This window comes from Atlantibacter subterraneus (genome assembly GCF_007570865.1).
GTDB classification, from domain to species: Bacteria; Pseudomonadota; Gammaproteobacteria; order Enterobacterales; family Enterobacteriaceae; genus Atlantibacter; species Atlantibacter subterraneus.
This window is the reverse complement of record NZ_VLPS01000004.1, coordinates 1-115,343: the sequence shown is the minus strand read 5'-3', so window position 1 is coordinate 115,343 and position 115,343 is coordinate 1. Positions and strand designations below refer to the sequence as shown.

At 55.2% G+C, this 115,343-nt stretch carries 95 protein-coding genes, 5 tRNA genes, 1 other RNA gene, 1 pseudogene and 1 other annotated feature (1 of these 103 running past the window's edge); of the genes and pseudogenes, 66 read left to right on the top strand and 36 right to left on the bottom strand.

Annotation, left to right across the window (positions count from 1 at the left end; translation table 11 throughout):
- Window positions 1-1,315: the 5' portion of a DNA mismatch repair protein MutS gene (gene mutS, locus FND52_RS09600; protein ID WP_144130634.1), read on the bottom strand. 1,253 nt of this gene lie to the left of the window's left edge; only the first 1,315 of its 2,568 coding nucleotides appear in the window; its start codon is at window positions 1,313-1,315; its stop codon lies beyond the left edge, outside the window.
- Window positions 1,316-1,591: 276 nt separating this feature from the next.
- Entirely contained in the window at window positions 1,592-2,128 is a 537-nt protein-coding gene (gene cueP, locus FND52_RS09595; protein WP_144130633.1) for a copper-binding periplasmic metallochaperone CueP, read from the bottom strand.
- Between the two features lie 252 nt (window positions 2,129-2,380).
- On the opposite strand from cueP, the gene mltB reads away from it, so the two are divergent.
- From mltB to luxS, 15 genes are all read left to right on the top strand, one after another.
- Entirely contained in the window at window positions 2,381-3,469 is a 1,089-nt protein-coding gene (gene mltB / locus FND52_RS09590; RefSeq protein ID WP_208737499.1) for a lytic murein transglycosylase B, read from the top strand.
- A 107-nt stretch (window positions 3,470-3,576) separates the two neighbouring features.
- Entirely contained in the window at window positions 3,577-4,074 is a 498-nt protein-coding gene (gene pncC / locus FND52_RS09585; protein WP_125294878.1) for a nicotinamide-nucleotide amidase, read from the top strand.
- An 89-nt stretch (window positions 4,075-4,163) separates the two neighbouring features.
- Window positions 4,164-5,228, top strand: a complete 1,065-nt coding sequence (gene recA / locus FND52_RS09580; protein WP_125294877.1) for a recombinase RecA — start codon at window positions 4,164-4,166, stop codon at window positions 5,226-5,228.
- Between the two features lie 51 nt (window positions 5,229-5,279).
- The gene (locus tag FND52_RS09575) at window positions 5,280-5,783 is read left to right on the top strand and encodes a regulatory protein RecX (RefSeq protein ID WP_144130631.1); all 504 of its coding nucleotides are present in this window, start codon (window positions 5,280-5,282) and stop codon (window positions 5,781-5,783) included.
- Window positions 5,784-5,921: 138 nt separating this feature from the next.
- The gene (alaS, locus tag FND52_RS09570; RefSeq protein ID WP_144130630.1) at window positions 5,922-8,552 is read left to right on the top strand and encodes an alanine--tRNA ligase; all 2,631 of its coding nucleotides are present in this window, start codon (window positions 5,922-5,924) and stop codon (window positions 8,550-8,552) included.
- Between the two features lie 366 nt (window positions 8,553-8,918).
- Window positions 8,919-9,104: a carbon storage regulator CsrA gene (csrA, locus tag FND52_RS09565; protein WP_002434672.1), complete on the top strand. Its 186-nt coding sequence runs from the start codon at window positions 8,919-8,921 to the stop codon at window positions 9,102-9,104.
- A gap of 294 nt (window positions 9,105-9,398) precedes the next feature.
- A tRNA-Ser gene (locus FND52_RS09560) sits at window positions 9,399-9,491 on the top strand.
- Window positions 9,492-9,494: 3 nt separating this feature from the next.
- Window positions 9,495-9,571, top strand: a tRNA-Arg gene (locus FND52_RS09555).
- Between the two features lie 62 nt (window positions 9,572-9,633).
- Window positions 9,634-9,710: transfer RNA gene (locus tag FND52_RS09550), tRNA-Arg, on the top strand.
- 58 nt (window positions 9,711-9,768) lie between these two features.
- A tRNA-Arg gene (locus FND52_RS09545) sits at window positions 9,769-9,845 on the top strand.
- A 57-nt stretch (window positions 9,846-9,902) separates the two neighbouring features.
- A tRNA-Arg gene (locus FND52_RS09540) sits at window positions 9,903-9,979 on the top strand.
- Window positions 9,980-10,105: 126 nt separating this feature from the next.
- On the top strand, window positions 10,106-10,672 hold the full coding sequence (gene yqaB, locus FND52_RS09535; RefSeq protein ID WP_144130629.1) for a fructose-1-phosphate/6-phosphogluconate phosphatase: 567 nt from the start codon (window positions 10,106-10,108) through the stop codon (window positions 10,670-10,672).
- Window positions 10,669-11,097: a YqaA family protein gene (locus FND52_RS09530; RefSeq protein WP_144130628.1), complete on the top strand. Its 429-nt coding sequence runs from the start codon at window positions 10,669-10,671 to the stop codon at window positions 11,095-11,097. The genes yqaB and FND52_RS09530 overlap by 4 nt, the downstream gene beginning before the upstream one ends.
- A gap of 81 nt (window positions 11,098-11,178) precedes the next feature.
- Complete coding sequence (gene gshA / locus FND52_RS09525; protein ID WP_125294872.1) at window positions 11,179-12,735, top strand: glutamate--cysteine ligase; 1,557 nt, start codon at window positions 11,179-11,181, stop codon at window positions 12,733-12,735.
- 153 nt (window positions 12,736-12,888) lie between these two features.
- On the top strand, window positions 12,889-13,404 hold the full coding sequence (gene luxS / locus FND52_RS09520) for an S-ribosylhomocysteine lyase (protein ID WP_125294871.1): 516 nt from the start codon (window positions 12,889-12,891) through the stop codon (window positions 13,402-13,404).
- 66 nt (window positions 13,405-13,470) lie between these two features.
- Here the strand turns inward: luxS and emrB are convergent, their stop codons facing one another.
- The 14 genes from emrB to FND52_RS09450 form a co-directional block, all read right to left on the bottom strand.
- Window positions 13,471-15,009 carry a multidrug efflux MFS transporter permease subunit EmrB gene (gene emrB / locus FND52_RS09515; protein WP_125294870.1) on the bottom strand — a complete coding sequence of 513 codons (1,539 nt, stop codon included), beginning with the start codon at window positions 15,007-15,009 and terminating at the stop codon, window positions 13,471-13,473.
- 14 nt (window positions 15,010-15,023) lie between these two features.
- The gene (gene emrA, locus FND52_RS09510; RefSeq protein WP_144130627.1) at window positions 15,024-16,196 is read right to left on the bottom strand and encodes a multidrug efflux MFS transporter periplasmic adaptor subunit EmrA; all 1,173 of its coding nucleotides are present in this window, start codon (window positions 16,194-16,196) and stop codon (window positions 15,024-15,026) included.
- Between the two features lie 137 nt (window positions 16,197-16,333).
- Window positions 16,334-16,864, bottom strand: a complete 531-nt coding sequence (gene mprA / locus FND52_RS09505) for a transcriptional repressor MprA (protein ID WP_125294868.1) — start codon at window positions 16,862-16,864, stop codon at window positions 16,334-16,336.
- An 89-nt stretch (window positions 16,865-16,953) separates the two neighbouring features.
- Entirely contained in the window at window positions 16,954-17,289 is a 336-nt protein-coding gene (ygaH, locus tag FND52_RS09500) for an L-valine transporter subunit YgaH (protein ID WP_125294867.1), read from the bottom strand.
- Entirely contained in the window at window positions 17,279-18,022 is a 744-nt protein-coding gene (locus FND52_RS09495; RefSeq protein ID WP_144130626.1) for an AzlC family ABC transporter permease, read from the bottom strand. The genes ygaH and FND52_RS09495 overlap by 11 nt, the downstream gene beginning before the upstream one ends.
- Window positions 18,023-18,144: 122 nt before the next feature.
- Window positions 18,145-19,329: an MFS transporter gene (locus tag FND52_RS09490; protein ID WP_125294865.1), complete on the bottom strand. Its 1,185-nt coding sequence runs from the start codon at window positions 19,327-19,329 to the stop codon at window positions 18,145-18,147.
- Between the two features lie 434 nt (window positions 19,330-19,763).
- On the bottom strand, window positions 19,764-20,759 hold the full coding sequence (gene proX / locus FND52_RS09485; RefSeq protein ID WP_125294864.1) for a glycine betaine/L-proline ABC transporter substrate-binding protein ProX: 996 nt from the start codon (window positions 20,757-20,759) through the stop codon (window positions 19,764-19,766).
- Window positions 20,760-20,830: 71 nt separating this feature from the next.
- Window positions 20,831-21,898, bottom strand: coding sequence for a glycine betaine/L-proline ABC transporter permease ProW (proW, locus tag FND52_RS09480; protein WP_125294863.1), 1,068 nt, complete (start codon window positions 21,896-21,898; stop codon window positions 20,831-20,833).
- The gene (gene proV / locus FND52_RS09475; RefSeq protein ID WP_125294862.1) at window positions 21,891-23,093 is read right to left on the bottom strand and encodes a glycine betaine/L-proline ABC transporter ATP-binding protein ProV; all 1,203 of its coding nucleotides are present in this window, start codon (window positions 23,091-23,093) and stop codon (window positions 21,891-21,893) included. Before proV ends, proW begins: the two co-directional genes overlap by 8 nt.
- Window positions 23,094-23,460: 367 nt before the next feature.
- On the bottom strand, window positions 23,461-24,420 hold the full coding sequence (gene nrdF / locus FND52_RS09470; protein ID WP_144130625.1) for a class 1b ribonucleoside-diphosphate reductase subunit beta: 960 nt from the start codon (window positions 24,418-24,420) through the stop codon (window positions 23,461-23,463).
- Between the two features lie 4 nt (window positions 24,421-24,424).
- Window positions 24,425-26,569, bottom strand: coding sequence for a class 1b ribonucleoside-diphosphate reductase subunit alpha (gene nrdE, locus FND52_RS09465; protein ID WP_144130624.1), 2,145 nt, complete (start codon window positions 26,567-26,569; stop codon window positions 24,425-24,427).
- Window positions 26,557-26,952: a class Ib ribonucleoside-diphosphate reductase assembly flavoprotein NrdI gene (gene nrdI, locus FND52_RS09460; RefSeq protein WP_125294859.1), complete on the bottom strand. Its 396-nt coding sequence runs from the start codon at window positions 26,950-26,952 to the stop codon at window positions 26,557-26,559. Before nrdI ends, nrdE begins: the two co-directional genes overlap by 13 nt.
- On the bottom strand, window positions 26,949-27,194 hold the full coding sequence (gene nrdH / locus FND52_RS09455; RefSeq protein ID WP_125294858.1) for a glutaredoxin-like protein NrdH: 246 nt from the start codon (window positions 27,192-27,194) through the stop codon (window positions 26,949-26,951). The genes nrdI and nrdH overlap by 4 nt, the downstream gene beginning before the upstream one ends.
- A gap of 274 nt (window positions 27,195-27,468) precedes the next feature.
- Window positions 27,469-27,798, bottom strand: a complete 330-nt coding sequence (locus FND52_RS09450; protein WP_125294857.1) for a DUF883 family protein — start codon at window positions 27,796-27,798, stop codon at window positions 27,469-27,471.
- Window positions 27,799-27,964: 166 nt separating this feature from the next.
- On the opposite strand from FND52_RS09450, the gene FND52_RS09445 reads away from it, so the two are divergent.
- Window positions 27,965-28,309, top strand: coding sequence for a DUF2002 family protein (locus FND52_RS09445; protein ID WP_125294856.1), 345 nt, complete (start codon window positions 27,965-27,967; stop codon window positions 28,307-28,309).
- Window positions 28,310-28,327: 18 nt separating this feature from the next.
- On the opposite strand, the gene FND52_RS09440 is transcribed toward FND52_RS09445, so the two are convergent.
- Window positions 28,328-28,780, bottom strand: a complete 453-nt coding sequence (locus tag FND52_RS09440) for an L-alanine exporter AlaE (RefSeq protein ID WP_144130623.1) — start codon at window positions 28,778-28,780, stop codon at window positions 28,328-28,330.
- A gap of 598 nt (window positions 28,781-29,378) precedes the next feature.
- Here FND52_RS09440 and FND52_RS09435 point away from each other — a divergent pair.
- From FND52_RS09435 to FND52_RS09365, 15 genes are all read left to right on the top strand, one after another.
- On the top strand, window positions 29,379-29,681 hold the full coding sequence (locus tag FND52_RS09435) for a hypothetical protein (protein ID WP_125294854.1): 303 nt from the start codon (window positions 29,379-29,381) through the stop codon (window positions 29,679-29,681).
- A 162-nt stretch (window positions 29,682-29,843) separates the two neighbouring features.
- Complete coding sequence (locus FND52_RS09430) at window positions 29,844-30,002, top strand: YqaE/Pmp3 family membrane protein (protein WP_125294917.1); 159 nt, start codon at window positions 29,844-29,846, stop codon at window positions 30,000-30,002.
- 214 nt (window positions 30,003-30,216) lie between these two features.
- The gene (gene ansB, locus FND52_RS09425; protein ID WP_144130622.1) at window positions 30,217-31,263 is read left to right on the top strand and encodes an L-asparaginase 2; all 1,047 of its coding nucleotides are present in this window, start codon (window positions 30,217-30,219) and stop codon (window positions 31,261-31,263) included.
- Between the two features lie 303 nt (window positions 31,264-31,566).
- Entirely contained in the window at window positions 31,567-31,779 is a 213-nt protein-coding gene (gene cspG, locus FND52_RS09420) for a cold shock protein CspG (protein WP_125294852.1), read from the top strand.
- Window positions 31,780-31,928: 149 nt separating this feature from the next.
- A complete protein-coding gene (locus FND52_RS09415; RefSeq protein WP_208737497.1) occupies window positions 31,929-32,363 on the top strand; it encodes an acetyltransferase in 435 nt (144 codons plus the stop codon).
- A 391-nt stretch (window positions 32,364-32,754) separates the two neighbouring features.
- Window positions 32,755-33,840, top strand: a complete 1,086-nt coding sequence (locus FND52_RS09410) for a YncE family protein (protein WP_144130620.1) — start codon at window positions 32,755-32,757, stop codon at window positions 33,838-33,840.
- A 49-nt stretch (window positions 33,841-33,889) separates the two neighbouring features.
- The gene (locus FND52_RS09405; RefSeq protein ID WP_144130619.1) at window positions 33,890-36,088 is read left to right on the top strand and encodes a TonB-dependent receptor; all 2,199 of its coding nucleotides are present in this window, start codon (window positions 33,890-33,892) and stop codon (window positions 36,086-36,088) included.
- 101 nt (window positions 36,089-36,189) lie between these two features.
- Window positions 36,190-38,154 (top strand): PhoX family protein, encoded by a 1,965-nt coding sequence (locus FND52_RS09400; RefSeq protein WP_144130618.1) that lies wholly within the window; start codon window positions 36,190-36,192, stop codon window positions 38,152-38,154.
- A gap of 160 nt (window positions 38,155-38,314) precedes the next feature.
- A complete protein-coding gene (gene evgA / locus FND52_RS09395; RefSeq protein WP_144130617.1) occupies window positions 38,315-38,932 on the top strand; it encodes an acid-sensing system DNA-binding response regulator EvgA in 618 nt (205 codons plus the stop codon).
- A gap of 3 nt (window positions 38,933-38,935) precedes the next feature.
- Window positions 38,936-42,136 (top strand): ATP-binding protein, encoded by a 3,201-nt coding sequence (locus tag FND52_RS09390; protein ID WP_144130616.1) that lies wholly within the window; start codon window positions 38,936-38,938, stop codon window positions 42,134-42,136.
- A gap of 476 nt (window positions 42,137-42,612) precedes the next feature.
- Window positions 42,613-43,122 (top strand): helix-turn-helix domain-containing protein, encoded by a 510-nt coding sequence (locus tag FND52_RS09385; RefSeq protein WP_144130615.1) that lies wholly within the window; start codon window positions 42,613-42,615, stop codon window positions 43,120-43,122.
- A 125-nt stretch (window positions 43,123-43,247) separates the two neighbouring features.
- A complete protein-coding gene (locus FND52_RS09380; protein WP_125294844.1) occupies window positions 43,248-43,769 on the top strand; it encodes a fimbrial protein in 522 nt (173 codons plus the stop codon).
- Between the two features lie 49 nt (window positions 43,770-43,818).
- The gene (locus FND52_RS09375) at window positions 43,819-44,490 is read left to right on the top strand and encodes a fimbrial biogenesis chaperone (protein WP_144130614.1); all 672 of its coding nucleotides are present in this window, start codon (window positions 43,819-43,821) and stop codon (window positions 44,488-44,490) included.
- 14 nt (window positions 44,491-44,504) lie between these two features.
- Window positions 44,505-46,970, top strand: coding sequence for a fimbria/pilus outer membrane usher protein (locus tag FND52_RS09370; RefSeq protein ID WP_144130613.1), 2,466 nt, complete (start codon window positions 44,505-44,507; stop codon window positions 46,968-46,970).
- A gap of 13 nt (window positions 46,971-46,983) precedes the next feature.
- Complete coding sequence (locus tag FND52_RS09365; protein ID WP_144130612.1) at window positions 46,984-48,009, top strand: fimbrial protein; 1,026 nt, start codon at window positions 46,984-46,986, stop codon at window positions 48,007-48,009.
- Between the two features lie 68 nt (window positions 48,010-48,077).
- Here the strand turns inward: FND52_RS09365 and FND52_RS09360 are convergent, their stop codons facing one another.
- Window positions 48,078-49,640 (bottom strand): AbgT family transporter, encoded by a 1,563-nt coding sequence (locus FND52_RS09360; protein ID WP_144130611.1) that lies wholly within the window; start codon window positions 49,638-49,640, stop codon window positions 48,078-48,080.
- Between the two features lie 452 nt (window positions 49,641-50,092).
- Between FND52_RS09360 and FND52_RS09355 the strand changes: the two genes are divergently transcribed.
- The 12 genes from FND52_RS09355 (at window position 50,093) to FND52_RS09300 (ending at window position 64,864) form a co-directional block, all read left to right on the top strand.
- Complete coding sequence (locus FND52_RS09355; protein WP_144130610.1) at window positions 50,093-51,682, top strand: FGGY-family carbohydrate kinase; 1,590 nt, start codon at window positions 50,093-50,095, stop codon at window positions 51,680-51,682.
- Between the two features lie 18 nt (window positions 51,683-51,700).
- A complete protein-coding gene (locus tag FND52_RS09350; RefSeq protein ID WP_144130609.1) occupies window positions 51,701-53,347 on the top strand; it encodes a signal transduction protein in 1,647 nt (548 codons plus the stop codon).
- A gap of 12 nt (window positions 53,348-53,359) precedes the next feature.
- Complete coding sequence (locus FND52_RS09345) at window positions 53,360-54,292, top strand: dihydrodipicolinate synthase family protein (RefSeq protein WP_144130608.1); 933 nt, start codon at window positions 53,360-53,362, stop codon at window positions 54,290-54,292.
- Window positions 54,293-54,294: 2 nt separating this feature from the next.
- Window positions 54,295-55,344 carry a sialidase family protein gene (locus FND52_RS09340; protein ID WP_144130607.1) on the top strand — a complete coding sequence of 350 codons (1,050 nt, stop codon included), beginning with the start codon at window positions 54,295-54,297 and terminating at the stop codon, window positions 55,342-55,344.
- Between the two features lie 16 nt (window positions 55,345-55,360).
- Window positions 55,361-56,332 carry a tripartite tricarboxylate transporter substrate binding protein gene (locus FND52_RS09335; RefSeq protein WP_125294835.1) on the top strand — a complete coding sequence of 324 codons (972 nt, stop codon included), beginning with the start codon at window positions 55,361-55,363 and terminating at the stop codon, window positions 56,330-56,332.
- Between the two features lie 54 nt (window positions 56,333-56,386).
- A complete protein-coding gene (locus FND52_RS09330; RefSeq protein WP_125294834.1) occupies window positions 56,387-56,845 on the top strand; it encodes a tripartite tricarboxylate transporter TctB family protein in 459 nt (152 codons plus the stop codon).
- A gap of 18 nt (window positions 56,846-56,863) precedes the next feature.
- Complete coding sequence (locus FND52_RS09325) at window positions 56,864-58,372, top strand: tripartite tricarboxylate transporter permease (protein ID WP_125294833.1); 1,509 nt, start codon at window positions 56,864-56,866, stop codon at window positions 58,370-58,372.
- Between the two features lie 63 nt (window positions 58,373-58,435).
- Window positions 58,436-59,467 (top strand): LacI family DNA-binding transcriptional regulator, encoded by a 1,032-nt coding sequence (locus FND52_RS09320; protein WP_144130606.1) that lies wholly within the window; start codon window positions 58,436-58,438, stop codon window positions 59,465-59,467.
- Window positions 59,468-59,964: 497 nt separating this feature from the next.
- The gene (locus tag FND52_RS09315) at window positions 59,965-60,531 is read left to right on the top strand and encodes a fimbrial protein (RefSeq protein ID WP_144130605.1); all 567 of its coding nucleotides are present in this window, start codon (window positions 59,965-59,967) and stop codon (window positions 60,529-60,531) included.
- 60 nt (window positions 60,532-60,591) lie between these two features.
- On the top strand, window positions 60,592-61,254 hold the full coding sequence (locus FND52_RS09310) for a fimbrial biogenesis chaperone (RefSeq protein ID WP_144130604.1): 663 nt from the start codon (window positions 60,592-60,594) through the stop codon (window positions 61,252-61,254).
- Between the two features lie 104 nt (window positions 61,255-61,358).
- Complete coding sequence (locus tag FND52_RS09305; RefSeq protein ID WP_144130673.1) at window positions 61,359-63,797, top strand: fimbria/pilus outer membrane usher protein; 2,439 nt, start codon at window positions 61,359-61,361, stop codon at window positions 63,795-63,797.
- 2 nt (window positions 63,798-63,799) lie between these two features.
- The gene (locus FND52_RS09300) at window positions 63,800-64,864 is read left to right on the top strand and encodes a fimbrial protein (protein ID WP_144130603.1); all 1,065 of its coding nucleotides are present in this window, start codon (window positions 63,800-63,802) and stop codon (window positions 64,862-64,864) included.
- Between the two features lie 17 nt (window positions 64,865-64,881).
- Here the strand turns inward: FND52_RS09300 and catA are convergent, their stop codons facing one another.
- The 3 genes from catA to FND52_RS09285 all read right to left on the bottom strand — a co-directional run bounded on the left by catA (window position 64,882) and on the right by FND52_RS09285 (window position 67,998).
- Complete coding sequence (gene catA / locus FND52_RS09295; protein ID WP_144130602.1) at window positions 64,882-65,541, bottom strand: type A chloramphenicol O-acetyltransferase; 660 nt, start codon at window positions 65,539-65,541, stop codon at window positions 64,882-64,884.
- 217 nt (window positions 65,542-65,758) lie between these two features.
- Window positions 65,759-67,099: an APC family permease gene (locus tag FND52_RS09290; RefSeq protein WP_144130601.1), complete on the bottom strand. Its 1,341-nt coding sequence runs from the start codon at window positions 67,097-67,099 to the stop codon at window positions 65,759-65,761.
- Complete coding sequence (locus FND52_RS09285; protein WP_144130600.1) at window positions 67,096-67,998, bottom strand: acetamidase/formamidase family protein; 903 nt, start codon at window positions 67,996-67,998, stop codon at window positions 67,096-67,098. Before FND52_RS09285 ends, FND52_RS09290 begins: the two co-directional genes overlap by 4 nt.
- A 469-nt stretch (window positions 67,999-68,467) precedes the next feature.
- Between FND52_RS09285 and FND52_RS09280 the strand changes: the two genes are divergently transcribed.
- Together FND52_RS09280 and FND52_RS09275 are read left to right on the top strand one after the other, a co-directional pair.
- On the top strand, window positions 68,468-69,793 hold the full coding sequence (locus tag FND52_RS09280) for an MFS transporter (protein ID WP_144130599.1): 1,326 nt from the start codon (window positions 68,468-68,470) through the stop codon (window positions 69,791-69,793).
- Window positions 69,794-69,854: 61 nt separating this feature from the next.
- Window positions 69,855-69,932: pseudogene (locus tag FND52_RS09275) on the top strand (integrase); the annotation flags it as partial.
- A 100-nt stretch (window positions 69,933-70,032) separates the two neighbouring features.
- Here the strand turns inward: FND52_RS09275 and ssrA are convergent.
- Window positions 70,033-70,396, bottom strand: a transfer-messenger RNA (tmRNA) gene (gene ssrA, locus FND52_RS09270).
- Between the two features lie 621 nt (window positions 70,397-71,017).
- On the opposite strand from ssrA, the gene FND52_RS09265 reads away from it, so the two are divergent.
- The 4 genes from FND52_RS09265 (at window position 71,018) to FND52_RS09250 (ending at window position 88,146) form a co-directional block, all read left to right on the top strand.
- Window positions 71,018-83,356, top strand: a complete 12,339-nt coding sequence (locus FND52_RS09265) for an Ig-like domain-containing protein (RefSeq protein ID WP_144130598.1) — start codon at window positions 71,018-71,020, stop codon at window positions 83,354-83,356.
- Between the two features lie 99 nt (window positions 83,357-83,455).
- Window positions 83,456-84,811 (top strand): TolC family outer membrane protein, encoded by a 1,356-nt coding sequence (locus tag FND52_RS09260; RefSeq protein WP_144130597.1) that lies wholly within the window; start codon window positions 83,456-83,458, stop codon window positions 84,809-84,811.
- A 23-nt stretch (window positions 84,812-84,834) separates the two neighbouring features.
- The gene (locus tag FND52_RS09255; protein WP_144130596.1) at window positions 84,835-86,967 is read left to right on the top strand and encodes a type I secretion system permease/ATPase; all 2,133 of its coding nucleotides are present in this window, start codon (window positions 84,835-84,837) and stop codon (window positions 86,965-86,967) included.
- A 9-nt stretch (window positions 86,968-86,976) separates the two neighbouring features.
- A complete protein-coding gene (locus FND52_RS09250; protein WP_144130595.1) occupies window positions 86,977-88,146 on the top strand; it encodes a beta-barrel domain-containing protein in 1,170 nt (389 codons plus the stop codon).
- Between the two features lie 36 nt (window positions 88,147-88,182).
- On the opposite strand, the gene smpB is transcribed toward FND52_RS09250, so the two are convergent.
- Window positions 88,183-88,665: an SsrA-binding protein SmpB gene (gene smpB / locus FND52_RS09245; protein WP_125294822.1), complete on the bottom strand. Its 483-nt coding sequence runs from the start codon at window positions 88,663-88,665 to the stop codon at window positions 88,183-88,185.
- A 151-nt stretch (window positions 88,666-88,816) separates the two neighbouring features.
- On the opposite strand from smpB, the gene FND52_RS09240 reads away from it, so the two are divergent.
- Window positions 88,817-89,254 (top strand): type II toxin-antitoxin system RatA family toxin, encoded by a 438-nt coding sequence (locus FND52_RS09240; RefSeq protein ID WP_208737495.1) that lies wholly within the window; start codon window positions 88,817-88,819, stop codon window positions 89,252-89,254.
- The gene (locus tag FND52_RS09235; protein WP_144130593.1) at window positions 89,244-89,534 is read left to right on the top strand and encodes an RnfH family protein; all 291 of its coding nucleotides are present in this window, start codon (window positions 89,244-89,246) and stop codon (window positions 89,532-89,534) included. Before FND52_RS09240 ends, FND52_RS09235 begins: the two co-directional genes overlap by 11 nt.
- A gap of 76 nt (window positions 89,535-89,610) precedes the next feature.
- On the opposite strand, the gene bamE is transcribed toward FND52_RS09235, so the two are convergent.
- The 3 genes from bamE to nadK form a co-directional block, all read right to left on the bottom strand.
- Entirely contained in the window at window positions 89,611-89,949 is a 339-nt protein-coding gene (gene bamE / locus FND52_RS09230; RefSeq protein WP_125294915.1) for an outer membrane protein assembly factor BamE, read from the bottom strand.
- A gap of 219 nt (window positions 89,950-90,168) precedes the next feature.
- Window positions 90,169-91,830 carry a DNA repair protein RecN gene (gene recN / locus FND52_RS09225; protein WP_144130592.1) on the bottom strand — a complete coding sequence of 554 codons (1,662 nt, stop codon included), beginning with the start codon at window positions 91,828-91,830 and terminating at the stop codon, window positions 90,169-90,171.
- A gap of 85 nt (window positions 91,831-91,915) precedes the next feature.
- Window positions 91,916-92,794, bottom strand: a complete 879-nt coding sequence (nadK, locus tag FND52_RS09220; RefSeq protein ID WP_125294817.1) for an NAD(+) kinase — start codon at window positions 92,792-92,794, stop codon at window positions 91,916-91,918.
- Between the two features lie 120 nt (window positions 92,795-92,914).
- On the opposite strand from nadK, the gene grpE reads away from it, so the two are divergent.
- On the top strand, window positions 92,915-93,505 hold the full coding sequence (grpE, locus tag FND52_RS09215) for a nucleotide exchange factor GrpE (RefSeq protein WP_144130591.1): 591 nt from the start codon (window positions 92,915-92,917) through the stop codon (window positions 93,503-93,505).
- Window positions 93,506-93,538: 33 nt separating this feature from the next.
- On the opposite strand, the gene FND52_RS09210 is transcribed toward grpE, so the two are convergent.
- Window positions 93,539-94,825 (bottom strand): HlyC/CorC family transporter, encoded by a 1,287-nt coding sequence (locus FND52_RS09210; RefSeq protein ID WP_144130590.1) that lies wholly within the window; start codon window positions 94,823-94,825, stop codon window positions 93,539-93,541.
- Window positions 94,826-94,838: 13 nt separating this feature from the next.
- Entirely contained in the window at window positions 94,839-95,630 is a 792-nt protein-coding gene (locus FND52_RS09205) for a cytochrome C assembly family protein (RefSeq protein WP_125294814.1), read from the bottom strand.
- A gap of 168 nt (window positions 95,631-95,798) precedes the next feature.
- On the opposite strand from FND52_RS09205, the gene ffh reads away from it, so the two are divergent.
- From ffh to FND52_RS09160, 9 genes are all read left to right on the top strand, one after another.
- Window positions 95,799-97,160: a signal recognition particle protein gene (ffh, locus tag FND52_RS09200; RefSeq protein ID WP_125294812.1), complete on the top strand. Its 1,362-nt coding sequence runs from the start codon at window positions 95,799-95,801 to the stop codon at window positions 97,158-97,160.
- Between the two features lie 263 nt (window positions 97,161-97,423).
- Window positions 97,424-97,672 (top strand): 30S ribosomal protein S16, encoded by a 249-nt coding sequence (rpsP, locus tag FND52_RS09195; RefSeq protein ID WP_002437767.1) that lies wholly within the window; start codon window positions 97,424-97,426, stop codon window positions 97,670-97,672.
- Between the two features lie 18 nt (window positions 97,673-97,690).
- A complete protein-coding gene (gene rimM, locus FND52_RS09190; RefSeq protein ID WP_125294811.1) occupies window positions 97,691-98,239 on the top strand; it encodes a ribosome maturation factor RimM in 549 nt (182 codons plus the stop codon).
- Between the two features lie 30 nt (window positions 98,240-98,269).
- Entirely contained in the window at window positions 98,270-99,037 is a 768-nt protein-coding gene (gene trmD / locus FND52_RS09185) for a tRNA (guanosine(37)-N1)-methyltransferase TrmD (RefSeq protein WP_125294810.1), read from the top strand.
- 42 nt (window positions 99,038-99,079) lie between these two features.
- Complete coding sequence (gene rplS, locus FND52_RS09180; RefSeq protein ID WP_125294809.1) at window positions 99,080-99,427, top strand: 50S ribosomal protein L19; 348 nt, start codon at window positions 99,080-99,082, stop codon at window positions 99,425-99,427.
- 131 nt (window positions 99,428-99,558) lie between these two features.
- Window positions 99,559-100,209, top strand: a complete 651-nt coding sequence (locus tag FND52_RS09175; RefSeq protein ID WP_144130589.1) for a hypothetical protein — start codon at window positions 99,559-99,561, stop codon at window positions 100,207-100,209.
- Between the two features lie 44 nt (window positions 100,210-100,253).
- Window positions 100,254-100,436 (top strand): YdcA family protein, encoded by a 183-nt coding sequence (locus FND52_RS21930; protein WP_144130588.1) that lies wholly within the window; start codon window positions 100,254-100,256, stop codon window positions 100,434-100,436.
- A 151-nt stretch (window positions 100,437-100,587) separates the two neighbouring features.
- Window positions 100,588-101,013, top strand: a complete 426-nt coding sequence (locus FND52_RS09165; protein ID WP_280114068.1) for a DUF2946 domain-containing protein — start codon at window positions 100,588-100,590, stop codon at window positions 101,011-101,013.
- A gap of 53 nt (window positions 101,014-101,066) precedes the next feature.
- Window positions 101,067-102,446, top strand: a complete 1,380-nt coding sequence (locus tag FND52_RS09160; protein ID WP_144130587.1) for a PepSY-associated TM helix domain-containing protein — start codon at window positions 101,067-101,069, stop codon at window positions 102,444-102,446.
- A gap of 3 nt (window positions 102,447-102,449) precedes the next feature.
- Here FND52_RS09160 and FND52_RS09155 read toward each other — a convergent pair whose 3' ends face one another.
- From FND52_RS09155 to FND52_RS09140, 4 genes are all read right to left on the bottom strand, one after another.
- Window positions 102,450-102,932, bottom strand: coding sequence for an OmpA family protein (locus FND52_RS09155; protein ID WP_144130586.1), 483 nt, complete (start codon window positions 102,930-102,932; stop codon window positions 102,450-102,452).
- 18 nt (window positions 102,933-102,950) lie between these two features.
- Window positions 102,951-104,171, bottom strand: coding sequence for a diguanylate cyclase DgcN/YfiN (gene dgcN / locus FND52_RS09150; RefSeq protein ID WP_144130585.1), 1,221 nt, complete (start codon window positions 104,169-104,171; stop codon window positions 102,951-102,953).
- Window positions 104,164-104,688, bottom strand: coding sequence for a regulatory sequestration protein YfiR (gene yfiR / locus FND52_RS09145; protein WP_144130584.1), 525 nt, complete (start codon window positions 104,686-104,688; stop codon window positions 104,164-104,166). The genes dgcN and yfiR overlap by 8 nt, the downstream gene beginning before the upstream one ends.
- 172 nt (window positions 104,689-104,860) lie before the next feature.
- Window positions 104,861-105,235 carry a DUF2799 domain-containing protein gene (locus tag FND52_RS09140; RefSeq protein ID WP_144130583.1) on the bottom strand — a complete coding sequence of 125 codons (375 nt, stop codon included), beginning with the start codon at window positions 105,233-105,235 and terminating at the stop codon, window positions 104,861-104,863.
- 275 nt (window positions 105,236-105,510) lie between these two features.
- Here FND52_RS09140 and aroF point away from each other — a divergent pair, with 275 nt between their 5' ends.
- Together aroF and tyrA are read left to right on the top strand one after the other, a co-directional pair.
- Complete coding sequence (gene aroF, locus FND52_RS09135; protein WP_144130582.1) at window positions 105,511-106,581, top strand: 3-deoxy-7-phosphoheptulonate synthase AroF; 1,071 nt, start codon at window positions 105,511-105,513, stop codon at window positions 106,579-106,581.
- A gap of 9 nt (window positions 106,582-106,590) precedes the next feature.
- The gene (tyrA, locus tag FND52_RS09130) at window positions 106,591-107,712 is read left to right on the top strand and encodes a bifunctional chorismate mutase/prephenate dehydrogenase (protein WP_144130581.1); all 1,122 of its coding nucleotides are present in this window, start codon (window positions 106,591-106,593) and stop codon (window positions 107,710-107,712) included.
- A gap of 38 nt (window positions 107,713-107,750) precedes the next feature.
- Here tyrA and pheA read toward each other — a convergent pair whose 3' ends face one another.
- The 4 genes from pheA to bamD all read right to left on the bottom strand — a co-directional run bounded on the left by pheA (window position 107,751) and on the right by bamD (window position 110,490).
- Window positions 107,751-108,911: a bifunctional chorismate mutase/prephenate dehydratase gene (gene pheA, locus FND52_RS09125; RefSeq protein ID WP_144130580.1), complete on the bottom strand. Its 1,161-nt coding sequence runs from the start codon at window positions 108,909-108,911 to the stop codon at window positions 107,751-107,753.
- 21 nt (window positions 108,912-108,932) lie between these two features.
- Window positions 108,933-109,058: a sequence feature (Phe leader region), on the bottom strand.
- Window positions 109,010-109,057 carry a pheA operon leader peptide PheL gene (pheL, locus tag FND52_RS09120; RefSeq protein WP_125294913.1) on the bottom strand — a complete coding sequence of 16 codons (48 nt, stop codon included), beginning with the start codon at window positions 109,055-109,057 and terminating at the stop codon, window positions 109,010-109,012. Its footprint overlaps the feature before it by 48 nt.
- Before the next feature lie 97 nt (window positions 109,059-109,155).
- On the bottom strand, window positions 109,156-109,488 hold the full coding sequence (gene raiA, locus FND52_RS09115) for a ribosome-associated translation inhibitor RaiA (RefSeq protein WP_125294798.1): 333 nt from the start codon (window positions 109,486-109,488) through the stop codon (window positions 109,156-109,158).
- A gap of 264 nt (window positions 109,489-109,752) precedes the next feature.
- Window positions 109,753-110,490 carry an outer membrane protein assembly factor BamD gene (bamD, locus tag FND52_RS09110; RefSeq protein WP_125294797.1) on the bottom strand — a complete coding sequence of 246 codons (738 nt, stop codon included), beginning with the start codon at window positions 110,488-110,490 and terminating at the stop codon, window positions 109,753-109,755.
- 136 nt (window positions 110,491-110,626) lie between these two features.
- Here bamD and rluD point away from each other — a divergent pair, with 136 nt between their 5' ends.
- The 3 genes from rluD (at window position 110,627) to clpB (ending at window position 115,039) form a co-directional block, all read left to right on the top strand.
- Complete coding sequence (gene rluD / locus FND52_RS09105) at window positions 110,627-111,607, top strand: 23S rRNA pseudouridine(1911/1915/1917) synthase RluD (RefSeq protein WP_144130579.1); 981 nt, start codon at window positions 110,627-110,629, stop codon at window positions 111,605-111,607.
- Window positions 111,604-112,335 (top strand): purine nucleoside phosphorylase YfiH, encoded by a 732-nt coding sequence (gene yfiH, locus FND52_RS09100; protein WP_125294795.1) that lies wholly within the window; start codon window positions 111,604-111,606, stop codon window positions 112,333-112,335. The genes rluD and yfiH overlap by 4 nt, the downstream gene beginning before the upstream one ends.
- Window positions 112,336-112,465: 130 nt before the next feature.
- Window positions 112,466-115,039, top strand: coding sequence for an ATP-dependent chaperone ClpB (gene clpB / locus FND52_RS09095; protein WP_125294794.1), 2,574 nt, complete (start codon window positions 112,466-112,468; stop codon window positions 115,037-115,039).
- Window positions 115,040-115,343: the final 304 nt, after the last annotated feature.

Here is a 115,343-nt window from a genome sequence, read left to right as displayed (position 1 = left end):
GCCATTCGTCCAGCTCTTCATGATACCCAGGCGCGATGACACCACCGTCGCGGATCAATACCGGCGGAGAGTCAATAATGGCGCGCTCCAGCAAGGCGCGCAGCTCGCTGAACTCGCCCATGTTTTGACGCAGCGTTTGCACATACTCACTGTCAATTTCGCCAAGCAGTTCGTTCAGTAGCGGTAACTGCTGGAAGGCATGACGCATACGCGCCAGGTCGCGGGGCCGCGCGGTGCGCAACGCCAGACGCGCCAGAATACGCTCCAGATCGCCTACCTGACGCAGCACAGGTTGAAGTTCACTGGTGCTGTCCATCAGCGCGGCAATAGTTTGCTGACGGGAGCGTAATGTTTCGTGATTGCGCACCGGCATATGCAGCCAGCGTTTCAGCATACGGCTGCCCATCGGCGTGACGGTGCCATCCAGCACGGAAGCCAGAGTATTTTCAACGCCGCCGCTCAGGTTCTGGGTAATTTCCAGGTTACGACGCGTGGCGGCATCCATGATGATGCTGTCCTGCTGGCGCTCCATAGTGATAGAGCGAATATGGGGCAGGGTGGTACGTTGAGTATCTTTAACGTATTGCAGCAGGCAACCGGCAGCGCACAGCCCGCGCGGCGCATTTTCCACGCCAAAGCCAATCAGATCACGGGTGCCAAACTGCATATTTAACTGCTGGCGCGCGGTGTCGATTTCAAATTCCCACAGCGGACGGCGGCGCAAACCACGGCGGCCTTCAATCAGCGACATTTCGGCAAAATCCTCGGCATACAGCAATTCTGCCGGATTGGTGCGCTGGAGTTCCGCCGCCATGGTTTCCCGATCCTGCGGCTCGCTAAGCCGGAACCGGCCAGAGCTGATGTCCAGCGTGGCGTAGCCAAATCCTTTACTGTCCTGCCAGAGCGCGGCGAGCAGGTTATCCTGGCGTTCCTGCAACAGCGCTTCATCGCTGATGGTGCCAGGCGTCACGATGCGTACCACTTTGCGTTCAACCGGCCCTTTGGTGGTGGCGGGATCGCCGATTTGTTCGCAGATCGCCACCGATTCGCCAAGATTGACCAGCTTCGCAAGATAGTTTTCTACCGCATGATGGGGGACGCCTGCCATTGGGATAGGCTCACCTGCCGATGCGCCGCGTTTGGTCAGCGAAATATCCAGCAGCTGCGACGCGCGTTTCGCATCATCGTAAAACAGCTCATAGAAATCGCCCATTCGGTAGAAAAGCAGGATTTCCGGATGCTGTGATTTGAGACGCAGGTACTGCTGCATCATTGGCGTATGGGCGGTAAAGTCCTTGTCAGTAGACTCAATCATCTGATTTTGCTCATTTTAAATCGCAACGCGGTAAAAGGATTTTGAGAGTGCGCATTTTAACACTCTTTTTTAATGTGATTCACCCGAGGTGGCGGATGACTGCTGACGCCACGTTATCAGAAGCCCGGCAAAGGTTGTAAACGCATTTGTGCAGAAAAAATCATTCTTGCGAGATAACGTCAGAAAGCGTGACGGGCGTGAAAGGAGATTGCAGCAGGGTTACGCGCTAACGCGTAAGAGATGATGCGGCGGGGCGCATCATCTCTTGATGCTGGATTACAGTTTCACTGTGGTCAGGCAGGTCTGGCTGTCGCTGTTGGTGCTGATTGGCGATGAAGCCGTTTTCCCCTGATAGCTTACATCCAGCGTGCCTTGCATATCACGCGGTAGCCACAGGCCAACAAAACCATTCTGATAGCTCTTCACGCTTTTTTGCAGCACCACGTTGCCTTTGAGGTCGGTGACTTTGACATCAAATGTAGTGTTGGGCATTTCGCCCTGGCAGCCCGATAAACTGTGGTTAAAGCATGGGTGCGTCTGATGCTCGTAAGGCGCGACGGAGAGGTAGAATTTATCTGCTAACGGGAACGCGAAAGCCTGTTTACCATCGGACAATTTTAATTCGCTGCTGGTGATGGACGCGCTAAACGGCAGTGGGCGCGCTTGCGGGTTCTGGTCGATAGCATCCACGATTTGCTGGGTGTTTTTACCCGCCAGGCCGTACTGCGCTAAAAATTCAGTTTGCGACGTTGCCGCCATGGCGGAGCCGGAAACAGCAATGCCGAGTAAAGAAAGCAGTAATGTGCGACGCATGATAATTTCCTTTGGGTACGATTTGTGGTCAGACTCTAAACCTTCCCCTTAGGGGAGAGTCAAAAGCGCGTCACCCAAAGTTGTGTAAGGTTTTGTATGACATCAACTTTACTTGATTCTCGTCAAGTTTTGCACAAGGCAAGCCGCCGCTTTGATTCCGATAATTTCCCATAAGGGCTTACCGCGCTTCGCCTCCCGCGCTGAATGTTCTACCATGATATTCACTCGTTTGATTTGCTTTATGGACAACTCATGATTAAGCGTCGTTATGCTGCTCTTTTACCTCTGCTGGTACTGCTTTCCGCATGCAGCAGTAAACCTAAAACCACCACGGAAATTGCCGCCCCCCAGACTGCGGGTACCCCGCAAGGCGGATTTTTACTTCAACCGCAGCATGATGTTTATCTCTCCAGCGGTGATTTCGCCAATAATCCCAACGCTGAAAAATTCATCGACATGATGGTCAGCAAGCACGGTTTTAATCGTCAACAGCTTCATGAAGTGCTGTCTCAGGCTAAGCGCCTGGACTATGTGCTGCGCCTGATGGACCGGCAAGCGCCGACTACGCTGCTGCCAACCGGGCCTAACGGGGCATGGCTGCGCTATCGGGATAAATTTATTACGCCGGATAACGTCCAGAACGGTGTTGTTTTCTGGAATCAATATCAGGACGCGCTAAATCGCGCCTTCATGGTGTACGGCGTGCCGCCGGAAATCATTGTCGGCATTATTGGCGTGGAAACCCGCTGGGGACGTGTGATGGGCAAGACCCGCATTCTGGATGCGCTGGCGACGCTCTCATTCGCCTATCCGCGTCGTGCCGAGTATTTCTCCAGCGAGCTGGAAACCTTTTTGCTGATGTCGCGTGACGAAGGCGACGACCCGCTTGAGCTGAAAGGCTCGTTTGCTGGTGCGATGGGCTACGGGCAGTTTATGCCGTCCTCATATAAAGAGTATGCCGTTGATTTTAATGGCGATGGCCATATTAATCTCTGGGATCCGGTGGACGCCATCGGCAGCGTGGCGAATTACTTCAAAGCGCATGGCTGGGAGAAAGGCGAGCCGGTTGCCGTACAGGCCAATGGGGAAGCACCTGGTTTAGAGAACGGTTTTAAGACCAAATATTCACCGGCGCAGCTGGCGGCGGCAGGCTTAACGCCGCAACAGCCGCTGGGTAATCATTCGCAGGTCAGTTTGCTGCGCCTGGATATCGGGACGCGCTATCAGTACTGGTACGGCTTGCCGAACTTCTACACGATTACCCGCTATAACCACAGCACGCACTATGCCATGGCGGTATGGCAGCTCGGCCAGGCGGTGTCGTTAGCGCGCGTCCAGTAATCCAGTAACGAGAATCTGGAATCAGTCTCGTAAAGATAAAATGTAATCGCTGAAAAAGGGCAATGTGCGTTGCTAAGCGCATTGCCCTCACTACAATTGGAGCCGTGATGACAGACGATGAATTGAAGCAACTGAGCAAGTCAGTGGGCGAGGCGTTAAAGCAACAGGGTGCGACGGTGACGACCGCGGAATCCTGCACAGGCGGCTGGGTTGCAAAAGCGATTACCGATATTGCGGGCAGCTCCGCCTGGTTTGAGCGCGGTTTTGTCACCTACAGTAACGAAGCAAAAGCGCAGATGATCGGCGTTGACGCCGACACGCTTAACCAGCACGGCGCAGTCAGCGAACCGGTGGTGATCCAGATGGCGCAGGGTGCGCTGGCCGCCGCCAATGCCAGCTATGCGGTATCTATTAGCGGTATTGCCGGGCCGGACGGCGGCAGCGAACAAAAGCCGGTAGGCACGGTGTGGTTTGGGTTCGCCAGCCGCCACGGTGAAACCCTCACGCGTCATGAATGCTTCAGCGGAGATCGCGATGCGGTGCGGCGTCAGGCCACGGTTTATGCGTTAAAAACGCTCTGGCAACATTTTCTACAAAAGGCTTGATACTGTATGACTATACAGTATAATTGCTTCATCGAATTCATAGCGGCAACGTGGGCGATGGTGCTTCACCTTGCATGACAGGAGTAAAAATGGCTATCGACGAAAACAAACAGAAGGCGTTAGCGGCAGCTCTGGGCCAAATTGAAAAGCAATTTGGTAAAGGCTCCATCATGCGTCTGGGTGAAGACCGTTCCATGGATGTGGAGACCATTTCAACGGGTTCACTTTCCCTGGATATCGCGCTCGGCGCGGGCGGTCTGCCGATGGGCCGTATCGTTGAGATTTATGGGCCGGAATCTTCCGGTAAAACCACGCTGACGCTGCAGGTTGTCGCCGCAGCACAGCGCGAAGGGAAAACCTGTGCCTTTATCGATGCTGAACATGCGCTGGACCCGGTCTATGCACGTAAGCTGGGCGTTGATATCGACAACCTGCTGTGTTCTCAGCCGGATACCGGTGAACAGGCGCTGGAAATCTGTGACGCCCTGGCGCGTTCTGGTGCGGTTGACGTCATCATCGTCGACTCCGTTGCGGCGCTGACGCCGAAAGCGGAAATCGAAGGTGAAATCGGTGACTCTCACATGGGCCTTGCGGCACGTATGATGAGCCAGGCAATGCGTAAGCTGGCGGGTAACCTGAAGCAGTCCAACACGCTGCTGATCTTCATCAACCAGATTCGTATGAAGATTGGTGTGATGTTCGGTAACCCGGAAACTACCACCGGTGGTAACGCCCTGAAGTTCTACGCTTCCGTTCGTCTTGATATCCGTCGTATTGGCGCCGTGAAAGAGGGCGACGAAGTGGTGGGTAGCGAAACCCGCGTGAAAGTCGTGAAGAACAAAATTGCCGCGCCGTTTAAACAGGCTGAATTCCAGATCCTCTACGGCGAAGGCATCAACTTCTACGGCGAGCTGGTTGACCTGGGCGTGAAGCACAAGCTGATTGAAAAAGCGGGTGCGTGGTACAGCTACAATGGCGAGAAAGTAGGCCAGGGTAAAGCGAACGCGACCAACTTCCTGAAGGAAAACACCGCTATCGCGCAGGAAATTGAGAAAAAGCTGCGTGAGCAATTGCTGCATAATCAGGATGACAAACCGGCTTTCTCTACTGAAGAGTATGAAAAAGACGAGTCAGAAACTAACGAAGACTTCTGATACACAGGGCTGCCCAGGCAGCCCTTTTTCATTACTGACGCCTGAGTAACTATGACTGAACGTTCTCCCCGCCGCTCGGTATATGCACGTTTATGCGACCGGGCGACCCGTTTACTTGCCATGCGCGATCACAGCGAGCAGGAGCTGCGCCACAAGCTGGCTGCGCCATTTATGATGAAATCCCCCCAGGATCAGGTCGAGCCTGTCTCCCCCGAAGACGTCGAAAACGTGATTCGCTGGTGCTATGAGCATAACTGGCTTGATGACGCTAACTTCGCCGGTCGTTATATCGCAAGCCGGGCGCGCAAAGGCTACGGCCCACAGCGTATCCGCCAGGAGTTACAGCAAAAAGGGCTGAGCCGCGAACACTGCGACGCCGCGTTTCGGGCAAGTGACGTCGACTGGCAGCAAATTACCTGGGATATCGCGGTGCGCAAATTTGGCGAACCGCTGCCGCGTACCTGGCCTGAGAAGGTAAAAGTGCAGCGATTTTTACTGTACAGAGGCTTCCTGATGGAGGATATCCAGGAGATATACCGAAATTTTGCCGATTGAGCGCATACTGGATTTTACTTCCCTCCTCAGAAAACTTATCTTATTCCCACTTTTTTCCCGTCAGGGCGGACAGAGATTCACCAGTCGGTTTATCATGTCCGGCTTACGACAATTCGTTAGCTTGATTTCAGGATAATTATGAGCAAGAGCACCGCTGAGATCCGTCAGGCGTTTCTCGATTTTTTCCACAGTAAAGGACATCAGGTAGTTGCCAGCAGCTCTCTGGTCCCTAATAACGATCCCACACTGCTGTTTACCAACGCCGGGATGAACCAGTTCAAGGATGTTTTCCTTGGTCTCGATAAGCGTAATTATTCCCGCGCAACGACCGCGCAGCGCTGTGTGCGTGCGGGTGGTAAACACAACGATCTGGAAAACGTCGGTTACACCGCTCGTCACCACACCTTCTTCGAAATGCTGGGCAACTTCAGCTTCGGTGACTATTTCAAACATGATGCTATCCAGTACGCCTGGGAGTTATTGACCGGCGAGCAGTGGTTTAACCTGCCTAAAGATCGTTTATGGGTCACCGTTTACGAGACCGACGACGAAGCGTACGAAATCTGGGAAAAAGAAGTGGGTATCCCGCGCGAACGCATTATTCGTATCGGCGATAACAAAGGCGCGGCTTACGCTTCTGATAACTTCTGGCAGATGGGCGATACCGGCCCATGCGGCCCGTGCACCGAAATTTTCTTCGACCATGGCGACCATATCTGGGGTGGCCCTCCGGGAAGCCCGGAAGAAGACGGCGATCGCTATATCGAAATCTGGAATATCGTGTTCATGCAGTTCAACCGTCAGGCTGACGGCACTATGGAACCGCTGCCGAAACCTTCCGTTGATACCGGTATGGGTCTGGAGCGTATTGCGGCGGTGCTGCAACACGTTAACTCCAACTATGAAATTGACCTGTTCCGCGATCTGATTCAGGCGGTGGCGAAAGAAACCGGCGCGACCGATTTGAGCAACAAATCCCTGCGCGTTATCGCTGACCACATCCGTTCCTGTGCATTCCTGATTGCCGATGGGGTTATCCCGTCCAATGAAAACCGTGGCTATGTACTGCGCCGCATCATTCGTCGCGCAATCCGTCACGGTAACATGCTTGGCGCGAAGGACACCTTCTTCTACAAACTGGTTGGCCCGCTGATTAGCGTGATGGGGCCAGCCGGTGAAGATCTCAAACGCCAGCAGGCTCAGGTTGAGCAAATTCTGAAAACTGAAGAAGAGCAGTTTGCCCGTACGCTTGAGCGTGGCCTGGCGCTGCTGGATGAAGAACTGGCGAAACTCTCCGGCGACACGCTGGACGGTGAAACCGCGTTCCGCCTGTACGACACTTACGGCTTCCCGGTGGATTTAACCGCTGACGTCTGCCGTGAGCGTAACATTAAAGTCGACGAAGCGGGCTTTGAAGCCGCCATGGAAGCGCAGCGTCGTCGCGCGCGTGAATCCAGCGGTTTTGGCGCTGACTACAACGCTATGATCCGCGTTGAAGGCGCATCTGAGTTTAAAGGCTACGACCATGTCGAGCTGACCGGTAAGGTGACTGCGCTGTTTGTTGACGGCAAAGCCGTTGAGCAAATTGCTGCGGGCGAGCAGGCGGTGGTGATCCTCAACGAAACCCCGTTCTATGCGGAGTCCGGCGGCCAGGTTGGCGATCGCGGCGAGCTGCTGGGCAATGGTTTTGCCTTCTCTGTGGAAGATACCCAGAAGTATGGCCAGGCGATTGGCCATATCGGCAAACTGACCAGCGGCGCATTGAAAGTGGGCGAGGGCGTGAAAGCGCAGGTAGACGAAGCGCGTCGTGCGCGCATCCGCCTGAATCACTCCGCTACCCACTTAATGCATGCGGCGCTGCGTCAGGTGCTGGGCACCCACGTTGCGCAGAAAGGCTCGCTGGTTAACGATAAAGGCCTGCGTTTTGACTTCTCCCATTTCGAAGCCATGAAGCCGGAAGAGATCCGCGCGGTGGAAGATTTGGTGAATGCGCAAATCCGTCGCAATCTGCCGATTGAAACTCAGGTGATGGATCTGGAAGCTGCCAAAGCGAAAGGCGCAATGGCGCTGTTCGGCGAGAAATATGACGAACGCGTGCGCGTGCTGAGCATGGGCGATTTCTCCACCGAACTGTGCGGCGGTATCCATGCCGATCGTACCGGTGATATCGGTCTGTTCCGCATTGTTGCTGAATCTGGCACCGCGGCGGGTGTGCGCCGTATTGAAGCGGTCACAGGCGAAGGCGCGCTGGCGCAGGTTCACGCGCAGAACGATCAGCTGCACGATATCGCACAGTTACTCAAAGGCGACAGTCAGAACCTGAACGAGAAAGTTCGTGCGGTGATTGAGCGTACGCGCCAGCTTGAAAAAGAACTGCAGCAGCTCAAAGAGCAGCAGGCCGTTCAGGAAAGCGCGAACCTCAGCAGCAAAGCCGTTGATCTCAATGGTGTAAAACTGCTGGTGAGCGAACTGACCGGTGTTGAACCGAAAATGCTGCGTACGATGGTTGATGACCTGAAAAATCAACTGGGCTCCACAGTTATCGTACTGGCGACCGTTGCCGATGCTAAGGTTTCTCTGATTGCGGGGGTCTCGAAAGATTTGACCGACCGCGTGAAAGCAGGCGAACTGATCGGGATGGTAGCTTCGCAGGTCGGGGGTAAAGGCGGTGGACGTCCGGACATGGCGCAAGCCGGTGGTACGGATGCCCAGGCGTTGCCGGCAGCCCTTTCCAGCGTAGAAAACTGGGTCGCATCGCGACTTTCATAATGAATCAGGTATAGGCGAAGGCGCTATAACAATCCGTTGTTATGGCGCCTTTCTCACTCTACCCACATTACCCCTTATTTCTCGTGTGTCAGTGAGCTGGCAGGTCTCGTGAGTCCGTCGCAAAGAGGATGTTTGCGATAAGATGTAACGGGTTGTAGGACTTTCTGTAGCATGGATGTGAACGGGTATATAACGATAAAGTCGGGTTGAAAATTTCTGGATCGGCTAAACTTAGGTTTAACAGAATGTGATGCCGTGACTGCTTACACTTTATGTGTTTGTCATCGCTTACTTTTTGGCGTTATATGATGGATAATGCCGGGATACAGAGAGACCCGACTCTTTTAATCTTTCAAGGAGCAAAGAATGCTGATTCTGACTCGTCGAGTTGGTGAGACCCTCATGATTGGTGATGAGGTGACTGTAACGGTTCTTGGGGTAAAGGGTAACCAGGTACGCATTGGCGTAAACGCCCCCAAAGAAGTTTCCGTACACCGTGAAGAGATCTACCAGCGTATCCAGGCTGAAAAATCGCAACAGTCCAGTTTCTAAAGTTATCGCGTCTCGCTGTATGGCGAGACGCAACTCCTCTTTTCTTGCCTTTCCCTGCTCTGACTTTCCATTTTTGCTTTGATTATCGTGCTACGCTTATACCCAGTTTCTCTGCGGTTTCGTGTTGATTAAACGCCCTTTTTGTTGGCAAAGCAGACGAATTGCGCGTGAATTGTGCAAACGAAACAGAGTCGGGAAAAAGTGTTTGACTTATAAGTCCCAGAAAGTAATATGTGCGCCACGCAGCGCCGATGAGCAGAAACAAGTTCTTCGGAGCACTCGCAAGAGGCGTGTGGTGAGGTGGCCGAGAGGCTGAAGGCGCTCCCCTGCTAAGGGAGTATGCGGTCAAAAGCTGCATCCGGGGTTCGAATCCCCGCCTCACCGCCATTTGCATCCGTAGCTCAGCTGGATAGAGTACTCGGCTACGAACCGAGCGGTCGGAGGTTCGAATCCTCCCGGATGCACCATCTTCATCAGTGTTGCGGCATGATGAGTGACATTGATTCAGTAGTACAGCAGTAATCCCGATGCATCCGTAGCTCAGCTGGATAGAGTACTCGGCTACGAACCGAGCGGTCGGAGGTTCGAATCCTCCCGGATGCACCATTATTCTCCCTGATGTGTCAGTGAAGACAGCTCAGCGGTTATAAGCAGTATCCCCGATGCATCCGTAGCTCAGCTGGATAGAGTACTCGGCTACGAACCGAGCGGTCGGAGGTTCGAATCCTCCCGGATGCACCATTTTCTCCCTGACGTGTCAGTGAAGACAGCTCAGCGATTACAAGCAGTATCCCCGATGCATCCGTAGCTCAGCTGGATAGAGTACTCGGCTACGAACCGAGCGGTCGGAGGTTCGAATCCTCCCGGATGCACCATTCTCTCCTTATCAAACACTTTTTTGCTCAATCCTTCATCGCCCAAACCTTACCCCCAGTTCAGTCAGCGACATTTACCCTTGTTTACGCTAAAGTAACGCACCTGTAATCAGCTTTGGGGGCTAAATGTATCATCGTTACGACGGACTCATTTTCGATATGGATGGCACCATCCTGGATACCGAACCCACTCACCGTAAAGCGTGGAGTGAGGTATTAGGCCGTTACGGGATGCAGTTTGACCTCGAAGCGATGGTTGCGCTCAACGGTTCCCCCACCTGGCGCATTGCTGAAGCGGTTATCACCCTGAACGGCGCAACGCTCGATCCGCATGAACTGGCGCGCGAAAAAACGCTGGCGGTAAAAGCCATGCTGCTGGATACCGTGCGCCCGCTGCCGTTAATCGACGTCGTCAAAGAGTGGCATGGCCGTCGTCCTATGGCGGTCGGCACCGGCAGCGAAAGCGCCATTGCCGAGGCGCTATTAGCGCATTTAGGCCTGCGTCACTATTTCCAGGCGGTTGTCGCCGCCGATCACGTACAGCATCACAAACCAGCGCCGGACACGTTTCTGCGTTGCGCAGCGCTGATGGGCGTGGCACCTGAAAAATGCGTGGTGTTTGAAGATGCCGATTTTGGCATTCAGGCTGCGCGGCTGGCAGGGATGGATGCTGTGGACGTTCGCTTACTGTGAGTGACGCGCTGTCACTGTTCTCGCTGTTTTCCAGCAGTTTTTTGAGCGCTACTTTATTACCCGGCAGTTCCGAAGCGGTATTGATCGCGTTGTTGCTGGCCGGGAAAGGCGAGCCGTGGGTATTGGTTTTAATAGCAACAATAGGTAATAGCCTTGGAGGGCTGACTAACGTTATTCTTGGGCGGTTTTTTCCGTTACGCGAAACGTCGCGCTGGCAGGAAAAAGCGGTTTACTGGCTTCAACGTTTTGGTCCAGTTGCGCTATTACTTAGCTGGATGCCTGTTATAGGCGATTTGTTGTGCCTGCTTGCCGGATGGCTGCGTTTATCGTGGGGTCCGGTGGTATTTTTTTTATGCCTGGGTAAAGCGCTGCGCTACATCATTGTGGCACTGGCAACGCTCCAGGGGATGGCGTGGTGGCACTAATTGGATTGTTTGAGTGACCTTTAATCGTCAACCATTACAATTATGCTTAATAAAAATGAATTCGACAGGCGGGAGGTCAATTTGATCCCGGACGTATCACAGGCGCTGGCCTGGCTGGAAAATCATCCTGATGTGCTACAGGGCATTCGTCGTGGGCTGGAGCGCGAAACACTACGCGTGACGCCAGAGGGGCATCTGGCCCAAACCGGGCATCCGGAGACGCTGGGCTCAACGCTGACCCATCAGTGGATCACCACCGATTTTGCGGAAGCGCTGCTGGAGTTTATTACTCCGGTTGATGACGACATCGACCATATGCTGGCGGTGCTGCGTGATATCCATCGTCACGTGGCGCGCGAGCTGGGCGATGAGCGCATGTGGCCGCTCAGCATGCCGTGCTATATCGAAGACGGCCAGAATATCGAACTGGCGCAGTACGGCAGCTCTAATATTGGCCGCCTGAAAACGCTGTACCGCGAAGGGCTGAGAAATCGCTATGGCGCGCTGATGCAGACCATCTCCGGCGTACATTACAACTTCTCGCTGCCGCTGGCATTCTGGCAGGCGAAGTGTGGTGTGAAAGACAGCGAAAGCGGCAAAGCCGAAATTTCTGCCGGCTATTTCCGCCTGATCCGCAACTATTACCGCTTCGGCTGGGTGATCCCGTATCTGTTCGGCGCATCCCCGGCGATTTGCGCCTCTTTCCTGCAGGGCAAACCGACCACGTTGCCGTTTGAGAAAACCGACTGCGGCATGTACTACCTGCCGTATGCCACCTCGCTGCGCCTGAGCGATCTGGGTTATACCAATAAATCGCAAAGCAATCTCGGGATTACGTTTAACGATCTCGACACCTATGTGGCAGGATTGAAGCGCGCGATTAAAACGCCGTCGGAAGAGTACGCGAAAATCGGCCTGAAGGATGGCGATAAACATCTGCAAATTAATACCAATATTCTGCAGATTGAAAACGAGCTGTACGCGCCGATCCGCCCGAAACGCGTGACCCGCAAAGGCGAATCGCCGTCGGATGCGCTGATGCGCGGCGGCATTGAGTATATCGAAGTGCGTTCGCTGGATATCAACCCGTTCTCGGCGACGGGCGTGGACGAGCAGCAGGTGCGTTTCCTGGATCTGTTTATGATCTGGTGCGTGTTGGCGGATGCGCCGGAAATGAGCAGCGATGAACTGCTTTGCACCCGTAAAAACTGGAACCGCGTGATCCTCGAAGGCCGTAAACCGGGCTTAACCCTGGGCATGGGCTGCGAAACGGCGCAGCATCCGCTTGAAAAAGTGGGTAAAGATCTGTTCCGCGATTTGATGACCGTGGCCCATACCCTCGACAGCATTGCGGGCAACCGTCAGTATCAGGACGTTTGCCAACAGCTGGTCGCCTGTTTTGATAATCCTGAATTAACCTACTCGGCGCGTATCCTGAGTTCGATGATTGAAAAAGGGATTGGCGGCACCGGTCGGGCGCTGGCGGAGCAGTATCGCGCGCAGTTGCGTGAAGAGCCGCTGGAAGTGCTGAGTGAAGCCGATTTTGCCAAAGAGCAGGCGGAATCCTGGGAGCGCCAGCGCGCTATTGAAGCGGCAGATACGGAATCGTTTGAAGATTTTCTGGCGAAGCAAGGCTAAGAAAAGAAAAAGGCCACACCTTGTGTGGCCAAAAATTTCATCTCTGAAGACAGGGATGATGATAACAAATGCGCGTCTTTCACTTATTCAGACTCGCCTGGAAACCAATAGTTCATTTTAATTTAAAAAATATCACTGCCTGGAGGTGACCCGATGCCATTACTGGATAGCTTTACCGTTGACCATACCCGTATGCAGGCGCCGGCGGTGCGTGTAGCCAAAACCATGCACACTCCGCACGGCGACACTATCACCGTATTCGACCTGCGCTTTTGCGTACCTAACCAGGAAGTGATGCCGGAGAAAGGCATTCACACCCTGGAGCACCTGTTCGCGGGCTTTATGCGCGATCACCTGAACGGCAACGGTGTGGAAATCATTGATATTTCACCGATGGGCTGCCGCACCGGTTTTTACATGAGCCTGATTGGCGAGCCGCAGGAACAGCGCGTGGCCGATGCCTGGAAAGCGGCGATGGAAGACGTGCTGAAGGTGAAAGAGCAGAACCAGATCCCGGAACTGAACGTTTACCAGTGCGGCACTTACCACATGCACTCTCTGGAAGAAGCGCAGGAAATCGCACGTCACATCGTTGAGCGCGGCGTAGGCGTGAACAGCAATGACGAACTGGCTCTGCCGAAAGAAACGCTGAAAGAACTGCACATCTAGTTGTCGGTTCAATAGAAAAGCGCCAGCTTCAACGCTGGCGCTTTTTTTTGGCTTATCAACAGGGCGCTAATGCGCGCCACCGCCTCCGCCGCCCGCCCCGAAAGGCGGTTTGGCAAACCACACCAGCCCCAGCAGCACCAGGAACACCGCCGCAGAGACCCAGAAAATCTCGTTTGCCGAGATAATCAGCCCCTGGTTGGTGATCTGCTGCGCCAGATAGCCCGACGCCTGCTCGCGGCTCATCCCCAGGCCCTGAAGCTGGTTATACATCTCCTGGGCGTTCGGATTGTACGGGTTGACCGACTCGGTAAGCTGGGCGTGATGCAGCGACTCACGGTTGGTCCACAGCGTGGTGGTGATAGATGTCCCGATAGAGCCCGCCAGGGTACGCATAAAGTTCGACAGACTTGATGCGGCCGCCAGGCGCTCCGGCGGCAGGCCGGAGAGGGTAATGGTGGTCAGTGGCATAAAGAAACACGCCACCGCGAAGCCCTGAATAAACTGCGGCCAGGCCGACGCGCCGAAATCCATTCCCGGTTCGAAGGTGTAGGCACGCCAGTAGAAACAGACCGCATACATAATGAAGCTGAACGTTACCAGGCGGCGCATATCCAGCCGGTGGGCGAACCGCCCGATAATCGGCGACAGCAGCACCGGTATCACCCCCACCGGTGCGGATGCCAGACCCGCCCAGGTTGCGGTGTAGCCGTATACCTCCTGAAGCAGCTGCGGCAGCAGAACGATAGCCCCGAAGTAAAGCATGTACGCCAGGCTGATACACAAACAGCCGATGGTAAAGTTGCGCGATTTAAACAACGAGAGATCGACTATCGGGTTATCGTCCGTCAGCTCCCAGACAATCAGGAAACTGAGCGACACCACCGCGACAATGGTCAGAATGACGATTTCATTGGAGCTGAACCAGTCGAGCTCTTTCCCCCGGTCGAGCATCACCTGCAAACTGCCGATACCGATCACCAGCAGCCCTAAGCCCACGGCGTCGATGCGCCGCTGTTCGGTGCGGGTTTCACGGTTGCGCAGGGTTTGCAGGGTCAGCAGCACCACCAGCGCGCCAATCGGCACGTTGATAAAGAAAATCCAGCCCCAGTGATAGTTATCGCTGATCCAACCGCCGAGGATCGGGCCGCAGATCGGCGCGACAATCACCGTCATCGACCACAGCGCCAGCGCAATACTGCGTTTAGCGGGCGGATAGTTGTTCAGCAACAGGCTCTGGGAGAGCGGGATCAGCGGCCCGGCGACGATCCCCTGGATCACGCGGAAGAAAATCAGCATATTCAGGCTGGACGACACGCCGCACGCCCAGGAGGCGATCACAAACAGAATGGTCGACCACAGGAACAGCTTCACTTCCCCGACGCGTCGGGCCAGCCAGCCGGTGATGGGAATCGAGATCGCATTCGCCACGCCAAACGAGGTAATCACCCAGGTCCCCTGGCTCAGCGATGAGCCAAGGTTACCGGCGATGGTGGGGATCGCCACGTTCGCGATGGTGGAGTCCAGCACCTGCATAAAAGTCGCCAGCGACAGCGCAATGGTCATGATGACCAGCTGCGCGCCTTCCAGCGGTTTACGTTGTTGCATAACCCCTCCGCCACTCAATTCGCGTTGGCCCGCACGATATCGTTGATAAGCGTATTAACGGGCTCAAGGCTAATCTCACGGGCGTTGCTTTGATAGACGGGTTCTGAACGGGTTTGGCTTGCCAGCACCTGGCCGTCGCGGTTGCTGGTATCCACTTCCACCAGAGTGGAAAGGCCGATACGCAGCGGATGCTGCTCCAGCTGTTTGGCGTCGATCTCAATGCGCACCGGTAAACGCTGAACCACTTTGATCCAGTTGCCGGTGGCGTTTTGTGCGGGCAGCAGCGAGAACGCGCTGCCGGTGCCCATATCCAGACCGACCACTTTACCGGTGTACTTCACGTCGTCGCCGTAGATATCGCTCACCACGGTAGCCGCCTGGCCGATGCGCATATGCGCCAGTTGGGTTTCTTTAAAGTTAGCGTCCACCCACAGATTGGAAGCGGGCACCACCGCCATCAACGGCGTGGTCGGGCTGATTTGCGCACCCGGCTGCACCGCGCGGCGCGAAACATAGCCGGTAATCGGGCTGACGATTTTGGTCCGTTCCAGCGCCAGCCAGGCGTTACGCACCTCGGTCGCCGCCTGTTTTACCGCCGGCTGCTCTTCCAGTTTGGTTCCCAGTACCATCGCCTGGTTAGCGTTGTACTGTTGAATCGCCACATCAAGCTGCGCCTGGGCGCTGGTCACTGCATCACGGGCATGTTGCAGCTCTTCGCGACCAATCAAATTGGCGCTACCCAACGGAATACGACGGTTTAAGTCGCTTTGTGCCTGGGCCAGCGCGGTTTTCTGCACCTCGATATTGGCCTGGTACTGCTTGCTGTTGATCATCAGTTGATGGGTTTGACGCACGCTGGAAGCCAGCTCGGTCTGCGCTTTTTCAAACGCCTGCTGCGCATCCACCGGGTCGAGCGTCACCAGCACATCGCCCTGTTTCACGAAGTCGGTGTTGTCTGCCCAGACTTTAGTGACGCTGCCAGAGACCTGCGCCATGATCTGTACCTGATTCCCTGCCACATACGCATCGTCGGTTTCTTCGTAATGACGCAGTACTAAAAACCAATAAATGCCATATGCCACTGCCAGAATAATAAAGAGCAACGTCAATAAGATAAGCAGGCTTTTACGTTTGCCTTTCTTATTTACCGCTTGCTGCGGGGTCGAATTCTCCGCATTTGCGCTCATGTTTTTCTCCACGATCTTCTTATTTTCTCGTCGGCTGAGCCGACCTGTTGTCAGAAAAGGCCAGCAGTGAACTGCTGGCCTCTAACTGTAGCTTAGATGTATCGATTGGGCGTTTGCGAAACGAGCGGCTTAGCGTATTAACGCGTTGCCTCAAGGATGGTGTCATCGGCATCCATTTGGTCCAGGCGGGTCAGCAGCTTGCGGGTAATATTTTCCAGCTGCTCTTTCTCTGCAACGTCCAGAGACGACCACAAATGCTGCAGGCAGTTATGCTGCGGCGGCAACACCTGGCGCAGGAACTCCTGGCCTTTCTCGGTTAACTGCAAGTGCAGGCAACGGCGATCGTTATCGCTTTCACGGCGTTCAATCCAGCCGCGCTTTTCCAGTTCATCGGCAATGCGCGTGGCGTTGGTGCGCGATGACCCCAGCGCGCAGCTCAATTCGCTTGGCTGAATACTGTGATTTTCCTGAGACTCAAGGGTAATCAACGCCATAAACAGGGTCTCGTTAATGCCTTGCGCTTTCAGCATCTTATTGCGGTTTTCCAGCAGCTTGCCCTGCATATGCATGCACAGGCGAGTCAGCAGAATTTCCTGGTACGGGAAATCCTCGTAGCGACTGGCGCGGAATTTAAGCATTTGCTCAATGGGCGTAAACGAACTATCCATCAGGTATGACCTCATTAATTGCAGTCGATATAGTAACGACGGTAACAAATAATGTAAATGTATTATTTATTTTCACGAATAGGAGAACGCTATATTACCGTCAACAATTTCCAGGCTATTCCATAGCCCAGCGCACTCAACAGCGTCGGAATAATGATGCTGCGAGTTTTGTAAAAACTGATGCCCAGCACCGCAAAGCCGATTAGCGTTGGCAGCAGGCGGCGGGTGTCATGGACAATTTCCGGCACGCTGGAGACCACCAGCAGTGCGCAAATCGAGGCGATGCCGATGGTATCAAGCAGCACGCCGGTTGCGCCGCGCTTTGCCGGGCGCACGCTTCCCGCGCGTACCCGCAGCGGCAGATAGCGGAACAGATAGTTAACCAGGCCAACCAGCAGACCGAGCAGCAGGACGTCAGTGCGCATCGCGGCCCCTCCGGATGTGCTCAATCACCGCCACCAGGCAGCCGCAGACAATGCCCGCCAGAATCGCTACCGGGATGGAAAACAGCGTCACCCCCAGCACCGCGCCGGTCAACGAGGCCGCGACGCTCAGCGACTGGGCGCGCTGGAACGATACCAGCAGGAAACTCATAAACAGCGCGGGCAGCATAAAGCTCATCGCCGCTTCAATGGCCGGGTAACCCTCCAGCAGACCGTTACCAGAGTAAGCGCCCACTAGCGTTCCCGTGACCCAGGAGAGCCAGGAACAGAAGGCGATGCCGATCATCCAGTTTTCGGTCCAGCGGCGGTTATCGCGCACCAGTTTCGCGGTAGCGGCAGCAAACACTTCATCGGTCAGCCCAAACGCCCACAGCGCGGTTTTCGGTTTTTCAAGCTGGCGGAGAATGCGGCTGCGCAGGGAAGGGCCGTACAGCACATGGCGCACGTCCATCGCCATCACGGTGAGCGCGGCTATCCACAGTGAACTACCCGCGGCGAGCATCGCGGTAATCACGAACTGGCTGGCACCGGCGTAAATGATGCAGGAGAAAAAAGCGCTTTCGAGAGGGGTAAATCCAAGACGGGTGGCATTCATTCCAAACGCGAATGCCACCGGCAGGTAGCTGATAACGATCGGCAGGCTATCTTTCACGCCTTCCCACAATGAGGCTTCATTGCTGGGGTGACTATCGGTGACGGCGGCAGGACTGTCCATATTTATAGTTAATTAGTTATCAACGGTAAAATCACAGGGATGAATAGTTCCCGATAACCTTAACAGAGACTTAACCGTCATAACACCCTTAAGCACAATTGGATAAGCCTGGCCGCCCGATTTTATTCCTGACCGTTATGGCGGTGGTAGCCTCTCCACCACACCAGCAAATTCACCAGCGCCACCGTCGCGCCCGCGATACACACTCCACTCCAGCCAGCATGTTGATAGGCGGAAGCGGAAATCAACGATCCCGCCGCGCCGCCGATAAAATAGCTGGTCATATAGCCTGCGGTCAGACGGTTACGGGCATCCGGGTGAATGCGATAAATCACGCTCTGGTTGGTAATATGCACGCCCTGTACCGTCAGGTCGAGCACCAGAATACCGATAATCAGCGCCAGCACCGACGCCTGGCCAAGGGCGATGGCAACCCACGACAGCAAGAGCAGCACCAGCCCGGCCGTGGTAGTGAGATGCGATTTGCCTTTATCTGCCAGGCCCCCCGCCGGGCGTGCGCCCAACGCGCCTGCGGCACCCGCCAGGCCAAACAGGCCGATAGTGCCTTCGGAGAAATTAAACGGCGGCGCGGCCAGCAGAAACGCCATTGAGGTCCAGAGAATGCTGAAGTTGGCGAAGGTCAGGCAGCCGAGCGCGGCGCGGGTGCGCAGCAGTTTATCGTGAATAAACAGTGTGAATACCGAACGCAGCAGCTGCGGGTAATTCAGGTGGGTCTGGGATTTCGCCACCGGCAGGCCGCGCCACAGGGCTATCGCCATCAGCGCCATCAGCACCGACGCCACCCAGTAAACGGTGCGCCAGCCGCCGAGACTGGCCAGCAGCCCGGCCACGGTACGCGCCAGCAAAATCCCCAGCAGCAGGCCGCTCATGATGGTGCCGACCACTTTGCCGCGTTTATCCGGGCTGGCGAGCGTCGCCGCCAGCGGCACCAGAATTTGCGCCACCACCGAAAACAGCCCGGTGAGCGCGGTGCCGAGAATCATCATCCACAGGCTGTGACTGCTGGCGGTGATCAGCATTCCGCCTGCCGCCAGCAGCGTCATCGACACAATCAGAGCGCGCCGTTCAAACATATCGCCGAGCGGGACCAGGAACAGCAAGCCTGCGGCATAGCCGAGCTGGGCGGCGGTCACGATAAATCCCGCCTGGTTGACCGACAGGTCAAACGCGGTGGCGATGGTGTCTAACAGCGGTTGCGCATAGTAGTTGCTGGCTACCGCGAGGCCGGTAGCGAGGGACATCAGCGCGATCAGCGCCGGGCTAAGCCCTTGGGGTGTTTTTGTCATTATTAGGTTTCAGATTCATACATTCTTGCCAGGCGGGCATGATAACGCATCATTGATGGATGTTATTAAATTGTTGAGTGTCGGAATGTGCGGTGGGGGGAAGGGGGGCTTTAAGATTTTTTGAGAGGGGTGGAATGTTCCGTTCGCTAAGCGTTTGGGGATTTATGCGGCATGGTCATCGGCGAACGGGCAAAGGGGGATTCCGCATCCCCCTTTGCAATCCCCGCTCCCGGCCAGCAAAATCGGCGGCTTTGCCGCTGCCCTCGGCTCCATCTCCTCGCTTCAGGTCGGGCAAGATACGGCATCCTGCCTTTCTCGCCCTCAGGCCCGCATCCCTGCGGGCCTGACCTGGCTCGTCAATTGCGCCTCGGCGATTTTGATGCCGGACCAAAACCCACTGGCTTTGGCTTTAGTGCGGATAATTTCTTTGAAAGTTACTTCTGCGCTTTTAATGCTTCGTTGATCCAGCCGTCAAATTGCTGCTGGTGGGCTTTGATCCAGCCGTCGACGTGGCCCTGGATATCGGCTTCAGAGGCTTTGCCGTCGTGCATCATGGCGTTCTGGGCGTTGATGTCGGCAATCGGCAGTTTCATCAGGGAGAACAGTTTGGCCGCCGCCGGGTTTTTCTCGGCCCAGGCTTTGTTCGCCACGATGTGCATGGTGTTTACCGGGAAACCGTAGTTCGCGCCGTTCGGCAGTTTGGTGTCGATATCTTTCTGCTCGCCCGGCAGGGAAGAGAACGGCACCTGTAGCCATACCACGTCTTTACCCGGCTTCAGCACGTCGCTCACCCAGTACGGCGTCCAGGTGTAGTAAAGCACCGGTTTGCCTTCTTTATAACGGGCGATGGTGTCGGCCATCATTGCGGCGTAGTTGCCGTGATTAACGGTCACGGTATTTTCCAGCTCGAAGGCTTTGTTCTGGTGATTAATCACCGCTTCACAGCCCCAGCCCGGCGAGCAGCCCATCATGTCGGCTTTGCCGTCACCGTTGCCATCGAACAGTTTGGCGATTTTCGGATCTTTAAGCTGATCGATACGGGTTATCTTGTACTGTTCGGCGGTTTTCTTGTCGATCAGATAACCCTGCGCTGCGCCGGTAACCAGTACGCCTTCGCGGTAAAATTTGTTGTCGCCGCCAGCGGCTTTGTACATATCGTCATGCAGCGGCTGCCAGTTCACGGCGGTAAATGTCGCATCGCCGGAAGCAATGGAGGTATAGCCAACGTTGTAATCGACTTCACTGGTTTTATTAACAGTGTAGCCGAGCTTCTCCAGCGCGCGGCTCACCAGCAGCGTCTGGAATGACTCTTCAGAAATGGTGCTCTGTACCGGCTGAACGGTAATGCCTTTACCCGGCAGATCGGCGGCAAAAGAGGGCGCGGAAACAAGGGTGGCAATGGCTGTGGCTAAAATCAGGCTGTGTCGCATCGTTGTTCCTTTTTTTGAGTAAAGAAGGGAAGCGGGGCGGCGAATGCGTGCTGCCCCGGAGGTACTTGCGGTTATTTCGAGAAAGGACGGATCAGCAGGCCAATCGGCCCGGTGGCATACCAGCGGCGGTTGCCACGCGAACGGGCGTCGCGGCCCATCGCCTGAGTCAGACGGTCAAGGATAATCGCGAGGATCACGATCCCCACGCCGCCCACGGTGGCGAGGCCCATATCCAGGCGGCCAATGCCGCGCAGTACCATCTGACCGAGGCCGCCCACGGCGATCATTGAGGCGATCACCACCATCGAGAGCGCCAGCATCAGCGTCTGGTTCACGCCCGCCATGATGGTCGGCATCGCCAGCGGCAGCTGCACTTTAAACAGCATCTGACGCGGGCTGGCCCCGAACGAACGCGACGCCTCGATCAAATCGGCTGGCACCTGGTTGATGCCCAGAATGGTCAGACGCACCACCGGCGGCAGGGCAAAGATAATCGTTACCACCACGCCCGGCACGTTGCCGATACCAAACAGCATCACAATCGGCACCAGATAGACGAATGCCGGCGTGGTCTGCATCGCATCCAGCAGCGGGCGGATCACTTTCGCGGCACCTGGACTGCGCGCCAGCCAGATCCCCATCGGCAGGCCGATGACGATACAGAACAGCAGGGCGGTTAAAACCAGCGCCAGGGTGATCATCGCCTGTGACCATGCGCCAATCGCGCCGATGGCGATCAGTGAGATCAGCGTGGCGACGCCCATGCCGAGGCTGGAAATCTGCCAGGCAATCAGCGCAAACAGAATAATCGCCACCGGCGCAGGCATTCCCAGCAGCAGTTGCTGGAATGCGCCAAGAATATAATCCACCGGCACGCGAATGCCCTGGAACACCGGGCGGAAATGCATCACCACCCAGTCGATCCCCTGCGTCACCCAACTGTCGAGCGGGATCAGCGTTTTATGGAACGGATCGAGAATGTTGAAGTGCTCCGGCGCGGGTGCCGGTGCGCTGGTTAGCCAGTCGGCAGCGGGGGCGTCCTGCGGTGTGGCGGCAGGCGTTCCCCATGCATCGGCGGCACTGGACGCGCTGTCGGCAGCCTGGCTGCCGGTATCCCACGGATTGGTTTCGTTACTCATTGGTTGCCCCCTCACGATCTAATGCCTGCAACAGCACCCCTTTCGAGATGATGCCCACGTACTGCCCCTCTTCGCCGACCACCGGCACCGCACAGGGTGCCTGGCCGACCACGGACAGCAGTTCGCTGAGCGGCGTCTGGGCGTCGACGGCGGCAGGGCTTTCCAGCAGCGCGTTGTCGAGGCCAGCGCCCGCAGCCAGCGCGGTTTTCAGGGAATCGATAGAGACAATGCCAACGAATTTCTGGCCGCGCTCCAGCACATAGCCGAACTCGCGATCCTCATCCTGGAGCAGTTTCAGCGCCGAGCGCGGGCCGAAGCCCGGCGTTTTACGAATCAACCCCACCGGGGTCCGGCGGGCGATATCTTTGGCGCTAAACACCTGGCTAATATCCACGCCCCGGAAGAAGGTGCGCACATAATCATTGGCCGGATTATTGAGAATTTCGTCCGGCGTGCCGATTTGCACCACCTCGCCGTTTTGCATAATCGCAATTCGGTCGCCAATTCGCATGGCTTCATCGAGATCGTGAGAAATAAACACAATGGTGCGCTGATGTCGGGACTGAAGCTTAATCAGCTCATCCTGCATTTCGCTGCGAATTAAGGGGTCGAGCGCCGAGAAGGCTTCGTCCATTAACAGGATGTCCGGGTTAATCGCCAGCGCACGGGCTAATCCGACGCGTTGACGCATCCCGCCGGATAATTCATCCGGATAAGCGTGAGCGTAATTCTCCAGCCCAACCTGACGTAACGCTTCCAGCGCTTTTTCCTGGCGCTCCTGTAAGCCTACGCCCGCTAATTCCATACCAAAGGCGGCATTATTTAATACCGTCATATGAGGCATCAGCGCAAATGACTGGAAGACCATCGCAATTTTCTTTTTGCGCACCTCAGAGAGCTTCGCGTCTGATATTTTGGCGATGTCTTCGCCGTCAATCAGCACCTGCCCCCGGGTGGGTTCAATCAGGCGATTGAGAAGGCGAACCATGGTTGATTTTCCTGAGCCGGATAACCCCATGATGACGAAAATCTCGCCTTCTTCAATGGCCAGACTGGCGTTGATAACGCCAAGTGAAAGCCCGGTCTTTTCCAGTATTTCTTCTTTCGAAAGGCCTTTATCAATATATTTAAAGGCGCGCTGTGGATTTTCTCCAAATATTTTATACAGATTCTTAATTTCTAATTTAATTGCCATGCAATGGTCGTGGTCCTGTTATTTATCGATATCGGTTTCATTCCTGCAGGAAATATTGAACGGACATTACCCTAACACACTCTCAATCTGAGGCAACCCTTGCGATCCCGCATGGGAGGCCAATAACAGCAAGCGAATGGCGTGAATTTCCCATGATATAAGGGCTGAGCGGGAATCGAAAAAAATGAATATTTTTTGATTTCGCTAACGAATTTGCCGGTCAAAGCGACGCTTTCGGCAGGCTTATTTATCAATAATGCCCCAGGGGTTATTCCTGAATGTCGGCGATAATGCGCGGGTAATCAGAACAGGAAGCGCACGCGAAATGAAAAATAATTTGCGTGCGTTTCAGTGCGTCATAAAATTGTCAAAAATCCCAGTCGTCGTCTTCGGTTTCCACCGCTTTGCCCATCACATAGGACGAGCCGGAGCCGGAGAAAAAGTCGTGGTTTTCATCGGCGTTAGGCGACAGCGCGGCGAGGATCGCCGGGTTTACCTCGGCCATTTCTGGTGGGAACAGCGCTTCGTAACCGAGGTTCATTAACGCCTTGTTGGCGTTGTAGCACAGGAAGGCGTTGACGTCGTCCACCCAGCCCACGTCGCCGTACAGTTCGTTGGTGTAAACCGTTTCGTTTTCATACAGATCCATCATCAAATCCAGTGCGAAGTGCTTTAACGATTCGCGTTTCGCGACGTCCAGCGTCGCTAATCCCTGCTGATATTTGTAGCCGATGTAATAGCCGTGTACCGCTTCGTCGCGGATGATCAGGCGGATTAAATCGGCGGTGTTGGTCAGTTTGCCCCGGCTCGACCAGTACATCGGCAGGTAAAAACCGGAGTAGAACAGAAACGACTCCAGAAATACGCTGGCGATTTTTTTCTTCAGCGGGCAATCGCTGCGATAGTGCGCGAGGATCAGCTGGGCTTTACGCTGTAGCGGCGCGTTGTTCTCACTCCAGGCGTAGGCGGCATCAACGTCTTTGGTCTGGCACAACGTTGAAAAAATCGAACTGTACGAGCGGGCGTGCACCGCTTCCATAAAGCAGATGTTCGACAGCACCGCCTCTTCATGGGGCGTCAGGGCGTCGGGCATCAGCGCGGGCGCGCCGACGCTGTTTTGCACCGTATCCAACAGCGTCAGGCCGGTAAACACGCGGATCGTCAGCTGCTGCTCCTGCGGGGTAAGCGACTGCCACGCCGGAATATCGTTGGAGAGCGGCACTTTCTCCGGCAACCAGAAGTTGCTGGTAAGCCGGTTCCAGACTTCGAGATCCTTATCGTCCTGGATTTTGTTCCAGTTAATGGCGCTGATTCGGTTTAATGTCATGGCGTTATAATGCGCAGGAGACGCATCCCTCAATTTCGGTGCCTTCAAGCGCCAGCTGGCGCAGGCGGATGTAATACAGCGTTTTGATGCCTTTTTTCCAGGCGTAGATTTGCGCCTTGTTAATATCGCGGGTGGTGGCGGTATCCGGGAAAAACAGCGTCAGCGACAGCCCCTGATCGACATGGCGCGTGGCTTCGGCATAGGTATCAATAATTTTTTCCGGCCCGATGTCGTAGGCGTCCTGATACAGCGCCACGTTGTCATTGGTCATAAACGGCGCGGGGTAATAAACCCGGCCCGTTTTGCCCTCTTTGCGGATTTCAATGCGCGATACGATCGGGTGAATACTCGATGTGGCGTGGTTAATATACGAGATCGACCCGGTCGGTGGGATGGCCTGTAAATTCTGGTTGTAGATACCGTAACGCATTACGTCGTCACGCAATTTTTCCCACATCTCCCGTGTGGGGAGGGTAATACCTGCCTGCGCAAACAGCCGGGCGACTGTCGCGGTTTTGGGCTGCCACTGCTGGGCCAGGTATTGAGTAAAATATTCTCCGCTGGCGTAGCGCGACTGTTCGAATCCGGCAAAGCGCGTGTTGCGCTCTTTCGCCAGCCGCATCGAGGTATGCAGCGCATGCCAGGTGACGGTGTAGAAGTAGATATTGGTGAAATCCAGCCCTTCCGGCGAACCGTAGGCGATGCCTTCCCGCGCCAGATAGCCATGCAGGTTCATCTGCCCCAGACCGATGGCGTGAGAGGCATGGTTGCCCGCCTCAACGGAAGGCACGCTGCGGATCTGGCTCATATCAGAAACCGCCGTCAGTGCCCGAACTGCCATTTCTACGGTACGGCCAAAATCCGGCGCGTCCATCGCGTGGGCGATGTTCAGCGAGCCGAGATTGCAGGAGATGTCTTTCCCCACCGTGGCGTAATCAAGGTTTTCGTCATACTGCGACGGGCTATTGACCTGCAAAATCTCCGAGCACAGATTGCTCATATTGATGTGCCCGGCGATCGGGTTGGCGCGGTTGACCGTGTCTTCAAACATTAAATACGGATAACCCGATTCAAACTGGATTTCCGCCAGGGTCTGGAAGAAATCTCGCGCGTTGATCCAGCTTTTACGCACCCGGTCATCGGCGACCAGCGTGTCGTACATGGCGCTGATGCTGATATCCCCAAAGGCTTTGCCGTACAGACGCTCCACGTCATAAGGCGAGAACAGCGCCATCTGCGCGTTCTGTTTAGCGAGCTGGAAGGTGATATCGGGGATCACCACGCCCAGTGAGAGCGTTTTAATACGAATTTTTTCGTCGGCGTTTTCCCGTTTGGTATCCAGAAAACGCAGAATATCCGGATGATGGGCGTGCAGATATACCGCCCCCGCACCCTGACGCGCCCCCAACTGATTGGCGTAAGAAAATGCGTCTTCAAGCATTTTCATTACCGGGATCACGCCGGATGACTGGTTCTCGATGCGCTTAATCGGCGCACCGGCCTCGCGCAAATTCGACAGCAAAAAGGCCACGCCGCCGCCGCGCTTTGACAGCTGCAGCGCGGAGTTCACCGCCCGACCAATGGACTCCATATTGTCTTCGATACGTAACAGGAAGCAGGAAACCAGTTCGCCGCGCTGCTGTTTGCCGCAGTTAAGAAAGGTGGGCGTCGCAGGCTGGAAGCGCCCGCTGAGTATCTCATCCAGCATGGCGGTAGCGAGGCTTTCATCGCCCTGGGCCAGGGTTAACGCCACCATGCAGGCGCGATCCGGGAAGTGCTCAAGGTAGCGCTTGCCGTCGAAGGTTTTCAGCGTATAGCTGGTATAAAACTTCCATGCGCCGAGGAAAGTCTGGAACTGGAAACCAGCGCTGTGGGCATGGGCGAAAAGCTGGATGACAAAATCTTCGCGGTAGCGCGTTAACACCGCCGGATCGTAGTAATTCTCCTCGACCAGCCAGCGCAGACGCGCCTGCTGGCTGGAAAATTCCACGCTCTTGGGCAGCACATGATGCGCCATAAACGACGCCACCGCCTGTTTGTCTTTATCAAACTGAATGCGGCCCTGCGCATCGTACAGATTCAGCATGGCGTTCAGCGCATGGTAATCCGGCGTGCCGGAAATCGCCGGTGAGTTTTCTATCGTTGCCAAAATTCGTTTACTCCCTTACGCACATTTTCGATGTCGCGCATCGTGCCCATGAGTTCGAAGCGGTAGAGGCAGGGCACCTGGCATTTTTGAGCAATGACGTCACCGGCCCGGCAGAACGCCTCGCCGAAGTTGCGATTGCCCGCCGCGATCACGCCGCGCAGCAGCGCGCGGTTCTGTTCATCGTTAAGAAACTGGATAACCTGGCGCGGCACCGCGCCTTTGGTTTCGCCGCCGCCGTAGCTTGGCACTACCAGGATGTAGGGCTGGTCTACTTTTAAACGCGCTTCGCCATCGATGGCGATACGCAGCGCCGGCAATCCCAGGCGCTCAATAAAGCGGTGGGTATTTTCGGAGCGGCTGGAAAAGTAGACCAGCTGGCTCATGCGTTCGCCGCCTGCTGCGCCGGACGCAGCCGATTAATCATGTCCGGACGAAAGCCGGACCAGCTCAGCGCGTCGGCGATCACCACCGGCAGCTGGCGAAAGCCCTGCGCGCGCAGTTCTTCAATGGCTTCCGGCTGGGTATCCAGATTCACCAGGTCAAACTCAAGGCCCCGGCTTTCAATTGCCCGCTTAGTTGCATGGCACTGAACACAGTCGTTACGAGTGTAAATAGTAATGCGCATGATTCGTATTTCCATCTAGAATGACGCTGCGTGGTGTTTTACGGGCAGTGTCATAGGGGTGGTTGATGTATTGAATACTAGATGTAGATCGTTTTGGTTTCAACTGCACAATATATAGTTATTTTGGCTAACTCATGCCGGAGCTTAACAGCAAGGCGCGGGAAGGGCCGATACATCCCAAATCGGGCATAACGGCGAAAATTTCAGCGGGTGGTTATCGGCAAGGCAAAAAAAAGCCCCGGCGGCTGCCAGGGCGTGTGGGGAGCAAGGTCGATTATTTACGGCCGCAATTGAGCAGCGCACCGATAAAGATACCCGCCGCTGCCGCGACGCCAACGCTGCACCACGGATTGCGGCGCACGTAGGTATCTGCGCAGCCCATCGCATCGCACGCGGCCTGGCTCACGCCGTTGCGGCCGCTCATCCGCGCACGGGTTTCGCGCAGCAGAGATTTTGCTTTACGGCGCGCCGCTTCGGCTTCATCTTTTGCATCACTTCCCCAGGATTTCAGCACATCTTCCAGCGAATCAGCCAGACGGCTTACATCGTCATTAATATCCTGAACGCCATCATCGACTTGCTTACGGTTTATTTTATTAAACATTGTAATTCTCCCAATGGGTTAGCTGTGTTTAACAGTGTAGACCAGAATTTTTTGCCGTTGAGGTGGGTCACGCCTTAAGAGGCGGTTTATGGACTTTTCCGAAAGCGTTGCTAATGCTCCTTACTGTAAGGTTGGCAATGCAGTGAAAAGATGACGAGGAAAAAAAATGTATTTACGACCCGATGAGGTAGCGCGCGTTCTTGAGAAAGTGGGCTTTACCATGCAAGAGGTAACGCCGAAAACCTATGGCTATCGCCGTGGTGAAGCTTATGTTTATGTGAATCGAGAAGCGCGAATGGGCCGTACGGCATTGGTGATCCACCCCACGCTGAAAGAACGCAGCCAGACCCTTGCCGAGCCAGCCTCAGAGATCAAAACCTGCGATCACTATCAGCAGTTCCCGCTCTATCTGGGTGGGGAAGCGGAACAGCACTACGGTATTCCGCATGGATTTAGTTCCCGCATGGCGCTGGAGCGCTATCTCTCTGGTTTATTCGGCGAACCGCAGTAAACGATCCCCACGCCGCCGTTACAACTGTACGCGCGGCTGAGCGTCAGCAACCCGGAACAGGCGGCGGCAATAATCCAGGAAGTAACCGTAGGCCGCGCCCATCAGCATCGAAATCAGCGCGTTGGAACTCACCGCCGCCACCATTTGATGCCAGTCTGCCCCCACGAACAGCAGGATTAATGCATATACCGGCGACTGGAATGTCACGTAGGCCAGCACGTCTGCCAGATTCTTCGCCCAACTTCCGGCGCTGGCGCGTCTTGCCTGGCGGATAAAGAAATCCCGGTAGATCCCATAAGGCCAGGCAATAAGTATGTTAACGGGGATAGACACCAGACGGGAAGAGAGTGACTGTTCAAAGGTCATGCCGGAGATGAAAATCTCAATAACCATCCCAACTGCAAAACAATACACCACCATGGCGAACGTGTCCGCCGCCGCATGTCGCAGGCGTGAGTGGGGCGAGAACATGTCATACTCCTTTGTAAAGTAAGCAATTAACGGAAAAGGGCATGTAGAGCGTTAGCGTGTATTAGCCAGTCACATGGTTTGGTTTTTAATTATTCATTAGATTATATTGCTGGATATGAACTAACAACTAGTGATTTATTTTTATTTAATGGATTTTCATAGATAAAATCCTCTGTAAATCATTTTTAATGCATGTCTTCGTTATAAATAATTGGGTGTATTGATAAAATCAATATAATCAATAAGTTGAATATTATTGCGTTATGGATACTTGTGGGTCGTTTTGGTGTGTTTAAGAGCTTTTAGCGGGAATGGATTCTGAAAACATCATTTTTTGATTTATGACGGTGTTTTCTCTTCTCAAAAGCGATCAGCCAGCATGAAAGACTGCCAGGAAATGCCCGGGTAAACGAGCGTTGACGATGATATTCAGCACAGGGTTTTTCTACCATCCTTAGTTATCTGTATGCCGTTATCATTCATCATTTCAATATATTAAATATAATTAGGTTTATTCGTTAAATAAACTCATTTCCCGGGCATAGAATTTCTGGTCAATTTGTCTTACTCTGCCGTAGTCGTATTTCAGGAGGGAAAAATGAATCTACGCGCTGTAAGTTGGCGGCTCGCACATTTGATCGTTGAATTAATGCATGATGCGCCTCTGAATAAAAAACTACTTTATATTTATTTCAGTGAGTTAATTGATATCAATGAAAATGATTTTCCGGATGCGTTATCCAAAGATCTCAGAAATATTAAAGCTATGTTTAGCGATCCGCAGGCAGTACGGTTTGATAAATTAACGGAGCCAGAATTACTAAGCCTGGCGTCACGGATTGTGTTGCTTACCTCAGAGATGAGTTATCAGGCGGGCCTGCAGGCGGGGAAAACAGCATAACCGTTTTGTTCTCTGTGTATGGAATAGTAATAATCTTAAAGCGCCTTATACCGTGCAGGGGTTATCGGTAAAGTAATGTCATCATAGTGGCGTTTTGCTAACGGCAAGCTAAACTTTAAAAAAATGATGTTTTATAATCACCTGCATAATAAGGGAGTTAATATGGGTTTCTGGAGAATCGTTATTACTATACTTTTACCGCCGCTGGGCGTGTTATTGGGGAAAGGATTCGGTATGGCTTTTATCCTCAATATTATTCTCACCCTGCTTGGTTATATTCCAGGCCTGATCCACGCGTTTTGGGTTCAATCCCGGCCATAAAAAAATTAACGGCTCAGCATTTTGCTGGGCCGTGTTGCGTCTGCCTTTCTGATAACCGCACCCGTTAAAACCCCTCTCAAGCGATTTTTTGGTATCTATCTCTAAAATTTAGAAATTCCTTAGCGTAAATGCTCGGCAAAGGGCGATATGTCACATTTTTTATCTGGCTGAAAGGGATAATTCGCGCAAACTAAAACTGAAGGAGAATGTGCACATGGCGTTATTCAGAAAGACGATTCTGGCGGCTTTTGTGATGGGATGCAGCAGCGCCGCGCTGGCTTTACCTCATATTACCATTCTGGCAACCGGCGGAACCATCGCAGGCGGCGGGGCATCGGCCACGCAATCCGCGTACAAGGCGGGTAAAGTCACGGTTGAAAACCTGGTGGACGCCGTTCCGGAATTAAAGTCCATCGCGCAAATAAAAGGCGAGCAGGTGGTCAGCATCGGCTCTCAGGATATGAACGACGACGTCTGGTTGACGCTGGCGAAGAAGATCAACAGCAGCTGCGACAGCACCGATGGATTTGTGATTACTCACGGCACCGACACCATGGAAGAGACCGCCTACTTCCTGGATTTGACGGTCAAATGCAATAAGCCAGTGGTGATGGTCGGCGCCATGCGTCCTTCTACCGCCATGAGCGCAGACGGCCCGTTCAACCTGTATAACGCGGTGATTACCGCCGCCGATCCGCAATCCGCCAATCGCGGGGTGCTGGTGGCGATGAACGATACGGTGCTGGATGGCCGCGACGTCACCAAAACCAACACCACCGATGTCGCCACGTTTAAAGGCGTCAACTTCGGCCCGCTGGGTTATATCCATAATGGCAAAGTCGATTACCAGCGTGCGCCAGCCCGTAAACACACGACCCAGACGCCTTTTAACGTCAATAACCTGACGGAACTGCCAAAAGTCGGGATCGTTTACAACTACGCCAATGCGTCAGATCTGCCGGTGAAAGCGCTGGTGGAGGGCGGTTATAAAGGCATCGTCAGCGCAGGGGTGGGTAACGGCAACCTGTATAAAACCGTATTTGATAGCCTGGCCACTGCCGCGCATAACGGCGTCGCCGTGGTGCGGTCATCGCGCGTACCGACGGGCTCCACCACGCAGGATGCCGAAGTGGATGACGCTAAATATGGTTTTGTCGCTTCCGGGACGCTGAACCCGCAAAAGGCGCGCGTGTTGCTGCAACTGGCGTTGACGCAGACCAGCGATCCGCAACAAATCCAGACCATGTTTAATCAGTACTGATCCACAGCGGAGCCTGGCTTCAGGCTCCGCGCTTTCAGGCGAGACGCTGAAACATCATGAAATCATTGCTGAATCGGTCAGATGAAAATAGTTCTTGCTAAACTATTCTACCCCTGTATGATTGCCCTCGGTTTGTCAGACAGACCTTATGAAAGCAGTTTTAGTAAAGCAGTCCTCAGTTAGAGCGTTATCTTTGATACCCCTTCTCGTGAGTCTCCTCCTAAGCTTCTAAATAAGTTAATTCTGCAACGCGAGCCACGATATCCGCATTAAGCGGCAATATATTTTTTCGAGGAAGTATCAATGTCTAATAAAATGACTGGTTTAGTAAAATGGTTCAACGCTGATAAAGGCTTCGGCTTCATCACTCCTGACAACGGCGGCAAAGACGTGTTCGTACACTTCTCCGCAATCCAGACTAACGGCTTCAAAGTTCTGGAAGACAACCAGAAAGTAGAATTCTCTATCGAGAACGGCGCTAAAGGCCCGGCTGCTGCGAACGTTGTTGTTCTGTAAGTGCTGAATCTCTCGCTTGATTTACGATAGCGAAGACGGTTTAACCCGAGCAGTTAAATAAAGCGATAAAAACCCGCCATCGAGCGGGTTTTTTTATATCTGTTATTCCTTCTCTGATATGCTTCGTCCTTGCACTATTAAGGATGATTATGATTACTACCATTACACCGCAAGAATTCCCCGCTCTGATCCCCGTCTGGGAAAGCGCAGTGCGCGCGACCCATGATTTTCTCTCCGAACAGGACATCGCTGCGCTACGCGCCCAAATTCCTGACTATTTCCCAATGGTGACATTACGCGTCTGGCGCGATCCGCAGGGCCAAATTCAGGGCTTCGTTGGCCTGGCGGGCGAGACGATTGAAATGCTGTTTATCGATGCCCGCAGCCGGGGCAAGGGGATTGGCCGCGCGTTACTGACGTGGGCCATAGAGCAGGGCGCAAACCAGTTGGACGTCAATGAACAAAATCCGCAGGCGCTGGCGTTCTATCAACACTGTGGGTTTGAGGTTATTGGGCGTTCCGCGCTGGACGGCCAGGGGCGTCCTTTCCCGCTTTTGCATATGCGCTATGTAAAACCCCGTTAAAAAACATCCTGGCGGATACTGCTGCCGGGACGCGTTCCCGGTAACGCTTTTCTCTGCAATCACAGCCATAACCCGTGTATGACCGGGTTATTTGCGCTTATCACCCGATAATTCTGTATTACTCCATTCTCCCCCTTTCCCATCCGTAGGCCGCAACGCTTGCTATGAGAAAGTAAATGCGTACAATTCTCATTTGCTTTTTCAGGGCGAGAGAGGGTGCGCCTCACAACTCGCTCCGACAAGGCAAATAAATCATTAAAACATGACCGGTATTACTCAACTGCGGGCTGAAAGCGGTTGAGTAATAACCGGTTGACTTAACATCTTCCTGTTCTGGCGTTTTCGCCTGCGGTTAACCGCCTGCGTCAGGATGGTTAGCAAGGAGCTTCGATTGAAAATCAAACACACTCTGCTGGCGCTTGCCGTTGCCGCGTCCCTGGCCAGCTGCGCCGCGCATAAAGCGGAGCCTACGCAAACCGCCGCCACGCCTGCAACTCAGGCCGTGGAGAAAAATCAAAACCTCGAACAGCGTGAACTGGCGAATGGCCTGTATGAAATGGTCATCAACCCGGCAGGCGATGCGCTGTATGTCGCCAGTGCATTAAGTTTCAAAGACGTGCAGGGTGGCGTGGTTTACAAGCTCGATCCTAAAACGCTGAAAACCATCGGCGAAGCCCATACCGATTTGAAAAACTTCGGCGCGGCGATTTCCCCTGACGGCAGCACCCTGTATGTGACCAACTCGCTGGACGGCGGCATCAGCGCGCTGGATACCGCAACCGGTAAAGTGAAAACCCGTACCCTGTTTAAAGAGCGCAATAAAGAGGGCTTCCCTTACGGCGCGCGTGAAATCCTGCTGCATGACGGCCTGCTGTACGTGGGCGGCGTTGCCGATCCGGCGGTGATCTGGGTGGTTGATGCCAACACCATGAAGCTGAAAAAACGCATCGACAACGCGGGGAAATGGGTCACCGGCCTGCATTATTCCGCGCAGACCCAGCGTCTCTACGCGGCTAACGGCGGCGGCGAAATCCTGGTGATTAACCCGAAAACGCAGCGCATTGAACAGCGCTGGGCACCGCTCGGCGTGGACAAGGCGCTGCTGCTGAACCTGGCGGAAGATCCTGAAACGGGCCGTCTGTTCGTTACGGACAACTCAAAAGCCAAAACCACGCTGGTGCTGGATATCCACACCGGCAAGGTCATCAAACAGCTGGATACCGGCGATACCCTGGGCGTGAAGTTCAATCCGAAGCGCCACGAAATCTACCTCTCCCAGCGTGAAAGCGGAAAAGTGCTGGTGCTCGACGCGACCAGTTATGCGGTGAAAAAGCAGTTCGATCTGCCGCCGCATCCGAACAGCCTGCTGCTATCCGCCGACGGGCAAACGCTGTACGTCACCGTCAAACAGGGCTTTAACAAGGATCACTCCACCAAAGGCCCGGACAGCATTGTGCGAATTTCGCTCAATCAATAAACCGCTCCGTTAAAGGGCATTCTCTTTTGCATTTTTTGAGTCACCAGGTATGAACGTAAAAACGAAAACACTACTGGCGCTGGCGATTGGCGCGACTGTGCAGGGCGCGCAGGCGGCTACCGCGGAAACCGCTAAAAAAAGTCAGGAAGACACCATTGTGGTCCAGGCCTCCGGGAGCGACTTTACGCCCGGCGGTAATGAGCTGGTTCCCGCCTTCCTTGATGGCCAGATGGCCAACGGCGGGCGGCTGGGGATGCTGGGTGAACAAAGTGCCATGGACGTGCCCTTTAACGTTATCGGTTACACCTCGAAGTTGATTGAAGATCAGCAAGCGAAAACCATTGCCGACGTGGTCAGCAACGACGCGGGCGTGCAGAATGTGCAGGGTTACGGCAACTATGCTGAAACCTACCGCATTCGCGGCTTCAAGCTGGATGGCGATGATATGACCTTCGGCGGCCTGGCTGGCGTAGTGCCGCGCCAGGTCGTTGATGCCGCCATGCTGGAGCGTGTGGAAATCTTTAAAGGCGCTAACGCGCTGGTCAACGGTGCCGCCTCTTCCGGCGTGGGCGGGATGATCAACCTTGAGCCGAAACACGCCACCGACACACCAATTACCCGCGTCGGTGTGGATTACACCTCCGCCTCTCAGGTGGGCGGTTCGATGGATTTAGGCCGCCGCTTTGGCGATAACAACCAGTTCGGCGCGCGGGTTAACCTGCTGCATCGCGAAGGCGAAAGCCCGATTGAAGACGACAAGCGCCGCACCACGCTGGCCTCGATTGGTCTGGATTACAAAGGCGACCGTCTGCGCGGCTCGCTGGACATGGGCTACCAGAAAAAGACCTTCCATGGCGGCACCGTGGGCGTTAACGTCAGCGCCGTGGATTTCATACCCGATCCGCCGCGCAATACCAGCAACTACGCCCAGAAGTGGGGCTACAGCAATATCGAAAACGAGTTCGGCCTGGCGCGCGCCGAATACGATCTGACCGATAACTGGACCACTTATCTCGGATTCGGCATGCAGCACAGCCATGAAACCGGGATCTACAGTTCGCCGAAGGTGAATAACGTCAACGGCAACGCCACGATAGGCCGTCTGGATACCAACGCCATCCGCGATTCCTACAGCGGCATGGGCGGCATTCGCGGTAATTTCGATACCGGCTTCGTTTCCCATAAAGTGAACGTCGGCTACTCCGCGCTGCTGCGCCGCGACAATATCGCCTGGGCGATGCTGTCGAAAAACCCGGCGGTACCGGTGAATATCTACCATCCGCAAGATGTGCCGATGCCGGATGCCGACCTGAAGGGCGGTAATTACAGCGATCCGCTCACCACTGGCCGCACCCGTACTCAGGGCTGGCTGCTGAGCGACACCCTGGGCGTGCTGGACGACAAGCTTTTGTTGACCCTTGGCGCGCGCCATCAGAAAGTGGCGGTGCGTAACTACAGCAACGCCACCGGCGCGGAGACCGCCAACTCGCGCTATGACCAGAGCCGCTGGATGCCGACTTACGGCCTGGTGTACAAAGCCTGGGATGAAGTCTCGTTCTACGCCAACCACACCGAAGCGCTACAGCCCGGCCAGGCCGCGCCGAAAGGCACCTCCAACTATGGCGAGAGCACCGACATCGTTCATTCGAAGCAAAACGAAGTGGGCGTGAAAATGGACTATGGCCGCATCGGTGGCTCGCTGGCGCTGTATGAAATCAAAAAGCCATCGGGCTTTAACGTCGCGTCCAGCGATCCCAGTGCGCTGCCGACCTGGAAAATGGACGGTGAACAGCGTAACCGCGGCATTGAGCTGAACGTTTTCGGCGAACCGCTGCTGGGCCTGCGTGTTAACGGCAGCGCGACCTGGATTGACGCCGAGTTGACCAAAACGCAAAACGGCGTCAATAAAGGTAATGACCCAATCGGTATCCCGTCGTATGTGATGGTGCTGGGCGCGGAGTATGACATCCAGCCAGTACAGGGGCTGACCGCCACGGCGCGCGTTAACCGTACCGGTTCGCAATACGCCAACGCGGCCAACACCAAAAAACTCGACGCTTACACCACGCTGGATTTGGGCGTTCGCTACAAAATGCAGCTGAATCAGGATCGCAACGAAATGACCTGGCGTGTGGGCGTGGATAACGTCACCAACGAGAACTACTGGTCGAGCGTGGATGACGGCGGCACCTATATCTTCCAGGGCGAACCGCGCACCCTGAAAGTATCGATGAGCTACGACTTCTAAAACAGTAAGGGGCGATAAGCCCCTTTTTTCATTGTTATAAATTTGTAATAAAACCTTCTTACACTGCTCACTTCTGATAACAATACCGACAGGAAGCCATGATGAGCAGACCCCTCAAGCCGCTGTTTAAACAGGAACACAGCGACGAAGTCAGTAACCACAGCGCCAACCCCGTGTTTTCCGATGTTGCCAACGCCTTTTTAAGCCGCCGCCGTTTCTTACAGATGGGCGTGGTGGCCGGTGCGGCGGTCTCTTTCCCGGCGCTAATGAAATCGCCAGCGGCCTGGGCGGTGGAAACCGCGATGGCCCGTCCTTCTTCGCTGGGTTTCACCAGTATCGCGGTCTCAACTGACGATACCGTGCGCGTGCCGGAAGGGTACGTGGCGCGCCCGTTCTATCGCTGGGGCGATGCGGTGGGCTTAAAAGGCAACCTGCCGGAATTTAAAACCGACGGCAGTAATACTACCGATGAACAGGCCGCGCAGGCCGGTATGCACCACGACGGCATGGCCTGGTTCAGCCTGCCGCTGGGCGGCGACGATCCGCACCACGGCCTGTTGGCGATGAACCACGAATACATCGATAACGGCCTGCTGTTTAAAGACGGCGTGGCCAACTGGAACCTCGACAAGGTCCGCAAAGGGCAGAATGCCATGGGGATTTCGGTCATTGAGGTGAAAAAACAGGGCGACAGCTGGACCGTAGTACGTCCGTCTGAATTTGCGCGCCGCATCACCGTCAATACGCCGATGAAACTCACCGGACCGGCAAAAAATCATGCGCTGATGAAAACCGACGCCGATCCGCAGGGCGAAACGGTACTCGGCACCATGCAGAACTGCGCCAACGGCCATACGCCATGGGGCACGTATTTGACCTGCGAAGAGAACTGGTCGGATATTTTCGTGAAGAAAGCGGCCCCGAACGCACTGGAAAAACGCTACGGCATCAGCGACAGCGACGAATCCTACCGCTGGAGCGAAGCCGACGCGCGCTTCAGCGTCGACGCCACGCCGAACGAACCGAACCGCTTCGGCTGGGTAGTAGAAATCGACCCGTACAACCCGCAGTCCACGCCGCGCAAACACACCGCGCTGGGCCGTTTCAAACATGAAGGCGCGGCCATCACGCTGGCGGCGGACAATCGCGTGGTCGCCTATATGGGCGACGACCAGAAATTCGAGTACATCTATAAGTTCGTTTCCGCCAATCAATATGACGCCAGCCAGCGCGACGCCGCCATGGATCTGCTCTCTGAAGGCACGCTGTACGTCGCGAAATTTAATGAAGACGGCAGCGGAAGCTGGCTGCCGCTGGTCTACGGGCAAAACGGGCTGGATGCCAGCAACGGGTTCGCCAGCCAGGGCGAACTGCTGATCAAAACCCGTCTCGCCGCCGACGTGGTAGGTGCCACCAAAATGGACCGCCCGGAGTGGATTGCGGTCGATCCGCACTCTGCCGGCAGCGTTTACTGCACCCTGACCAACAACAGCGATCGCGGCAAAGAGGGCAAAGCGCCGGTCGATGCCGCCAACCCGCGCGCCAATAACGTCTACGGTCACATCATGCACTGGACTGAAGAGAACAGCGATCCGGCTGCCACCGCGTTCAAATGGGATATCCTGGTGATGGGCGGCAAGCCGGACAGCGCCGACGAAAAAGCAAAAGGCTCGATGAAGGGCGCGGAATTCGGCAGCCCGGACGGCCTGTCGTTCGACCATCGCGGCGTGCTGTGGATCCAGACCGACGTCTCGTCCAGCACCATCAACAAAAAAGCCTATGAGGGCATGGGCAACAATCAGATGCTCGCCACCGTACCGGGCACCAATGAGTATCGCCGCTTTCTCACCGGGCCGCGCGGTTGCGAGATCACCGGCATCGCCTTTACGCCGGATAACCGCACGCTGTTTATCAATATCCAGCACCCCGGCGAACCGGGCGATGACATCAGCGATCCGGCGAACCCGACCGCCGTGTCTACCTGGCCCGACGGCGATAAAAACAGCCGTCCGCGTTCGTCCACCGTGGTGATTGTCAAAGCCGACGGCGGAATTATCGGCAGTTAACCTCAACGGCCTCCGCAGGAGGCCGTTTTCTTCTGCACCGTAACCCTCTCTTTTTGCTATTGATCGCGTGAATGTGCTGTCGTCTGCGCTGCGGTTTGGGCTATGCTCAGTAAAAGTCTGCCCGCGCCCCGCGTTTCCTGCCTGAAGGAGGACGTCGCCCATGACCACTGCCATTATTATCGACGATCATCCTCTGGCGCGGATGGCGATCCGCGGTGTACTGGAAACGCACGCCATTACCGTGACCCATGAATTCGAAGACGGGACGGCAGCCCTGAAGGCGCTGCGCCACGAGCGCCCGGATATTATTGTCATTGATGTCGATATCCCCGGCGTTAACGGTATCGACCTGATCGAGGCACTGCGCAAACAGCACTTTCCCGGCATTGTGATTGTGGTGTCGGCGAAAAACGATCGCTACTACAGCCGACGCAGCGCCGAAGCGGGCGCCCACGCTTTTATCAGCAAGAAACAAGAAATGACCACCATCATCGCGGCGATCCAGGCGGCGCAAAATGGCTACAGCTATTTCCCCTTCGTGCTGGATGATTTTACCGGCGTACCGCCAGGGGATCGCGAAAAGCTCGAATTACTTTCCACTCAGGAGATGAAAGTAATGCGCTATATGCTGGAGGGGTTCGATAACAATAAAATCGGCGAGCAGATGCATATCAGCGGTAAAACCGTCAGCACTTATAAAACCCGGCTGATGGAAAAACTGGGATGCAAAACGCTTATCGAGCTGCTGGCCTTTGCCAGCCAGAATAAGCTGATCTGACCGATGAAAAGCCTGCTGGTTATGCTGTGCATTGTGCTGGCAGCGCTGGTGACCCCGGCGCACGCGCAAATGCCTGCGGCTGAAAAACTCGACCTGTCTGGCTTTAATCCCTTGCAGCCGGTGCAACTGTATCTCACCGATGAGCAAAACCGCTGGCTGCGGCAGAAAAAAACCTTACGGGTGGCGATCTTCCCGCCGGATATTCCGCCGCTGGTGCTCAACACGGTGTCGGGTCGCTATCGGGGGATGAATGCCGATTATCTGGCGCTGATGCAGCGCTCGCTGAATATCAGCCTTGAAGTGTGGCGCTATCAGAATGAAGCGCAGGCGATAGATGCGCTGAAGCAGAACCACGTCGATCTGTTACTCACCGGCTTGCAGTATCAGCCTGAGCCGCCTGCCGGTATCGCGCTTTCCGCGCCGGTGATCTCCTCGTGGCCCGCGCTGGTAACCACCCTGGCGAACGTGATGGAGCCGCTGCGCAGCGAGAAATTTGTCACCATCGCGACGGTAGACGACTATCCGCCCGAGGCGTGGATCGCTCAGTCGTTTCCCAATGCGCAAATTCACCGCTACGCCAGCTATCATGCGGCGCTCTCCTCCGTAGCGGAAGGGAAGAACAACTATTTTATCGGCGACAGTTTGCCGGGCAGCGCGATTATTTCCCAGGAGTTTGCCCTGGCGCTGACCACGGTAAAGTACTGGGGTGACGAGCAGAAAAGAAGCCATTTCCTGATAGCGCCGTCGCAGGAACCGCTACGGCAAATCGTTAACAGCTTTCTCGGGGCGATTGATGAACATCTTCATAATCAAATCACGCAATCGTGGATTGAAAAAGGCAACCTGACCTTCGCGCTGGATAAGCTGGAATTAAGCCATCGGGAACGGCTGTGGCTAAACCAGCACAAAACGCTGCGTATTATTGTTAATCCGTATTTTGCGCCCTATACCCTGCTGGACAGTAATCTGGAAACCCGGGGAATTATTGGCGACATCCTGAATTTAATCAGCCTGCAAACCGGCCTGAAATTTGAAACCATCGTCGTCAAATCCAACGATGAAATGCTGGAAGCCATGGGCAAGGGCGGCTGGCATTTAATGCAGACCGCGACGTGGGATTTAAACCGCATTGATAATGTGTCCTATACCCACCCTTTTATTACCACGCCCAACGTCATCGTGATGAAAAGCGACACGCCGCAGACCATCGCGCTGCGGCCCGGCATGACCGTCGCCATCGCCTCGCTGCACAATCTTATCCCGGTGCTGAGCAGCAAATATCCGGGCATCACCTGGCGGCAGGTGGATAACGCCAGCGTGGCGCTGAATCTGGTCGCGAACGGCGAAGTAGACGCGGCGCTCTCCAACCAGCTAACCGTGCGCTACTTCAGCGAGCACTATTATCCTGACCAGCTGGCCTTTACGCCGTTGCCCGATGAACCGCCGTCGGCGATTGGTTTTGCCATGCCGCGTTCAGAACCCGAACTGCGGCAGATCCTCGATAAAGCGCTGGATAACATCCCGCAAAAAGAGATCCTGCAAATCGTCGGTAAATGGGTGCGCTTACCCGATGTGACCATCGACACCTGGGAGTTATACAACCGGCCATTTTACCTGGTGGCGCTACTGGCGGGGCTGCTGGTGCTGAGCAGCCTGATCTGGGGGCTGTATTTGCTGTCGGAAATCCGCAAAAGAAAACGGGCGCAACACCAGTTGGAGCAGGAAAAAGACAACGCCCTGCGTGCCAACAAAGAGAAGCGCGTTTTTCTGGCGCGTATGAGCCACGAGATCCGCACCCCGGTGAGCGCCATTATGGGCTTCCTTGAGCTGCTGCATCGTTCCCGGGAGATCCGCGCCGGGCACGATAAAACCGCCGTGGATCGCGCATGGCAGGCTTCCCAGTCGCTGATGATGCTGATCGGTAACGTGCTGGATCTGGAAAAAATCGAATCCGGCAAGGTCGAACTCACGCCCCGATGGGTGGACATCAACGCGCTGCTGGCGGAGGTCACGCAGCTGTTCAGTGGGTTGGCGGCGCAGAAATCGCTGTCATTACGGGTTAACAGCACGCTGGCGGATCGCCGGCTGTGGCTGGATCCGCAGCCGCTGCGCCAGGTATTGACCAATCTGATTGGCAACGCCGTGAAATTTACTCACCAGGGCAGCGTCACCGTGACGGCCCAGACCCAGCGGGTGGACGATAAACAGGTCGAGTTGATTATTGAGGTGAGCGATACCGGGCCGGGCATTCCGGTCGATCAGCAGAGCCGGCTGTTTACGCCGTTCAGCCAGACCGAGACGGGCCGGGCGCAGAGTGGGTCAGGCCTCGGGCTGGCAATCAGCAAGGAGCTGCTGTCGCAGATGGGCGGCACCCTGGAATTGCAAAGCGAGCCGGGTCAGGGAACGACGTTTACCCTGGCGCTGGCGGCGGCCAGTCAGCGTGGCCGGGTGCAAAGGGCCACGGAAGCGCCCGCGCAGCCCGATGCCCTGGCGCAGCGGCTGGCAATACTGATTGCCGACGATCATCCCACCAACCGCCTGCTGTTAAAGGAACAACTGCACGCGCTTGGGCAGCGGGCCGATGAAGCCAGCGACGGCACGCAGGCGCTGGCGGCGCTCCAGCAGCGCCACTACGACCTGCTGATCACCGACATCAATATGCCTGAAATGGATGGTATCGCCCTTACCAGAGCCCTGCGCGCCGCCGGACAACAGCTGGTGATTTGGGGGCTGACGGCTTCGGCGCAGGAACAAGAACAGCAGCGTTGCCTGGCGGCGGGAATGAATGCCTGCCTGTTCAAGCCGCTGAGTTTGTCACAGCTACACGCCATGCTTGCGGCGCTGGCGTTGCCGGACAAAGCGGTTCTCGACGTGGAAAAACTGTCGCGACTGACCATGAACAACAGGGCGCTGATGCAAAACGCCCTTGAGGATGCTCAGCGGGAAAATCGCCGCGATCTGTCCTCGGCGCAGGCGGCGGCGGAGCGGGGCGACTGGGTGGCGGTGCGCCACCATCTTCATCGGCTTAACGGCACCGCGCAATTGCTGGGCGCTGTCCGGTTACACGATCTGGCTGCCCAGCTCGAACAGGATCTGGTGGATAACAAAAATAGCCAGGGGATGTTAGCCAATCTGCGACGCATGGAGGAGCTCCTGGATGAACTGGATAATGAAGCGCAGCGTATCGTCAGCGACGGTAATTAGCCTGGTGATTGCCTCCGCTTAAGAAACGGCTTACGTTTGTAGGGCATGGCCTGCATAACAATAAGCATCCGCCGATAGGGTTAAATCAGGCTGTCTGTATAATTGCTCACAGGTCGCGGGGAATATATTCCAAAACCTGTCCTGGAATATTTCCTAAGAAAATTCCATTTTTAACAAATTGACAAGTTTAAGCTATCGAAGCGGAGAAATGACAAAGAAAAATCGATAACAAAATACACCCTGAAAACCATTATTCCAGGTTTTTGTTCTGATTAATTTATTTTTATTTGCCTCTTTCAGACTATCTGTCTGAATATGTCGCTTTGCTTGAATTAAACGATCGTTTTGATCTCAATCGGGGTATCACTAATTTTTTGCGAGTGATCTCCCTGGGGAATATAAGGTAAATTTTAAATAGAGAATGCAGATGTTGATCATTGAGTTTTCGAAAGGGGATAAAACTAACAGGGATTTCTATGCGGCTGTCACACTCTATCATTTCAAATGACCATTTTTTCAAAGTGGGTATTTGCACGTTACTTTCGCCAGAGCTTATTGACGACAATTTTATTCTTGTCGATATGGATACGGTACTTGCCGCAAAAGTAAAAAAACTGGACGCCAGAGGGAAGCAACTGGTGGCGTTTATCTCAAATGATATTGATTATTATGCACTGCAATCCGTAGGTAACGTGTTATTTATTGACAGAAAGCGCAAGGTGAATGAGATCCTCTCTTTTTTAGTCGCTAACGACATGAGGTATCACTACCAGATTAAATTTGCGCTTTCGCAGCGGGAATATCAAATCCTCGACTATATGCATAAAGGCTATAGCGCGGATGAAATTGCCGCGCTGATGGGATTAAAAATAAAAACGTTTTACGCGCATCGACGAAATATGGTGCTGAAGTTACGCGTCGGCAATCGTATTTCTCTGTATCGAAATATCGCGCGTCTGGAAAGCGCCTGTTCCCAGCAGGCGTAATAAACGCACGGATAAACATATTTAAATTAAAGGAGAAGGCACTCAATAAGGAGACCTGTTTTATTAATTATTACCTGAACGCTATTTATTATTTTACTGCAATTAACAATTAACTGGATTTTACCATGAAAAAGATCGCTCTTATTTCTGCGCTGGCCGCGTGCTTTGTTGCGTCTACTGCACAGGCCGCCGACGGCACCATTAACTTTACCGGTACGATCACCGATCAGGCCTGTACTGTCGATGTGAATTCCGCTACTCAGACCGTTCCGATGGGCACGATTTCCAATACAGCGTTTGGCACTTCTGCGGGCGTCACGGCAGGGGCTAAAACCTTTGATATCGTGCTTCAGAGCTGCCCGGAGTCCGTCACCAGCGCCAGCGTGCGTTTTGACGGCACTACCCATGCGGAAAACAGCGCAATCCTGGCGCTGAGCAGCGGCCAAACCGCTTCTCACGTTGGTATCGCACTTTATGAAAAAGACAGCGCGACGCTGATCCCGGTCGGCACCTCTTCTGCAAGCGTGACGCTGGATTCAGAGAGCAGCAATACGCTGAGCTATATCGCGAAATATATGTCGACGTCTACATCCGTCGGCGCGGGCTCTGCGAACTCCTCTACGGCATTTACCATTACGTATCAGTAATTATTAAGCAGGGCGGTAAGCCGCCCTGCCTTTCAGGAAGGCAATAGTGATGAAAGTTTCAAAAGCAGCGCTGCTGATGGCGGCGTTATTTTCCACCAGCGCATTTAGCGGCGTGGAAATTGGCGGCACCCGCCTTATTTACGATGGTAACAAAAACCAGGCTGCTATCAGCGTAAATAACCCGGATGACAGACCCTATCTGATTCAGGCGTGGGTTAATAAAAACGAAAGTTCGGATGATAACGACGATACGTTTATTACTACGCCGCCGTTATTCCGGCTCGATGCGCATAAACAAAATTCGGTACGGGTGGTATTAAGCGGAAAACCGCCCGCTACCGATAAAGAATCGGTGTACTGGTTAAATATTAAATCGATTCCTGCATCAGCACCCAATGGCAAAAATGAATTAACCATCGCGGTGAAGAGCAAAATGAAACTGATTTACCGGCCCGCCGGCATTAAAGGCGACCCGGCAACGGCGTACCAACAGCTTCAGTTCAGCCAGCGGGCGGGCAAGCTGGTGGTGAAAAACCCCACGCCGTTTAGCGTTTCATTACATGCGGTAAAAATAAATGGCAAAGCGATATCCAGAGCGCCGATGGTTTTACCGCAGCAGGAAATGACATTGCCAAATAATGTTTCTCCGGGACAGCAGATTGACTGGCAAGCAATCAATGACTTCGGGGGGATTACCGCTCCAGTAAAAGTACAGCTATAGGTTGAGTAAATAACGTGTCGCATTTAATTTCGGTTGGTCAAAACGGTTACCCATTACGCGTATTAAGCGCGGTTATTTTTTGCGTGCTGAATATTCCCGCAGCCAAAGCGGCAGATTATTTCTCACCGGATCTGATTGAAATGCGCGGCAATATCGCGCGCGATATTGATATTTCGCGCTTCAGCCAGGCGGGCGGGCAGTCGCCAGGCAGCTGGCAGGTAACGGTAGCCCTGAATAACCAGCAGGTTGACGAGCGGGAAGTCCGTTTTGAACGGGTGGATGAGGCGCTGAGCCCGGTACTCACCAAAGCGGATCTGCTGCACTGGGGCGTGGAGGCGAATGCGCTGCCGGAATTCATGGCGATGCGGGATGATGAGCAAATCAACGAGTTATCGACGCTGCTGCCGGGCAGCTATGCCCGACTCGACTTTGAAGCACAGCGGCTGGAGATTTCTATCCCCCAGCAGTATATGCAGCGTAACCCGCAGGGCACGGTCCCCGCATCCGAATGGGATGACGGCCTTAACGCGCTGTTCCTGAATTACAGCTATTCAGGCGCGACGGGCAGTAATGAAAACGGCAGTACCAACAGCCAGTACGCAAACCTGCGCAGCGGGATTAACCTTGGCCCGTGGCGGTTGCGTAACTATTCCACCTGGAATGACGGCGACCGGGGCAGCCACTGGAACAGCATCAGCACTTCATTGCAGCGGGATATTAAAGCGTTGCGTAGCCAGTTCGCCGTGGGCGACAGCTACACCTCGTCGGAAGTGTTCGACAGCTTTGGCTTTCGCGGCGTGCAGCTCTATTCCGATGACGGCATGCTGCCGGAAAGCCAGCGCGGGTTTGCCCCGGTCATTCGCGGCATTGCCCAGAGCAACGCGCAGGTCACGATCCGTCAGAACGGCAATATCATCTGGCAGTCGTATGTGCCGCCGGGGCCGTTTGCCATTGACGATTTGTATCCGACCTCCAGCAGCGGCGATTTGCAGGTCTTGATACGTGAAGCGGATGGCACGGTGCGCCAGTTTACCCAGGCGTTTTCTGCGGTGCCGATTATGCGGCGCGAAGGGCAATACAGCTATGCGCTAACGGCGGGGAAATACCGCGCATCATCGGATAGCGATAAAGAACCCAACTTTTTACAGTTGACCGGCAGCTACGGCTTGCCCTGGACCACCACGCTGTATGGTGGCGCGATCGCCTCGGAAGAGTATTTTTCCGGCGCGCTGGGCACAGGGAAAAGCTTCGGCGACTGGGGATCGCTCTCCTTTGACGCCACCTGGGCGCACAGCCAGTTGCCGGACGGCAGCAAAGACGACGGCGTATCCCTGCGGGCGCAATATTCCAAAGACATTGCCTGGAGCGGCACCCACTTTACGTTAATGGGCTATCGCTATTCGACAGAAGGCTTTCACGATTTCCAGGAAGCCAATGGCGAGCAGAACTGGCAGCACCGCCAGAATAAGCGCAGCAAGGCCCAGATCGATATTAACCAACAGGTTGGCGACTGGGGGAATATTAACCTGTCGCTTTATCAGCAGGAGTACTGGGGCGGCGATAAAGAGCAGACGGTAAATTTTGGCTACAACACCAGCATCGACGCGATTAATTACGGGCTCAATTACAGCTATTCCCGTCAGCCGTGGTACGGCAATGGCGATCACGTGGTGTCGTTTACCGTTCAGGTGCCGCTGTCGCGCTTTCTGCCGAACAGCTGGCTCAACATGTCGGCCAGCAGCAATAAGAAGGGCGATGTGGCGTCCAGCGCGGGCCTTTCCGGGGTGGCGCTGGCGGACAACAACCTGAGCTGGAATGTGCAGCAGGGCTACGACAGCCGCGGCGGTAAAGTCTCCGGCAGCGCGTCGGCGGATTACAAGGCGTCATTCGGCGAGTATCAGCTGGGTTACAACTATTCGCGCCACCAGCACCAGACCACGGTCGGCGCGATGGGCGGGGTGGTGGTTCACCCTTACGGCGTGTCGCTGTCTCAGCCGCTGGGCGAAACCATGGCGCTGGTGAAAGCGGATGACGCCAGCAAAGTGAAAGTGTCCAACAACACCGGGATTTACACCGACAGCAAAGGCTTTGCGGTGATCCCCAGCGTCACGCCGTACCGCCGGAATAGCCTGACGCTGGACAGTTCGTCCCTGAACAGCCGGACCGACATTTTAAACGACACCACTACGGTGGTGCCGACCAAAGGCGCGCTGGCGCTGGCGGAATATCCAACGGTGACGGGCTACAAGGCCATGTTCCATTTACAGGGCGCGACGATCCCCTTCGGCGCGACGGTCAGCGTGAAGAACGGCAGCGTCACCACGGAAAGCATCGTGGACGATCGTCAGCGGGTCTGGCTCTCCGGCGTGCCGGAAAAGGGAACTCTCAGCGTGCGCTGGGAAAACGGTAGCTGCCAGGCGGCGTACCAGATTAACAATCCATCCGATGGTCAGGCCACGGTTACGGCCCAGTGCCGCTGATTTGGAGACACTCATGCGTTTATTTTTATGGAGCGCCCTGTTGTGGCCGCTGTACTTTTTCTCGTTCGCAGCCAACGCGTGGGACTGCGATACGCTGACAACCTCGGCGACGATCCCTGCGCCCGCGCCGTCCATTTCTATCTCAAGAAATTTACCGGTGGGCTCGGTGATCGGCACTCAGGTCACCACCGGCGTTATCAATGCCTATAACTGCTATAACACGCCGGGCGGCGTCATCTCGAACCAGAATCTGGGCGTAGAGTCTTACGGCGAATACGTGATGATGATCGATGGGCGGCGCGTCTATAAAACCAATATCGAAGGCGTCGGTTACGCCATTGGCGGCACCGCCTCGTCGGACTGCAACGTGCCGGGCTGGGTATCGGGCAGCGGAACTATCCGTAACCGGATTGACACGGTATCGCTGTGCGCCAATCAGCAAGGCATGCTGGCCGCGCAACCGATCAAAGGGCAGGTATTTATTACTTACTATAAAACCGCGACGGTGACGGGTTCAGGGATGGTGGCGGCTAAACAGGTCGGAGCGCTGGTGATGCTCAATAACAGTCTACTGTGGCAGGAGCCCGCGGTGACGGTCACCTCCAGCCCCTTCAATATCACGACCCTTGGCTGCACGGTAGATAAACCGATTATTTCAGTACCGATGGGCGATGTTCCCGGCAACGCGTTCCGGGGGCAGGGAACGTCGCCGGGAGACAGCTACACGCAGGATTTTGAACTGCCGCTGACCTGTTTTGCCGGTACCCGCGTTGCGATGCAGATCGATGGCAACGTGAAGGACGCGACGCGCGGCGTGCTGAATCTCAGCAGCACAGGCCAAGGCAGCGCCAAAGGCGTGGGCATCCAGGTGCTGTATAACAATGCGCCGCTACAGCTTGCCGCGCCGATGTCCACCGGTACCGCCAGCAACACCGGAAGCTACACCATTCCGCTGAAAGCGCGCTATTACCAGACGGAGAACACCATCACGGGGGGAACGGCCAACGGGACGGCGACTTTTACCCTGACGTATGACTGATGGCAAAAAAAGCCCCGCGTTGAGCGGGGCTTGAGGCTAAAAGCGCACTGGAAGGTGCGTTCCAGTGATTAACCGGCGGACCAGGTATAAGGCGCGGCCACGCCCAACGGCATACCCATTCCCCACCACACCAGCAGGAACACGCTCCAGGCGACAAAAAACGCGATGGAGTAAGGCATCATGATCGACACCAGTGTCCCCACGCCCGCACTTTTGACGTAGCGCTGGCAATACACCACCACCAGCGGGAAGAAGACCATCAGCGGGGTGATGATGTTGGTGCAGGAGTCACCGATGCGGAAGGCCGCCTGGGTGAGCTCCGGCGAGATGCCTACCGCCATCAGCATGGGCACCATAATCGGCGATAACAGCGCCCATTTTGCCGACGCGGAACCGATCAGCAAATTCACTACCGCAGTCAGCACGATCATGCCGATGATAGTTGCTTCGCCCGGCAGCGCCAGCGCCTTCAGGCCATCCGCGCCTGCCAGCGCCACCAGCGTACCAATATTGGAGTCGCTGAACGCTTTGATAAACATGGCGCAGAAGAAAGCCATCACCATGTAAGAGCCCATTTTGCTCATGGAGTCGTTCATGGAATGAATGACATCTTTGCCGGTTTTAAAGGTGCCGGATGCGAAACCGTAAACGATGCCCGGAATAATAAAAATCAGGAAAATCAGCGGGACGATGGATTTCATGATCGGCGCGCCGTAAGCGGTGAGCGAACCGTCGGGGCTGCGTAACGACGAGGTTTCCGGCCATGCGGCGGCGGCCAGTGCCGCCAGTCCCAGCAACATTACCAGGCCAGCGCGGTTAAACGCCCGGCTCTCCTGTTGGCTCACGCTGGACATATCGCCTTCCTGGCGATAGTCGCCATCAAGGGTCATTTTACTGACGCGCGGCTCGACAATACGCTCGGTCACCCACCAGCCCACCAGGGTAATCAGAATCGACGAGGCGATACCAAAAAACAGGTTGCACAGCGTGTTGACGTTATAAGACGGGTCCAGCAGCTGTGCCGCTGCCTGGGTAAAGCCTTGTAGCAGCGCATCGTTGCCCGTGGGAACCATATTGGCGGCAAACCCGCCCGACACGCCAGAGAACGCTGCCGCAATCCCCACCAGCGGATGGCGTCCCGCCGACATAAAGATAATCGCGCCCAGCGGGATCACCAGTACATAGCCAGCGTCTGCGGCTACGTGGCTGAACATCGCCACGAAAATCAGCATGGGCGTCAGCAGTTTTTTTGGCGTGACGCGCAGCATTTTCTTCAGGGCGACATTAATAAACCCGGAACTTTCTGCTACGCCGACCCCCAGCATCGCGACCAGCACAATACCGAGCGGCGCAAAGCCGGTAAAGGTGGTCACCATGTTGGTCAGCGTGTTGGTTAACGCCTCGGTAGATAACAGGTTATTGATCTGAACAGGCTGCTGCGTTACCGGGTTGACGATAGAAAACTCCACCAGCGAAAGCGCAGCGGAAAGCCCCATCACTAACAGCATAAAGTATAAAAAAATCAGCGCGGGTTCCGGCAGACGGTTGCCCGCGCGCTCAATAGCGTTTAAGAATCCGGCCATTAAACGGCTTTCCGATCCTTTGCTACTTGTCCTTGTCAGTGAATCCATAAACGCTCCTGGTTGCCGACATGATATGTCATAAAATCTCCCTGTAGCGGGACAATAACCCGCCTTTCTATTAATAACCCGGAGAAATTAATCAGATTTTATATATAAGTGCTAACTATTATTCAAAACTTTGCATTTTATGCCGCTGATATTGTGATAAACCGCGCATTTAGCTGGAAAAATGCGATCCCGATACGTGGTTATTCTGAGCAACAGGCTTCAGGTTGAGTTAGCGCTTCGCTGCCATGCGGCCTGAAAGAAGTACCAGGATTTTTCCTGGTGAGGGTTTTTGCGATTTTTTAATTAAAAAACAATCAATTAAGTGATTTTTATTTTTTTGCCTCCCTGCTAAATATCCAGTGCAGATCACAAATCAAACATTCGTGCATTGTTTTTAACCAACACCTTCAACATCATGCTTTCTCGAAGCAGCAACTTTGAGAGGGCGTGAAATGGACCAGTTATTCATCGGTGTTGATGTCGGATCGGCAAGCGTCAGGGCGGGAGTTTATACGCCGCAAGGCGAGCGTTTGGCGTTTGCCGTTCGTCCTGTGCAGCAGTTTCATCCCGCCGTGAACTACGTGGAACAGTCCTCAACGGATATCTGGCAGCAGGTATGCGTGGTCGTGCGCGAAGCCGTGACTCTCGCGCAAGTAGACCCCGCGCGTGTCGCTTCCATCGGTTTTGACGCGACCTGTTCGCTGGTCGCGGTAGGGCATGGCGGCGAGCCGGTGTCCGTGGCGCAGGGCGGCGAGACGCAGCGCGATATCATCATGTGGATGGATCACCGTGCCGGTGAACAAACTCAGCGTATCAATGCCACTCAGGACCCGGCGCTTGAATACGTGGGCGGCAACGTCAGCATTGAGATGGAACTGCCGAAAATCTTGTGGCTGAAAAATCATTTCCCGGAACGCTATCACAGCGTATGGCGCTTTTTTGACCTCGCGGATTATCTTGCCTGGCGCGCCAGCGGTGTCGATGCGGCAAGTATTTGCACGCTCACCTGCAAATGGAACTATCTCGCCCATGAATCACGCTTTAGCCAGACCCTGCTGGATGCCGTTGAACTGGGCGATGTGACGGCGAAGATACCCACCCGTATCGCCAACATTGGTGAGGCGCTCGGTACACTTCAGCCTGAAGCCGTCCAGCAGCTTGGCCTGACGCAGCGGGTTGTTGTCTCCAGCGGCATGATCGACGCCCACGCAGGCGGGCTGGCGCTGGTGGCTGAAAATCCGCAGCAAAATCTTGCGCTAATCAGCGGCACGTCGAATTGCCACATGATCATCAGCCCGCAGCCGGTGTTTATCCCCGGCGTGTGGGGCCCCTATTTTGGCGCGATGTACCCCAACTGGTGGCTGAACGAAGGCGGACAAAGCGCGGCAGGCGCGCTGGTGGAATGGACGCTTCAGCAGAGCGAACACTGGCGCGGACTGAATGACGAAGCCGCGGCGTTGGGCTGTAGCCCCTACGCGCTGCTTAATCAACGCGTGGCCGCCCTTGAAGCGCAAGAGGCAAATCCGACCCAAAGTTTGCACGTGCTTGGCGATCACCATGGCAACCGCTCGCCGCGCGCCGATGCGCAGGCGAAAGGCATGGTGGCGGGTCTGACGCTGGAAAGCGGCCCGCAACAGCTCACCCGGCTTTACCTCGCCACCTTACAGGCTATCGCATATGGCACGCGCCATATCATCGATACCATGGAAGCCCACGGACAAAAAATCGACACCATCACCCTGTGCGGCGGAGCCAGTAAAAACCCGCTGTGGCTGCGTGAATATGCCGACGCCACCGGGCGCGCCATCCATCTGGTCGCGGAAGAAGACGCGGTCACCCTGGGCGCGGCGCTGACTGGCGCAGTGGCCTGCGGGGCGTTTACCGATCTCAGCGCTGCCGCGCGCAGCATGGTTAAGCGCGATCGCACTATTGCGCCGAACCCGGAGAAATGGGCCTTCCACGACGCGAAATACCAGGTTTATTTGCAGATGTATCAGGATCAGCAGCGCTACCAGGCGCTGATGGCGACTTCTCGTATCTGACTAAAAAGGAATGCTGACGTGATTACCCAAACGTTACCTGCCGCGCCGGAAAAAATCAGCGCAGGGAAAAATGAAATTCTGATGATCACCAATGCGGACTTACGCGAGTCTGCAAACCTGGCCTGCTGGCCGATGCAGGAAAAATTCGAGGCCAAATTGCAGGATATGCTCGGCAAACTTGGCTATCAGTTGAAGCGCGCCCACGCGGTCGATCATCAGCGCGGCCACGGATTTATCAGCAGCCAGCGCCAGGGAAGCGATCTGTTTGCCCAGATTGACGAAAACGCGCCGCTGATCGTGTTGCTCACCGCCTGGCAATATTCCCATCACGTCGCGCCGTCGCTGGTGCATCACAAGGGGCCAATCCTGCTGCTGGCGAATTTCGACGGCACCTGGCCGGGGCTGGTGGGGATGCTCTGTCTGGCTGGGTCGTTAACCAGCCTGGGTAAATCCTATTCTCGCTTATGGTCTGAGAATTTCGACGATGAGCTGTTTGTCGACGGCCTGAAAACCTGGCTGCGCTACGGTTCATTACAGCATTCACTCAGCTACCTGCATCCCGTTCCCGCGACGCATCCGGTCATGGCCACCGAGGCGGGTAAGCTGGGGCGTAACGTGGGTGAATATGTTCTGCGCCATAAAGAAATTATCGGTTTGTTCGACACCTTCTGTATGGGAATGATTAACGGCGTATTCCCGCAGCAGGCGATGGTAAATATCGGCATGCCGATAGAGTCGCTTTCCCAGTCGGCGCTGCTGGTAGAGATGGCAAAAGTGCCGGATTCGCTGCGTGAGGCGTGCCTGCAATGGTATATCGACCAGGGGATGGATTTCCGCTTCGGCGAAGACGGCAGCAAAGAGCTCACCCGTGAACAGGTGAAAGAGCAGTGCGCCATGATGATCGCCATGGCGAGATTTGTGCAGCGCTTTGGGCTGTCCGCCGTGGGCGTTCAGTATCAGCAAGGGCTGAAGGACAGCTGTGCGGCGTCAGATTTTGCGGAAGGGGCGATTGGTTCCACCGCGCGTTTCCCGCTGCCGGATGAGCACGGCAATATCATCTGCGACGGCCAGCCGATCCCCTGCATTAATGAAGTGGATATGGGTACCGCCATCCCGCAGACCATGCTGTGGCGTTTGCTGAGTTCGTTTTCGCTGCCCGCAGAAACCACGCTGCACGACATCCGCTGGGGCAGTGAATACAACGGTACTTTCTACTGGGATCTGGAAATCTCCGGCGCCGTTCCGTTTGAACATTTAAAAGGCGGCATTAAAGGCGCCACTGGCTATCGCCAGCCTGCGATGTACTTCCCTTACGGCGGTTCAACGATTTGCGGGCAGGGCAAAGCCGGGCGTTTTATCTGGGCGCGCGCCCACTATGAAGGGACCGAGGTGATTATGCACATCGGCACCGGACGCGGCGTGGAGCTGCCGGAAGAGGAGTTCGAACGTCGCCACCGCGCCACCTGCTACGAATGGCCGCTGCTCAACGCGGTGCTGGACGGGGTTGGCCGCGATGAATTAATGGCCGGCCACCAGAGTAACCATCTGACGATTGCCTATGTGGATGAGCCGGTGCTACAGACCGTGTTCCAGGCGTTTGTCGCCCAGGCGCTAACCCAGGGTATCCGGGTTGCCGTAGCGGGCACTGCAATCGATCTGCTGTAAAAGGAAACTGCCATGAATACGACGAAGTACATTGGCGTCTGGCCGGTGATGTTAACGCCTTTTACCCGGCAAAAAGAGATCGACTGGACATCGCTGGAGCGGCTGATCGACTGGTATCTGGCGGCGGGCGTCCACGGTCTGTTTGCCGACTGCCAGTCCAGCGAGATGTTTTTTCTGAGTGACGAAGAGTCCCGTCGACTGGTGCGCTTTATTATCGAGCGGGTGGATGGCCGCGTGCCGGTGGTCGCCTCAGGGCATACCGCCAACGCGTTTCATCATCAGAGCGAGCAGCTCACCCAAATGGCGGAAACCGGGGTCGATGGCGTCATTCTGATCAGCAATCGCCTGGCGCTGGCCGGAGAAAGCGACGAGCTGGCGCTGGAAACGCTCCAGCGCCTTATCGCCGACGTGCCCGAGAATGTGGATCTGGGGATTTATGAATGCCCGTTCCCGTATAAGCGCCTGCTGTCAGACGAGATTGTCGCCTGGTGCGCCCAAAGCAACCGCTTCACCTTTATCAAAGATACCTGTTGCAGCCTGCCGATTATTGAACGGCGGCTGGCGCTCACCCAGGGCAGCAGGCTGCACCTGGCGAACGCCAACAGCCAGACGCTGCTTCCCTCTTTGCAGGCGGGATGCCAGGCCTACAGCGGCGTGATGGCGAACTTCCATCCCGAGCTGTACGTATGGCTGTATGAAAACTGGCGGCAGGAGCCGGAAAAAGCGCAGCGGCTGGCAGATTACCTCTCCACCGCGGCGCTGGTTGAAAACCTCGATTATCCGGTATGCGCCAAAGCGTTCCAGCAGCAAATCGGCAATTTCTCCACGCTGACCTGCCGGGTACGCGATAGCCAACACTATGATGACACCTTCTTTCCGGAAGCTATCGACAGCATGGTGCGGCTGGGGCGCGATCTTCAGAAACAACTGCATATCGGGGCGTAGTCATGGCATTTACCCTGAAGAAACGTCAGCCGCTGCTGGCTGATGACCAGCAGGATTTCGCTCAGTGCCATGCCTCCACGCTGGTGGCGCTGCCGGAGAAAAATACCCTGGTGGCGGCTTTCTTCGCCGGAGCCAAAGAGGGCAGCGGCGATACGGCGATTTGGCTGGCCCGCAGTGAAAACGGCGTCTGGCAGCCTGCGGTGAAGGTGATGTCGCAACCCGGCGTAGCGCACTGGAACCCGGTGTTGCATTACCAGCATCAGCGGCTGTGGTTGTTCTACAAAGTGGGCAAAGACGTGCACAGCTGGATCACCCGCGTCGCGGTTTCCGATGACCAGGGCCTTACGTGGAGTGCCCCTCGTGAACTGGTTCCCGGAGACCTGCAGCCGCGCGGCCCGGTCAAAAACAAGCTGCTGGTGATGAGTAACGGCGAATGGATCGCTCCGGCCTCGACAGAAAATACCCGCTTCTGGGACGCGTTTGTGGATATCTCGGCGGACCAGGGAGAAAGCTGGTATCAGGTGGCGATCCCGATTGAGCATCAGCATGGCGAGGCGGCGGATGAAAGCGCCCTGTGGCAGGGTTTAAAACAGGATGCCTTATGGGAATGTGATCTCACGCAGGTTATGCAGTGGGATGGTGTTATACAGCCAACATTATGGGAATCAAAACCCGGTTATATTCATGCGCTTATGCGCAGCACCCGGGGATTTATCTATCGCGCTGACTCTTCAGATTACGGCAGAAGCTGGTGTCCGGCCTATGCCACGGCGCTACCGAATAACAACAGCGGCATCGATGTGGTGCGCCTGGATAACGGCGATATTGTCCTTGCCTGCAATCCTGTCGCCGGAAACTGGGGCCGCCGTTATCCCGTAGCGCTGCTGCGCTCGGTGGATAACGGCGCGACCTGGTCGCAACCCTGGGTGCTGGAAGAGGGGGAAGGCGAGTTTTCCTACCCGGCCATCGTACAACAAGGAGGCGTGATTCACCTGACCTGGACCTGGAATCGCAAGAACATCATTTACCAAACCCTTACCGACAATAATTAAAAGTGCGGAGTACCTGATGAAGAAGAATTTACTGTGTGCCTTACTGATGATTATGCCGTTTGCCGCCGTTCAGGCAGAGCAGACGCTAACCTATCCCAAAAAAAATATTGAAGTCGTGATCCCGAAAAATCCGGGAGGGGGCACAGATACCTCCGCGCGCACCGTGATCGAGTTCGCCAGGGATAAAATGCCGCAAGGCACCATGCTGGTCCCGGTTAACAAACCGGCGGGCAATGGCATCACCGGGCTGCTGGAAGTCGCGAAAGCGCGTCCGGACGGCTATAAGCTGGTCATGACCACCGTTGAGCTGGCGATGTTCCCGCACCAGGGAAAATCCCCGGTGACCTATAAAGACTTCACCCCGATTGTCACCACCATCGCCGATCCGGTTGCTGTGGTGGTGAACGCTAAATCACCGTACAACACGCTGCAGGAATTTATCGATGCCGCGAAAAAAGCCCCGGGCAAACTGAAAGTGGGTAACTCCGGCAACGGCGCGATCTATCACCTGGCCGCGGTCAATATCGAAAAAATTACTGGCGTGAAGTTCAACCATATTCCTTATAACGAAGGTACCGGACCGTCGATTGCGGCGCTGGTGGGTGAGCACATCGATGCCGTACTGACCACGCCGGGCTCGGTGAAATCACAGGCTGATGCCGGGCTGTTAAAAGTGCTTGGGGTGATGGATGAGCAGCGCTTCCCGCTGTTCCCGGACGCGCCGACCTTTAAAGAAGCGCTGAATCTGGACGTAAACGTGAAAATGCGCGCGTGGGCCGTGCTGGCCACCACCGCGAAAGTCAGCGATGACGTGAAAAAACAGCTGGTGGACACCTTTACTGAAGTGGTGAAAACACCCGCTTATCAGGAAGCGCTGAAGAAGCAGGGCATTATGCCGGTAGTGATTACCGGTGACGACGCTTACAAAATGATGAAAGACGATGACGAAATGTATGGCGCACTGATTGCCGACGTCATGAAAAAATAATGCTTATTCCCGGCCAGAGTGTGGCGCTGGCCGGGAAATTATCGGGATGGATTTATGCGAAAGCAGAATATTGTCGTTGGTGCCGTCGCTGTGATATTCGGGCTGGGCATTATTATGCTCTCACGTGATATGCCTTTATTTGATGAAAGCGGCATGTTAGGGGAGCGCTTCTGGCCATTTTGTCTGGCATGGCTGTTTATTGGTCTTGGGGTTTTGCAGTTGATTAACGTCTATCAACAGCGGGCCGCGGCGGATACTTCGGTGGATCTTTCCTCTGCGCCGGTTCGTAAAGCCTACTGGGTCGCCGGGTTAATGGGCGTGTATGCGATAGCGCTGTGCTACGGCGGATTTATCGCCTCATCGCTGGTCTTGATCCCGATAGTGATGCGTATTATGGGCGAAAAACGCCCCTGGTTTCTGGGCGTGAGTTCGGTGCTGATCGTCGCCTGTATTTATATCGCCTTCACCATGATCTTTAATTCTCCGCTGCCGGAATCGATGTTTTCCGAGTGAATTAATAAGGGAATCATAATGAACGAAGTTTTAGATGCCCTGTTGATGGTTTTCAGTCTTGAAACCACCGCAATGATCCTGATGGGGGTTCTGGCGGGGATTATTATCGGCGCGCTGCCTGGATTAACCGTCAATATGGGCATTGCGCTGCTGTTGCCCCTGACTTACTCCTTCCAGGGAATGACCGGTATTCTGATGCTGCTTGGCGTGTACTGCGGTGCGGTATATGGCGGGTCGATTACAGCTATCCTGATCAGCACGCCGGGCACGCCTGCCTCTGCCGCCACGGTACTGGATGGCTATCCGATGGCGAAACGCGGGGAAGCCGGACGCGCGCTGGGATTATCCACCGGTGCCTCAATGTTTGGCGGCGTTTTCAGTACGATTGCGCTGGTGCTTATTGCGCCGCTGCTGGCGAAAGTCGCCACCGGCTTTTCCTCCGCTGAATATTTTGCGCTGGCGGTGTTTGGTATCAGTATTATTACCAGCGTCTCTTCACAATCGATTATTAAAGGATTGATGGGCGGCGCGCTGGGGTTATTTATCGCCACCATCGGCCTGGACCCGATGACTGCCGGAATGCGTTTTACCTTTGACTCCGTCTATTTGATGGGCGGCATATCGTTTATTCCGGTGCTGGTGGGGTTATTTGCCTTTTCTCAGGGGCTGATTAGCCTCGAAGAAGATCACCGGGAACGCGTTGCTGGCGTAGTGCATAAAATGCAAAGCAAAATTCAGCGCATTCTTCCCACCTGGAAAGATTTAAAGCGGGTGATGCCGGTTTATATTCGCTCCTCGGTGATTGGCACCGGTATCGGCGCGGTGCCGGGGACCGGTGGCGATATCGCCTCATTCATTGCCTACAATGAAGCTAAACGCTGGTCAAAACATCCTGAAGAGTTTGGCCACGGTTCGCCGGAAGGGGTTTCTGCGCCGGAAGCCGGTGCGAACTCGGTGGCGGGCGGTGCAATGGTGCCATTGATGACGCTGGGTATCCCTGGTGATGGCGCAACCGCGATCATTATGGGCGCGTTTATGGTGCAAGGGCTGGCGCTGGGGCCGCAGTTATTTACTGAGCATCCGGTGGAAGTGAATGCCATATTTATCGGCCTGTTCGCGGCGAATATCTTTATGGGCATCATGGGCTTTATGGGGATGCGCCTGTTTGCCAAAGTGATGAACGTACCGCGCCGGGTGCTGGTGCCAATCATCTTTGTACTCTGTTCCGTGGGTGCTTATTCGGTAAACCACGATATGACGGACGTCTTTGTGATGATGGTTTCCGGATTAGCGGCTTATATCCTGATTAAGCTCGATTTCTCCATGTCGCCTATCGTGATTGGCATTATTCTGGGGCCAATGGCGGAATCGAACTTCCGGCGTGCGCTGGTGATGTCTGAAGGCGACCCGAGCGTCTTTCTGACGCGTCCGGTTTGCGCTGTTTTCCTGGTCATTGCGTTGATCACCCTGCTGATGCCGATTTTCGGGCCGCGCCTGAAAGCCATGTGGCGCAAGCAACCGGGTTGATAGCGTTTATTCACGGGCTGCCTGGCGGTGGCCCGTTTTTCATCGAGTAAGGAATGCACACTTATGGCAAAAACAGTTGAGGAAATCGCAAAGGATTTAGGCGTTTCCATCACAACGGTACGCGCCGTATTAAACGGTAACGCCAAAAAGTATCGCATCAGCCTGAAAACCCAGGACAAAATTAATGAGTATGTGCAGGAGCACAGTTACACCATTAATCTCACCGCCCGTAGCCTGAAGCTCAATAAAACGGATGTCTTCGGGCTGGTTATTCCGCGTCTTTCCAACCCCTTTTTCTCCGCGCTGGCGGAACAGCTGGAAGCGGCGTGCCGGGAGCGGGGCTATCAGTTGATGATTAGCTGCACTAATGGCGAACCGCGATATGAAAACCGGCTGGTGAAGTCGCTCGAAGAGCGAAACGTCGATGGTATTTTTGTGGTGTCAACGGATGCAGCCTGCCAGGCGCATCATCTTACACACCGCAAAAAGCCGCTGGTGTTTCTCGACCGGGATTTTGGTATTCAGAATGCGGCGTGCGTTACCACCGATAACCGCGACAGCGGCTACCAGCTGACCAAAGCGATGGTGGAATACCTGGGTCAGCCGCTGCATTTTTTTACTGCTGATATTACGTCACCGACAATTATTGATCGTCTTAGCGGTTTTAAGCGGGCTATGGCTGAGCTGGGGATGACGGTTTCTCCGTCCGATATTACCTGGGCGGAGCACAACCGCATTAGCGACGGTGCAGATCTTATGGCGCAGTACATCGATCATCATGGTCGTTGGCCGCAAAATTTTATCGCGTCATCCCTGCCGATCCTCCAGGGCGCGCTCAGCGTATTGCGTGAACGTTGCGGGTATATTCCTGACGATATTAATATCGGCACCTTCGATGACAATATCATGCTGGGATTTCTGGCGAATAATCTCTGGTCTATGCGTCAGGATGAAAAGAAACTCGCTGCAAAAGCCTGCCAGCTGATGGTGGCTGCGCTGGAAGGCGAGGTGGTGGAACAGGGAGGAACGGCGAAAGCGGAGTTGGTATTCAGGGGGCGGGTTCAGACACGATCCTTATCTTTTCCCCCTCGATAGTCGCCAGGTAAATTAATGATTTTATAAAAGCATTCCCTCCGGGTTTTATAGTGAAATCCGACCTGTCGGATTTTTCTTATTATTAATTTCGTTGCTAATTTTACCCTTGTCAATTAACGCATTCTTTGGCGCTGAATCCCTTGAAATGTAATATTATTGTGATTTTATCGCATCATAACGATGCGAATACCTACAAAAATAATAATACTAACGAGGATTGTTAATGTAATTTTATCAGCATGAATACAAGCTTATTTTGCGAAAGTTATTAGCTATTGTTTTTTATTGTTTCTGGAAATATCATTTATTTGTGCGTAAGCGTATTAGTCGCGGTTTTATTATCGAAATAGCGAATAATTAGAGGGATATGCATCTGAGGTAATCTGGTTAAATAGATGCATTTTATTATTTAAAGGGACACGCACTAAGGACAGGTTTCAGGGCCAGAGGATTCTGGTCAAAGTAAAAAATAATAACTTTTAAAGTTGAGTATAATAATGAAATATCAATTTCGCGTTGCCGCCGCCCTGGCGGGCGTGCTGGTTTCTGGTGCCGCATTTTCTGCGGGTAATAATATGACAACTCACCTGGGCGCAACTGCTGGTACGCAAAGCACCGGTGGGACCGTGGAATTTACCGGTGAAATCGTTGACAGCTCCTGCAATATCACCACCACCAGCAAGGATGTAAAGGTTGATTTAGGTAAATGGGGCAGAAACTATTTCACCGCGCCAGGCACTGAAACCACCAAAACCCCGTTTAGCATCAGCGTAGATAGCTGCCCGACCTCTGTTAAAACGGTTGCTGTGCTGTTTGATGGTAAAAAAGATGCCACGGATCCTACGCTGCTGGCGCTGACGGCCGGGGGCGCATCGGGCGTAGGCATTAAAATTTACGATGGCGTTTCCAATACGCAGGTAACAATGGGTGCGGTTTCTGCGAGCGTTGCGGTAGTTTCCGCGCAAGCCACGGTGCCCTTCTTTGCCGATTACACCTCCACAGCGGCCACGGTGACAACCGGTACCGCTAACGGCGTTACTAACTTCCTGATGGTTTACAACTGATCCCCTGTGAGCAGGCTCTGTGCCTGCTCATCTCTTTTTACGTTCGATGGTAACTGCACAATGAAACAGCTTCTTGCCGCTGTGATGGCTTCTTTTTTCCTTTTCTGCGCAACCGCAAAAGCCGGCATAGTGATGGGGGGAACTCGCGTTATTTATCAGGAAGGTAAACGCGAAGCCTCCCTTTCGGTGACCAATATGGATACCAGCGTACCTTACCTGGTGCAGTCATGGGTCGAAAACCCGGCTACAGACGATCAACGTCCCGTTCCCTTTGTGGTCACTCCGCCGCTCTTTCGCCTCGAGCCAGAGCAGGAGAACGTTCTGCGCATCAGTTTTACCGGTGGCGCGTTGCCTGCCGACAAGGAATCGGTCTTCTGGCTGTGTGTAAAAAATATCTCGCCGACGCAAAAAGACGACATCAACAAGTTACAGATCAACGTCAAATCCAAATTCAAGCTCTTCTGGCGGCCTAAGGGGCTGGGAGAGTCTAAAGACGCCTGGCAGAAGCTGACTTTCACCCGCAATGGCAATCAGCTGGTGGCCCATAACCCGACGCCGTTTTATATCTCCTTCTACTCCCTTGCTGTGGGGGGAAAAGAGATCCCGGAACCCGGCATGATCGCGCCGTTGGCCAGCAAAACATGGCCGGTCAGCAACACCGGGCAGGTGACGTGGCGCGCCATTAATGATTTTGGCGGCATCACTGACGCTGCGCAGCAGTAAACAGGGTGGTCATCGTGAATAAGCGCACTTCCCGCCGAGGCAGGGCAAAATCGGCCTCTTCCGGCGGCACGTTACTGCTGGCGACCATCCCCACGGCGCTGTTTATGCTGTGCAGGCCTGGCTTTGCCCGGGCCGAGGATTACTTCGATCCGGCGGCGCTGGAACTGAGTTCCCCGCAGCAAAAAACTGCCGATCTGCACTACTTTGCGACGCAGGGTGGGCAGCAGCCCGGGACGTATCCGGTCAGCATCTGGGTTAATGGTCAGGCGTTCGGTCAGAGCAATATCACTTTTGTGGAGCAGAACGATAAGCTCACGCCAGTGCTCACGGCGGCGCAGCTCGCCGAATATGGGGTCAACGTCAGCGCGTTCTCATCATTTGACAACCTGCACGAGGGCGAGACCTTTACCCGCATCGGTCAGTACATTCCTGATGCCACCAGCCAGTTCGACTTTTCCGCCCAGCGCCTGAACCTGAGTATTCCCCAGGCCGCCATGAACCTCCAAAGCCGCGGCTATGTTGACCCCGCGCGCTGGGATGACGGTATTCCGGCTGCGTTTGTCGACTATACGTTATCCGGTTCGCAAACGGAGCAGTCCACCCATAACGGCCACTCCAGCTTCCTGAACCTGCGCAGCGGCATTAATCTCGGACCGTGGCGCTTACGCAACATGTCGTCCATGCAATATGACACCACCCGGCGCTGGCATTCTCTGAGTACCTACCTGCAACGGGATGTCATATCGCTGAAAAGCCAGCTGCGGATGGGGGATACCTACACCAGCGGCGAGATTTTTGACAGCGTGCAGTTTCGCGGCGCACAGCTTATGTCCAATGATGAAATGTTGCCGGACAGCCTTCGCGGCTTTGCTCCGGTGATCCGCGGCGTAGCGCACAGTAACGCTAAAGTCACCGTCTCCCAGCATGGTTACGTGATTTATGAAACCTATGTCTCGCCGGGGGCTTTTGCTATCAAAGATCTCTACCCGACGGCACAGAGCGGCGACCTTGAGGTGACGGTGAAAGAGAGCGATGGCTCAGAGCGCACCTTCACCCAGCCGTTCGCGTCCGTGCCGTTCATGCTGCGTGAAGGCCGCATCAAATATAGCCTCAGCGCCGGGCGCTTCCACTCAGGGCAGGATCAGAGCCGCTCGCCAACTTTTATCCAGAGCACGCTGTTTTACGGTTTACCGGCGGAGTTTACGCTGTATGGCGGCACGCAACTGGCTGAGGACTACCACGCACTGGCCCTTGGGATAGGGCATAACCTCGGTGAGTTAGGTTCCCTTGGTGCCGACGTGACGCTGGCTGACACCACCGCGCCATCCGGGAAGCGCTACAGCGGTCATTCGCTGCGGGCGCAGTATCAAAAAAGCTTTGCCGAGGCAGGTACCTCTTTTAGCCTCGCCAGCTATCGCTACTCCTCCAGCGGTTTTTATGATTTCAGCGAAGCGATGATGTTAGAAAGCCAGTATGGGCTGATTGACAACAAACGCACCCGTCAGGAGATTGCCGTCACTCAGGAACTGGGCGACGCAGGTAACCTGTCGCTGTCCGCTTATTCCCAGGATTACTGGCACAGCCAGAACAGCGATAAAACGCTTCATGCCGGGTTCTATAGCGCCTGGAAAGGTATCTCCTGGGGAGTGGGCTACTACTATACAAAATCCAGTAGCCATAATGATCCCGACCGCTCATGGTCGTTCAATATCAACATTCCGCTGGGTGGCATGCTGGCCGGCAGTTCAGTCAGCTATACCACCTCGTCGGATAACCACGGCTACACCTCGCATCAGGTGGCGATGTACGGTTCGGTTCCAACAAACCCGAATCTTAACTATTCCGTTCAGCAGGGTTATGCCAGCCAGGGGCAGGGAAGCAACAGCGGCGCATCGCTCGATTACCACGGCGGCTACGGTGAAACGCAGCTTGGCTATCGCCGCGATCGCGACAGCAGCCAGATCACCTGGGGCGCTTCGGGCTCCATTGTCGCGCACCCGCACGGCATCACGCTGGGCCAGAGCCTGGGGGATAGTTTTGCCATCGTGCGTGCGCCGGGCGCTGCTAACGTGGCGATCGAAAATGGCAGCAACCTGCACACCGACTGGCGGGGCTATGCTGTGGTGCCCACTCTGACGGCATATCACAAAAATTTCATCACTCTGGACACCCAATCCATGACCAGCGACACCGATGTCGAACAGTTCGGCGCGACGGTGATCCCTGGCGGCAGTGCGGTTGTCGAAGCCAACTACATGACGCATATCGGCCATCGTGTTCTGTTTACCCTGCATGATCACCAGGGGCTGGTGCCGTTTGGTGCCAGCGCGCAGCTGGCTGACGATAAAACTGCCGCTACCGGGATGGTCGCTGACGGCGGAACGGTTTACCTGAGTGGGATGCCGGATGACGGCACCCTTGAGGTGCGCTGGAATGACGCGGGCGTCGCTCACCGCTGCACGCTGCCTTTCCACATTGCCGCTACTGAGCAGGACGCGGTTAAGCGCGTGGATGGAAAATGTTTATCACAGAGAGGATTGTAACCATGCGCCTGAGTCTGTATTTACTCCTGCTGGTCGCGGGGCTGTTTAGTCACAGCGTGTGGGCAGCTACCTGTAACGGCGATACCGGCCAGATGACCATCAACTTTCAGAACATTAAATATCTGCCCTCGCTGCGTAATAATACGCAGATGACCAGCCTCATGGCCGACAGCGGCAGCGGGTTTCGCTTCACCTGCGATCAGCAGGCAATGCAGGCGGGTTCGTTATCGATCAAATATGCGCAGGCGATTAAAGGGAAAGAGACCAACATCAACGGGCGGATGGTGTTTGAATCGGCTGTTGCGGGTATTGGCTACTCGCTGGGATTTCAGTGTAACGGCGGGCCAATCCACTATCTTGATGGCGCAGGCATGCACAATACGACCGTCTGTAGCAGCAGCGAAAACCCTTCGCTGCTCAGGCAGCAACACATTGTAGTGAAAGCGTATGTGACCTTTTATAAAACCGGGACGGTCATGCTACTCAGCGGCAACCACACCAACTCGCCGCCACTGCCGAATGTGGGCAAAGTGTATGTCGAGATCCCTGGGTCAAGGGCAGGCACGCCCATCACTATTGATCTGACGGCAATGAACGTCGAGATTGGTAATTCGGCCAGCTGCTATGTGAAGACTTCGAATATTGTTGTTGATTTGGGGAGAGTAAACCGGAGCGATTTTAAGGGAGTAGGGACTAAAGCGGGGTCGGCGAAAACCTTTACTATTCCGGTCTGGTGCACGCAGCCGGCGGACATAAAAATTGCCTTTTTCGGCACCCCTGTCGCCGCCAGTATGAACGACACGCTGGCAATCAAGCAGGTGCCGGCAAGTGCTAAGGGGGTGGGCATTAAGCTGAGCTACGGCAACAATGGTTCAGGCGCGCCCATAGCGGGCAGCGCTCTGCATATCAACGACGCCGGGATCTTGCCGACGTTGGGCCATGTGACGGCGAACAAAGTCACCAGTGCACAACCGTTTAACTTCGTCGCCCAGATGGTGCAGACGGAAGCGACGGTGAATGCCGGCAGTGTAAACAGTACATCCACTTTTGTGCTGGAATATAACTAGCCTCTGTAGAGATGAACTTACGCTTGCCCGTGGTCTTCATAGCAATATTGTTGTAGTTCATTAAGTAATCTACCGACATGGAAACCATCGCACACGGCATGGTGTACCTGAATTGCCAACGGCATCAATACTTTTTCGCCTTGCGTATAATATTTACCCATTGTGAATACCGGGGCGAAGAAGTTATCGATACTGGCTACATTTAAATCAAAGCTGGTGAAGCTAACCCATGGATTGGCTGACACGAAAAACATGTTCTCGATAAATCCTTTTGGGAAATAGGCCAGGTCATCACAATAATGTGCCACATCTTCCGAATACGTTTTCATAAATTGTGAAATGTCCTCATGGTAATAACTCCACAGGGATGAAAAAGTTTCAGTTTCTTTATGGAAAATGGTGTAGCCGGGATGAATAACGTCCCATATTATTAACTCGCCGTCTTTCATAGCCATACGGAATTCTGCATGGGCGTTTATCAGGCGGGTAATAATGTGAATAAAAGCTGGATAGAACTTGTATCCATTACTCTTTACGGTTTTTAATAGCGCCGTAATATCCAGTTGTACTGTCTGGCTAAAGGTAGATTTTGCAAACGACTGAAAAGCCTGAAAATGTTCCTTCCGTTTCCATTGTGACATGTCAACTGATGTATAATTAACGCGTTTTTTGTCCATTTTAAATTCCTGTGATCCTGCAAATTTTGCAGACTAATTCTACTGCCTTTGTGTCTGCACTGAAGCAACTTACGCGCGGGATAACGAATTCTGGCAGGTTTTATTCAGCCGGAGAATGGAAGAGGGAAGCGCGTTTGTCAATGCGCTATTGCTGCGCCCTCCGGTACTTCCGGAGGGCGCATTGTGCAGAGCAGGCGTCCGATGCGCCAGCACCTGCTTAGCTGAGGGAAACCGCTTGCGGCAGCGTGCGGTAAAACCTGGTTTTAACCATCCCTATTACCACCCCGATTGCCAGCCAGGTAAAACCGATTTCCATTGTGTTGTGGTCAAAGTTTATCCAGACATACGAGAGGATAGCCGTCCCCAGCAGCGGACATATCAGATTGCTGGTTATATTACCTGGCCCCGAGCGCTGCTTCTCCTTGATAAAAAACATCCAGAAAACGCTGACGTTCAGAATGATGAATGAGGTCATCGCGCCGAAATTAATGAGTTTTGCGAGGAAGTCGATAGAAAGCGTTACGCCAAGCGCCAGGGAAAGCGCGCCAATGGCGAGGGTGCTGATCCACGGCGTGCGGTAGGTCGGATGAATTTTGGCAAACATGGAAGGTAAGAAGCGATCGCGCGCCATGCCGTAGACAATACGCGATGCCGCCGCCTGTGCCGCCAGGGTATTGGCCACGCCAACCGCCAGAATATTCACTATCAGTAGCATGATTTTCAGCGGTGCACCGCCTGCCATAAACGCCGCGTCAAAGAATGCCGTGTCGGGATCCATTTTAGTGAAATCCGGTTGTATCAGTGTGGCAATGTAGCACTGTGCAATAAAAAACACTCCCACGATGAGCAGTGCGGCAAGAATAGCCTTACCAATGTCACGCGTCGGTTCTTTGGCCTCTTCCGCCAGGGTACTGATCCCGTCGAATCCAAGAAATGACAGCGCTGCGATGGTTACTGCCGTCCCGATGAACTGCGGGTTGATAACGTCTGGCTTGTAGAACGGCGTCAGATTGAATGCCGCAACGCCGCCGGTGTTAAGCAAATAGTGGACCCCAAAACCGAGAAAGATAACCAGTGAAATCAGCGAAATGCTGAAAATAAAGATATCGGCTTTCGCGGTGTTCTCAATGCCTTTGATGTTGACCCAGCAGTTGGTCAGCATAAACACGGCAATCCACACCCAGCCCGGCACGAATGGCACGAGATTGACGCACCAGGCTGCCGTCATGGCGTACAGCAGCGCGGGGGCAAACAGGTAATCCATCATAATCAGCCAGCCTGCAAGGAAACCGATATGAGGATTTGTCGCCTTGTTGACATACGCATAAACGCTGCCCGCAATCGGGTAGCGCTTTGCCATCTTGCGGTAACTCAGCGCGGTGAAAATCATACAGGCCACGCCAACCACATAGACCAGCGGAGCCATACCGTGGCTCTCTTTCGAGACGAAGCCGAAGATGGACATCGGCGCGATAACGACCATGAAAACCAGGCCATAGATCACCAGATCTTTATAGCTCAATGCGACCTTGAGCGTCGGTTCTTTTACGTTGCTCATTTTGCCTTCCGGGTGATCAAGGGGATGTTATTCAGTTTCGGTGCACTGACGCGAACAATCAGATCGACCGGGCAGGGTTTACATGCCTGGCAAATCTCCACGTCACTTTGCAGACTCATATACAGATAGGTGTCGGTCAAATCCCATCCATACGCCTGCGAAATCAGTGTCTGTATTTGTTCTGAGGCTGATTTGAGTGCCGCCGGGTATTCGGCGGCGTTGGCAATAGCAAACCAGCTATCGCTCGTCTCCAGCACCGGCCAGCGTTCCCCGTTACCCTGCAACAGCGTGAGTTTGACATCCACTTCGCCGGCGATTTCAAGCCCGGTACCGCACAGCTCGCCGTCGCCCATTACCGCGTGGAGATCGCCCAGCGCGAACAATGCACCTGCAACCTGTACAGGAAAATAGAGCGTTGTGCCCTTACGGATTTTTTTGCAGTCCATGTTGCCGCCATGCGCGCCCGGGAAACCGCAAGGCACCGGTTGATCCGCTGGGGCAACGCCAATCACTCCGACCATGGGATCCGCCGGGAACGCCATACCGTTGAACTGCACCATACCGTTGATGATCTGCAGTGGTTTGGTGCGATGCTCCTGAGTCTCGTGCAGCGGGCCACAGCCCGGAATGGTTGTCACCACGCCCGCGGCAACGGTGCGTATATCGAGGATCTCGACCATCAGCAGATCGCCTGGCTCGGCATTTTCAACGTACACAGGGCCGGTTACCGGATTCGCGTTGTTGTAGTTGAAATCGCAGGTCAGATCGGTTGCGCTATTAATAAGGCCGGAAAAGCAATCCAGCGTTTCAAATGTGAGTGTCTCGCCGCTGGCCGCGTATGCCGCCGGCTGGTTTTCCGCCGAAAATGTATAGGAATAACCCTTAATCACTTTTTTCATCTGTTTTCTCTGTTGCGTTGTCTACGGTAATCATAAATTTGCGAAAAGCATTTTCTTCCTTGCCGCGAAGCTATAAGCAATCGGTATGCCATAAAAAAAACCGCATCATCGCAAGGGACATGAGCAGAACTAAGGAAAAAACTGCGGGGATACCGGGAATGAAGCGCTATAGCGGTGCAGGGCGCCTTATGATGGTGCGCGCCAATGCCCTTTTAAAGTGCAGGGGATTCATTTATCGAAAGGTTAACAGACCATTCGATGCTTTATGTCAGGAGGAATAACGCAACGACAATATTATCAACGGTCCGGAAGTGACTGGATTATCCGTGATAATTCGCTTAGCGATTTTCGCTGATGCGGCGGTGCTATTTTCACCATGGTTGTATGTTTATGTGATCAATCTTGTATCACAAGATGGGTTTTCATGGTTACATATTGTTAAATACCATCGTTGCTCTGAGGATTAATCATGGATTTGAACGCATATTCGTCAACATTAAAGAGAATGAACCGACGCATTATCCCGTTCATCATGTTGCTATACCTGATTGCCTATATTGATCGATCTAATATTTCCGTCGCCGCATTGCAGATGAATGCCGATTTGGCCTTAACTGCCGAGATGTACGGCATTGCTGCGGGTATTTTTTATATTTCGTATATTATTTTTGAAATTCCGAGCAACATTCTGCTAAGCCGGATCGGCGCGAAAATATGGATTGCGCGTATTATGGTGACCTGGGGCGTGATTGCGGCAGGTATGAGCCTGGTCCAGACGCCGATGCAACTGTATGTTATGCGCTTCCTGCTCGGGGTGGCAGAAGCCGGGTTCACTCCCGGGATCATCTATTACCTCTCCTGTTGGTATCCGCGCAGCGATCGTGCTCGTGCGATGTCGATGTTTTATATCGGTGCGGCGCTGGCGTCGGTCATTGGCTTACCGCTATCCGGCAGTATCCTGAATATGCATGGTTTCTTCGGCATTGAAGGCTGGCGCTGGCTGTTTCTGTTGGAAGGGATCCCGGCGGTATTATTGGGCGTGGTAACCTATTTTTATCTGGATGACGCCCCTCAACAGGCCAAATGGCTGGAACCTCAGCAGCGGCAATGGTTAGTCAATAAAATGTCAGAGGAGCGCGCGGATATCTCTGGCGGGCAGCATCAAGGCTGGAGTCAGGCGTTGACGAATAAGCGCGTCTGGGCGTTGAGCTTTATGTGGTTGCTTCAGGCGTTTGGCACGATAGGCATCACATTGTTTTTGCCGTTAATCGTTAAGGGCGTCGTGGCGGAAAAAAGTAACCTGATTGTTAGCATACTCTCTGCTGTGCCGTTTTTATTCGCGTGTATTTTCATGTATGCCAATGGGCGGCATTCCGATCTGACCCGTGAACGCGCACTGCATTTAGGTATACCGCTCATTATCGCTGGCTTACTGCTGTTTGCCGCCATCTATTGTCAGAACCTGACGCTGGCCTATGCCATGCTGGTGCTAACCGTCGCGCTAAACTGGTCGATCACACCGATTTTCTGGGCTGTCACGACGGAGTCGTTGATCGGCGTGGCGGGGGCGGCCTCGATCGCCCTGATTAACGCAGTTGCCAATATTGCGGGTCTGGCGTTCCCTCCCATTATGGGACGAATTAAAGATGTCACCGGGAGCTATGACATTGCACTGATGGCGATTGCCGCGGCGCTTGTGATTGGCGGAATTATCGGCTTACGATTAGGGCGGCCACAGCCCTCGTTAACACAAGCTCCCGTATCGTCAGGGCAACAGGAGCATCACAATGGCTGATCGTATTTTATTAGGTTCTCCGTTACCCACGCCGTTGATTGAGCGCTTGCGACAACATTAATCCCCTAATAACCTGACGCCGGAAGAGTACCGGCTGATGGCTGAAACCCCGGAAATCTCAAAAAGTGCGTGGTACTAAAACGGGTGTGCTTACAGGCACAAAAAAGCCCGCAGGGCTTACGCCGTGCGGGCTCTCAGGACTTCATCGGATGACTCTGGTAATCACCGATGGAGAATTTTGGTGGAGCTGGCGGGAGTTGAACCCGCGTCCGAAATTCCTACATCCTCGGTACTACATGCTTAGTCAGTCTTTACATTCGCCTGGCACCTGCGGACCGACACGCCACTACCAGACTAGCCTGATTAGTTTTAACGCTTCAACCCCAGGCAGGGCATCCACGCGATCTCTTTTGGGTTTGACCTCTCTTTGATCCCCGTCTTAAGAGCGGAAGCTAGGGAGAGAGGGCTCAGAGCAGGTTATTAAGCTGCTAAAGCGTAGTTTTCGTCGTTTGCGACTATTTTTTTGCGGCTTTTTACGAGGCCAACCGCCCCTCGGCATGCACCTTGGGTTTCGCGAATCCCGTCGAATCCAGAATCAGCCCCAAAAGTGTTGAAGCAAGTATAACAGATTTTGGCTTTGCCATGCCAGTCCATATCGCTACGACTTTCGTATGGGTTCTGTGGCATAGCGACATACGTTACTAACATCAGAGGCTTTTAGATTATTAATCATACAGATAATCTAAAATGTTAATTGCTAGACTATATTTGAAATAATTGGCAATAAATAGTGTGTATTAATGTGCAGGATTGTTCTTATTATCTATTATGCATGATATATTTTTTATGCCTCTATTTTTAAATAATTACATCTCGAAATGATATTAGGTGGATGGCCTTTTATGTGATTACCGTTCTCTATCTTTCATAACAATCACTTAATGTTTGCTAGCACAAGCTAATATTTTTGCCACTCAACAATTGTTGCATTTTTTTTTGCCTTATTCAGAAAGGTTGTTTATATGTTTAATTGCGGCTGCTGGGTGACGGCAAACGCCACAATTAATAATAAATCATCAAAAATCATTAAGTTATCTTTCATTTAAAAACTTATACCAGGCAAATCTTTGATGCTGCTTTAAATGAAGCAGTATCAATCTTTAGCGGGTGTGATGCATTCACTCCGCCGGGTTGACTGTTGTCTTTATTCGGGAGATAGCCGCCATGGCTTTAGAAAATAACCGTTCAGAATCCGTTGATATTCTTAATCGCAAAACTGGCGATCTTGTTACGCAATATTCCGGACCCGGCGATCGTGTGGTTAATATTACCCAGTCAAGCGTGGTAAGAATTAACGCCTCACCAGAATCCGTAAATTATTATCAGCGTCAGGGTGATGACCTGATCGTCCATATGCGCGACGGTTCAACGGTTCGCTATCAAAACTTTTTCCATTTGGATGCCGAGGGGTTGCACAGCGAACTGATTTTTGAAGATCAGTACGGCACCCACCATGCGGTTTTTCCCTTTGCAACCGAAGCTGGCCCTGCAGCGGCAGAAGCCGTTGTTCCGGTAATGGCAGATACGTCTTTGGGCACGCTGATTGGCGGTGAAGGCCTTTCAACAGCTGCAATCCTGGGGGGTTTGGCTGCAGTAGCCGGTATCGCTGGCGTGGCCATTGCTGCAAGCGGCGGTGGTGGCGGTGGTGGTGGCGGCAGTGATAACGATAACGGAAACGGCGGCGGTAACGGCAACGGTGATGGAGACGGTGGAAGCGGCGGCGGTGAAGACGGTGGAACCGGCGGCGGTGATGGCACTAATCCTGGCGGCGGTGATGATGGCACCAATCCTGGCGGCGATGATGATGGCACCAATCCCGGCGGTGGTGATGATGGCACCAATCCTGGCAGTGGTGATGATGGCACTAACCCTGGCGGTGGTGATGATGGCACTAACCCTGGCGGTGAAACGCCCGCGCCATCCACGCTGATTGTTGCGCCTCTTGCTGAAGACAACGTCATTAATCTCATCGAAAGCACTACCGATCAGATACTTAGTGGCAGCACCGATGCCAGCAATGCAGGGCGCACCATTACTGTTACCCTGGGCATTAACAGCTGGAACGCCGTTATCGCAGCAGACGGAAGCTGGACGGTAATCATTCCTGGTGGAGTATTGCAGGCCCTGCCTCAGGGCGAGATTAACCTGAACGTCTCCTTCGTCGACAGCAATGGTAATACCGTCGCCGAAGATATCGCCCTGACAGTCGACACTATCCCGCCAGAGCTGGAATTAGCGGAATTCTCTCCCGGCAATGTGCTCGACCAGGCGCAAATCGACAGTGGAAAACTTATCTCCGGGTTTAGCTCGCCGGAAGACGCCGGGCAAACCGTTACTATCATGCTTGGCAACAATCAGTTTCAGGCGATTATTGCTGAAGACGGTAGCTGGAGTGCGTTAATCCCCTCAGAGATCCTACAAACGCTACAGGAAGAACAGGTTTATACCCTGGAAATTAGCGTCACGGATCTGGCGGGCAATACTGCTACGGCCGAGCAAAGCTTTATCGTGAATACCACCGATCCGATTATTCAACTGGATCCCTTTACGGGCGACAACCAGATTAACGGGGCTGAAATCGCGCTTAATCAGATACTGACCGGCTGGACGGCAAATATCGAGCCCGGCCAGCTTGTGGCGGTGACTCTGGGCGCGCACGCCTATTTCACTCGCGTCGCCGGTGACGGCAGTTTCCAGGTTACGGTGCCTGCGGGCGATCTACAGGCGCTGGCACCGCCTGTAGAAACCATTATTGTGCAGTGCCAGAACAATGACGGTACGCTGCTGGCACAAACTACTGAAACATTGGTGATTGACCTTTCTCAGGATGCCATCGCCATAGCCATTCTTTCCACCGATGATTATCTGAACGCGGCAGAATCGACTCAGCCGCTGGAAGTGCGAGGCGTGACGACCGTGACCGGGCCGGGTGTGGCGGTGACGGTGAATTTCAACGGTAAAGATTATGCTGCGCTGGTGGACGGCGCAGGCAACTGGAGCGCCGTCATCCCGCCAGAAGATCTGGCTTTGCTACCGGATGGCGTGACGCCGGTTACTGCCACGGTAACCTACGGTATTGAAAGCGCCAGCGATGCCCGCGATCTGAATGTGGCGGTGAATTATTTACCGAAACCCACGCTCGAAACGCCGTTTGGCGACGGCTTTCTCAACGCGCAGGAAATTACCACTAACCAAACCCTCAGCGGCAGTACCGGTATCACCGGTACGGGGCAACAGGTTACGGTCCAGCTTGGCGATAAGAGCTATATCGCGATTGTCGACGTGGACGGGCGCTGGTCGCTCGAGGTCCCGGCCGCAGATCTCCAGAGCCTGCGCGAAGGCACCGTGTCGCTGAACGTCAACGCCATTGATGCCGCAGGGAATAGCGCTACGCTGGCAAGTAACGCCATTGTCGATGTGACGCCACCTATTCTCAGCCTGTTGCCGTTCTCTGGCGACGGCAAACTGAGCGCCGCCGAACTTAGCGCGGCGCAAACGCTGTCAGGTATTACCACGCCGGAGCAAAATGGCCGCGAAGTGGTGGTAGACATCAATAACCAGCGCTTCACCACGACAGTCAACAGCGACGGTACATGGAGCGTTGCGCTGCCTGCCGGTAGCCTGAGCTCGCTGATCGCAGGGAATACCAATTACACCGTGACGCTCACCGACAGCGCAGGCAACAGCCAACAGGCTATTGGTACAGTGGCGGTAAAAACCGCACAACCGCTGCTCAGCGTCGATCCTTTCACCGCCAATAACGCCCTGAGCGCCGCTGAAGTGAAAACCGATCAGTGGCTAACCGGCTCGACGGATAACGTTGAGGCGGGCAGCAAAATCGTGGTGGTGCTGGGCAATCAGGAATTCACGACTCAGGTCGATGCGGATGGCAACTGGCGTATCCAGATGACCGCCGCCGATCTGCAAAAACTGGCTGATGGAACCAATACGCTTCAGGTCTCGGTAACCGACGCTTTTGGTCAGTCAGCCAGCCAGCAGCACAGCTTCGTGGTGGATAAGAGCCTGAGCGCGGTGGCGATCAGCATTATTGCCGATGACGATTATCTCAATCAGGCGGAAAGCACCGAAGATCTGGTGGTGCGCGGCACCAGCGCCGGGCTGCCGGCAGGCACTCCGATAGAGGTGAGTTTCGGCGGTACGTTGTTTAATACCACAATCGCACCGGATGGCAGCTGGAGTATTACCGTCGGCGCTGAGGTGTTAGCCGATCTGTCGGATGGCGAACTGACCATTACCGCGACGGCGACCTCTCCGGACAACATCCCGGTGAGTGATACTCACCAGCTCAATGTGCTGGTCGAAAACTTACCGCTTCCAACCCTGGACGCGCCGTTTGGTGATGGGATCCTCAATCTGGCCGAGCGCGGCCAGTCCCATGAGATCACCGGTAGCACCGGTATTACCGGCGGCGGGCAGCAGGTGGAAATCACCCTGAATGGCAATACCTATCGCGGCCAGGTGGCAGCCGACGGAACCTGGAGCGTGAGCCTGCCTGCGGGTGCGTTGACCGGTCTGACCGACGCGGCTTCTCCGGTCGCACTGGTGGTCACCGTCACCGATGCGGCGGGTAACGTGGTACCGATCAACGAAAGCTTTACGGTGGATGTCACGCCGCCAACGGTAACGGTATTGCCGTTTACCGGTGATGATATTCTCAACGTGGCGGAAGCGGGCGTACAGCAAACGCTGAGCGGGTTTGCGCCCGGAGCGGAAGGCGGTCAGCCGGTAACCATCGTGATTAACGGCGTAACCTATCAGACCATTACCGGCTCGCTGGGCGGCTGGGAACTGCCGATCCCGGCGCAGGATCTCCAGGCGCTGCCGAGCGGCCCGATCGCCGTGACCGTTACCGCCACCGACGGTGCGGGCAACGCCACGACCATTACCCATCTGATTACCGTGGATACCGATCCGCAACAGCAGCCGCGCGTGGTGATCGATCCGGTAACCACCAACAATATTCTTGATGCGGGCGAAGTGCTCGCGGACGTGACGATTACCGGTTATACCCTGAACGTGGAAGCCGGGCGCGAAGTGACCGTGACGATTAACGGCGAGAGCTGGACCGGTTTTGTGGATGCCGCCGGGCGCTGGAGCGTGGCGGTGCCGCAGGCGGCAATCGGCGCGCTGGCCGATGGTGAACAAACGTTGACCGTGACGGTCACCGATGCGGCAGGCAACGCGGCCAGCGCGGATCGGACCTTCACCGTGAATCTCGACACCAGCTCGCTCACCCTCGATCCGATCACCGGCGATAACATCCTCGGCGTTGCCGATCTGGCCGATGGATTCACCATCACCGGTAACAGCGTCAATCTTACGGAAGGCACCGTGCTGACCGTAACCCTGAACGGCAAACAGTACCCGGCGACCGTGACGGCAGGTGGCACATGGAGCGCGCTGGTTCCGCAGGCGGATGCCGCCGCGCTGGCTGACGGCACCGCGACGCTCACCGTGTCGGGCATTGATGCCGATGGCAACCCGATTTCCACCGCCCACAGCTTCAACGTACTGACCCATCAGACGCCAGAGCCGACGCTCAATACGCCGTTTACCGACGGTATCGTCAGCGGCAGCGAGCTGAGCGGCGGAGCGCTGAGCGGCACTACCGGCGTAAACGGCGCGGGGCAGACCGTCACCGTCACGCTGGGCACCGCTACCCTGACCGCCACCGTAGACGCCAACGGCAACTGGAGCGTGGCGGTTCCTGGTACCGCGCTGGCGGATCTGGCTGAAGGCCCGAACGCGCTGGTGGTCACGGCCACCGATGCCGCAGGCAACAGCAACACCCTGGAAAGCAGCCTGCAAGTTGATACCACGCCGCCGACGCTGACTATTGCACCTATCGCGGGCGATAACATCGTCAACATCGCCGAGGCGAAACAGGAGATCGTCATCAGCGGTACCGCAGGGCCGTTCGACCCTGAGCGGGCGCAGTACGTGATCGTCGATCTCAACGGCCAGAAATACAGCGCGCTGATCCAGGAAGGGAATATCTGGAGCGCGACCATTCCAGCCAACGCGCTGAGCAATCTGCCGGACGGCCCGGTCACGGTGACCGTCACGGCGAGTGATGCGGTGGGCAACAGCACGACTGAAACCGCAACCCTCACGTTAAACACCGATCCGCTGAGCGCACCGACCCTGACGCTGGATCCTGTGTCCGGCGACGACTACATCAACGCCACTGAAGCGCAGGATCTGGTTACGCTTTCCGGCACCACCACCTTTGTTGAGACGGGCCGCGAAGTGGTGCTGACCCTGAATGGCGTAGAGTATCGCGCCCCCGTACTGGCTGACGGTAGCTGGACGGTGGATGTGCTCGCTACGGATCTGGCGCTGGTTGCCGACGGTCCGCAGGTTATCACCGCTACGGTGACCGATACCGCAGGCAACCCGGCCAGCACTACCCGTACCGTTAATTTCATCGCCAGCCCGGATAATCAGCCGAGCCTGACGGTGGACGTGGTGGCCGGGGACGATGTGATCAACGCCCAGGAGCAGGATCTGCCGCTGATCGTGACCGGCGGATCGCGCAACCTGCCGCAGGGCACCCTGGTGAACATCACCCTTGGCGATGGCAATTACACCGCGACCATTGGCCCGGACGGCAAATGGCAGGCCACTATTCAGCCAGCCGATCTTCAGGCGCTCGCCGATCAAGGCTATAACCTGGTGGTCACGGCGCTCGATCCGGCGCTGAATGAAGCGACGATTAGCTATCCGATTACCGTAGATACCAGCGGCCCTGACGTCATCATCAACGAAACAGGATTCTACCTTGATGGCCGTCTGAACCTGGCCGAAGCGGGTGCCGATCAGCTACTCACCGGCACCACCGCGGCGGGATCGACGGTGTCGCTGACGCTTAATGGCAACACCATCACCACCCAGGCGGGGATCGACGGAAGCTGGCAACTGACGCTGCCGTCGCAGGATCTGAAGGCGCTCGATCAGGGGCCGAATGCACTGGAAGTGGTCGTTACCGATCCGCAAGGCAACGAAACGCGCGAACCGCTGCCGCTCGATGTGGGCACGGTGCTGCCGACCCTGACGCTGAACGCAGTGTTCGATGATAACCTGGTCAATATTGATGAGGCGGACGCGGGTGGAGAAATCACCGGGACCGCCACCGGGCTTGCTGATGGCACTGAGGTTGCTATCTATCTTGGCGAAACACAGTTGGGAACCGGGATCGTTACTGGCGGAGTGTGGAGCGTCACCATCGACACCGGTGAATTCAACAACTTTGCAAGCGGGCAATACGTACTGACTGCTGAAGCCGTGGACGCTTACGGCAACCCAGCCAGCACCAGCGCCAATATTGAATTGCTGCTAACCGAGTTGCAGGCAACGTTGCCGGACGAGTTATTTACCGATGGCTACCTGAACCAGGCAGAGGCCAGCGTTGGCCAGACCCTGACCGGCACCACCGGGATTAGCGGTAGCGGTCAGAGCGTGGTAGTGAATATTGAAGGGCTGGCACCGATTGCCGGAACCGTAGATGACCAGGGCAACTGGACGGTACAGCTTCCAGCCGATTTGCTGCAAAACCTGGTGGATGGCGCTTACGATGTCACCGTGACCGTAACCGACAAAGCGGGTAACACCAACACCAGCCCGGTGGAAACCTTCGAGGTGCGCACCGACGCGCTGCCGGTGCCGACCCTGACCCCGCCGTTTACCGACGGCACGCTCAATAGCGATGAAGCGGACGCAGGCGGCGCGCTGGGCGGCACTACCGGCCTGGCGGCGGAAGATATCGCTCAGGTGACCGTGAGCATTAACAACGGCCCGGCGCAGATTGCCACAGTGAACCCGGACGGCAGTTGGACGCTGCCGCTGACGCCGGAACAGCTGAACGCATTACCGGACGGCACGCTGCCGGTGACGGTAGTGGTCACCGATGTAGCGGGTAACACCTCCCCCGGCAACAGCAGTTTTGGCGTAGTGATCAACACCGTGCCAGTGGCGACCTTTATGACCCCGTTTGGCGACGGCGTACTCAACTATGCTGAAACCCAGACGCCGCAGGTGATCCGTGGTTCAACGGGCGTGACCGGCGCAGGGCAAACCGTGACGCTCACCTTTAACGGCGAAGACTACCTCGGCACCGTGAATGAACGTGGCGAATGGAGCGTGACACTGCCCACCACCGCCTTTGCCGGTCTGGCGACGGGAACCACGCCGACCATGACTGTGGAAGTGACCGACGCCGCGCTGAACAGCGATACCGCCGACTTAACCTATCAGGTACAGACCGCGCTGCCGACGCCAGCGATCACCAGCCTGTTCGGCGATGATGACTTCCTGAATATCGCCGAAGCCGCTGGTCCACTGACGCTGACGGGGACGACCGGCGTAACCGGGCCGAACCAGTACGTCACCGTCACTATCGACGTAGATGGCGCTCGCTATGTGGCAACCGTGACGCCGGAAGGTACCTGGAGCGTGCCGCTGCCTGCGGGCGCGTTGCAGTCGCTGGAAAATGGCCCGCACTCCATCACGGTCATCGCACAGGATCAGTATGGCAACCAGACGCCGCTGGATGTGCCGTTTACCGCCGCGCTGACACCGCCCACCGTCACCATTAACACCCCGATCTTTACTGATGGTTACGTGAACGTGGCGGAATCGGATGGCACGACTCAGTTGAGCGGTGCATTGACTACCGGCGTGCCGGAAGACACTACGGTCATCGTTACCATTGGTGGCGTGCCGTTCACTGCAGACGTGTCTGGCAATAGCTGGACCCTCAACCTGGGCCCGAATAGTCTTGATGGCGTCCCGAACGGCCCGCAAAGCGTGGTGGTGACCATTACCGATGGGGCGGATAACACCGGCAGCACCACCGTACCGGTGAACATTGCGATCGTCCCACCGACCATCACCGTAGCGCTTCCGTTTGAAGACGGTGCATTGAGCTTTGCGGAAAGCCAGCAGATCCAGACCATTAGCGGTACCACCACCAACGTAGAAGCGGGGCAAACCGTGACGGTGACGCTGGGCAATCAGCAGTACACCACCACCGTACAGCCTGGCGGCGGCTGGTCGCTGCAACTGACGCCGCAGCAAATGGCGCTGCTCACGCAGGGCGATACCACCATTACGGCGGCCGTCAGCGACCGGGCGCAGAACCCGGCGACCTCTGAGCCAATCGACGTTGCTATCAACACCCAGCCGCCGGAGTACAGCGTCACTATTAACCCGCCGGGCACCGATGGCTACCTGAACGCCAGCGAACTGAGCGGTGAGACGGTGGCGATCTCCGGGCGCACCACCGGCTTTGCGGCAGGGCAGGAAGTGACGATCACCGTTAACGGCGTCGAGGTCGGCAATGCGGTGATTGATGCTAACGGGGACTGGACGCTCGACGTGCCGTCGGCGGTATTTGCGGCGCAGACCGATTACACCGTCATTGGTACCACCGTCGCCGAACCGGTGACGACGGGCAATACCAGCGTAATTGTCGATACCACGCCGCCGACCATCACCATCAATGCGATTTCGGGTGATGATGTGATTAGCGCCAGCGAAAGCAATCAGCCGTTGATCATTACCGGTACTGCGGTTGGCGAGCAGGGCCGTACCGTGACGGTTACCCTGAACGGGCAAACGCTATACAGCACCGTCGACAGCGCGGGCAACTGGAGCGTGACGCTGACGCCCGCGCAGGTCGCGGCGCTGCCGAACGGCACGCTGGATGTCACTGCATCGATGACCGATGTGGCAGGCAACCCGGATTCGGAAGTGCGTCCGATTACCGTCGACAAAGACGCGCCGCTGCTGGTGGTGGATACCCTGGGCGTGCCTGCGTTGCTCACCACGGCCACAGCGATCCCTGGCGTATTGTTGGGCGGACAGGGCGATCCTGGTGAAACGGTGACGGTGCGTGTTGGACCGCTGATCGCCGAAGCGCTGGTCGGGCCGGACGGACGCTGGACGATTAACTCCACGGATCTGGATCTCACCACGCTGTTCGACGGCGCGCAGGTGATTTCCATTACCTCTACCGACGCGGCGGGCAACACCTCAACCAATAACGTGGCGCTTAACGTCGCGCTCAACCGTGGTTTGGGCGTGCTGGTAGAAGATCTGATCGGCGGGGACGGCATCCTGAACGTGGCCGAATCGCTGCTTACCCAGACCCTGACAGGCACCATTACCGGGGATTATCGCGGCGCAACGGTGGAAGCGACGCTGATCGGCACCGATATCACGCTGCCGGTGGTGGCCGTCGGGCCGGATGGCCGCTTCGCCATTGATTTCCCGCCGGAGCTTTGGTCGCAGATCCTCACCGATACCGTTTCTCTGCAACTGAACGTCACCGACGCTAACGGCAACACCACCAACGAAATCATTGACGTGCGTCTGGCGCTCAGCGATCTGCCGGTGATTGGCGATGTGATTGCAGCGGGCGATAACATTATTAACGTGCTGGACAGCACCACCGATCAGCTGGTGACCGGGACGCTCTCCACGGTGGAAAACGTGGCAGGCGTAGCGGTCACCCTGGCGGGCAACACCTATCAGGCGGTGCTGAATGGCACCCAGTGGGCCGTGACGCTGCCGCAGGCGGTGCTGGCCGCGCTGCCGGACGGTACGGCGGCGCTCCAGGTAGCGGTCAGCGATACCTTTGGCAACGTGGTGTCGGACACCATCAGCCTGACGGTGGCGCTGCGTAATCTGCCGACCCTGGCGCTCGATCCGCTGTTCGGCGACGGCACCCTTAGCATTCCTGATTTACTGTCCGGGCTGGTGAGCGGTACGGCGACCGGGCTGGCGGGCCAGACGCTGAATATCAGCATCGGCAATGCGCCGCTGTTAACCACCACGGTCGGCGCGGATGGCCGCTGGTCGGTGGCGTTAACCCCAGAAGTTCGCGATATTCTGCAAACCGTGGGTAGCGGGACGGTTCCGGTCAGCATTACGGCCACTGACCAGAACGGCAACGTCGCTGACGTGGAAAACACGTTGCGTCTTGACCTGTTGCAACCGGTGCTGAACACCCTGACGACATTTGGCGACGGCCTGCTGAATGCGGTAGATGCGCTGGCAACCCAGACCATTACCGGCGTGGTCGGTAATGCGCCAGCGGGCTCCAGCGTTTCGGTGGATATCGGCGGCAGAACCTTCGCCGGCGTGGTCGCCAGCAACGGGGCGTTCACCATTAACGTCGGCCCGGCCCAGCTGGCGCTGCTGTCGGACGGCGTGTTTACCCCGACGGTGACCATCACCACGCCGAATGGCAATACCAGCCAGGTGCCGGGTACCTCACCGATCACCATCGGATTGACCAACCTCCCGACGGTCGTGGTCGATACCGTGTTTGGCGACGGTTTACTCAATGCGCTGGAAACCGGCGTCGCCCAGACGATCAGCGGGACGGTGGGCAATCTCGCCAGCGGAACGGTGCTGGTGCGGATCGGCAACGCTGCGCCGCTGGAAGCCACCATCAATAACGGCGTCTGGTCGGTTCAGGTCCAGCCTGATGTGCTGCGCCTGCTGCCGGATGGCGCACTTAACGTCACTGCGACGGTGCAGGATGCTGCGGGCAACGTGGCAACCGGCAACAAAGTGCTGAACAGCATTATCAATGCCGTGCCGACGCTGACCGTTAATACGCCGTTTGGCGACGGCAACCTGAGCCTGACCGATCTGCTGACCAACCAGATCCTGAGCGGCAGCTCCACCAATCTGGCGGCGGGAACGCAGGTTACCGTGAATGTCGGACCGCTGGCGCTGAGCACTACTATTGCGGCGGACGGCAGCTGGCAGTTGTCGCTGCCGGGTACGGTATTGCAGGGCTTGCAGGATGGCAGCCAACTGATATCGGTAACCGCCCAGGACGCAGTGGGCAACCTGGCGCAGGGCACGCAAAATCTGCTGGTCTCTATCGCTGCGCTGCCGTCGATTATCCTCGATCCGCTGTTCGGTGACGGCGGCCTGAACGCCACCGATATTCTGAGCGCCAAAGTGATCACCGGTAGCAGTAGCAATGCCATCGGTGCGCAGGTCAACCTGACATTAGGCAGTAAAACCTATCAGACGACGGTAGGCGCAGACGGAAGATGGTCGATTCCGGTTTCGCAAACCGATCTCGGTCAACTGCTGGACGGCACGCTGACGGTTAACGCCTCGTTGACCAACGCCGCTGGCAACAGCGCCAATACCAGCGGGCTGTTGAACGTAGTGACCAGCCTGCTGCCGACCATCTCGCTGACCTCGCTGTTTGGCAACGATAACTACCTGAACGTGAGCGAAGCCAGCTCCGGGCAGATCCTCAGCGGGCGAATTACCGGTTCAGGCTCCGGCGCGAGTGTGGTGGTGACCCTGGGGAATACGCCGTATAACGCCACGGTCAATCCGGACGGCACATGGTCGCTGGCACTGAGCAGCAATGTGCTCAGCGGGCTGGCAAACGGCGCGCTGAAAGTGGGCGTGGCGGTCACCGACAGCGTGGGTAACGTCAACCGCACCAGTACCGATGTGACGGTGAAACTCACTACGCCGGAATTGACCTTCAATGCCCTGCAATCGCTCAACCTGCTGACGCTGCTGTCGAAAGGGCTGACCCTGAACGGCGGCTCGCGCAACCTGGGGCCTGGCGCGGTGGTGCATCTGTCGCTGCTGAATAACACCGTCACCACCACGGCGATCACCGATGCCAACGGCAACTGGTCGGCGAATCTTGGTCTGGGGCTAAATATTCTGCAACTGCTGTCGCTGTCCAGCGTGTTGACGATCTACTCCACCGATGTGGCGGGTAACACCGGCTATCTGAACGTGGGGCTGGGCGGCAATATCATCTCCACCGAGCCGCCAGCGGGCTTCACCGTCACCCAGGCCGATGCGGAAACCTTCTCGCTGCTGGCGGCAACCGCCGAGGTACAGCAGGAGCCAGCTGAGACTCAGGAACAGCAAACCGCTACGTCGATGCAGGATGATGCGGCGAGATTTGCCGAGCCGCAAACCACCACTGATAGCGAACTCAGCAGCTTCACCATTGGCGGCGTGAGTATCGATCTGGCCGACGGCACGTACCAGAGCGGGGAGACGCTTCAGGGCAGTGAGGGCAACGATACCATCCACCTTTCGACCCTGGGCTTTACCTCCATCGACGCGGGGGCGGGCACCGATACCCTGATGCTCGACGGCATCAATATGACTCTCGACCTCACCGCGCTGACCGGCAAATTGCACAACATCGAAATTTTCGATTTGGGCCAGTCCGGCACTAACGCCATCACCCTCGATCTCAACGAAGCGCTGACCATCACCGACAAACCGGAAGACGATCTGCTGATCAAAGGCAGCAACGGCGACCAGGTGAATCTGGTGAAAGGACAGGGCGATATCTGGCAGGTCAGCGGGCAGCGCGAAGTGGATGGCGTGCAGTTTGATGTTTACCACAACAGTTCGCAGACCAACACCCTGGGGGATGTGCTGGTGCAACACGGGTTACACGTCAACGTGGTTTAACGGGCGACACAGGCAGGGATGCAGGGAGCTCAGGGATGAGGCCATGACCTCTAACAATATCACCAGCCGCCTGCGGGCGGCTTTACAAGGTGGAACCCTATGACGATAAAACCTGTGTATCAACGCACGGCGACAGCGCTGCTGGTCGCCGTGGCGTTGTGCAATACCGGAAGTGCGGCGGCGCAAGAGAATTTTCGCTGGCAAACCGCGCCAACCGAAGCCTTTCAGGCGCAACTGACGATTAAAGAAGCCATTTTGCGGGCCTTTGCCCGCAATCCAAAAATCGCCCAGGCCTCGGCGCAAATCCAGGTCGGGAAAGCCAATCTCTCCGAAGCGGAAAGCGCGTGGTTTCCGCAAGTCGCGCTTACCGGCAACGCCGGACGCACTCACCGCACCGACTCCGCGGGGTCGCTAAACAGTAACGCGGCGGCAGGCATCAACCTGAAGCAGCTGCTGTGGGACTTTGGGAAAACCGGCGGCAGCATTGACGAGCAGGAAAACCTGTCGACCGCTTATCAGTACGATCTGTATACCACCCTGAATCAGGTCGGCATGGAAACGCTGCAATCCTATTTGCAGGTCAAGCGCTACCAGGCGCTGGCGAAGGCGGCGGAACGCAACCGCAGTTCGCTGGAGTCGGTACGCGAAATGGCCAAACTGCGCGCCGGAGCGGGGCTGAGCTCCCAGTCCGACGTATTGCAGGCCAGCACGCGCATCGCCGCCATGAATGCCACTTATGAGCAGTATCAGGCGCAGATGCGCTCAGCGCAGGCGTCGCTCAGCGTGCTGACCGGGGTGGTCTCCGACAATCTGCCGGATCTGCCTGACGATTTGATGAAGCAAAAAATCTCGCTCAAATCCCTGCCTTATGACCAGAACAACGCGGTGCGCAGCGCCCAGGCGAAGCAGTTGGCCTCGGAAGAGCGCATCCGCCAGGCCAGGGCGCAGCACTATCCGACCATTTCGGTGCAGGCGGGCCGCACCCGCTATCAGAACGACAATGGCGATTACTGGGATGATGAAGTGCAGCTGGTGGTGGACGCGCCGCTGTATCAGGGCGGCGCGGTAAGCGCCAGGGTAGATGCCGCCGAAGGCGATCGGGCCAACGCCCGCGCCCAGGTGGAAGCCAGCAAGCTTGAGGTAAACCAAAAGGCCGCCACCGCGTGGGCGGATTTAACCGGCGCGCAGCAGCGCCAGCAGGCCGGTGAACTGCAACTGTTAAGCGCAGGCCAGGCGCGCGGGGTCTATCGCGACGAGTACCAGTTAAGCAAGCGCAGCCTGAATGATTTGCTGAGCGTTGAGCAGGACGTGTTTTCGGCGGAAAGCGCCGCCATCGTCGCCCGCTACGACGCCTGGGACGCCGCCGTGCGCTACGCCGGAGCGGTAGATAATTTGCTCGATATGTTGGGCATCGAGCGCACCCGTTTAACAGGAGACAGCCTGCCGTCGTTATAGGCAGCGCATGTGAAGGAGTCAGTATGGAACAGCCCGATACCGCAAGCTGGGTCGCTGCGATGACCCGCGCCGCTGGCCGCTTTGGCCTGACCAGCGATGCGCCCGCCGTGCGCCAGCAGATGCGCTGGTTTGAAAATCTGCCGCTCTCCCAGCGGCTTTCCCGCATGGCGGGGTTAATAGGATTACAAATCCAGATGATGCCCCGCGACCGGATGCGCTGGAGCCCGCAAAACCTGCCGGTGATTGTACCGGGTCAGGACGGCAACCTGGTGCTGATCGAGGCGCTGGACGGCGATGGCCTCGCCAGTTACTGGGTGAGCGACGGTGGCGATCTGGTGCGCGAAGAGGCGCTGGCGACGCTGCTGGAACGGTTACAGGATCAGGTGGTGATGATCGGTATCGCCGCCCGCAGCCACGATCCGCGTATTGATGAGTTCGCCCAGGCCTGGGAGCCGCACTGGTTCTGGCGGCATTTCCGCCACGCCGGACGCAAGCTGGCGGAGATCTCGCTGGCGTCGGTGGTGGGCAACGTGCTGGCGCTGGCGGGGATCCTGTTTTCAATGCAGGTTTATGACCGGGTGATCCCTGCGCAGTCCTTCCCAACCCTGTGGGTGCTGTTTTTCGGCGTGCTGATGGCGGCGCTGCTGGAGTTTTTTATCCGCCTGGCGCGCACCCACGTGTCGGACATTATGGGCAAGCATATCGATCTTCAGGTTTCGTCGCTGTTTTTCGCCAGGGCGATGGCGATCAAAAACGACGCCCGCCCGAAATCCACCGGATCGTTTATCTCCCAGTTGCGGGAAATCGATCAGGTGCGCGAGCTACTGACTTCCACCACCGTCGGGGCGGCGATGGATATTCCGTTTGTGCTGCTGTTTCTCGCCATTATGGCGCTGGTGGGCGGGCCGCTGGTGGCGATCCCGTTACTGGCGATCCCGCTGATTGTGATCCCCGGGATTTTGATCCAGTGGCCGATGGCGAAGCTCGCCAAAGAGGGGATGCGCGAAAGCGCGATCCGCAACGCGGTGCTGGTGGAATCCATCGAAGGGGTGGAGGACATCAAGGCATTACAGGCGGAACCGTACTTTCAGCGCCAGTGGGAGCACACCCACCACGTGGGAGCCAGCATCGGCATGAAGCAGCGCATCTGGGGCGCGCGCCTCAGCGGCTGGGCCTCTACCGTGCAGCAAATCACCTACGCCGGAATGCTGGTATTCGGCAGCTATCTGGTGCTCGACGGGCAAATCACCACCGGGACCCTGGTGGCGTGCAGCCTGCTCTCGTCACGCACCCTCGCGCCGCTGATGCAGTTAACCATGGTGTTTTCCCGCTGGCAGCACGCTAAAACCGCCATGAACGGGCTGAATGAACTGCTGAAGAAACCGCTGGATCGAGAAGCCTCGCGCAAGATGGCGCACTGCCCGGTGCTGGCGGGGCATTACCAGTTCCAGAATGCGCAATACAGCTACGACGAAGAGAAGGGCGATCGCGCCCTGTCCATCGGCAAGCTGGAGATCAAGCCCGGCGAGCGGGTGGCGATCCTCGGCAAAGTCGGCGCGGGCAAATCGACGCTGCTGAAGCTGCTTAGCGGCCAGGCGCAGCCCGGTAAAGGCAAAGTGATTATCGATGGCGTCGACCTGGCACATATCGATCCTAACGATGTGCGCCGCCAGGTGGGCTATCTGTCGCAGGATTCCCGGCTGTTTTTCGGCACCCTGCGCCAGAACCTGATGCTCGGCCACCCGCACGCCACCGAGGCGGAGCTGTTGCAGGCGCTGCGCATCAGCGGGGCGCTGGGCATGGTGCAGCAGGACGCCGCCAGCCTCGATCGGCTAATCAATGAAGGCGGGCGCGGGTTGTCCGGCGGCCAGCGCCAGATGGTGCTGCTGAGCCGGCTGATCGTCCGCAACCCGCAAATCGTGCTGATGGACGAGCCTACGGCGAACATGGATGAACAGCTGGAAAACCTGATTATCCGCCAGCTGCACCAGTGGCTGACGGGCCGCACGCTGGTACTGGTGACCCATCGCCCGGCGCTGCTGGCGCTGGTGGACCGGGTGATCGTGATGGATAACGGCCAGGTGGTGGCGGACGGGCCGCGTGATGAAATCCTCAAAACCGCCCAGCGTAACAGCAATGTGGCGTCCATCGCTTAAGGAGACAGGATGAGTCAACTTACTCTTGAGGAAGATCTGGCGCGTCAGGGGCGCTTTTACTCGTCGGTGATCTGGCTGTCGCTGATCGGGCTGGTGGTGTTTTTTGCCTGGGCGTGGTTCGCCATGCTGGATGAAGTGACCGTCGGAACCGGTAAAGTCACGCCTTCCAGCCATGCGCAGGTGATTGAAAGCCTCGACGGTGGGATCGTCAACGCGCTGCTGGTGCAGGAGGGGGATATTGTCGAGCAGGGCCAGATGCTGGCGCGGCTTGATCCGACGCGTTTTCAGTCTAACTACGGCGAAGCGGCGGCGCGGGCCAGGGCGCTGCGGGCCTCCAGCGAGCGGCTGCGCGCCGAGCTTACCGGCGAACCGCTGAAATTCAGCGCGGAGTCGATGCGCGAGCCGAACCTGGTGGCGCGCGAACGCCAATTGTATGAATCGCGGCGGCGTAATCTCAACGAGACGGTATCCAACCTGCAAAAAACGCTGGAGCTGATCAACGCTGAAATCCGCATGACCCAGCCGCTGGTGGCGAAGGGGGCGGCAGGGCAGGTGGAAGTGATCCGCCTGCAACGCCAGGTCGCGGAGCTGCGCGGCAAGATCGACGAAGCGCGTAACCAGTACGCGGTGCGCGCCAGGGAGGAGCAGGTGAAGAACGATGCCGATCTGGACGCGCAGATCCAGGCGATGGCCGGAAAAGCCGATCAGCTGGATCGCGCCACGCTCTATTCGCCGGTGCGCGGGGTGGTAAAAGATATCCAGGTGACTACCGTGGGGGGCGTGCTCCAGCCCGGCGGCAAGCTGATGGAGATCGTGCCGCTGGAGGACAAACTGCTGATCGAAACGCGCATCAACCCGCGCGATATCGCCTATATCCGCCCCGGCCTGCCCGCGACGGTCAAAGTGACGGCCTATGATTCATCCATCTACGGCAACCTGGACGGCAAAGTGGAAATCGTTTCGCCGGATACCCTTCAGGATGAGGTACAGCGCGACCAGTTTTACTACCGGGTGTATGTGCGCACCGACCACGCCGAGCTGGAGAACCGTAGCGGCAAACGCTTCCCGATTTTGCCGGGGATGGTGGCGAGCGTGGAGATAAAGACCGGTCAGAAAACGGTGCTCGATTATTTAATCAAGCCGCTGAACAAGGTGAAGGAGGCGTTAAGAGAGCGATAATAAAAATCCCAACCGCAGGGTTGGGATTTGAGGAGATTAGCGACCCGCGTTTTTCATAATGCGGGCTTTATCCACCTGCCACTCGCGCTCTTTAACATCCGAGCGCTTGTCGTGCTGTTTCTTACCTTTCGCTACGCCGATTTTGACTTTGCACCAGGCGTTCTTCCAGTACAGCGACAGGGCAACCACGGTATAACCTTCGCGGTTGATGCGGCCATACAAATTGTCGAGTTCGCGCTGATTCAGCAGCAGCTTACGGGTACGTGTCGGATCGCAGACCACGTGCGTGGAGGCAACGTTAAGTGGGGTAAAGTTGGCACCAAACAGGAACGCTTCACCGTCTTTCAGGATGACATAGCTGTCGCCAATGTTGGCTTTACCGGCGCGTAGGGATTTTACTTCCCAGCCCTGAAGGGCGAGGCCTGCTTCAAATTCGTCTTCGATAAAGTATTCGTGACGGGCGCGTTTGTTGAGCGCGATAGTGGCAGAACCAGGTTTGTGTGCTTTTTTCTTCGTCATAATGGCACTCAGTATACGTAATCCGACCTTAAAAAACACCCCATCCACAGGGGCGGAAAGCCGTTATAGTAGCACGTCTTAGGCCGGAGAGTTTTTGTTTCACCCAGGATAAATGCTATTCTTGGCAGGTTGCAGAACGACAGGAAACGCTATGCCTCAGATTAGCCGCACTGCCCTGGTGCCATACAGCGCCGAGCAGATGTATCAATTAGTGAATGATGTGAAATCCTATCCGGAATTTTTACCAGGCTGCGTGGGCAGCCGGGTGCTTGAAGCCTCCGCGACGCAAATGACGGCGGCGGTGGAAGTCTCGAAAGCCGGGATCAGCAAAACGTTCACCACCCGTAACACCCTGACCAGCAACCAGAGCATTTTAATGCATCTGGTGGATGGGCCGTTTAAACGCCTGATGGGCGGCTGGAAATTTACCCCGCTCAGCCCGGAAGCGTGCCGGATTGAGTTCCAGCTTGATTTCGAGTTCACCAGCAAGCTGATTGAACTGGCGTTTGGCCGGGTATTTAAAGAGCTGGCAGGCAGTATGGTTCAGGCGTTCTCAGCCCGGGCGAAAGAGGTTTACAGTGCCAGCTAAGATCGCGGTTGAAGTGGCTTACGCGCTGCCGGAAAAGCAGTATCTGCGGCGCGTGACGCTGGAAGAGGGCGCAACGGTCGAGCAGGCGATCCACGCCTCGGGCCTGCTGGCGCTGCGTACCGATATCGATCTGGCAAAAAATAAGGTGGGAATTTACAGCAGGCCGGTGAAACTCACCGACGTGCTGTCCGATGGCGACCGGGTGGAAATCTACCGGCCATTAATCGCCGATCCGAAAGAGCTGCGCCGCCAGCGCGCGGAAAAAGCCGCTAAGAAGTAGCGCTAACCGTTTTCCTGAACAATAAAAAAGGTGCCATCAGGCACCTTTTTCGTTTCAGATAACCCCTGCAAAGGAATTATTTGGTTAGCGCGGGTTTGTTATCAATGTTGGTCAGCACGCCGCTGCTATTGAAGGTCAGCGTCAGCGTTTGCTGCGTGACGCTTTCATGGCCTGGTTGCTGGCGGAACACGTAAAACCAGGTATTGGTGCCGAACGGGTCGCTCATCATTGGGGTGCCCAGTGCATACGCAACCTGCTGTTGTGTCATCCCGACGCGGATTTTCGATACGTCGTTGGTGGTCAGGTAGTTACCCTGGTTGATGTCCGGGCGGTACACCACTCGCTCCAGAGTGGAACAACCAGCGGTTAGCATCAGAAGGGCCGCCGCAGCAGCAGTCAGCGTTTTACAGCGCATAGTCATGTGATTCCTTTTCGGGCCCGAGCAGTCTGTGGCTCATGGATAATTTGCCGATAATAATAAACCTTCAGCCAGTTTAAAACCTTAGGCGCTTCAGTATGACCGCGAGAGTGGAAAAAAGTTGGTGAAAAGTCGCTATAACGGATTTTCACCGGGAGACTTGGTGGTAATTTGACCAACGGTGCGCGTTAGTCTCGCGCACCGCCGGAGAAGTCATCAGGCCGCTAACAGTTCGCGGGCATTGGCCAGCGTATTACGAGTCACTTCGCTGCCGCCAAGTAAACGCGCCAGTTCTTGCAGACGCGCGCGCTTGTCCAGCGGTTGCATGTGGGTTTCCGTCATTGCGCCGTCGGTTTCTTTGCTGACAAAGAAGTGTTGATGCCCACAGCCCGCCACCTGCGGCAGGTGGGTCACGCACATCACCTGGGTGGATTCGCCTAACTGACGCAGCATTTTGCCGACAATCGCCGCCGTCGGGCCGCTGATCCCCACGTCCACTTCATCGAAAATCAGCGCCGGAGTTTCCATCTTACGGGCAGTGATCACCTGAATCGCCAGCGCGATGCGGGAAAGCTCGCCGCCGGATGCCACTTTCGCCAGCGGCTGCAACGGCTGGCCCGGGTTGGTGGTAACGCGGAAGTCGATGCGATCGGCACCATCGGCGGTCAGATGGTTTTCTTCAAATACCACCTCAATGCTTAAACGACCATGTGGCATGGAAAGTAAGTGCATACTTTCGGTAATCAACTGGCTCAGCTCGTTGGCATAGACGCGGCGGCTATCATGCAGTTTTTTCGCCGTTTCCAGCGCCAGCTTATGATGTGCGGCCACCGCTTCGGTTAAGGCTTCCAGCGAATCGGCCTGGCCATCAAGCAGGGCTTGCTCATCCAGCAGGCTTTGATGAAACGCAGGCAGCGCTTCCGGCGCGATACGGTGCTTGCGCGCCAGGTTGATTTGCCGGGAGAGGCGTTGCTCCAGTTCATACAGGCGGTTTGGATCCATATCCAGACGATCGCAGTAGTGGCGCAGCTCATCACCGGCCTCGGTTAGCTGGATTGCCGCTTCTTCCAGCATATCCAGTACGCCGGACAGCTTTTCATCCATCCCGGCCAGCTCGGTAAGCAACTGGCGGGCCGAATAGAGCTGGCTTTGAATATTGGCGTCTTCGCCATCGGCAATCAGCTGTAGCGCCTGCTGCCCGGAAGAGAGCAGCTGGCCGCTATTGGCCAGGCGTTTGTATTCGGCATCGATCTGCTCGTATTCGCCCGGCTGCGGGGAGAATTCATTAAGCTCTTTTAGCTGGTATTGCAGCAGCTCGGCGCGCGCGGCGCGATCCTGGCTCTGCTGCTGGTGGGCGGCCAGATCGCGGCAGCTTTGATGCCACTGGCGATAGTGCTGGGCCATTTGCTGGGTAAGCGCATGCTCACCGCCGTAACCGTCCAACAGAGTGCGTTGATGTTCAGGCTTGAGCAGCAGCTGATGGGCGTGCTGGCCGTGAATTTGAATCAGCAACTGGCCCAGTTCGCGCAGCTGCGACAACGGGACCGCAGTGCCGTTGATAAAACCGCGCGAACGCCCATCGCTGCTGATTACGCGGCGAAGCAGGCACTCACTTCCGTCTTCAAGCTGGTTTTCTTCCAGCCAGCGCAGGGCGGCAGGGGTATCTTTTAACGAGAAACGGGCGCAGAGATCGGCACGGGATGCGCCAGCGCGCACCATATCGGCTTCTGCGCGGCCGCCCAGGCACAGGCCGAGCGCGTCAATCGCGATGGATTTACCCGCGCCGGTTTCACCCGTAATGGCGGTCATCCCGCCGTGAAAGTCGATTTCAAGTTCACGAACAATAGCGAAATTGCTGATGGTCAGTTGTGCCAGCATAACCGCTTTCCTGTATAAAAGAACATTGCTGTTTATGCATACAGTATATACTGGTTCCTTATACAGTAAAGAGGGGAGTGCGGTTTCAGAATAATTTTTTTGACCACCCCAACTTGGAGCTTAGCGTGTTGAAATAGCTGTAATCTTTCGGATGGATCAGATTAAGGTGATAGTCACAGCGGCGGATTAAAACGTCTTCGCCTTCCTGGATCGGCAGGGCGATTTGGCTGTCGCAGCTCACTTCTAAATCGCTGCTCATATGCGAAAAACGCAGCCGAATAGTGCTGCTGCTGTTAATCACCAGCGGGCGCGCGGAGAGCGTATGCGGAAACATTGGCACCAGGGTGATGGCATCCAGGGAGGGGGTCAGAATTGGCCCGCCCGCAGAGAGCGAATAGGCGGTGGACCCGGTCGGGGTAGAGATAATTAATCCGTCGGAACGCTGAGAAAACGCGAATTTCTCGTCAATATAGACTTCAAACTCGATCATATGCGCCACTTTGCCGGGATGCAGCACCACCTCATTAATAGCGGTGCTGATGCGCTTCTGGCAATCCTGTTGGCATACCTGGGTTTCCAGCAAAAAGCGTTTTTCAGCGATGTAATGCCCTTCTAGTACGTCCGCCAGCTGCTGCTGGGCGTTGTCCGGGTCGAGGTCAGTGAGGAAGCCGAGATTACCGCGGTTGATGCCGATAACTTTGATGTCGTAACGCGCCAGCACCCGCGCCGCGCCCAGCATATTGCCGTCCCCGCCGACCACCACAGCGAGATCCGCCTGTTGGCCTATTTCTGCCAGCGTGCCGGTTTTGACGCCTTTAAGCTTGAGCTCGTGCGCGATTTGTTGCTCAATGATGACTTCATAGCCTTTTTCACTAAGCCATCGCCAGAGCATTTCATGCGTGGTGAGCGCGGTTGGGTGACGGGGATGCCCAACAATACCAATGCAATTGAAATGTTTATTCATTTTCTGGTGATCCTTTGTGATTTAGCCAGCGACAATCTGCCCGGTTCCCTTGAAACCCGTAAACTGATCCCCATAATAAGCGAACCAGCGAGTTGAATGCTAAGAAACGCGGAGAATTTCATGAGTAGTAAAGAACAGAAAACGCCTGACGGGCAAGCCCCGGAAGAGGTCATCACGGAACAGCACGAGGCGGTAGACGTGGAAACCGCAGAAACGGCTGAACAGGTGGATCCGCGCGATGAACAGATTGCGAACCTGCAGGCGCAGCTAGCGGAAGTTCAACAGCGCGAGCGTGACGCGGTGTTACGTTCTAAAGCCGAAGTCGACAATATGCGTCGTCGCACCGAGCAGGATGTTGAAAAAGCGCATAAATTTGCGCTTGAGAAATTCGTCAACGAACTGCTGCCGGTGATCGATAGCCTGGATCGCGCGCTGGAAGTGGCGGATAAAGCCAACCCGGATATGAGCGCCATGATTGAAGGCATCGAGCTGACCCTGAAATCCATGCTGGATGTGGTGCGTAAGTTCGGCGTTGAGGTTATTGCCGATACCAACGTTCCGCTCGATCCGAACGTGCATCAGGCGATTGCTATGGTAGAGTCTGAGGACGTTGCGCCTGGCAATGTGCTGATGGTGATGCAAAAAGGCTACACCCTGAATGGCCGCACCATTCGCGCCGCGATGGTGACCGTAGCGAAGGCGAAAGCCTGATCATAATGAAAACCCGCCGACCGGCGGGTTTTTTTACTCCTCTACGCTCTGGCGCAGCGGTTTTATCGGTATCACCCGCACCTGGCGGATCATATTGTCCTGCACGTCCAGAATATCGATATCGTACTGGGCGATGCGCACCCGGGTGCCGTTGGCAGGGATCTCTTCCAGCGCTTCCAGCAGCATGCCGTTGACGGTGCGCGCTTCCTCTTCCGGCAGATGCCAGTTGAAGGCTTTATTGATTTCGCGGATGCTCGCGCCGCCTTCGATAATCACCGAGCCGTCGTTTTGCGGCGTCACTTCTTCCGCAAGAGTAGGCGACATAGAGGTGGTAAAGTCTCCTACGATCTCTTCCAGAATATCTTCCACGGTCACCAGGCCCTGGATATCACCATACTCATCCACCACCAGGCCGACTTTCTTTTTATTACGCTGGAATTTGATCAGTTGAGTGCTGAGCGGCGTGCCTTCCGGCACGTAGTAAATCTCATCGGAGGCGCGCAGCAGCATCTCTTTAGTAAATTCCTGCTTCTCGGTCATCAGGCGGTACGCTTCGCGCACCCGCAGCATACTGATGGCGTCGTCCAGCGAATCCCGATACAGCACGATGCGGCCATGGGGCGAGTGAGTAAGCTGGCGGACAATGGATTTCCAGTCGTCATTAATATCAATCCCGACGATATCGCTACGCGGCACCATGATGTCGTTGACGCTGACTTTTTCAAGATCCAGCACCGACAGCAGCATGTCCTGGTTGCGCCGGGAAATCTGCGAGCGGCATTCGTTCACGATGGTGCGCAGCTCGTCTTTGCTCAGCGCCGCGCTCACCACGTTATCCACTTTAATCCCCACCATACGCATCAGGATGCGCGTGACGGTATTCAGCAGCCACACCAGCGGCATCATCACGATTTGCAGCGGGCCAAGCAGTACGCTGCTGGGAAAGGCGACTTTTTCGGGATACAGGGCGGCGATAGTTTTCGGCAGCACTTCGGCGAATACCAGCACCACAAAGGTGAGCACGCCGGTGGCGATCGCCACGCCCGCGTTGCCGTACAGGCGCATGCCGACGATAGTGGCGATGGCCGAGGCGAGAATATTGACCAGGTTATTGCCGATCAGCACCAGGCTAATCAGGCGGTCAGGCTTGCGCAGCAGTTTTTCAACGCGCCGGGCGGCGCGGTTGCCCTGTTTGGCAAGATGACGTAGCCGGTAGCGGTTAAGCGTCATCATGCCGGTTTCCGAGCCTGAAAAATAGGCTGAAACCACGACCATTACGATCAGGGAGACGATTAGCGTGGTAGTCGAGATATGTTCCAGGGGAGATCCTTAGTTAGCCAGCGAATTCCTGGATAACGCGGCTGCCGAAGTAAGCCAGCGTTAACAAGGCAGCACCCGCCACGTTAAACCATACGACGCGACGCCCGCGCCAGCCTTCATGAAAATGGCCCCAGAGTAAAATGATGTACACAAACCAGGCGATAATCGACAGCACGGCTTTGTCGATATTCTCCAGGCTAAACAGGTTGTGCATATAGAACAGGCCGGTGCAGAGCGTTAACGTCAGCAGCACCACGCCCACCTGGGTGATATGGAACATTTTACGCTCAATGGTCATCAGCGGCGGCATTTCATTATTAAACGCCAGTTTCTTATGCTTAAGCTGGTAATCAATCCACGCCAGCTGTAGCGCATACAGCGCGGCGATAATCAGCGTGGCGTAGGCAAACAGCGACAGCCCAATATGCACCATCATCCCCGGCGTGGTTTCCAGGTGAGTGATAAATTCGTTGGGCATAAAGCTGGCGAACGCCAGATTGATTAGCGCAAAGGCGTAAACGATGGGCAGCAGCAGCCAGCCGCGATTGCGCGAGGCGACAATCGTCATTACGGTACAGATCAGTAAACTTACCAGCGAGCCAACGTTGAGCAGGCTGAGGTTCTGGCCGGAGCCGTCCGCCGGAAAGATGCGCGCTTCCAGCGCCAGACCGTGGCTTATCAGCGCAATCACTGCGGAAATAATGGCGATACGACGCCATGCGCTGTTCTTTCGAAGCAGGCCGGGAATAATCAGCGCCAGGCTGATGGAGTACGCGACGAGCGCAAGTAGTGCGAAAAAAGGCATATAAGGGTGTCGTTCATTCGCCAGAAAGGAAAGTCAGTCAGTATACCGTTACGTGACTCAGGCTCCAACCGTTGCAGCACACTCAATACACCGATCGTGTTATACTCCGACCCATTGTGAATCAGAGTCGCTGTGGCGGCCTTAATCTGACCTCTTAGGCAAAAGACCATGTTTGATAATTTAACCGATCGTTTGTCGCGTACGCTGCGCAATATCAGCGGCCGCGGACGCCTGACCGAAGACAACATCAAAGAAACCCTGCGCGAAGTGCGCATGGCGCTGCTGGAAGCCGACGTAGCGCTGCCGGTAGTACGTGAATTCATCAACCGCGTGAAAGAAAAAGCGGTGGGCCATGAAGTTAATAAAAGCCTGACCCCAGGCCAGGAATTCGTCAAAATCGTCCGTAACGAGCTGGTTTCGGCGATGGGCGAAGAAAACCAGTCGCTGAACCTCGCGGCGCAGCCGCCTGCGGTGGTGCTGATGGCGGGCCTGCAGGGGGCGGGTAAAACCACCAGCGTCGGTAAGCTCGGTAAATTCCTGCGCGAAAAGCACAAGAAAAAGGTGCTGGTGGTTTCTGCCGACGTGTATCGCCCGGCGGCGATCAAACAGCTGGAAACCCTGGCGCAACAGGTTAGCGTCGATTTCTTCCCGTCCGACGTGGCACAGAAGCCGGTCGATATCGTTAACGCGGCGCTGAAAGAAGCTAAACTGAAATTCTACGACGTGCTGCTGGTGGATACCGCCGGTCGTTTGCACGTCGATGAAGCCATGATGGACGAGATCAAACAGGTTCATGCCGCGATTAATCCGGTAGAAACCCTGTTTGTGGTCGACGCCATGACCGGCCAGGATGCGGCGAATACCGCAAAAGCCTTTAACGAAGCGCTGCCGCTGACCGGCGTGGTGCTGACCAAAGTCGACGGCGACGCCCGCGGCGGTGCGGCGCTCTCTATTCGCCATATCACCGGCAAGCCGATCAAATTCCTCGGCGTTGGTGAAAAAACCGAAGCGCTGGAGCCGTTCCACCCGGATCGTATCGCCTCGCGTATTCTCGGCATGGGCGATGTGCTGTCGCTGATCGAAGATATCGAAAGCAAGGTTGACCGCGCTCAGGCGGAAAAACTCGCTAATAAGCTGAAGAAAGGCGATGGCTTCGACCTGAATGACTTCCTTGAGCAGCTCAAGCAGATGAAAAACATGGGCGGCATGGCGAGCCTGATGGGTAAACTGCCGGGCATGGGGCAAATCCCGGATAACGTGAAGTCCCAGATGGATGACAAAGTGCTGGTGCGTATGGAGGCCATTATCAGCTCCATGACGCTGAAAGAGCGCGCCAACCCCGACATCATTAAAGGCTCCCGTAAGCGCCGTATCGCCGCCGGTTGCGGGATGCAGGTGCAGGACGTTAACCGCCTTCTGAAACAGTTCGACGACATGCAGCGCATGATGAAGAAAATGAAGAAGGGCGGGATGGCGAAGATGATGCGGGGCATGAAAGGGATGATGCCCCCCGGCTTCCCGGGTAGATAACGGCCTGGCTTGTTTGCCATTTTGACGCCGGGGTGTGCTCGCCACCGTCACGTACTGCGTGTACGCTCCGGCGGCTGCGCGCACGCCGTCGCCAAACTGGCCGCACCGCCGACGGCCTTTAGCCCTTTACCCGTTTAATCTCACCGAATCTCATCTGCTGATTGCTTTTTAGCTGAAAATGAGTAAAATTTTCGGGCTTTTAATATGACACCGGGCCCCTTCCCTCGAGGGGGCCTGGTGTTTTATTCACTATAGAGGATGTTATGGTAACTATTCGTTTAGCACGTCACGGCGCGAAAAAGCGTCCGTTCTACCAGGTTGTCGTGACCGACAGCCGTAATGCACGCAACGGTCGCTTCATTGAGCGCGTTGGTTTCTTCAACCCGATCGCCAGCGAAAAAGAAGAAGGCACCCGCCTGGATCTGGACCGCATTGAGCACTGGGTTGGCCAGGGCGCTACCGTTTCCGATCGCGTTTCCGCGCTGATCAAAGCAGCAAAAAAAGCAGCTTAATCTGTCACGGTGGTCATGATGAGCAAGCAAGAAACCGCTAAGGCACCTGTTAACCCGATTGTTCTCGGGAAAATGGGCTCCTGCTACGGTATCCGTGGTTGGCTCAGAGTGTTTTCCTCCACCGAAGACGCTGAAAGCATTTTTGACTATCAGCCCTGGTTTATCCAGAAGGCGGGTCAGTGGCAGCCAGTACAGCTGGAAAGCTGGAAGCACCACAATCAGGATCTGATCATCAAGCTGAAAGGCGTTGACGATCGGGATGCCGCGAATCTGCTCACCAATTGCGAAATTGTGGTCGATTCAACGCAACTGCCCAGTCTCGAAGAGGGTACCTACTACTGGAAAGACCTTATCGGTTGCCAGGTAGTGACCACGCAGGGATATCAGCTCGGTAAAGTCATCGACATGATGGAAACCGGGTCGAATGACGTTCTCGTCATCAAGGCAAACCTGAAAGATGCGTTCGGTATCAAGGAGCGGTTGGTTCCGTTCCTCGATGGGCAGGTTATCAAGAAAGTCGATCTCGCTACTCAAACCATTGAAGTAGATTGGGATCCTGGTTTTTAAATACTTCTGAATACGGTAAAAGACGGCGCTATGTGGATTGGCATAATTAGCCTGTTTCCTGAGATGTTCCGCGCAATTACCGATTACGGGGTAACTGGCCGGGCAGTAAAAAATGGCCTGCTGAGCATCCAGAGCTGGAGTCCGCGTGATTTCACTCATGACCGGCACCGTACCGTGGACGATCGTCCTTACGGCGGCGGACCGGGGATGTTAATGATGGTGCAGCCCTTACGGGATGCCATTCATGCCGCAAAAGCTGCGGCGGGCGAAGGCGCGAAGGTTGTCTACCTTTCACCTCAGGGACGCAAGCTTGATCAAGAAGGCGTCAGTGAGTTAGCGACAAACGAGAAGTTGATTCTGGTTTGTGGCCGTTACGAAGGGATTGATGAGCGTGTGATCCAGACCGAAATTGACGAAGAATGGTCAATCGGCGATTACGTTCTCAGCGGTGGTGAGTTACCAGCAATGACGCTGATTGACTCGGTCGCCCGGTTTATTCCGGGGGTACTGGGTCACGAAGCCTCGGCAATTGAAGATTCATTTGCTGACGGGTTGCTGGATTGCCCACACTACACCCGCCCTGAAGTACTGGAAGGGATGGAAGTACCGGCAGTATTGCTGTCGGGTAACCACGCCGAAATCCGTCGCTGGCGTTTGAAGCAGCAACTGGGTCGAACCTGGCTTAGAAGACCTGAACTTTTGGAAAACCTGGCTCTGACTGAAGAGCAAGCAAGGTTGCTGGCGGAGTTCAAAACTGAACACGCACAACAGCAGCATAAACATGATGGGATGGCGTAACGCCCCCAATACATCAGTTTACCCAGGATAAGAGATTAAATTATGAGCAACATTATTAAGCAAATTGAACAAGAGCAGATGAAGCAGGACGTACCTTCCTTCCGTCCGGGTGACACCGTGGAAGTGAAAGTATGGGTTGTTGAAGGTTCCAAAAAACGTCTGCAGGCATTTGAGGGCGTGGTTATCGCTATCCGTAACCGCGGTCTGCACTCTGCATTCACTGTTCGTAAAATCTCCAACGGCGAAGGTGTTGAGCGTGTATTCCAGACTCACTCACCGGTAGTTGACAGCATTACTGTTAAACGTCGTGGTGCCGTTCGCAAAGCTAAACTGTACTACCTGCGTGAGCGTACTGGTAAGGCAGCTCGTATCAAAGAGCGCCTGAACTAAGATTCGCTTAAGCGACATCCAAAAAGTTAGTGCGAATACAAGGGGTTGGCGTAATGCCAGCCCCTTGTTTTTTGCTTACAGGAACCAGATCGTTACTGTGTTAAGGATTGTTTCGCAAGGATGGGAAAATCATGGACAGGTCACTCCTCTTTTTTTACGGGTTATTCATCGTATTTGTGGGCTACTATGCCTGGAAAGCCAAAAAACAACGGGTTCTCACAAGTACTCTTTGGCAACTGGCCGCGCTTGTTATAAGTATGATTCTTGCCTCGCTGATTGCTGAGTCGGGCACCGGAACATGGTGGGTTATTGTTGTCGTCATTAGCTTTGCGTTATTGGCTGGCGGGATGATACTTTTTCTGGGTATTAAATTTCGTCGCGGTAAAAAACAGTATCAGGCAGCGCTTAACATCATTAAAAGCCAGGGTGCGGCGGGTCTCTATACGTTACTGCACGACGAATCTGACCAGCGCCTGGACTGGCAAGTGATTTATTTGCCGGAACAAAATACCTTAGAAATTGGTGCAAATATTTATTACCAGAAATGGGTGCTGTTTAAAAAATATTACCTACGCACCCTTTCAGGCCGGACGGTTTATTTTGTACCTGACCTTCTCCTGGTGGAGGTCGATCTCAGCAGGAATGGGCTTTACGCCCTTGGTATGTTTGTGCGGCATAGCAAAGAAACGGCTGAGTCAGTGAGGCATTATGCGGATGCGATTAAAAGTGGAGTCAATCAGCCATGGAGGCTTGTTGATGACGATCAACAGCAAAAGCGCTAAATGGCCGAGCTCTGACAGGAACATTTTGACAAGGAACTCTATCGATGAAAGTCCGTACATTATTTCTCCTCCTTCTTTTTTTAGCTTTATTCGGTGCATCGGCGTTCAGTAACGCAGCTAATTACCCGTGTTCTAAATCAAAAGGGGGCGTCTCGCACTGTACTGCTGACGGTAAATTTGTATGCAATGACGGCAGCATCAGCCGTTCAAAAAAGGTTTGTCGTTAATGGCTGCTTTGCTTTAAGCAAATTTATACAGCGTTATAAAATCGCAATGTAAAAAGCTGCTTTCTGAAAGCAGCTTTTAAGTTTTGAAGGAACGTTTTCATTAACCTTCTGGACGCAAATCATTTACAATGCCCTCTCTTCTGGAGGGGATGTGAAGACAAGTTTAGCGCAATCACACAGCACGAAAAGAGCGGCATGGGCGGCGCTGTTTGCCATGTTGTTGATTCTCGTTGCGCCGCTAATCTCGATATCTCTCCATAACGCCCGTATTACCGACGCCGCTCCGCCATCTCACTCCCAGCATCATCAAGAGATGCCCATGCATGACAGCATGGCAGAACACGTTCATTCCCCTGGCCTGACGATGGTCGATCATGCCGAAGCCTGCGGCTACTGTGTGCTGTTAAGCCATGTGCCGGGGATATTATTGCTTGCCCTGGCGCTGGTTTACGCGCTGTTGCGCCATATCGGACGGGTGAATTACCCCGCCGTCGCCGTTGTTTACCCTTCTCAGATCTGGCTACGGCCCGCACCCCGGGCACCGCCGGTAGCGTCTGCTTTTTCCCTTACATTTTGACTATGACGTCTCTCCACCGGAGGGACCACCCGTACTTTATAAAAAGGAAAAGTATGACCACCTGCACCCAACGCCAGGCGTGGATCACGCTATTGCGGCGGCTCCATTTCGCCATTGGCTTATTTGTCGGGCCGTTTATTTTTGTCGCGGCGCTATCGGGCACGCTCTATGTGGCGACCCCCCAACTGGAAAATGTTGTTTACGCATCGGCGCTGAACGGCAGCAAGGATGGGGAGCCGCAACCGCTTGCCCGTCAGGTTGATATTGCCGAACAGTTCACCCACCACGCGCTGCGTTTACATGCCGTCAGGCCCGGTCTGGAAGCAGGCCAAACCACGCGGGTGATGTTCAGCGATCCGTCGCTGGGCGTATCCGAACACCGGGCGATATTTGTCGACCCGGTAACGCTCGCGGTAACGGGCGATTTGACCGTTTATGGCACCAGCGGAATACTCCCGCTGCGCCAGGGTATCGATTATCTGCACCGCTCGCTATTGTTAGGGGATTTCGGGCGGATATATAGCGAGCTGGCGGCGTCATGGATGTGGATCGCAGCGCTGGGCGGCATTGTTCTGTGGTGGGTAACGCGGCCTGCACGCAAGCGTAAGCCGGTCAAACGCAGCCGATTTATGGCGGCGAGGCAGTTACACATCACGCTGGGCCTGGTGTTGCTGGCAGGGCTGTTGCTCTTCTCCGCGACGGGGCTCACCTGGTCGCAGTATGCGGGCGGCAATGTCGATAAACTGCGCGCCGCGCTGGGTTGGATGACGCCGCAGGTCAATACGGCGATAGCTGGCGAGGCGGCTGCGGCCGACCCGCACGCCGAGCATCATGGGCACCACCATGGCGCGATGGCGGCGCATGCGCCTAATAGCGCCGATTTCGACCGCGTGATGGCTGTGGCGCAGCAAAACGGTCTCCATGCCAGCCTGGTAGAGATTCGCCCACCGCGTAGCAGTAATCAGGCCTGGACGGTCACGGAAATTGACCGACGCTGGCCGACGCAGGTTGACGCGGTGGCGATAAACGGTGAAACCCTGCAGGTTATCGACCAGACTGACTTCACCCAGTTCCCGTTGATGGCGAAACTCACCCGCTGGGGCGTGGATTTCCATATGGGCGTCTTGTTCGGGTTGATTAATCAACTGGCGCTGGTGGGCTTTGGCGCCGCACTGTGCGTACTGATCGTTATGGGTTACCGCCAGTGGTGGCTGCGGCGTCCGGCTGCGGCAGCCAAAAATCCGGCGCAAACGCTGTGCGATGCGTGGCTGCAACTCTCTATTATCGGGCGTGGCTGTGTACTGGTTATTACGGCTGCGGCAGGGTACGCCATGCCGGTGATGGGGTTCAGCATGCTGCTGTTTTTATTGATTGATGTTATACGCTGGAAGCGAGCGCAGCGCCGTCAGGCTACTGCACCCGCCGTAAGCTAAGCCTCAGGGCGTGCTGATGACCACCGCAACACGACGGTTTTCGGCACGTCCTTCACCGGTTTTATTGCTGGCGACAGGGAATTTCTTACCTAAACCCTGGGTAATAAAATTACTGCGCGGCAGATTCGCGCCTTTTGCCCACGCATCGGCCACGATATTGGCCCGTTTAAGGGAAAGCGCTTCATTGTAGCTGTCCTCTCCGTAATTATCGGTATGGCCATCCATGCGCGCATGTTTTAAACCATGGGAAGAAAGATTCGCCGCCATGGTTTCAATCTGGCTGTAGCTTTCAGGACGCAGTTGATACTGGTTTTTATCGAACAGAATGGTATCTGATAAGCCCAGCGACCAGTCGCCGTTACTTTCGCTAAAGCCGTAAGACTGCATGGCTGCGACTTGCTCAGGGGTAAATTTGCCCTGCGGCGTCTGGCAGCCGGTTAACAGGAATGCAGCGAGAACGGCGGGAGCAAAAAAACGGGGCAACATAATGATCTTCCTTTGTGATTATCCAAACGCCAGTCGGCGCTTACTCTTGTCGTGATACATGTTCTTGTCGGCGATTTCCATCAGGGCTTCCGGCGTCGCTGTACATTTCGCCAGCGCGTAGCCGATGCTCATTGATAGCACCGTCGTTTCGCCATTGTTCAACAGAATTGGCGGCAATAGCGCCTGACGTAAATCGGTAATGCACATCAGTAATTCATCGGTGGAATGAACGCCGGTCAGCAAAATTGCGAACTCATCACCGCCCAGACGATAGGCACAGTGCGTTTCGCCTGAGAAGTTGCGTAAGCGTTGAGCGGCCTCAATCAGTACACGGTCGCCCGCGGCATGACCCCAGGTATCATTAATCTGCTTGAAGTTATCACCATCCATGAAAAGCAGCGCGGCGTCGATTTTACGGCTTCTGTCATTCATCATGGTTTCAACGGCCTGGCGAAACGCCGTGCGATTGGCCAGACCAGTCAACGGATCGTGGGTGGCGCTGATCAACAGCGAGGCGTTTTTACGCTGTAATTGCGTTTGCCAGGTTTCCATCTCGTCCAGCAGCGTATTGAAGTCCTGCCCGAAGCGGTGAAATTCTTCTATGCGCTCGGCGGATACCCGCCTGGAAAAATTACGGTTCGTCTGCACGTCATGAGCGACTTCAGTAATATTATTGAGCGCGTTAACCATGCCTTTGTGCAAGTAACGGGTAATTGACAGGGAGATGCAGGAAGCCAGGATCAGGCAGGCGGTCAGTACGCCGAGCGAGGTCCAGACGAAATGGGTAATAATATTATCCATGGCGGTCAGGCGGATCTCGCCCAACACGCTGCCATTGTGATAAATCTGCTGAACCACCGGCGTCGGGAATACCCATTTACTGACCAGGCCGCCCATCACGTCACGATCGTTTTCCGCGGTACCTGACCAGTCGGCAATAATCTCTCCCATGTTGTCCACGACCTGCGCGCTGGCGAATTGACCCTGCGCGCCAAGGGCGGCAAGCGTGTCATAAGCCGCCGGGCCATCACGAAATACCATGGCGGCTTCAAGCGTATGGCTGATGGAAACGCTCAGTAAACGAAGGTTATTCTGCGCATATTGTTTCAGAGTCAGCATGGATGAGACGGAAAGCAGCAGCCAGACGATAATCATGGTAATCACGACGCTTATCATGCTGATGCGCCGTAACGTTCTTTTGAACGTTGGCCGAGGCATAGAGTTGATATCCTTAATCATGATTATTATTCCGTGCGAGCATCAGTACGTCCGGATTGACCCGCACACCGCTACGGGACAATGAGTCGAGATTTACCGCGAACTTAACCGGGGTGACATTAATATTCAGGCAAAACGAACTGCCAATCAGGCACTGGGTATTTTGCTCAGCGATTAATAATAAAGGGTGTGGCTGATAAGCCTCGATTAATTTCGCCTGTTCTTCAGGTCGTTCTTTTCCAAAATAAATACCGTCACATTGCGACGCTAATGCCTGTTCACTGTTTTCGACGATAACCGGCGTATAGGATAAGGGTGTAATATTATCGTTAACTAATTTCGCCAGCCGGGAAGAGCTAAAAATACAAATGCGCGGTGCCGCAGAAAGGCTGGGCCAACGGGTATAGCTGATAATGCCTGAGACAATACGCTGCACGGCTTCGTCGTTATTTGTGCCTGACGAAGGAAGTTCCGCTATCGAAGGTATCGCCACCATCATCAATACTAAATAAATCGCTCGGAAGTGCAGCACAGGCATGTTGTGGGTTCCAGCAAAAGCAGTGACGCGTAATACTTGTTACAGAATATATTCTCGGATAATAACATTTACCGTTGGGTTCGTCATTATCTCCACGCCATAAGAATGCAAAGGGATAGCGGTGAGGCAGAATAGTGAACACGAAAAAGAACAGCGTAAATTTTTAAGCTATTCAATTTAATATTGAATCTTCGCTGGCACCGGTATCGCCCTGTTTCCAACGCGCGCGCAATTGTGGGGTTTGTTCAAGATTTTCACAGGTGGCTGGGAAGCTTCTGCCGCTCAATCCCCAGACATATAAAAAATCATCCTGGCAGAAACGCTGCTGACCGCGCTGATAGCCTTTTTTATAAGCGGCGATGTCGATGTGTGCGTCATCATACTCAAGAGCAAGCCGTTGCCGATCTTTTGCCAGGCTGCCCGACATCGCATCATCCACGCCGATTTCATACCAGTTTCTGTCGCTCCAGGTTGGCGCATGGGTGTAGGGATCTATCTGACAACCCGTCATAAGCAAGATGCCAAGAATAACCAATACCTGATGCATGGGAGCAACCTTAAGATGTGTTTTTAATTATGCAAAACGTAGCGCAAAAACAACATTAGTCAGGAAATTTTTTACAGAACGGTGATTAATTATGAGTGTGTAAATAATTGATTACACACTGCCTGTTATTTATCCTAATAAAGATGGCTTAAATTTGTTGTTGTAACGAAAAATTTACGGAATGTGGATTGAAATCTTTACCGCTTATGGTAAGGTAACGCCTACCTCAGTGAGGTAAAGACTATCGCAAACGAGCAAATTTAAGGGTCGCAATCATGCAAAAAGACGCGCTGAATAACGTTCATATCGCTGATGAACAGGTTTTGATCACTCCGGATCAATTGAAGGCAGAATTCCCGCTGACGCTGGAACAGGAAGCGCAAATCGCGCACTCCCGCGAGACCATCGCCAATATTATTGCCGGACGCGATCCGCGCCTGCTGGTGGTATGTGGACCTTGCTCGATCCACGACCCCGAAGCGGCCATTGAATATGCTCGTCGGTTTAAAACCCTTGCCGAACAAGTCAGCGATACGCTTTATCTGGTTATGCGCGTCTATTTTGAAAAACCCCGGACCACCGTTGGCTGGAAAGGGTTGATTAACGATCCCCACATGGATGGCTCGTTTGATGTCGAAGCTGGCCTGAAAATCGCCCGCAGCCTGCTGGTCGAACTGGTCAATATGGGGCTGCCGCTGGCGACCGAAGCGCTGGACCCCAACAGCCCGCAGTACCTGGGCGATCTGTTTAGCTGGTCCGCCATTGGCGCGCGCACCACCGAATCGCAAACCCACCGCGAAATGGCCTCGGGTCTTTCTATGCCGGTGGGCTTTAAAAATGGCACCGATGGTAGCCTTGCGACCGCCATCAACGCCATGCGCGCCGCCGAGCAATCTCACCGCTTTGTCGGTATTAACCAGGCGGGCCAGGTTTGCCTGCTGCAAACCCAGGGCAACCCGGACGGCCATGTGATTTTGCGCGGCGGTAAAGCGCCGAACTACAGCCCGGCGGACGTGGCGCAATGTGAAAAAGAGATGGAACAGGCGGGACTCCGCCCGGCGCTGATGATAGATTGCAGCCATGGTAATTCCAATAAAGACTACCGCCGCCAGCCGGGCGTCGCCGAATCGGTCGTCGCGCAAATTAAGGATGGCAACCGTTCGATTATCGGCCTGATGATTGAAAGCCATCTGTTCGAAGGCAATCAGTCTTCCGAGCAACCGCGCAGCGCAATGAAATACGGCGTATCGGTAACCGATGCCTGTATCAACTGGGAAACCACCGACGCGCTGCTACAGGAAATCCACAACGATCTGAACGGTACGCTCGCGGCGCGTTTCGCATAAGAGGTTATTATGGTTGCAGAATTGACCGCACTGCGCGATCAAATCGATGAAGTGGATAAGGCGCTGCTGGGGCTACTGGCGCGCCGCCTGGAGCTGGTTTCGGAAGTAGGCGAAGTGAAAAGCCGTTATGGCCTGCCGGTCTACGTGCCAGAGCGCGAGGCGTCGATGCTGGCGTCTCGTCGTCAGGAGGCCGAACAGCTTGGCGTCTCGCCGGATCTGATTGAAGACGTGCTGCGCCGGGTAATGCGCGAATCCTATGCGCATGAAAATGACAAAGGCTTTAAAACGCTGCATCCGACGCTGCGTCCGGTAGTGATTGTCGGCGGGGCGGGGCAGATGGGGCGTCTGTTTGAGAAGATGCTACAGCTGTCTGGCTATCAGGTGCGTATCCTTGAACCGCAGGACTGGCCGCAGGCGGAAGCCCTGGTTGCCGATGCCGGGATGGTGATTGTCAGCGTGCCGATCCACGTCACCGAGCAGGTGATTGCTAAACTGCCGCGACTGCCGGATGACTGTATCCTCGTCGATCTCGCATCGGTGAAGAATGGCCCGTTACAGGCGATGCTGAGTGTGCATAGCGGTCCGGTACTGGGCCTGCATCCCATGTTTGGCCCGGACAGCGGCAGCCTGGCGAAACAGGTGGTGGTCTACTGTGATGGACGCCAGCCGGAAGCCTATCAGTGGTTCCTGGAGCAGATTCAGGTATGGGGCGCGCGTCTGCACCGCAGCAGCGCCGTGGAGCATGACCAGAACATGGCGTTTATTCAGGCGCTGCGTCACTTTGCAACCTTCGCCTACGGTCTGCATCTGGCAGAAGAGAATGTACAGCTTGAGAAATTGCTGGCGCTGTCATCGCCAATCTATCGGCTGGAGCTGGCGATGGTTGGACGGCTGTTCGCTCAGGACCCGCAGCTGTATGCGGATATTATTATGTCGTCGGCAGATAATCTGGCGCTGATTAAGCGCTACTACCAGCGCTTTGGCGAGGCGATTGGCTTACTGGAGCAGGGCGATAAACAGGCATTTATCAACAGCTTCCGCAAAGTCGAACACTGGTTTGGCGATTACGCGCAACGCTTCCAGACCGAAAGCCGGACTCTGCTGCGCCAGGCGAACGACAGCCGCCAGTAAACTGAAAAAGCCAGCGAATTCGCTGGCTTTTTTATCGATTACGCCGGATCGACCGGCACCACGTTTTCGCTGGGATAGCAGCCCAGCACTTTCATTGATCGGGTGATGTCGGTGAGCTCGCGCAGCGCCTGCTGCATTTCCGCCTGCTGAACGTTGGCCTGCACGTCCAGATAGAACATCTCTTCCCACGGGTTGCCGTTAATGGGCCGCGATTCCAGGCGAGTCATGATCAGATTGTGATTACGCAGCACCAGTAACGCTTCTACCAGAGCGCCTGCCTGCTGGCCGGTCGCCATCAACAGGGTGGTTTTCGCCGGAACCTGATCGGAAACGTGAATCGCTTTACGCGCCAGCACCACAAAGCGGGTGATGTTCTGGGTCTGGTTCGCCAGATTGCGTTCCAGCACCTGTAAGCCATACAGCGCGCCGCCGGCTTCGCTTCCTAACGCCGCTACTTTTGGCGACTTCATCTGCGCCACTTTTTCCATAGCGGCGGACGTGCTTTCACAATACTCAATTTTCCAGTGTGAATAGCGGTTCAGGAACTGGCTGCACTGCTGGAACGGCTGCGGATGGCTGTAAATGGTTTCGATGCTTTCCAGGTCGGTAGAACCCGATACCAACACGCAGTGATCGATAGGAATAGTTAATTCGCCGACGATAGACAGGCTGGTGTGCTGGAGTAGGTCGTAGACATCGTTAATCGCGCCGGAGCTGGTGTTTTCCAGCGGTACCACCGCGTAATCTGCCTGGCCGGTTTCCACCTGGTTAAAAATCTCATGGAATTTGGCGCAGCCGCTTTCAATAAATTGCTCAAAATGGCGAGCGGCATATTGACGCGCCGCCAGGTGCGAGTAAGAGCCTTTCGGGCCCAGAAACGCCACGCGTGCCGAGTGCGGATTGGTTTGGTTGAGATGCTGTTGAAGCAGCGCCTGCTGGGTAAGAACAGAATCTTCAATAATCAGCTGAAACAGACGGGTGATATAATGCGCATCAAGATGGTGGGCCTTGCCGAGGTTAATCAGCTTATCCAGCAGATCGCGCTCGCGGTCGATATCCCGCACCGGGCGATGCGTGGCCAGCTTGGCTTTGCCTACTTCCACCGCCAGGGTGCGACGTTCGGCTAACAGCGCCAGTAATTTCTCATCCAACGCACTGATTTTATCCCGCAGAGCCAGTAAAGGGTTTTCCGCTGTCATAACGCTACCTTTTTTATAGTCATAAAAAAGGCCCCCCGATTTGGGAGGCCTGTTTGTTCGTCTTCGCATTCTTTATCACATGACGAAAAGCCTCCCGTTCAGGGGAAGGTAAAAAAGAATGCGAAGAAGAACGGCAGTTGTTTCATAACATGTTCCTTGAAAAAGTACGGATTACACTACCCGCACTGTTTTCGCTCTGTCAATAAAAAACGCGCCCGGAGGCGCGTTGTTGGTGTTTGAGTGATTACTCTTCTTCCGCGAAGCTAACGTCTTTAACTGAAGGTACTGCGCGACGTGCTTCCCCTTTGTGCTGCACTTTATTCAGTTGTCGCTCCAGTTTGTTAATGAGTTCGTTAATAGCCGTATACATATCTTCGTGTTTTGCGCTGGCGACAAGATGGCCGTTTGGCGTATTCATGGTGGCGTCAGCGACGAAGCCTTGAGGTTCTCTGGATAATATTATGTGCGGATTAATTAAGTGAGTTTGCCATTTATCCAGTTTAGCGAGACGGTCTGTGACATGCTGGCGAATAGCCGGAGTGATTTCCATTTGTTTGCTGGTAATGTTCATTGTCATAAATTTTACCTCTCGTCTTTCCCGTCTTGGTGATTCCAGCATACCGTCCTGAGTGTCAAAATGTGTGATGTAAATCACGTAAATTTGTCACTTTTTGTCAACTAAACTGTTTTGTGAGGCAGGACAGGAAGAGGGCATTTTTCCCTTGTCGGATCGCCTTTTTCAGGCCATATTTGATGGGATGACTTCGCGCTAAACCCAGCTAAACCGGGATCGCGGGTATAAAAAAAGGCAGCCAGGCTGCCTTTTTTACATTGATAACAATCAGGTATTGCTGCCGTTTGCGGCGATGATTTTGGCGACTTTCTCCGCCTGCGCATTCATCTGCATTTCGCGGTAGGCGTTTTCCATTAACTTCAGGCCATCACGGGTAGCCTGAGTATCCGGATAATCACGCAGCATCCCTTCCACACGGTTGACCACGGCCACATACGCACCACGTTTAGTGTAATATTCGGCAACCGACAGCTCATACTTCGCCAGGCGGTCTTTCAGGAACACCATACGTTTGGTGGCGTCTGTAACGTACTGGCTCTGCGGATAACCGCGGGTCAGCTTCGCGAAGTCGCGGAAAGCGTCGCGCGCGTGTTGCGGATCGCGGTCAGAACGATCGACGCCGAAGAAACCTTGCAGCGCGCTATCGTCCAGCGCCATGTTAGTCAGCCCGCGCATATACATCACGTAGTCGATGTTCGGGTGAGTCGGGTTCAGACGCATAAAACGATCGATGGAAGCCTGAGCCAGCGGAAGATCGGCGTTTTTGTAGTACGCATAGATCAGATCCAGCTGCACCTGCTGGGAATACGGCCCGAATGGATAACGATTATCCAGCGCTTCCAGTTGCGTTATTGCCGCTTTCCAGTTACCGTCCTGCAGTTTTTGCTGAGCAGTCGCGTAAATTTCAGATGGCGGATTATCAGGGACCTCTTCCTTAGAACCGGAGCAACCCGCCAAAGCCAGGCTCAACGTGGCGGCAGCCACCAGATATTTCATGCGCGTCATGACGTTTTGACTTTCCTCAGAATGTTTTACTTGTGCGGGAGATTGACAGTTCCTGCTCCCGGTTAAGACCAGCTACAATAGCACACTATATTATACGGCGAAGCCGTAAATCCCAACGTAAACGAAGAAGCAGTATATGGCACAACGAGTACAACTCACTGCAACGGTGTCCGAATCTCAACTCGGTCAACGCTTAGATCAGGCTTTGGCCGAAATGTTCCCTGATTATTCGCGATCGCGGATAAAAGAGTGGATTTTAGACCAGCGCGTCCAGCTCAACGGCAAGATTAGCGATAAGCCAAAAGAAAAAGTGTTCGGTGGCGAAAGCGTGGTTATCGATGTAGAAATCGAAGAAGACGCCCGCTTTGAACCCCAGGATATTCCGTTGAATATCGTCTATGAAGATGACGACATTCTGGTCATCAACAAACCGCGCGACTTCGTGGTGCATCCCGGCGCGGGCAACCCAGACGGCACGGTGCTCAACGCGCTGCTGCACTACTATCCGCCGATTGCCGACGTGCCGCGCGCGGGTATCGTGCACCGTCTGGATAAAGACACCACCGGTTTGATGGTGGTGGCGAAAACCATTCCGGCGCAAACCCGCCTGGTGGAATCCCTGCAGCTGCGCGAGATCACCCGCGAGTACGAAGCGGTGGCGATCGGTCATATGACCGCAGGCGGAACGGTGGAAGAACCGATCAGCCGTCACCCGACGAAACGTACCCATATGTCCGTTCATCCGATGGGTAAACCTGCCGTTACCCACTACCGGATTATGGAGCATTTTCGGATTCATACCCGGCTGCGGCTGCGCCTGGAAACGGGGCGTACCCATCAAATCCGCGTACACATGGCGCATATCACTCATCCGCTGGTGGGCGACCAGCTGTACGGTGGACGTCCGCGCCCGCCGAAAGGGGCGTCCGACGAATTTATTCAGGCGCTGCGCCAGTTCGATCGCCAGGCGCTACATGCGACTATGCTGCGTTTATATCATCCGATTACCGGTATCCAGATGGAATGGCATGCGCCTATCCCGCAGGATATGGTTGATCTCATCGATGCGCTGCGTGCTGACTTTGAAGCGCATAAAGACGACGTTGATTGGTTATGACACAACTCATTATCCCCGACTGGCCATTGCCAGCGGGCGTTGCGGCCTGTAGCAGCACCCGCGTCGGCGGCGTAAGCGTTGGGCCGTATGCATCGCTCAATCTGGGCGCGCATTGCGGCGACAACGCCGATGACGTCGAGGAAAATCGCCGTCGGTTATTCGCTGCCGCGCAGATGCCCTCCAGACCGGTGTGGCTGGAACAGGTACACGGCAACGCGGTGTTACGCCTGACCGGTGAGCCGTATGCCACAAAACGTGCCGATGCCTCCTGGAGCGATACGCCTGGCACGGTTTGCGCTGTCATGACCGCAGACTGTTTGCCGGTGCTATTCTGTAATCAGGCGGGCAGCGAAGTGGCTGCCGCGCATGCGGGATGGCGGGGATTATGTGACGGCGTACTGGAAGCGACCCTCGCGAGTTTTAACGATCGCCCGGAAAATATCATGGCGTGGTTAGGCCCGGCGATTGGCCCACAGGCGTTTGAAGTGGGCGATGACGTGCGCGATGCGTTTATCGCCAAAGACGGCCAGGCCGCCAGCGCGTTTCGTCCAGTAGGTGAAAAGTATTTCGCCGATATTTATCAGCTTGCGCGCCAGCGTTTAACGGCGGCTGGCGTGACGCAAATCTACGGCGGCGACCGCTGTACCTTTACTGAAAAGAGTGATTTTTTCTCATACCGCCGTGACAGAATCACTGGCCGTATGGCAAGTTTCATTTGGCTGATATAACCTAGCGAATCAAGACGATCCAGAACGCGTTGTTTTCTTTTCACATAATTCAGGTCATTCACCTTGAATAATTGAGGGATGACCTCATTTAATCTCCAGTAGCAAATTTGACCTGTTTATGGGAGGAGTTATGCGTCTGGATCGTCTTACTAATAAATTCCAGCTTGCTCTTGCCGATGCCCAGTCGCTCGCACTGGGGCACGACAACCAATTCATCGAACCCTTACATCTTATGAGCGCCTTGCTGAATCAGGAAGGGGGTTCCGTTCGTCCTTTACTTACCTCTGCGGGTATCAATGCCGGCAAGTTACGCACGGATATCGATCAGGCGTTAAGCCGTTTGCCGCAGGTGGAAGGCACCGGTGGCGACGTACAGCCGTCGCAGGATTTAGTGCGCGTCCTCAACCTTTGCGACAAGCTGGCGCAAAAGCAGGGCGATAACTTTATTTCGTCAGAACTGTTTGTTCTGGCTGCGCTTGAGTCGCGCGGCACGCTGGCCGATCTGTTAAAAGCGGCGGGTGCCAATACCGCGAACATCACTCAGGCGATTGCGCAAATGCGTGGAGGTGAAAGCGTGAACGATCAGGGGGCTGAAGATCAGCGCCAGGCATTGAAAAAATATACTCTCGATCTCACAGAGCGTGCCGAGCAGGGCAAACTTGACCCGGTGATTGGCCGCGACGAAGAGATCCGCCGCACGATTCAGGTGTTACAGCGTCGTACCAAAAACAACCCGGTGCTGATCGGTGAACCTGGCGTGGGTAAAACCGCCATTGTCGAAGGGCTGGCGCAGCGTATCGTCAACGGTGAGGTGCCTGAAGGCTTAAAAGGCCGCCGCGTCCTGGCGCTGGATATGGGCGCGCTGGTGGCTGGGGCGAAATATCGCGGCGAATTTGAAGAGCGCTTAAAAGGCGTGCTTAGCGATCTTTCAAAGCAGGAAGGTAACGTCATTCTGTTTATCGACGAATTGCATACCATGGTTGGCGCGGGTAAGGCCGATGGCGCGATGGATGCCGGGAACATGCTGAAACCGGCACTGGCGCGCGGTGAGCTGCACTGCGTCGGCGCTACCACGCTGGATGAGTATCGTCAGTATATTGAGAAAGACGCCGCGCTGGAGCGTCGTTTCCAGAAAGTGTTTGTCGCCGAGCCGACGGTGGAAGACACCATCGCGATCCTACGTGGCCTGAAAGAGCGTTATGAACTGCACCACCATGTGCAGATCACCGACCCGGCTATCGTGGCGGCAGCCACGCTGTCGCACCGCTATATCGCCGATCGCCAGTTGCCGGATAAAGCTATCGATCTGATCGATGAGGCGGCATCCAGCATCCGTATGCAGATTGACTCCAAACCGGAAGAGCTGGATCGGCTTGACCGGCGCATCATTCAGCTGAAACTGGAACAGCAGGCGCTGCTGAAAGAGTCGGATGAAGCGAGCAAGAAACGCCTTGATATGCTGAATGACGAGCTTTCTGATAAAGAGCGTCAATATTCAGAGCTGGAAGAAGAGTGGAAGGCGGAGAAAGCCTCGCTTTCCGGTACTCAGACCATCAAAGCCGAGCTGGAGCAGGCTAAAATCGCTATTGAGCAAGCGCGCCGCGTGGGCGATCTGGCCCGGATGTCAGAATTGCAATACGGGAAAATCCCGGAGCTGGAAAAACAGCTGGCCGCCGCGACGCAAAGCGAAGGCAAAACCATGCGCCTGCTGCGTAATAAAGTTACCGATGCGGAAATCGCTGAGGTGCTGGCGCGCTGGACCGGCATCCCGGTGGCCCGCATGATGGAAAGCGAGCGTGAAAAACTGCTGCGTATGGAGCAGGAACTGCATCAGCGGGTGATTGGCCAGGATGAAGCGGTCGAAGCGGTTTCCAACGCCATCCGCCGTAGCCGCGCCGGATTGTCCGACCCTAACCGCCCGATTGGTTCGTTCTTGTTCCTTGGGCCGACCGGGGTAGGGAAAACCGAGCTATGTAAAGCGCTGGCGAACTTTATGTTCGATAGTGATGACGCGATGGTGCGTATTGATATGTCCGAGTTTATGGAGAAACACTCCGTGTCACGCTTAGTCGGCGCGCCTCCGGGATATGTCGGCTATGAAGAAGGCGGATATCTCACCGAGGCGGTGCGTCGCCGTCCTTATTCCGTCATCCTGCTGGATGAAGTGGAAAAAGCGCATCCGGATGTGTTCAACATTCTGCTGCAGGTGCTGGACGATGGCCGTCTTACCGATGGGCAGGGCCGGACGGTGGATTTCCGCAATACGGTAGTGATTATGACCTCCAACCTGGGGTCCGATCTGATTCAGGAACGCTTTGGCGAACTCGACTATAGCCATATGAAGGATCTGGTCCTTAATGTGGTAAGCCAAAACTTCAGACCGGAATTCATTAACCGTATCGATGAAGTCGTGGTCTTCCACCCGCTGGGCCAGAAACATATCGCCTCGATTGCGCAGATCCAACTGCAACGGCTGTACAAACGGCTGGAAGAGCGTGGATATCAGGTTGAGATGTCTGATGAGGCGCTACAGCTGCTGGGTGAAAACGGATATGACCCGGTTTATGGCGCAAGACCGCTCAAACGCGCTATTCAGCAGCAAATTGAGAACCCGCTTGCTCAACAGATTCTGTCTGGCGAGTTGATTCCGGGTAAACCAATTGAACTGGCTGTTAAAGACGAACGTATCATTGCGCGACAATAAGTGCTGGCGATCGCAAAAACGGGCTCCTGAGAGCCCGTTTTGTTTATATACCAGGCAAACCAAGACCCTTTTATAGGGCTTTGCTTGAAATGTGAGCGAACGAAAACTTTTTTGAATTTAACGCTTGTCAGATTCTGATTACTCCCTATAATGCGCCACCACTGACACGGAACAACGGCGAATAAGCCGGCCGGTCAGCGAAGTCCCTCCGGGGAGTTCGGCGGAGAAAAGCGAAAATTAACGCTTGACTCTGAAGCGGGAAGTCGTAATATACGCACCCCGCGCCGCTGAGAAAAAGCGAAGC

Coding starts and splice junctions, on each gene's coding strand:
- cueP (WP_144130633.1), bottom strand. CDS start 2,128: ATGCGTCGCACATTACTGCTTTCTTTACTCGGCATTGCTGTTTCCGGC.
- mltB (WP_208737499.1), top strand. CDS start 2,381: ATGATTAAGCGTCGTTATGCTGCTCTTTTACCTCTGCTGGTACTGCTT.
- pncC (WP_125294878.1), top strand. CDS start 3,577: ATGACAGACGATGAATTGAAGCAACTGAGCAAGTCAGTGGGCGAGGCG.
- recA (WP_125294877.1), top strand. CDS start 4,164: ATGGCTATCGACGAAAACAAACAGAAGGCGTTAGCGGCAGCTCTGGGC.
- FND52_RS09575 (WP_144130631.1), top strand. CDS start 5,280: ATGACTGAACGTTCTCCCCGCCGCTCGGTATATGCACGTTTATGCGAC.
- alaS (WP_144130630.1), top strand. CDS start 5,922: ATGAGCAAGAGCACCGCTGAGATCCGTCAGGCGTTTCTCGATTTTTTC.
- csrA (WP_002434672.1), top strand. CDS start 8,919: ATGCTGATTCTGACTCGTCGAGTTGGTGAGACCCTCATGATTGGTGAT.
- yqaB (WP_144130629.1), top strand. CDS start 10,106: ATGTATCATCGTTACGACGGACTCATTTTCGATATGGATGGCACCATC.
- luxS (WP_125294871.1), top strand. CDS start 12,889: ATGCCATTACTGGATAGCTTTACCGTTGACCATACCCGTATGCAGGCG.
- emrB (WP_125294870.1), bottom strand. CDS start 15,009: ATGCAACAACGTAAACCGCTGGAAGGCGCGCAGCTGGTCATCATGACC.
- emrA (WP_144130627.1), bottom strand. CDS start 16,196: ATGAGCGCAAATGCGGAGAATTCGACCCCGCAGCAAGCGGTAAATAAG.
- mprA (WP_125294868.1), bottom strand. CDS start 16,864: ATGGATAGTTCGTTTACGCCCATTGAGCAAATGCTTAAATTCCGCGCC.
- ygaH (WP_125294867.1), bottom strand. CDS start 17,289: ATGCGCACTGACGTCCTGCTGCTCGGTCTGCTGGTTGGCCTGGTTAAC.
- FND52_RS09495 (WP_144130626.1), bottom strand. CDS start 18,022: ATGGACAGTCCTGCCGCCGTCACCGATAGTCACCCCAGCAATGAAGCC.
- FND52_RS09490 (WP_125294865.1), bottom strand. CDS start 19,329: ATGACAAAAACACCCCAAGGGCTTAGCCCGGCGCTGATCGCGCTGATG.
- proX (WP_125294864.1), bottom strand. CDS start 20,759: ATGCGACACAGCCTGATTTTAGCCACAGCCATTGCCACCCTTGTTTCC.
- proW (WP_125294863.1), bottom strand. CDS start 21,898: ATGAGTAACGAAACCAATCCGTGGGATACCGGCAGCCAGGCTGCCGAC.
- proV (WP_125294862.1), bottom strand. CDS start 23,093: ATGGCAATTAAATTAGAAATTAAGAATCTGTATAAAATATTTGGAGAA.
- nrdF (WP_144130625.1), bottom strand. CDS start 24,420: ATGACATTAAACCGAATCAGCGCCATTAACTGGAACAAAATCCAGGAC.
- nrdI (WP_125294859.1), bottom strand. CDS start 26,952: ATGAGCCAGCTGGTCTACTTTTCCAGCCGCTCCGAAAATACCCACCGC.
- nrdH (WP_125294858.1), bottom strand. CDS start 27,194: ATGCGCATTACTATTTACACTCGTAACGACTGTGTTCAGTGCCATGCA.
- FND52_RS09450 (WP_125294857.1), bottom strand. CDS start 27,798: ATGTTTAATAAAATAAACCGTAAGCAAGTCGATGATGGCGTTCAGGAT.
- FND52_RS09445 (WP_125294856.1), top strand. CDS start 27,965: ATGTATTTACGACCCGATGAGGTAGCGCGCGTTCTTGAGAAAGTGGGC.
- FND52_RS09440 (WP_144130623.1), bottom strand. CDS start 28,780: ATGTTCTCGCCCCACTCACGCCTGCGACATGCGGCGGCGGACACGTTC.
- FND52_RS09435 (WP_125294854.1), top strand. CDS start 29,379: ATGAATCTACGCGCTGTAAGTTGGCGGCTCGCACATTTGATCGTTGAA.
- FND52_RS09430 (WP_125294917.1), top strand. CDS start 29,844: ATGGGTTTCTGGAGAATCGTTATTACTATACTTTTACCGCCGCTGGGC.
- ansB (WP_144130622.1), top strand. CDS start 30,217: ATGGCGTTATTCAGAAAGACGATTCTGGCGGCTTTTGTGATGGGATGC.
- cspG (WP_125294852.1), top strand. CDS start 31,567: ATGTCTAATAAAATGACTGGTTTAGTAAAATGGTTCAACGCTGATAAA.
- FND52_RS09415 (WP_208737497.1), top strand. CDS start 31,929: ATGATTACTACCATTACACCGCAAGAATTCCCCGCTCTGATCCCCGTC.
- FND52_RS09405 (WP_144130619.1), top strand. CDS start 33,890: ATGAACGTAAAAACGAAAACACTACTGGCGCTGGCGATTGGCGCGACT.
- FND52_RS09400 (WP_144130618.1), top strand. CDS start 36,190: ATGAGCAGACCCCTCAAGCCGCTGTTTAAACAGGAACACAGCGACGAA.
- evgA (WP_144130617.1), top strand. CDS start 38,315: ATGACCACTGCCATTATTATCGACGATCATCCTCTGGCGCGGATGGCG.
- FND52_RS09390 (WP_144130616.1), top strand. CDS start 38,936: ATGAAAAGCCTGCTGGTTATGCTGTGCATTGTGCTGGCAGCGCTGGTG.
- FND52_RS09385 (WP_144130615.1), top strand. CDS start 42,613: ATGCGGCTGTCACACTCTATCATTTCAAATGACCATTTTTTCAAAGTG.
- FND52_RS09380 (WP_125294844.1), top strand. CDS start 43,248: ATGAAAAAGATCGCTCTTATTTCTGCGCTGGCCGCGTGCTTTGTTGCG.
- FND52_RS09375 (WP_144130614.1), top strand. CDS start 43,819: ATGAAAGTTTCAAAAGCAGCGCTGCTGATGGCGGCGTTATTTTCCACC.
- FND52_RS09365 (WP_144130612.1), top strand. CDS start 46,984: ATGCGTTTATTTTTATGGAGCGCCCTGTTGTGGCCGCTGTACTTTTTC.
- FND52_RS09360 (WP_144130611.1), bottom strand. CDS start 49,640: ATGGATTCACTGACAAGGACAAGTAGCAAAGGATCGGAAAGCCGTTTA.
- FND52_RS09355 (WP_144130610.1), top strand. CDS start 50,093: ATGGACCAGTTATTCATCGGTGTTGATGTCGGATCGGCAAGCGTCAGG.
- FND52_RS09345 (WP_144130608.1), top strand. CDS start 53,360: ATGAATACGACGAAGTACATTGGCGTCTGGCCGGTGATGTTAACGCCT.
- FND52_RS09340 (WP_144130607.1), top strand. CDS start 54,295: ATGGCATTTACCCTGAAGAAACGTCAGCCGCTGCTGGCTGATGACCAG.
- FND52_RS09335 (WP_125294835.1), top strand. CDS start 55,361: ATGAAGAAGAATTTACTGTGTGCCTTACTGATGATTATGCCGTTTGCC.
- FND52_RS09330 (WP_125294834.1), top strand. CDS start 56,387: ATGCGAAAGCAGAATATTGTCGTTGGTGCCGTCGCTGTGATATTCGGG.
- FND52_RS09325 (WP_125294833.1), top strand. CDS start 56,864: ATGAACGAAGTTTTAGATGCCCTGTTGATGGTTTTCAGTCTTGAAACC.
- FND52_RS09320 (WP_144130606.1), top strand. CDS start 58,436: ATGGCAAAAACAGTTGAGGAAATCGCAAAGGATTTAGGCGTTTCCATC.
- FND52_RS09315 (WP_144130605.1), top strand. CDS start 59,965: ATGAAATATCAATTTCGCGTTGCCGCCGCCCTGGCGGGCGTGCTGGTT.
- FND52_RS09310 (WP_144130604.1), top strand. CDS start 60,592: ATGAAACAGCTTCTTGCCGCTGTGATGGCTTCTTTTTTCCTTTTCTGC.
- FND52_RS09305 (WP_144130673.1), top strand. CDS start 61,359: ATGCTGTGCAGGCCTGGCTTTGCCCGGGCCGAGGATTACTTCGATCCG.
- FND52_RS09300 (WP_144130603.1), top strand. CDS start 63,800: ATGCGCCTGAGTCTGTATTTACTCCTGCTGGTCGCGGGGCTGTTTAGT.
- catA (WP_144130602.1), bottom strand. CDS start 65,541: ATGGACAAAAAACGCGTTAATTATACATCAGTTGACATGTCACAATGG.
- FND52_RS09290 (WP_144130601.1), bottom strand. CDS start 67,099: ATGAGCAACGTAAAAGAACCGACGCTCAAGGTCGCATTGAGCTATAAA.
- FND52_RS09285 (WP_144130600.1), bottom strand. CDS start 67,998: ATGAAAAAAGTGATTAAGGGTTATTCCTATACATTTTCGGCGGAAAAC.
- FND52_RS09280 (WP_144130599.1), top strand. CDS start 68,468: ATGGATTTGAACGCATATTCGTCAACATTAAAGAGAATGAACCGACGC.
- FND52_RS09265 (WP_144130598.1), top strand. CDS start 71,018: ATGGCTTTAGAAAATAACCGTTCAGAATCCGTTGATATTCTTAATCGC.
- FND52_RS09260 (WP_144130597.1), top strand. CDS start 83,456: ATGACGATAAAACCTGTGTATCAACGCACGGCGACAGCGCTGCTGGTC.
- FND52_RS09255 (WP_144130596.1), top strand. CDS start 84,835: ATGGAACAGCCCGATACCGCAAGCTGGGTCGCTGCGATGACCCGCGCC.
- FND52_RS09250 (WP_144130595.1), top strand. CDS start 86,977: ATGAGTCAACTTACTCTTGAGGAAGATCTGGCGCGTCAGGGGCGCTTT.
- smpB (WP_125294822.1), bottom strand. CDS start 88,665: ATGACGAAGAAAAAAGCACACAAACCTGGTTCTGCCACTATCGCGCTC.
- FND52_RS09240 (WP_208737495.1), top strand. CDS start 88,817: ATGCCTCAGATTAGCCGCACTGCCCTGGTGCCATACAGCGCCGAGCAG.
- bamE (WP_125294915.1), bottom strand. CDS start 89,949: ATGCGCTGTAAAACGCTGACTGCTGCTGCGGCGGCCCTTCTGATGCTA.
- recN (WP_144130592.1), bottom strand. CDS start 91,830: ATGCTGGCACAACTGACCATCAGCAATTTCGCTATTGTTCGTGAACTT.
- nadK (WP_125294817.1), bottom strand. CDS start 92,794: ATGAATAAACATTTCAATTGCATTGGTATTGTTGGGCATCCCCGTCAC.
- grpE (WP_144130591.1), top strand. CDS start 92,915: ATGAGTAGTAAAGAACAGAAAACGCCTGACGGGCAAGCCCCGGAAGAG.
- FND52_RS09205 (WP_125294814.1), bottom strand. CDS start 95,630: ATGCCTTTTTTCGCACTACTTGCGCTCGTCGCGTACTCCATCAGCCTG.
- ffh (WP_125294812.1), top strand. CDS start 95,799: ATGTTTGATAATTTAACCGATCGTTTGTCGCGTACGCTGCGCAATATC.
- rpsP (WP_002437767.1), top strand. CDS start 97,424: ATGGTAACTATTCGTTTAGCACGTCACGGCGCGAAAAAGCGTCCGTTC.
- rimM (WP_125294811.1), top strand. CDS start 97,691: ATGAGCAAGCAAGAAACCGCTAAGGCACCTGTTAACCCGATTGTTCTC.
- trmD (WP_125294810.1), top strand. CDS start 98,270: ATGTGGATTGGCATAATTAGCCTGTTTCCTGAGATGTTCCGCGCAATT.
- rplS (WP_125294809.1), top strand. CDS start 99,080: ATGAGCAACATTATTAAGCAAATTGAACAAGAGCAGATGAAGCAGGAC.
- FND52_RS09175 (WP_144130589.1), top strand. CDS start 99,559: ATGGACAGGTCACTCCTCTTTTTTTACGGGTTATTCATCGTATTTGTG.
- FND52_RS21930 (WP_144130588.1), top strand. CDS start 100,254: ATGAAAGTCCGTACATTATTTCTCCTCCTTCTTTTTTTAGCTTTATTC.
- FND52_RS09160 (WP_144130587.1), top strand. CDS start 101,067: ATGACCACCTGCACCCAACGCCAGGCGTGGATCACGCTATTGCGGCGG.
- FND52_RS09155 (WP_144130586.1), bottom strand. CDS start 102,932: ATGTTGCCCCGTTTTTTTGCTCCCGCCGTTCTCGCTGCATTCCTGTTA.
- dgcN (WP_144130585.1), bottom strand. CDS start 104,171: ATGATTAAGGATATCAACTCTATGCCTCGGCCAACGTTCAAAAGAACG.
- yfiR (WP_144130584.1), bottom strand. CDS start 104,688: ATGCCTGTGCTGCACTTCCGAGCGATTTATTTAGTATTGATGATGGTG.
- FND52_RS09140 (WP_144130583.1), bottom strand. CDS start 105,235: ATGCATCAGGTATTGGTTATTCTTGGCATCTTGCTTATGACGGGTTGT.
- aroF (WP_144130582.1), top strand. CDS start 105,511: ATGCAAAAAGACGCGCTGAATAACGTTCATATCGCTGATGAACAGGTT.
- tyrA (WP_144130581.1), top strand. CDS start 106,591: ATGGTTGCAGAATTGACCGCACTGCGCGATCAAATCGATGAAGTGGAT.
- pheA (WP_144130580.1), bottom strand. CDS start 108,911: ATGACAGCGGAAAACCCTTTACTGGCTCTGCGGGATAAAATCAGTGCG.
- raiA (WP_125294798.1), bottom strand. CDS start 109,488: ATGACAATGAACATTACCAGCAAACAAATGGAAATCACTCCGGCTATT.
- bamD (WP_125294797.1), bottom strand. CDS start 110,490: ATGACGCGCATGAAATATCTGGTGGCTGCCGCCACGTTGAGCCTGGCT.
- rluD (WP_144130579.1), top strand. CDS start 110,627: ATGGCACAACGAGTACAACTCACTGCAACGGTGTCCGAATCTCAACTC.
- yfiH (WP_125294795.1), top strand. CDS start 111,604: ATGACACAACTCATTATCCCCGACTGGCCATTGCCAGCGGGCGTTGCG.
- clpB (WP_125294794.1), top strand. CDS start 112,466: ATGCGTCTGGATCGTCTTACTAATAAATTCCAGCTTGCTCTTGCCGAT.